This window comes from Bacillus aerolatus, from assembly GCF_009183655.1.
Classification (GTDB): domain Bacteria; phylum Bacillota; class Bacilli; order Bacillales; family Domibacillaceae; genus Pseudobacillus; species Pseudobacillus aerolatus.
Window position 1 is genome coordinate 115344 of record NZ_WEIO01000002.1, and the last position, 115343, is coordinate 230686.

General features: G+C 43.3%; 116 protein-coding genes and 1 other annotated feature (2 of these 117 cut by a window edge). Of the genes, 100 read left to right on the forward strand and 16 right to left on the reverse strand.

Going from position 1 to position 115343, the window contains the following annotated elements:
• Positions 1 to 621: the 5' portion of an aminotransferase class I/II-fold pyridoxal phosphate-dependent enzyme gene (locus F9802_RS04175; RefSeq protein WP_152149906.1), read on the reverse strand. Its footprint begins 849 nt before the window's first position; only the first 621 of its 1470 coding nucleotides appear in the window; the start codon lies at positions 619 to 621; its stop codon lies off the left edge, out of view.
• 277 nt (positions 622 to 898) lie between these two features.
• Between F9802_RS04175 and F9802_RS04180 the strand changes: the two genes are divergently transcribed.
• Positions 899 to 1171, forward strand: a complete 273-nt coding sequence (locus tag F9802_RS04180) for a UPF0223 family protein (protein ID WP_152149907.1) — start codon at positions 899 to 901, stop codon at positions 1169 to 1171.
• Between the two features lie 75 nt (positions 1172 to 1246).
• Here the strand turns inward: F9802_RS04180 and F9802_RS04185 are convergent, their stop codons facing one another.
• Positions 1247 to 1867, reverse strand: a complete 621-nt coding sequence (locus F9802_RS04185) for a YktB family protein (protein WP_152149908.1) — start codon at positions 1865 to 1867, stop codon at positions 1247 to 1249.
• Between the two features lie 150 nt (positions 1868 to 2017).
• On the opposite strand from F9802_RS04185, the gene F9802_RS04190 reads away from it, so the two are divergent.
• Both F9802_RS04190 and F9802_RS04195 read left to right on the forward strand, forming a co-directional pair.
• Positions 2018 to 2209 (forward strand): hypothetical protein, encoded by a 192-nt coding sequence (locus tag F9802_RS04190; protein WP_152149909.1) that lies wholly within the window; start codon positions 2018 to 2020, stop codon positions 2207 to 2209.
• A 173-nt stretch (positions 2210 to 2382) separates the two neighbouring features.
• Positions 2383 to 3177, forward strand: coding sequence for an inositol monophosphatase family protein (locus F9802_RS04195; RefSeq protein ID WP_152149910.1), 795 nt, complete (start codon positions 2383 to 2385; stop codon positions 3175 to 3177).
• 99 nt (positions 3178 to 3276) lie between these two features.
• On the opposite strand, the gene F9802_RS04200 is transcribed toward F9802_RS04195, so the two are convergent.
• Complete coding sequence (locus tag F9802_RS04200) at positions 3277 to 3462, reverse strand: YlaF family protein (protein ID WP_152149911.1); 186 nt, start codon at positions 3460 to 3462, stop codon at positions 3277 to 3279.
• Between the two features lie 156 nt (positions 3463 to 3618).
• On the opposite strand from F9802_RS04200, the gene typA reads away from it, so the two are divergent.
• Positions 3619 to 5454 carry a translational GTPase TypA gene (gene typA, locus F9802_RS04205; protein ID WP_152149912.1) on the forward strand — a complete coding sequence of 612 codons (1836 nt, stop codon included), beginning with the start codon at positions 3619 to 3621 and terminating at the stop codon, positions 5452 to 5454.
• 21 nt (positions 5455 to 5475) lie between these two features.
• Positions 5476 to 5784 (forward strand): YlaH-like family protein, encoded by a 309-nt coding sequence (locus tag F9802_RS04210; protein ID WP_152149913.1) that lies wholly within the window; start codon positions 5476 to 5478, stop codon positions 5782 to 5784.
• Between the two features lie 345 nt (positions 5785 to 6129).
• Here the strand turns inward: F9802_RS04210 and F9802_RS04215 are convergent, their stop codons facing one another.
• On the reverse strand, positions 6130 to 6330 hold the full coding sequence (locus F9802_RS04215; RefSeq protein ID WP_152149914.1) for a YlaI family protein: 201 nt from the start codon (positions 6328 to 6330) through the stop codon (positions 6130 to 6132).
• Positions 6331 to 6463: 133 nt separating this feature from the next.
• Here F9802_RS04215 and F9802_RS04220 point away from each other — a divergent pair, with 133 nt between their 5' ends.
• Positions 6464 to 6934 (forward strand): pyridoxamine 5'-phosphate oxidase family protein, encoded by a 471-nt coding sequence (locus tag F9802_RS04220; protein WP_318636097.1) that lies wholly within the window; start codon positions 6464 to 6466, stop codon positions 6932 to 6934.
• 174 nt (positions 6935 to 7108) lie between these two features.
• On the opposite strand, the gene F9802_RS04225 is transcribed toward F9802_RS04220, so the two are convergent.
• Positions 7109 to 7714, reverse strand: coding sequence for a YhcN/YlaJ family sporulation lipoprotein (locus F9802_RS04225; protein WP_152149916.1), 606 nt, complete (start codon positions 7712 to 7714; stop codon positions 7109 to 7111).
• 168 nt (positions 7715 to 7882) lie between these two features.
• Here F9802_RS04225 and F9802_RS04230 point away from each other — a divergent pair, with 168 nt between their 5' ends.
• A complete protein-coding gene (locus F9802_RS04230) occupies positions 7883 to 9211 on the forward strand; it encodes a PhoH family protein (protein ID WP_152149917.1) in 1329 nt (442 codons plus the stop codon).
• A 70-nt stretch (positions 9212 to 9281) separates the two neighbouring features.
• On the opposite strand, the gene F9802_RS04235 is transcribed toward F9802_RS04230, so the two are convergent.
• Positions 9282 to 9782, reverse strand: coding sequence for a molybdopterin-binding protein (locus F9802_RS04235; protein ID WP_152149918.1), 501 nt, complete (start codon positions 9780 to 9782; stop codon positions 9282 to 9284).
• Positions 9783 to 9944: 162 nt separating this feature from the next.
• On the opposite strand from F9802_RS04235, the gene F9802_RS04240 reads away from it, so the two are divergent.
• From F9802_RS04240 to pyc, 3 genes are all read left to right on the forward strand, one after another.
• Positions 9945 to 10226 carry a YlaN family protein gene (locus F9802_RS04240; RefSeq protein ID WP_152149919.1) on the forward strand — a complete coding sequence of 94 codons (282 nt, stop codon included), beginning with the start codon at positions 9945 to 9947 and terminating at the stop codon, positions 10224 to 10226.
• A gap of 110 nt (positions 10227 to 10336) precedes the next feature.
• A complete protein-coding gene (locus tag F9802_RS04245; RefSeq protein ID WP_152149920.1) occupies positions 10337 to 11488 on the forward strand; it encodes an FtsW/RodA/SpoVE family cell cycle protein in 1152 nt (383 codons plus the stop codon).
• An 84-nt stretch (positions 11489 to 11572) separates the two neighbouring features.
• On the forward strand, positions 11573 to 15010 hold the full coding sequence (gene pyc / locus F9802_RS04250) for a pyruvate carboxylase (protein WP_404799139.1): 3438 nt from the start codon (positions 11573 to 11575) through the stop codon (positions 15008 to 15010).
• 37 nt (positions 15011 to 15047) lie between these two features.
• Here the strand turns inward: pyc and F9802_RS04255 are convergent, their stop codons facing one another.
• On the reverse strand, positions 15048 to 15974 hold the full coding sequence (locus F9802_RS04255; RefSeq protein WP_152149922.1) for a COX15/CtaA family protein: 927 nt from the start codon (positions 15972 to 15974) through the stop codon (positions 15048 to 15050).
• A gap of 436 nt (positions 15975 to 16410) precedes the next feature.
• Here F9802_RS04255 and cyoE point away from each other — a divergent pair, with 436 nt between their 5' ends.
• The 7 genes from cyoE to F9802_RS04290 all read left to right on the forward strand — a co-directional run bounded on the left by cyoE (position 16411) and on the right by F9802_RS04290 (position 23000).
• Positions 16411 to 17298, forward strand: coding sequence for a heme o synthase (gene cyoE, locus F9802_RS04260; RefSeq protein WP_152150274.1), 888 nt, complete (start codon positions 16411 to 16413; stop codon positions 17296 to 17298).
• Between the two features lie 88 nt (positions 17299 to 17386).
• Complete coding sequence (coxB, locus tag F9802_RS04265) at positions 17387 to 18472, forward strand: cytochrome c oxidase subunit II (RefSeq protein WP_152149923.1); 1086 nt, start codon at positions 17387 to 17389, stop codon at positions 18470 to 18472.
• A 28-nt stretch (positions 18473 to 18500) separates the two neighbouring features.
• Positions 18501 to 20375 carry a cbb3-type cytochrome c oxidase subunit I gene (locus F9802_RS04270; protein ID WP_152149924.1) on the forward strand — a complete coding sequence of 625 codons (1875 nt, stop codon included), beginning with the start codon at positions 18501 to 18503 and terminating at the stop codon, positions 20373 to 20375.
• Positions 20375 to 21004 carry a cytochrome (ubi)quinol oxidase subunit III gene (locus F9802_RS04275; protein WP_152149925.1) on the forward strand — a complete coding sequence of 210 codons (630 nt, stop codon included), beginning with the start codon at positions 20375 to 20377 and terminating at the stop codon, positions 21002 to 21004. The genes F9802_RS04270 and F9802_RS04275 overlap by 1 nt, the downstream gene beginning before the upstream one ends.
• A gap of 3 nt (positions 21005 to 21007) precedes the next feature.
• Positions 21008 to 21340, forward strand: a complete 333-nt coding sequence (gene ctaF / locus F9802_RS04280; RefSeq protein ID WP_152149926.1) for a cytochrome c oxidase subunit IVB — start codon at positions 21008 to 21010, stop codon at positions 21338 to 21340.
• A 202-nt stretch (positions 21341 to 21542) separates the two neighbouring features.
• Positions 21543 to 22454 (forward strand): cytochrome c oxidase assembly factor CtaG, encoded by a 912-nt coding sequence (gene ctaG / locus F9802_RS04285; RefSeq protein WP_152149927.1) that lies wholly within the window; start codon positions 21543 to 21545, stop codon positions 22452 to 22454.
• Between the two features lie 84 nt (positions 22455 to 22538).
• Positions 22539 to 23000, forward strand: coding sequence for a DUF420 domain-containing protein (locus tag F9802_RS04290; protein ID WP_191991760.1), 462 nt, complete (start codon positions 22539 to 22541; stop codon positions 22998 to 23000).
• 57 nt (positions 23001 to 23057) lie between these two features.
• On the opposite strand, the gene F9802_RS04295 is transcribed toward F9802_RS04290, so the two are convergent.
• Positions 23058 to 23417 (reverse strand): YugN family protein, encoded by a 360-nt coding sequence (locus F9802_RS04295; RefSeq protein ID WP_152149928.1) that lies wholly within the window; start codon positions 23415 to 23417, stop codon positions 23058 to 23060.
• Between the two features lie 278 nt (positions 23418 to 23695).
• On the opposite strand from F9802_RS04295, the gene F9802_RS04300 reads away from it, so the two are divergent.
• Complete coding sequence (locus tag F9802_RS04300) at positions 23696 to 24757, forward strand: CAP domain-containing protein (RefSeq protein WP_152149929.1); 1062 nt, start codon at positions 23696 to 23698, stop codon at positions 24755 to 24757.
• A 40-nt stretch (positions 24758 to 24797) separates the two neighbouring features.
• Here the strand turns inward: F9802_RS04300 and F9802_RS04305 are convergent, their stop codons facing one another.
• A complete protein-coding gene (locus F9802_RS04305; RefSeq protein ID WP_152149930.1) occupies positions 24798 to 25280 on the reverse strand; it encodes a PaaI family thioesterase in 483 nt (160 codons plus the stop codon).
• A gap of 47 nt (positions 25281 to 25327) precedes the next feature.
• Complete coding sequence (locus F9802_RS04310) at positions 25328 to 25507, reverse strand: hypothetical protein (protein ID WP_152149931.1); 180 nt, start codon at positions 25505 to 25507, stop codon at positions 25328 to 25330.
• Between the two features lie 187 nt (positions 25508 to 25694).
• Here F9802_RS04310 and ylbD point away from each other — a divergent pair, with 187 nt between their 5' ends.
• The 5 genes from ylbD to F9802_RS04335 are packed head-to-tail and all read left to right on the forward strand — an operon-like array spanning position 25695 to position 27606.
• Positions 25695 to 26063 carry a spore coat protein YlbD gene (gene ylbD / locus F9802_RS04315; RefSeq protein ID WP_191991761.1) on the forward strand — a complete coding sequence of 123 codons (369 nt, stop codon included), beginning with the start codon at positions 25695 to 25697 and terminating at the stop codon, positions 26061 to 26063.
• A 12-nt stretch (positions 26064 to 26075) separates the two neighbouring features.
• On the forward strand, positions 26076 to 26363 hold the full coding sequence (locus F9802_RS04320) for a YlbE-like family protein (RefSeq protein WP_152149933.1): 288 nt from the start codon (positions 26076 to 26078) through the stop codon (positions 26361 to 26363).
• 44 nt (positions 26364 to 26407) lie between these two features.
• On the forward strand, positions 26408 to 26803 hold the full coding sequence (locus F9802_RS04325) for a DUF6130 family protein (protein ID WP_152149934.1): 396 nt from the start codon (positions 26408 to 26410) through the stop codon (positions 26801 to 26803).
• Between the two features lie 38 nt (positions 26804 to 26841).
• Entirely contained in the window at positions 26842 to 27306 is a 465-nt protein-coding gene (locus F9802_RS04330; RefSeq protein WP_152149935.1) for a YlbF family regulator, read from the forward strand.
• A 24-nt stretch (positions 27307 to 27330) separates the two neighbouring features.
• Entirely contained in the window at positions 27331 to 27606 is a 276-nt protein-coding gene (locus tag F9802_RS04335; RefSeq protein ID WP_152149936.1) for a YlbG family protein, read from the forward strand.
• A gap of 110 nt (positions 27607 to 27716) precedes the next feature.
• Here the strand turns inward: F9802_RS04335 and F9802_RS04340 are convergent, their stop codons facing one another.
• Positions 27717 to 28106, reverse strand: coding sequence for a DUF7147 family protein (locus F9802_RS04340; protein ID WP_152149937.1), 390 nt, complete (start codon positions 28104 to 28106; stop codon positions 27717 to 27719).
• 186 nt (positions 28107 to 28292) lie between these two features.
• Between F9802_RS04340 and F9802_RS04345 the strand changes: the two genes are divergently transcribed.
• From F9802_RS04345 to coaD, 3 genes are all read left to right on the forward strand, one after another.
• A complete protein-coding gene (locus F9802_RS04345; RefSeq protein ID WP_152149938.1) occupies positions 28293 to 28874 on the forward strand; it encodes a hypothetical protein in 582 nt (193 codons plus the stop codon).
• Positions 28875 to 29191: 317 nt separating this feature from the next.
• On the forward strand, positions 29192 to 29749 hold the full coding sequence (rsmD, locus tag F9802_RS04350) for a 16S rRNA (guanine(966)-N(2))-methyltransferase RsmD (RefSeq protein ID WP_152149939.1): 558 nt from the start codon (positions 29192 to 29194) through the stop codon (positions 29747 to 29749).
• A gap of 13 nt (positions 29750 to 29762) precedes the next feature.
• Positions 29763 to 30251: a pantetheine-phosphate adenylyltransferase gene (gene coaD / locus F9802_RS04355; RefSeq protein ID WP_152149940.1), complete on the forward strand. Its 489-nt coding sequence runs from the start codon at positions 29763 to 29765 to the stop codon at positions 30249 to 30251.
• Between the two features lie 52 nt (positions 30252 to 30303).
• Here the strand turns inward: coaD and ylbJ are convergent, their stop codons facing one another.
• Entirely contained in the window at positions 30304 to 31524 is a 1221-nt protein-coding gene (gene ylbJ / locus F9802_RS04360) for a sporulation integral membrane protein YlbJ (protein ID WP_152149941.1), read from the reverse strand.
• 200 nt (positions 31525 to 31724) lie between these two features.
• On the opposite strand from ylbJ, the gene F9802_RS04365 reads away from it, so the two are divergent.
• On the forward strand, positions 31725 to 32519 hold the full coding sequence (locus F9802_RS04365; RefSeq protein WP_152149942.1) for a patatin-like phospholipase family protein: 795 nt from the start codon (positions 31725 to 31727) through the stop codon (positions 32517 to 32519).
• Positions 32509 to 33546 carry a SepM family pheromone-processing serine protease gene (locus tag F9802_RS04370; RefSeq protein WP_152149943.1) on the forward strand — a complete coding sequence of 346 codons (1038 nt, stop codon included), beginning with the start codon at positions 32509 to 32511 and terminating at the stop codon, positions 33544 to 33546. The genes F9802_RS04365 and F9802_RS04370 overlap by 11 nt, the downstream gene beginning before the upstream one ends.
• Before the next feature lie 107 nt (positions 33547 to 33653).
• Here F9802_RS04370 and F9802_RS04375 read toward each other — a convergent pair whose 3' ends face one another.
• Entirely contained in the window at positions 33654 to 34865 is a 1212-nt protein-coding gene (locus tag F9802_RS04375; protein ID WP_152149944.1) for a nucleotidyltransferase, read from the reverse strand.
• A 308-nt stretch (positions 34866 to 35173) separates the two neighbouring features.
• On the opposite strand from F9802_RS04375, the gene F9802_RS04380 reads away from it, so the two are divergent.
• The 3 genes from F9802_RS04380 (at position 35174) to F9802_RS04390 (ending at position 36825) form a co-directional block, all read left to right on the forward strand.
• Positions 35174 to 35701 carry a YceD family protein gene (locus F9802_RS04380; RefSeq protein WP_152149945.1) on the forward strand — a complete coding sequence of 176 codons (528 nt, stop codon included), beginning with the start codon at positions 35174 to 35176 and terminating at the stop codon, positions 35699 to 35701.
• Positions 35702 to 35767: 66 nt separating this feature from the next.
• The gene (rpmF, locus tag F9802_RS04385; RefSeq protein ID WP_152149946.1) at positions 35768 to 35941 is read left to right on the forward strand and encodes a 50S ribosomal protein L32; all 174 of its coding nucleotides are present in this window, start codon (positions 35768 to 35770) and stop codon (positions 35939 to 35941) included.
• 125 nt (positions 35942 to 36066) lie between these two features.
• Entirely contained in the window at positions 36067 to 36825 is a 759-nt protein-coding gene (locus tag F9802_RS04390; RefSeq protein ID WP_152149947.1) for an enoyl-CoA hydratase/isomerase family protein, read from the forward strand.
• A gap of 148 nt (positions 36826 to 36973) precedes the next feature.
• On the opposite strand, the gene F9802_RS04395 is transcribed toward F9802_RS04390, so the two are convergent.
• Positions 36974 to 37432, reverse strand: coding sequence for a GNAT family N-acetyltransferase (locus F9802_RS04395; RefSeq protein WP_152149948.1), 459 nt, complete (start codon positions 37430 to 37432; stop codon positions 36974 to 36976).
• A gap of 176 nt (positions 37433 to 37608) precedes the next feature.
• Between F9802_RS04395 and F9802_RS04400 the strand changes: the two genes are divergently transcribed.
• The 38 genes from F9802_RS04400 to pyrE all read left to right on the forward strand — a co-directional run bounded on the left by F9802_RS04400 (position 37609) and on the right by pyrE (position 80875).
• Positions 37609 to 38496, forward strand: a complete 888-nt coding sequence (locus F9802_RS04400; RefSeq protein ID WP_152149949.1) for a 2-dehydropantoate 2-reductase — start codon at positions 37609 to 37611, stop codon at positions 38494 to 38496.
• Positions 38497 to 38581: 85 nt separating this feature from the next.
• Entirely contained in the window at positions 38582 to 40210 is a 1629-nt protein-coding gene (bshC, locus tag F9802_RS04405) for a bacillithiol biosynthesis cysteine-adding enzyme BshC (protein WP_152149950.1), read from the forward strand.
• Between the two features lie 295 nt (positions 40211 to 40505).
• Positions 40506 to 40937, forward strand: a complete 432-nt coding sequence (gene mraZ, locus F9802_RS04410) for a division/cell wall cluster transcriptional repressor MraZ (protein WP_152149951.1) — start codon at positions 40506 to 40508, stop codon at positions 40935 to 40937.
• Positions 40938 to 40959: 22 nt separating this feature from the next.
• Positions 40960 to 41895, forward strand: coding sequence for a 16S rRNA (cytosine(1402)-N(4))-methyltransferase RsmH (gene rsmH / locus F9802_RS04415; RefSeq protein ID WP_152149952.1), 936 nt, complete (start codon positions 40960 to 40962; stop codon positions 41893 to 41895).
• Positions 41896 to 41915: 20 nt separating this feature from the next.
• Positions 41916 to 42272, forward strand: a complete 357-nt coding sequence (gene ftsL / locus F9802_RS04420; RefSeq protein ID WP_152149953.1) for a cell division protein FtsL — start codon at positions 41916 to 41918, stop codon at positions 42270 to 42272.
• Positions 42269 to 44554, forward strand: a complete 2286-nt coding sequence (locus F9802_RS04425; RefSeq protein ID WP_152149954.1) for a penicillin-binding protein — start codon at positions 42269 to 42271, stop codon at positions 44552 to 44554. Before ftsL ends, F9802_RS04425 begins: the two co-directional genes overlap by 4 nt.
• Positions 44555 to 44750: 196 nt before the next feature.
• Positions 44751 to 46667 (forward strand): stage V sporulation protein D, encoded by a 1917-nt coding sequence (locus F9802_RS04430; protein ID WP_152149955.1) that lies wholly within the window; start codon positions 44751 to 44753, stop codon positions 46665 to 46667.
• A gap of 230 nt (positions 46668 to 46897) precedes the next feature.
• Positions 46898 to 48418, forward strand: coding sequence for a UDP-N-acetylmuramoyl-L-alanyl-D-glutamate--2,6-diaminopimelate ligase (locus F9802_RS04435; RefSeq protein ID WP_225435192.1), 1521 nt, complete (start codon positions 46898 to 46900; stop codon positions 48416 to 48418).
• A gap of 1 nt (position 48419) precedes the next feature.
• A complete protein-coding gene (mraY, locus tag F9802_RS04440; RefSeq protein ID WP_152149956.1) occupies positions 48420 to 49394 on the forward strand; it encodes a phospho-N-acetylmuramoyl-pentapeptide-transferase in 975 nt (324 codons plus the stop codon).
• Positions 49395 to 50747 carry a UDP-N-acetylmuramoyl-L-alanine--D-glutamate ligase gene (gene murD / locus F9802_RS04445; RefSeq protein WP_152149957.1) on the forward strand — a complete coding sequence of 451 codons (1353 nt, stop codon included), beginning with the start codon at positions 49395 to 49397 and terminating at the stop codon, positions 50745 to 50747.
• A 68-nt stretch (positions 50748 to 50815) separates the two neighbouring features.
• Positions 50816 to 51916, forward strand: coding sequence for a stage V sporulation protein E (gene spoVE / locus F9802_RS04450; protein WP_152149958.1), 1101 nt, complete (start codon positions 50816 to 50818; stop codon positions 51914 to 51916).
• A 357-nt stretch (positions 51917 to 52273) separates the two neighbouring features.
• Positions 52274 to 53368: an undecaprenyldiphospho-muramoylpentapeptide beta-N-acetylglucosaminyltransferase gene (gene murG, locus F9802_RS04455; RefSeq protein ID WP_152149959.1), complete on the forward strand. Its 1095-nt coding sequence runs from the start codon at positions 52274 to 52276 to the stop codon at positions 53366 to 53368.
• A 20-nt stretch (positions 53369 to 53388) separates the two neighbouring features.
• On the forward strand, positions 53389 to 54297 hold the full coding sequence (murB, locus tag F9802_RS04460) for a UDP-N-acetylmuramate dehydrogenase (protein WP_152149960.1): 909 nt from the start codon (positions 53389 to 53391) through the stop codon (positions 54295 to 54297).
• 133 nt (positions 54298 to 54430) lie between these two features.
• Positions 54431 to 55216 carry a cell division protein FtsQ/DivIB gene (locus tag F9802_RS04465; protein WP_152149961.1) on the forward strand — a complete coding sequence of 262 codons (786 nt, stop codon included), beginning with the start codon at positions 54431 to 54433 and terminating at the stop codon, positions 55214 to 55216.
• A 348-nt stretch (positions 55217 to 55564) separates the two neighbouring features.
• Positions 55565 to 56854, forward strand: coding sequence for a cell division protein FtsA (ftsA, locus tag F9802_RS04470; protein WP_152149962.1), 1290 nt, complete (start codon positions 55565 to 55567; stop codon positions 56852 to 56854).
• A 40-nt stretch (positions 56855 to 56894) separates the two neighbouring features.
• Entirely contained in the window at positions 56895 to 58064 is a 1170-nt protein-coding gene (gene ftsZ, locus F9802_RS04475; RefSeq protein WP_152149963.1) for a cell division protein FtsZ, read from the forward strand.
• Between the two features lie 276 nt (positions 58065 to 58340).
• Entirely contained in the window at positions 58341 to 59267 is a 927-nt protein-coding gene (gene spoIIGA / locus F9802_RS04480; protein WP_152149964.1) for a sigma-E processing peptidase SpoIIGA, read from the forward strand.
• Between the two features lie 44 nt (positions 59268 to 59311).
• On the forward strand, positions 59312 to 60031 hold the full coding sequence (gene sigE, locus F9802_RS04485; protein WP_152149965.1) for an RNA polymerase sporulation sigma factor SigE: 720 nt from the start codon (positions 59312 to 59314) through the stop codon (positions 60029 to 60031).
• A 624-nt stretch (positions 60032 to 60655) separates the two neighbouring features.
• Entirely contained in the window at positions 60656 to 61432 is a 777-nt protein-coding gene (gene sigG / locus F9802_RS04490; protein WP_152149966.1) for an RNA polymerase sporulation sigma factor SigG, read from the forward strand.
• A gap of 103 nt (positions 61433 to 61535) precedes the next feature.
• Positions 61536 to 61808: a YlmC/YmxH family sporulation protein gene (locus tag F9802_RS04495; RefSeq protein WP_152149967.1), complete on the forward strand. Its 273-nt coding sequence runs from the start codon at positions 61536 to 61538 to the stop codon at positions 61806 to 61808.
• Between the two features lie 68 nt (positions 61809 to 61876).
• Positions 61877 to 62707 carry a peptidoglycan editing factor PgeF gene (pgeF, locus tag F9802_RS04500; RefSeq protein ID WP_152149968.1) on the forward strand — a complete coding sequence of 277 codons (831 nt, stop codon included), beginning with the start codon at positions 61877 to 61879 and terminating at the stop codon, positions 62705 to 62707.
• Complete coding sequence (locus F9802_RS04505; protein WP_152149969.1) at positions 62704 to 63375, forward strand: YggS family pyridoxal phosphate-dependent enzyme; 672 nt, start codon at positions 62704 to 62706, stop codon at positions 63373 to 63375. The genes pgeF and F9802_RS04505 overlap by 4 nt, the downstream gene beginning before the upstream one ends.
• Positions 63376 to 63452: 77 nt before the next feature.
• Positions 63453 to 63827, forward strand: a complete 375-nt coding sequence (locus F9802_RS04510) for a cell division protein SepF (RefSeq protein ID WP_404799144.1) — start codon at positions 63453 to 63455, stop codon at positions 63825 to 63827.
• A gap of 5 nt (positions 63828 to 63832) precedes the next feature.
• Positions 63833 to 64096 (forward strand): YggT family protein, encoded by a 264-nt coding sequence (locus F9802_RS04515; RefSeq protein ID WP_152149970.1) that lies wholly within the window; start codon positions 63833 to 63835, stop codon positions 64094 to 64096.
• Positions 64097 to 64168: 72 nt separating this feature from the next.
• Positions 64169 to 64945: a YlmH family RNA-binding protein gene (locus F9802_RS04520; RefSeq protein WP_152149971.1), complete on the forward strand. Its 777-nt coding sequence runs from the start codon at positions 64169 to 64171 to the stop codon at positions 64943 to 64945.
• 108 nt (positions 64946 to 65053) lie between these two features.
• On the forward strand, positions 65054 to 65563 hold the full coding sequence (locus F9802_RS04525; protein ID WP_152149972.1) for a DivIVA domain-containing protein: 510 nt from the start codon (positions 65054 to 65056) through the stop codon (positions 65561 to 65563).
• 54 nt (positions 65564 to 65617) lie between these two features.
• Positions 65618 to 65841, forward strand: a binding site (T-box leader).
• Between the two features lie 256 nt (positions 65842 to 66097).
• Positions 66098 to 68866, forward strand: a complete 2769-nt coding sequence (ileS, locus tag F9802_RS04535; RefSeq protein ID WP_152149973.1) for an isoleucine--tRNA ligase — start codon at positions 66098 to 66100, stop codon at positions 68864 to 68866.
• 168 nt (positions 68867 to 69034) lie between these two features.
• Positions 69035 to 69502 (forward strand): signal peptidase II, encoded by a 468-nt coding sequence (gene lspA, locus F9802_RS04540; RefSeq protein WP_152149974.1) that lies wholly within the window; start codon positions 69035 to 69037, stop codon positions 69500 to 69502.
• Entirely contained in the window at positions 69495 to 70406 is a 912-nt protein-coding gene (locus F9802_RS04545) for an RluA family pseudouridine synthase (protein WP_152149975.1), read from the forward strand. Before lspA ends, F9802_RS04545 begins: the two co-directional genes overlap by 8 nt.
• A 189-nt stretch (positions 70407 to 70595) precedes the next feature.
• The gene (gene pyrR / locus F9802_RS04550) at positions 70596 to 71132 is read left to right on the forward strand and encodes a bifunctional pyr operon transcriptional regulator/uracil phosphoribosyltransferase PyrR (protein ID WP_152149976.1); all 537 of its coding nucleotides are present in this window, start codon (positions 70596 to 70598) and stop codon (positions 71130 to 71132) included.
• Between the two features lie 250 nt (positions 71133 to 71382).
• Complete coding sequence (locus F9802_RS04555) at positions 71383 to 72312, forward strand: aspartate carbamoyltransferase catalytic subunit (protein ID WP_152150278.1); 930 nt, start codon at positions 71383 to 71385, stop codon at positions 72310 to 72312.
• The gene (locus F9802_RS04560; RefSeq protein ID WP_152149977.1) at positions 72275 to 73561 is read left to right on the forward strand and encodes a dihydroorotase; all 1287 of its coding nucleotides are present in this window, start codon (positions 72275 to 72277) and stop codon (positions 73559 to 73561) included. The genes F9802_RS04555 and F9802_RS04560 overlap by 38 nt, the downstream gene beginning before the upstream one ends.
• On the forward strand, positions 73558 to 74649 hold the full coding sequence (locus F9802_RS04565) for a carbamoyl phosphate synthase small subunit (protein WP_152150279.1): 1092 nt from the start codon (positions 73558 to 73560) through the stop codon (positions 74647 to 74649). The genes F9802_RS04560 and F9802_RS04565 overlap by 4 nt, the downstream gene beginning before the upstream one ends.
• Positions 74642 to 77860 carry a carbamoyl-phosphate synthase large subunit gene (gene carB / locus F9802_RS04570; RefSeq protein ID WP_152149978.1) on the forward strand — a complete coding sequence of 1073 codons (3219 nt, stop codon included), beginning with the start codon at positions 74642 to 74644 and terminating at the stop codon, positions 77858 to 77860. The genes F9802_RS04565 and carB overlap by 8 nt, the downstream gene beginning before the upstream one ends.
• Entirely contained in the window at positions 77857 to 78636 is a 780-nt protein-coding gene (locus F9802_RS04575) for a dihydroorotate dehydrogenase electron transfer subunit (protein ID WP_152149979.1), read from the forward strand. Before carB ends, F9802_RS04575 begins: the two co-directional genes overlap by 4 nt.
• The gene (locus F9802_RS04580; protein WP_152149980.1) at positions 78633 to 79574 is read left to right on the forward strand and encodes a dihydroorotate dehydrogenase; all 942 of its coding nucleotides are present in this window, start codon (positions 78633 to 78635) and stop codon (positions 79572 to 79574) included. Before F9802_RS04575 ends, F9802_RS04580 begins: the two co-directional genes overlap by 4 nt.
• A complete protein-coding gene (pyrF, locus tag F9802_RS04585) occupies positions 79546 to 80262 on the forward strand; it encodes an orotidine-5'-phosphate decarboxylase (RefSeq protein ID WP_152149981.1) in 717 nt (238 codons plus the stop codon). Before F9802_RS04580 ends, pyrF begins: the two co-directional genes overlap by 29 nt.
• Positions 80252 to 80875 carry an orotate phosphoribosyltransferase gene (gene pyrE, locus F9802_RS04590; protein ID WP_152149982.1) on the forward strand — a complete coding sequence of 208 codons (624 nt, stop codon included), beginning with the start codon at positions 80252 to 80254 and terminating at the stop codon, positions 80873 to 80875. Before pyrF ends, pyrE begins: the two co-directional genes overlap by 11 nt.
• 27 nt (positions 80876 to 80902) lie before the next feature.
• On the opposite strand, the gene F9802_RS04595 is transcribed toward pyrE, so the two are convergent.
• Positions 80903 to 82609 (reverse strand): Rqc2 family fibronectin-binding protein, encoded by a 1707-nt coding sequence (locus F9802_RS04595; protein ID WP_152149983.1) that lies wholly within the window; start codon positions 82607 to 82609, stop codon positions 80903 to 80905.
• A gap of 131 nt (positions 82610 to 82740) precedes the next feature.
• Between F9802_RS04595 and F9802_RS04600 the strand changes: the two genes are divergently transcribed.
• The 17 genes from F9802_RS04600 (at position 82741) to spoVM (ending at position 100359) form a co-directional block, all read left to right on the forward strand.
• Positions 82741 to 85419 (forward strand): cation-translocating P-type ATPase, encoded by a 2679-nt coding sequence (locus F9802_RS04600; protein WP_152149984.1) that lies wholly within the window; start codon positions 82741 to 82743, stop codon positions 85417 to 85419.
• 75 nt (positions 85420 to 85494) lie between these two features.
• A complete protein-coding gene (locus F9802_RS04605) occupies positions 85495 to 86370 on the forward strand; it encodes a YicC/YloC family endoribonuclease (RefSeq protein ID WP_152149985.1) in 876 nt (291 codons plus the stop codon).
• Positions 86371 to 86416: 46 nt separating this feature from the next.
• Complete coding sequence (gene remA, locus F9802_RS04610; protein WP_152149986.1) at positions 86417 to 86692, forward strand: extracellular matrix/biofilm regulator RemA; 276 nt, start codon at positions 86417 to 86419, stop codon at positions 86690 to 86692.
• Positions 86689 to 87303 carry a guanylate kinase gene (gmk, locus tag F9802_RS04615; RefSeq protein ID WP_152149987.1) on the forward strand — a complete coding sequence of 205 codons (615 nt, stop codon included), beginning with the start codon at positions 86689 to 86691 and terminating at the stop codon, positions 87301 to 87303. Before remA ends, gmk begins: the two co-directional genes overlap by 4 nt.
• 1 nt (position 87304) lies before the next feature.
• Positions 87305 to 87532: a DNA-directed RNA polymerase subunit omega gene (gene rpoZ, locus F9802_RS04620; RefSeq protein WP_152149988.1), complete on the forward strand. Its 228-nt coding sequence runs from the start codon at positions 87305 to 87307 to the stop codon at positions 87530 to 87532.
• A gap of 134 nt (positions 87533 to 87666) precedes the next feature.
• Entirely contained in the window at positions 87667 to 88887 is a 1221-nt protein-coding gene (coaBC, locus tag F9802_RS04625) for a bifunctional phosphopantothenoylcysteine decarboxylase/phosphopantothenate--cysteine ligase CoaBC (RefSeq protein WP_152149989.1), read from the forward strand.
• Entirely contained in the window at positions 88878 to 91289 is a 2412-nt protein-coding gene (priA, locus tag F9802_RS04630; RefSeq protein ID WP_152149990.1) for a primosomal protein N', read from the forward strand. The genes coaBC and priA overlap by 10 nt, the downstream gene beginning before the upstream one ends.
• 41 nt (positions 91290 to 91330) lie before the next feature.
• Entirely contained in the window at positions 91331 to 91816 is a 486-nt protein-coding gene (def, locus tag F9802_RS04635; RefSeq protein WP_152149991.1) for a peptide deformylase, read from the forward strand.
• On the forward strand, positions 91813 to 92757 hold the full coding sequence (gene fmt, locus F9802_RS04640) for a methionyl-tRNA formyltransferase (protein WP_152149992.1): 945 nt from the start codon (positions 91813 to 91815) through the stop codon (positions 92755 to 92757). Before def ends, fmt begins: the two co-directional genes overlap by 4 nt.
• A 1-nt stretch (position 92758) precedes the next feature.
• Positions 92759 to 94099 (forward strand): 16S rRNA (cytosine(967)-C(5))-methyltransferase RsmB, encoded by a 1341-nt coding sequence (gene rsmB / locus F9802_RS04645; RefSeq protein ID WP_152149993.1) that lies wholly within the window; start codon positions 92759 to 92761, stop codon positions 94097 to 94099.
• Complete coding sequence (gene rlmN / locus F9802_RS04650; RefSeq protein ID WP_152149994.1) at positions 94099 to 95190, forward strand: 23S rRNA (adenine(2503)-C(2))-methyltransferase RlmN; 1092 nt, start codon at positions 94099 to 94101, stop codon at positions 95188 to 95190. The genes rsmB and rlmN overlap by 1 nt, the downstream gene beginning before the upstream one ends.
• 6 nt (positions 95191 to 95196) lie before the next feature.
• Positions 95197 to 95946 (forward strand): Stp1/IreP family PP2C-type Ser/Thr phosphatase, encoded by a 750-nt coding sequence (locus tag F9802_RS04655; protein WP_152149995.1) that lies wholly within the window; start codon positions 95197 to 95199, stop codon positions 95944 to 95946.
• 7 nt (positions 95947 to 95953) lie between these two features.
• The gene (pknB, locus tag F9802_RS04660; RefSeq protein ID WP_152150280.1) at positions 95954 to 97963 is read left to right on the forward strand and encodes a Stk1 family PASTA domain-containing Ser/Thr kinase; all 2010 of its coding nucleotides are present in this window, start codon (positions 95954 to 95956) and stop codon (positions 97961 to 97963) included.
• An 11-nt stretch (positions 97964 to 97974) separates the two neighbouring features.
• The gene (gene rsgA, locus F9802_RS04665; RefSeq protein WP_152149996.1) at positions 97975 to 98856 is read left to right on the forward strand and encodes a ribosome small subunit-dependent GTPase A; all 882 of its coding nucleotides are present in this window, start codon (positions 97975 to 97977) and stop codon (positions 98854 to 98856) included.
• Between the two features lies 1 nt (position 98857).
• Positions 98858 to 99511 (forward strand): ribulose-phosphate 3-epimerase, encoded by a 654-nt coding sequence (gene rpe, locus F9802_RS04670; protein WP_152149997.1) that lies wholly within the window; start codon positions 98858 to 98860, stop codon positions 99509 to 99511.
• Positions 99512 to 99608: 97 nt separating this feature from the next.
• Entirely contained in the window at positions 99609 to 100253 is a 645-nt protein-coding gene (locus F9802_RS04675) for a thiamine diphosphokinase (RefSeq protein ID WP_225435205.1), read from the forward strand.
• A gap of 28 nt (positions 100254 to 100281) precedes the next feature.
• Positions 100282 to 100359, forward strand: a complete 78-nt coding sequence (spoVM, locus tag F9802_RS04680; protein WP_082090066.1) for a stage V sporulation protein SpoVM — start codon at positions 100282 to 100284, stop codon at positions 100357 to 100359.
• Between the two features lie 81 nt (positions 100360 to 100440).
• Here spoVM and rpmB read toward each other — a convergent pair whose 3' ends face one another.
• A complete protein-coding gene (gene rpmB / locus F9802_RS04685; RefSeq protein ID WP_041099906.1) occupies positions 100441 to 100629 on the reverse strand; it encodes a 50S ribosomal protein L28 in 189 nt (62 codons plus the stop codon).
• Between the two features lie 253 nt (positions 100630 to 100882).
• Here rpmB and F9802_RS04690 point away from each other — a divergent pair, with 253 nt between their 5' ends.
• The 14 genes from F9802_RS04690 to ftsY form a co-directional block, all read left to right on the forward strand.
• Entirely contained in the window at positions 100883 to 101245 is a 363-nt protein-coding gene (locus tag F9802_RS04690) for an Asp23/Gls24 family envelope stress response protein (protein WP_152149999.1), read from the forward strand.
• Positions 101246 to 101262: 17 nt separating this feature from the next.
• A complete protein-coding gene (locus F9802_RS04695) occupies positions 101263 to 102939 on the forward strand; it encodes a DAK2 domain-containing protein (RefSeq protein ID WP_152150000.1) in 1677 nt (558 codons plus the stop codon).
• Positions 102940 to 103135: 196 nt separating this feature from the next.
• Positions 103136 to 103798, forward strand: a complete 663-nt coding sequence (gene sdaAB, locus F9802_RS04700) for an L-serine ammonia-lyase, iron-sulfur-dependent subunit beta (RefSeq protein WP_152150001.1) — start codon at positions 103136 to 103138, stop codon at positions 103796 to 103798.
• A gap of 39 nt (positions 103799 to 103837) precedes the next feature.
• Positions 103838 to 104725, forward strand: coding sequence for an L-serine ammonia-lyase, iron-sulfur-dependent, subunit alpha (gene sdaAA / locus F9802_RS04705; RefSeq protein ID WP_152150002.1), 888 nt, complete (start codon positions 103838 to 103840; stop codon positions 104723 to 104725).
• Positions 104697 to 106772, forward strand: coding sequence for an ATP-dependent DNA helicase RecG (recG, locus tag F9802_RS04710; protein WP_152150003.1), 2076 nt, complete (start codon positions 104697 to 104699; stop codon positions 106770 to 106772). Before sdaAA ends, recG begins: the two co-directional genes overlap by 29 nt.
• Positions 106773 to 106862: 90 nt before the next feature.
• Complete coding sequence (fapR, locus tag F9802_RS04715; protein ID WP_152150281.1) at positions 106863 to 107447, forward strand: transcription factor FapR; 585 nt, start codon at positions 106863 to 106865, stop codon at positions 107445 to 107447.
• Positions 107444 to 108445 (forward strand): phosphate acyltransferase PlsX, encoded by a 1002-nt coding sequence (gene plsX / locus F9802_RS04720; RefSeq protein WP_152150004.1) that lies wholly within the window; start codon positions 107444 to 107446, stop codon positions 108443 to 108445. Before fapR ends, plsX begins: the two co-directional genes overlap by 4 nt.
• Positions 108446 to 108457: 12 nt before the next feature.
• A complete protein-coding gene (gene fabD, locus F9802_RS04725) occupies positions 108458 to 109405 on the forward strand; it encodes an ACP S-malonyltransferase (protein ID WP_152150005.1) in 948 nt (315 codons plus the stop codon).
• Complete coding sequence (gene fabG, locus F9802_RS04730; RefSeq protein ID WP_152150006.1) at positions 109402 to 110145, forward strand: 3-oxoacyl-[acyl-carrier-protein] reductase; 744 nt, start codon at positions 109402 to 109404, stop codon at positions 110143 to 110145. The genes fabD and fabG overlap by 4 nt, the downstream gene beginning before the upstream one ends.
• Positions 110146 to 110256: 111 nt before the next feature.
• Positions 110257 to 110490, forward strand: coding sequence for an acyl carrier protein (gene acpP, locus F9802_RS04735; RefSeq protein ID WP_152150007.1), 234 nt, complete (start codon positions 110257 to 110259; stop codon positions 110488 to 110490).
• A 117-nt stretch (positions 110491 to 110607) separates the two neighbouring features.
• A complete protein-coding gene (rnc, locus tag F9802_RS04740; RefSeq protein WP_152150008.1) occupies positions 110608 to 111348 on the forward strand; it encodes a ribonuclease III in 741 nt (246 codons plus the stop codon).
• A gap of 18 nt (positions 111349 to 111366) precedes the next feature.
• Complete coding sequence (gene smc, locus F9802_RS04745) at positions 111367 to 114939, forward strand: chromosome segregation protein SMC (RefSeq protein ID WP_152150009.1); 3573 nt, start codon at positions 111367 to 111369, stop codon at positions 114937 to 114939.
• A gap of 118 nt (positions 114940 to 115057) precedes the next feature.
• Complete coding sequence (locus F9802_RS04750; RefSeq protein WP_152150010.1) at positions 115058 to 115243, forward strand: hypothetical protein; 186 nt, start codon at positions 115058 to 115060, stop codon at positions 115241 to 115243.
• 11 nt (positions 115244 to 115254) lie between these two features.
• Positions 115255 to 115343, forward strand: partial view of a signal recognition particle-docking protein FtsY gene (gene ftsY, locus F9802_RS04755; RefSeq protein ID WP_152150011.1) — the start only. 922 nt of this gene lie beyond the right edge of the window; only the first 89 of its 1011 coding nucleotides appear in the window; it begins with the start codon at positions 115255 to 115257; its stop codon lies off the right edge, out of view.

Here is a 115343-nt window from a genome sequence, read left to right on the forward strand (position 1 = left end):
GTCTTCATGGAAGTGAATGTGCACGCCGTGTGCTTCATCGACGAGAACGGGCACATCAAACGAATGAGCGATTGTAACAATTTGTTTTAAATCGCCAGAAATACCGAAGTATGTTGGGTTAATGACAAGCAGCCCTTTAGCATCCGGGTGCTCATTTAAAGCCCGTTCTACAGCATCCGTCGTAATGCCATGGGAGATACCGAGCTCGGCATCAACTTCCGGGTGAATAAAGATGGGAACAGCTCCGGAAAAGACAATGGCGGTCATGACGGATTTATGAACATTGCGGGGTACAATAATTTTCTCTCCTGGTCCGCAAACCGCCATCACCATTGTCATAATGGCTCCGCTCGTTCCTTGGACAGAAAAAAACGTGTGATCCGCACCGAACGCTTCGGCAGCCAAGTCCTGGGCCTGTTGGATAATGCCTTGGGGGTGATGAAGGTCATCAAGCGGCGCGATATTAATTAAATCGATGGAGAGAGCATTCTCTCCGATAAATTGGCGGAATTCGGGATCCATCCCGCTGCCTTTTTTATGGCCGGGAATGTGAAATTGCACTGGGTTCTTTTCTGCGTGGGCCTTTAAGCCGGTAAATAGGGGAGTATCGAATTGTGACAATGTATTTTTCACCTCATTAATAATAACGTATCTCTGTTGTTGTATGCTGGCCTTTCATTGAAAACAAAAGAATTATAGCACTTTCATAAAGGTTTGCCTAGTAAGCTGAGAAATATGTAAATGAAGAAAAGTCTGAAACCTATAAAAAAACTTTGATTGCAGGCAATGAAAATGATAAAGTGGTGATCAAGCGGCCGATCGGCGCACTTGCAAGAGCCATTGCCAGTGGAGCGCCTCCAAAGAATGTGAAAAGAATGTGAAAAGAAGGTGTAATGTAATGGAATATTCTTATCCTTTTTCGACGGGCTGGTCAACGGAAGAAGTAATTGATGTTGTTAAGTTTTTTGAAGCGATAGAAATGGCTTACGAGAAAGGGATTCAAAAAGAAGAATTAATGAATGCTTACCGCAGATTTAAAGAAATTGTTCCGAGCAAATCGGAAGAAAAACAGCTTTGTAATGAATTCGAAGAAGCGAGCAAGTATTCTTCTTATCATGCTATTCAAAAAATGAAAGCTGCTTCTCCCGGTGAAAAAATAAAAATGAAATAAGGATAACGGATACTATCACCCCATTCTAAAAAAGACAAACCCTCCTAAAAGTACATTTTAGGAGGGTTAATTTGTTTAAGATAATTTATATACGGGTATTAATTTTACAAACACATCATAGATTAATTCAACTAATTCCGAACCACTCAGCCGGACAGCTTCTTCTCTCGGCAAGTGGAAACCACAAAGAATTTCCGATTTTTTAATAGATTGGAGGCGCTGGAACAAATGGAGTAATTGATCATCAGATAAATCTTTCATTTTGTATGCCCCCGGTTTTGTGTGATCATCGGACCAGACAAATTCACCGGGAATGTGCTTTCGTAAATATGGTACGTTTTCCTCAAGAAGAGACCCGACAGCCGTTTTATTAGGCGCTTCATATATAACAGCATACCAAATAAATAAGTGCGATTCCCACAAACCAATTTGAAAGTGTGGATGCTGTTTGTACCCGCGTTTATTGTTGGCAAATGCAACCCATGTATCGTTAGGAGGGTTTACCGTTCGGCGGGCATGTTTAGCCACATGGAAAGACATCTCATCGCTTGTGAGAAGGCTTAGTTCCTCGGCGAAATGAGTGCCCAATAATTCTAATTTAGGCCGAATCGACGCTTTTAAAGCTTTCATTCTTTCATCCAAGCCGTCGATGTGGAAAACGTCAAAATCAGTTTGGTCAAAACCAGTAAAGTTCATAAAATATCCTCCCAATTTTTATTGGAAATATTTTATCATAAAAAATTGAGAAAATAGAAATACTACGTAATAGAAACAAACAATAGCAGCACCTTATAGTTTCCCGCAGTTAAAATCTAAATGTTAGAAAAACAAAAGGAGTGCTTACGAATGAAACAAGTAATGAATGGAATGAAGACACACACACAATCGAAAGAGAAATTAGCCGTCATCCGCTTAGAACTAGATTATGAGCTGGCGGTCTTATTTGAAGCAATGCAGACAGAAAATACTGTTCAAATTGGAAAGTCGAAAGAAAAACTAAACGTTCTGCGCGAACAAATGTTGAAAATGGAAGCATAATTAGCAGAGGTGGTCATAAGGGAGACGAAAGATGATAACAAGTGAATAAAAAACGGGCTCGCTATATGAAGCATGCGGGGCCGTTTTTATTTTGCAAAAAGAGAAATGTATACTATAATTTCATGTAAGCGAAAGCGGTACGGTACATAATTTTCCGCGGTGGAGGAATGGTTATGGTGAATTGGACGGAAATGGATCAGCAAGTAAAGGCGTGGATTATGGAGGCGGGTGCTTTTATCCGAGAATCTTTTCAGCATTCTTTAAGCATTCAAACAAAATCAAACCCCAATGATTTAGTGACGAACATCGATGAAGAAACGGAACGGTTTTTTATCTCGAACATACGAAAAACTTATCCGAGCCACTTTATTTTAGGGGAAGAGGGACAGGGAGACGAATTATCTTCGCTGGATGGAATCGTTTGGATCATCGACCCGATAGACGGAACGATGAATTTCATTCATCAGCAGCGCCATTTTGCCATCTCAATCGGTATTTACGAAGATGGCGTTGGTCGTTTAGGGTATATTTACGATGTCACGCACGATGAATTATATTATGCGAAACGCGGAAGCGGAGCTTTTATGAACGATGTGCAGTTGCCTGCCTTGTCGGAAGTGACGCTCGAGAAATCACTGATTGCCGTTAATGCAACCTGGCTTGTGAAAAATGCTTATTTTGATGAAAAGAGATTAGTAAGTTTGGCCACGACAGTGAGGGGTGTTCGTTCTTATGGATCGGCTGCTTTAGAACTTGCTTATGTCGCTTCGGGCAGGCTCGACAGCTACTTAACGATGAGGTTGTCACCATGGGATTTTGCTGCAGGAAAAATTTTGGTGGAAGAAGTCGGCGGCAACGTAACAGCCTTGTCAGGAAAAGAACTGGACATGATGAAGACAACGAGTGTCTTTGCCGGAGCTCCCGGACTTCATAAACGAATATTAACTGATTTTCTATTAGAAAAATAGAAAGCAAAAAGGGTGCAGGTACGGTCTGCATCCTTTTTGCTCCGAAGAAATTTTGGACGCGGATAATAGCTGTTACAGCATCTGGCTCATAAGCCTTATTTATAATCTCCCTGCCCGGCGCATCTTCGCTTTTGTAGAAAAGCCAAATCCCATAACGGCGATGAGAGCGACGATGCATAAAATGAGGCCGAGTATACTTTCTTCTCCTATAGCAATTCCCATGCCGATCATGCATGATGCAGCGGCAATGGCGAATAATAAAAATATCCATTTTATTTCTTTCACGGCTTGTGCCTCCTTTTTCTTTATTGTACAAGATTTTTAGGTGCAGAGAAACCTTTAATAACAATTAGGAATTCAACATGACCTGTGATATAATAATTCAGTTACAGAAGTGATCTTTATGAAACGAAGGCTTTTTATTAGTCAGGAGGAACTAATTTGAATACAAGAAACGATTTGAAAAATATTGCCATTATTGCCCACGTTGACCACGGAAAAACAACTCTCGTTGACCAGCTCCTAAAACAATCAGGCAGCTTTAGAAGCAACGAGCATGTAGAAGAGCGGGCAATGGATTCAGGTGATATCGAAAGAGAACGCGGAATTACGATTTTAGCGAAAAATACAGCGATACAATATAGAGATACAAAAATTAATATTTTAGACACTCCTGGACATGCGGACTTTGGCGGAGAAGTAGAACGGATCATGAAGATGGTTGATGGTGTCTTGTTAGTCGTTGACGCTTATGAAGGCTGTATGCCACAAACACGCTTCGTTTTGAAAAAGGCGCTTGAACAAAACTTGCGGCCGATCGTTGTCGTTAACAAAATTGACCGTGATTTTGCTCGTCCGGAAGAAGTAGTGGATGAAGTACTGGAACTATTTATCGAACTCGATGCGAACGATGAACAGCTTGAGTTCCCCGTGATTTATGCTTCTGGTATTAATGGAACGTCCAGCACGACTCCTGATAAACAAGATGAAAATATGGAATCTTTGTTTGATGCGATCATCGAACATATTCCTTCACCAATAGACAACAGTGATGAGCCTCTTCAATTCCAGGTGTCATTGCTTGATTACAATGATTATGTCGGCCGGATCGGCATCGGTCGTGTTTTCCGCGGCAAGATTAAAGTAGGCCAGCAAGTGGCGTTAATGAAAACAGATGAAACGGTCAAGTCCTTCCGCGTGACGAAACTTTTTGGTTTTATGGGACTTAAGCGGATTGAAATTGAAGAAGCGAGTGCGGGAGATTTAATTGCCGTTTCTGGTATGGAAGATATTAACGTAGGGGAAACAGTGTGCCCAATTGATCATCAGGAAGCTCTGCCCGTTCTTCATATAGATGAACCGACACTGCAAATGACTTTCCTAGTGAATAACAGCCCGTTTGCCGGACGTGAAGGCAAATTTGTTACATCAAGAAAAATTCAAGAAAGACTTGAAGCACAGCTGGAAACAGACGTCAGCCTTCGTGTGGAAAACACTGATTCACCGGATGCCTGGATTGTTTCTGGACGTGGTGAATTACATTTGTCTATTCTATTGGAAAACATGCGCCGTGAAGGCTTTGAAATTCAAGTGTCCAAGCCGCAAGTAATCGTAAAAGAAATCGACGGTGTACGCTGTGAGCCGGTCGAACGTGTTCAAATTGATGTGCCGGAAGAATACACAGGTTCAATCATTGAATCATTAGGCTCGCGCAAAGGCGAAATGCTTGATATGATTAACAATGGAAGCGGACAAGTTCGTTTAATCTTTATGGTGCCTGCCCGCGGTTTAATTGGGTATACAACTGAATTCTTGACGATGACACGTGGATACGGCATTATTAATCATACGTTTGACAGCTATCAGCCGATGCAACAAGGGCGCGTAGGCGGCCGTCGTCAAGGTGTGCTTGTTTCAATCGAAGCCGGTAAAGCTTCTCAATACGGGATCATGCAAGTAGAAGACCGCGGAACAATCTTTGTGGAACCAGGTACGGAAATTTATGGCGGAATGATTGTTGGGGAACATACGCGTGAAAATGACCTGACTGTAAACATTACAAAAGTGAAACAGGCGACCAATGTACGCTCTGCCAATAAAGATCAAACAACAACAATGAAAAAACCGCGCATTATGTCTTTGGAAGAAGCGCTTGAGTATTTAAATGATGATGAATACTGCGAATTAACGCCAGAGTCCATTCGTCTGCGTAAAAAAATTCTCGATAAAAATGAACGGGAGCGGGCGGCGAAAAAGAAAAAATACGAAGAAATTTAACTTGTAAGGGAGAGATAGGGAGTGGAAGGGTTAGAACACGTAAGCCCACTGCTGGGAGCCTTAATTAACGGAGTAGGGGTTACCTGGGCAGTCAGAATTTATTGGTTTGCCCTCATACTGCTTTGTGTTCTTGTCTATAACCTCGGCTTTGCTAAAAAATTATCTGTAGCTAAAAACATTATTGTGTATGTATCTTTAATTATTGGATCACTGCTTTTGTTGATCCTTTCTTACCAGCTGCCGGTAGTAGAAAGTTTGTTCGTCACAGCACTTGTGCTCGGCGTGTATAAATTTAGACTGAAAATGCATAAAGAAGAAAATCAAACCTAAAAGGACCGCCAACGGCGGTCCTTTTAGGTTTGATTTTCTGTTTAGGAAACTATAAAACAATCGTAAATTGGATTAAATTGACAACGAGGCAGGTCTACGTCCAGCTCCAACGCCTAGCCCCTCGAGGTCAAATAACCTTTTCTCAATGAAGTCAAAAAACGGACTTCTTTATAGAAAAGCGGAGCCGACTGCTCTGGGGCGACAAGCATATGACAGGCTGACGAAATGGCGTTTTTTAGCCATGCAGTCAGACTGGCATATGACCTCGAGCTCCAAGGAGGCGCAGCTAGACATCGAGGAAAGAACATTTTTGCCTAAGGCTGATCAAGGCGCTTGCGCATTTGTTCATAAAGTTTCTTGCTCTTTGCCTGAACGATAAATGTGAAATTTACCTGTGGCAATTCGCTCTTTCGTTTTCTCAGCAATTCGTTCATTACAGTTTGCGCACATATACGTATGAATGGGACGATTTCTTAAACGTTTGGCGATCAGCAGCTGATCATCAATTTTTTCAATTCTTTCGCATAAGATACATTTAACTCTCATTTCAGCTACCTCCAGCTTTTTGTACAAGTATATCACGAGACAAGGGAAAACGTCTTTACGAATGCTGGAAAGAGAGTGTAAACATTCGGCATAGACCGTTCGATCATGTATAATAAAAGGGGAGAGGGAGGGGATGAATTTGGCTAACAGAGTGGAAACGTATTTAATACCGGTATTGTTTGAAGCGCTGCAAGAAGATCGCCTTGTTACTGTTGCAACGGTTGATGGCAAATCAGGTGGGCCTGCTATTCATACTATTTCCTGGATTCGTGCGTTCGATGAAAACACCTTGCGTATGGCAGTGGACAGCCGTTCGCGGATAGTGGAAAATTTGAAACACAATTCTGCTGTTGCCATTCACTTATTGGCAAATGAGTCCGCTTATACGGTATTCGGAACAGGGACAATCCTCACTGAAAAAGCTGCCGGTGTACCCGTCAAAACGGCTATAGTAGAAATTCATGTGTCTGAAATTAGGGATGTCATGTTTTATGGATCAAAAATTGTGTCCGAGCCGAAGCATGAAAAAACATACGATGAATATGCAGCAAAGAAGTTGGATGAACAAGTGCTGGAAGCATTAAAAAGAGGAGCTGATACTTAAGATTCAGCTCCTTTTATTACGAAAAGAGGAAGCGCCTGTTCAGCCGCGGCAAGCATAAGATGAATAGCAAGGAGGCAGTTCTTCAGCCGCCACAGCTATTTGGCTGACCTCGGGCGGCTGGGTGCTAGAGCTAGACAACTATAGGAAATATTTTATTCTTCGCGCTTCTAAAAGTTATTTATGATGATTCGACTGTTCTTCCTGCTGTCTTTGCAACTGTTGATCTTCGGTTGGCGATAATTGTTTTTTTGGCTTCTCTGTCGGTTTGTCTGTTTCATGCTCCGTTAAGTCTCCAGGAACTTCAGGCATGGCGCGTCCGGCAATATCAGCCAGCTCATTGGCCAGCCCTTGCAGTGGTCGTCCATTTTCAATGTCCTGTCCAATTTCTTTTAAGCGGGCATATAAATCAGGATCGGCAATGACAACTGCGTCTGCACCGTATGGCTGGTTTTTTAATCCTTCTGCTACCGTATATTTAATCGAGCCAACTTCTGAACGATCCAGATTATCATTGACATCGATTCCAACAAAAGCATACCGGCCCCAAGCTACTGCAGTCGCGTCATTTACTCCCGGCATTTCGCGGGCTGTACCAGCCAGCCGTCGGGAAGCTTCGCGTATGGAAATTCGTTTTGTTTCATTTGGTTCGCTGTTATTCACCCGGACTTTTTTATAAGGCGTTTGATCGACTGTATGTTCTTCCGTGTTGAACCCCATTTCTTCTTTTTGTGCACAGCCAAAAAGAAGAGCGATCAAGAGAAAGGGGAGAAAAATTTTCATTTTAGTCACCTCTTTAATTTATAAGTAAGACGGCTGTTTATATTTTGCGAACTTCTTCTATTCTTATTCATACACACATATATTTTTAGCAGCCTTTGCCTAAGCGCTGAACGCAGCATAGCTTACTTTCATATAATAAAAAAGATGAACGAAGCAGGAGGCGTATCGTTGAGTAAAATTTATGTGCTAGATACTAATGTCTTGTTACAGGATCCATACGCTGTTTTTTCCTTTGAAGAAAACGAAGTCGTGATACCGGCAGTTGTACTCGAAGAATTGGATTCAAAAAAACGATATATGGATGAAATTGGCAGAAATGCTAGACTTGTATCGAAATTAATTGATAAAATGCGAGAAACAGGGAAGTTGCATGAAAGCATTAAACTGGAAAACGGGGGAAGCCTGCGAATTGAATTAAACCATCGATCTTTTCAAAAACTGCAAGATATATTCGTTGAGAAAACAAATGACAATCGGATTTTAGCGGTCGCAAAAAACTTATCCCTCGAAGAAGAAGCAAAAGCAGACGGCCGCGCGGTTATTTTAGTGAGTAAAGATACGCTCGTTCGGGTAAAAGCAGATGCACTCGGCTTGCAGGCAGAAGATTTTTTAAGTGACCGCGTCATAGAAATGAGCGATATTTACAAAGGATTTTTGGAAATGTACGTTTCAAAAGAAACGCTTGATTTGTTTTATCAAAAAGGGGAATTGCCGCTTTCTGAAATTGCTCACCACCCTTTTTATCCAAATCAATTTCTCTTATTAAAAGACGCCCTTGGAAGCTCCGCCTCCGCTGTCGGTATCGTGGATGCACGGGCAAAAGTGCTGAAAAAACTATTGCATGATGAAGATGTCGTTTGGGGAATTAAACCGCGAAACGTTCAGCAAATGATGGCCATCGAACTGTTGATGAGACCGGATATTCCACTTGTGACAATGGCGGGTAAGGCAGGAACGGGAAAAACGTTGCTTGCCCTGGCAGCAGGTCTTTTGCAGACAGAAGACTTACAGCTGTTTAAAAAATTGCTTGTGGCGCGTCCGATTGTTCCAGTCGGCAAGGACATTGGCTATTTGCCAGGTGAAAAACAGGAAAAATTACGGCCGTGGATTCAGCCTATTTATGATAACCTAGAGTATTTATTTAATACGAAAAAACCAGGAGAAATCGACCAAATTTTAGCGGGACTCCATTCCGTGGAAGTAGAAGCCCTCACTTATATAAGGGGAAGAAGCATACCTGAGCAGTATATCATCATTGATGAAGCGCAAAATTTAACGAAGCATGAAGTGAAAACCATTTTAACGAGAGTCGGAGAAAAGAGCAAAATTGTGCTAATGGGCGATACGGCTCAAATTGACCATCCGTATTTGGATGAATACAATAACGGCTTAACTTATGTGATTGAAAAGTTTAAAGATCAAGCAGTGTCAGGTCATATAAAATTAATGAAAGGGGAACGATCGGGACTCGCGCAGCTAGCCGCTGATATTTTATAATTCCTTTTAAACAAAAAAGGAGCAGATCAATTGCTCCTTTTTGCTGCATGTGCGCTCGGCCAAAATGCGCTTATTCAATTCGAAATGCTTTTACTCGCTGGATTGGTTCGTTTCGGTTTGATCCGTCTTTAAAAAGAACGTGCACCGGCCCGTCTTCACGGAGCGGCTTACCTTCCTTGGAAAAAGCGAGAATGATTTCGTGCGCCCGCTCCACTGGCAGCTTTACTTCTTCGCCGGCTGTTTCAATAACGACGAATTGGGCAGCCGGATCGGGCTCGGCATTTTTCAAAAACGGTTCAAAAGGAATGCCGAATGTGCCGGTCAACACTTTTTCTTTTTCAAATTTTTTTTCTGACTTAATCGTCGGCGGAAACACAGCTCCTTCACGGATTTCTTTATCCCAGAACTTGGAGATGTTTTTTGTGTATTCTTCTTCTGCGGACAAGCCACTGCTTTCTTTCGTATCAAAGTATGTATTTAAGTCAATCCGCCGGTCATCAAAAATCCAGACACCCGGATCAAGTGTAACTGGAAATTTTACATTTCCTTTAATTGGCATAATATTTTCCATCGGGTTCTCTCCCTTGTGTAAATTGAAGATTCATGTAAAGTATAACGCTAGAATTCCCTCTTGTCAGGAGACAAATACGAAATTCCTTGCAAATTAGTCATATTAACGATAAAATTTTATAAGATAAAGTCAATTTATTGTGCTGAACAGGGGGAGTTAGATATGGCATCTGAATTAAAAGTCAATCACAGGGAAAAAGCCTACTCTCTATTAGAAGCAGACGCAGAAAAAATTTTGCGCCTTATAAAGGTTCAAATGGACAACTTAACGATGCCCCAGTGTCCTCTTTATGAAGAGGTGCTGGATACTCAGATGTTTGGCTTATCCCGTGAAATAGATTTTGCAATTCGTTTAGGACTGGTCGATGAAAGAGATGGAAAAGAACTGATTGATTCGCTTGAACGGGAACTTTCAGCTCTCCATGAAGCATCCACTCAAAAATAAACGGCAAAAAACTCAAACACCTTATATTGATGTTTGAGTTTTTTTTACATAAAAGGGCTACCTTTAAAAAGCCAAACATGCAATAAGAAGTGAGAGATAGGAAGATTATTATGTGGAAAAAAGTGATAAAGTCTTACGATTATTCACTCATAGCAGCCTTTTTTCTTCTCTGCCTGTTTGGGCTGATGATGATTTACAGTGCCAGCTCTGTGACGGCAGTACAGCGCTATGAAGTGGCAAGTGATTATTTTTATAATAAGCAAAAAATCCATGTAATCATTGCATCGCTGTTTTTTATAGGGGCAGCAATCTTTCCTTATAAAGCTTATAAGAACAGCAAGTTTCTGTTGATTATTGTTGCAGGGATTGCCGGATTGCTTGGTATGCTGATGTTTTTCGGCACAATTTCGAACAATGCAAGAAGCTGGATCCGTCTCGGGGGAGCTTCTTTACAGCCATCGGAATTCGCCAAGCTCGTCATTATCATCTACATGTCAGCTATTTACGCAAAAAAGCAAAAATATATTAATTCGTTTAACAAAGGGGTTACCCCGCCGGTTATTTTATTAGTTCTATTATGCATGTTAATTGCTGCTGAGCCGGATTTCGGTACAGCGTTTATTATCTTTCTAATAGGGTGCACGATTATTGTTTCTTCCGGCATGAAATTTAAAAGCATGTGGAAGCTTGTCGTGCTTGGCATGATGATCGCATTGATTCTATCACCGCTTATTCTTTTCAAGAAAGATCAGATTTTCACAGAAGAAAAGCTCAGCCGTATTACTGGATACCTCGACCCTTTTGAACATGAAAAAGGGGACGGCTATCATTTAGTCAATTCTTATCTGGCCATTGGTTCAGGGGGAGTAACAGGAACGGGGCTCGGTCAAAGCGTTCAAAAGCTAGGGTATTTACCTGAGCCCCATACAGATTTCATTATGGCTGTCATTGCGGAAGAACTGGGCGTATTAGGAGTAGTCATTGTCATTGGAGGATTAAGCTTTATCGTCTTAAAAGGAGTTTATACTTCAATTAAATGCAGCGATCCGTTCGGAGCGATGCTTTCGGTCGGCATTTCAAGTATGATTGCCATTCAGTCAAGCATAAACCTTGGCGGAGTGGTCGGTTTGCTTCCGATTACTGGCGTTACCCTCCCGTTTATCAGCTATGGGGGAACTTCACTCATTTTATTGGCTATTTCACTTGGCATTCTTGTGAACATTTCGATGTTTGTCAAGTATGAAAAATTGTATAAAAAGTAGCAGCCAACTCAATTAGTAATAAGAAGGTTCATTCAAATGAACCTTTTTATATATATTTACTAGCACAATAGGGGAGAGATGAACATGAGAAAAATTAATAAAGTGCTGGTTGCGAACAGGGGCGAAATTGCCATCCGTGTGTTTCGTGCCTGCACAGAGCTGCATATCCGCACGGTAGCCGTATACTCGAAAGAAGATTCAGGCTCTTATCATCGCTATAAAGCGGATGAAGCTTACCTTGTTGGCGAAGGGAAAAAGCCAATTGATGCTTATCTTGATATTGAAAATATTATTGAGATTGCTAAACAGGCGGAAGTAGATGCTATTCATCCAGGATATGGATTTTTATCAGAAAACATTGAATTTGCGAAACGTTGTGAAGAAGAAGGCATTATTTTCATCGGGCCTAAATCCAAGCATTTAGACATGTTTGGTGATAAGGTGAAGGCGAGAATTCAAGCTCAAAATGCAAATATCCCGGTTATTCCAGGAACAGATGGACCGGTGTCTAACCTTGAAGAAGTCGTCACATTCGGCAGACAGCATGGATTTCCATTAATGATTAAAGCTGCACTTGGCGGCGGCGGCCGCGGGATGCGGATTGTGAACAGTATAGAAGAAGTGAGAGAAGCGTACGATCGGGCTAAATCAGAAGCAAAAGCCGCTTTTGGAAACAGCGAAGTATATGTGGAAAAGTTTGTACAAAATCCAAAACATATCGAAGTACAAATTCTCGGTGACCACGAAGGCAACATTGTCCATTTGTTTGAGCGGGATTGTTCAGTACAGCGCCGCCATCAAAAAGTGGTAGAGGTTGCTCCATGTGTATCATTACCTGAAGATTTGCGCAATGACATTTGTGATGCGGCCGTTAAGTTGATGAAGAATGTAGATTATTTAAATGCGGGTACGGTGGAATTCCTAGTAGCAGACAATGAATTTTACTTTATCGAAGTAAACCCGCGTGTTCAAGTAGAGCATACCATTACAGAAATGGTGACCGGAATTGATATTGTTCAGTCACAAATTTTAATTGCTGAAGGCCACTCTTTACATAGTGATAAGGTGGGCATTCCGAAACAAGAGGATATCACCGTCCACGGATATGCGATTCAATCACGTGTGACAACAGAAGATCCATTAAGCGACTTTATGCCTGACACAGGAAAAATTATGGCTTACCGCTCTGGCGGCGGGTTCGGAGTTCGGTTAGATGCAGGCAACGGGTTCCAGGGAGCAGTTATTACTCCTTATTATGACTCGCTGCTTGTAAAAGTGTCCACGCAGGCGATGACGTTTGAACAAGCGGCATCGAAAATGGTGCGGAACTTGCAGGAATTCCGTATTCGCGGCATTAAGACAAATATTCCTTTCCTGGAAAATGTCATGCGTCATGAAAACTTTATTACCGGAAATTACGATACTTCCTTTATCGATACAACACCGGAGTTGTTTATTTTTTCAAGAAGAAAAGACCGCGGGACAAAAATGCTTAACTATATTGGCAATGTAACGATTAACGGCTTTCCCGGCATCGAGAAAAAGAAAAAGCCGATATTTGATAAAGCTTTCGTGCCAAAAGTCAATTCATTACAGCCGGCACCATCAGGGACGAAGCAAATTCTTGACGAAAAAGGAGCGGCTGGGCTTGTCGACTGGGTAAAATCACGTCCTGAAGTGCTGCTCACGGATACAACATTCCGCGATGCTCATCAATCATTGCTTGCAACCCGCGTGCGGACAAATGATTTAGCTCGTATTGCAGAGCCGACTTCAAAACTGCTGCCTGACTTGTTTTCACTAGAAATGTGGGGCGGTGCCACATTTGATGTATCTTACCGCTTTTTGAAAGAAGATCCGTGGAAGCGTCTCATTAAACTAAGGGAACAAGTGCCGAATGTGTTGTTCCAAATGCTTCTCCGTGCGTCGAATGCGGTTGGCTATACGAATTATCCGGATAATGTCATCCGTGAATTCGTTGAAAAGTCAGCTGATGCCGGAATCGATGTGTTCCGTATTTTCGACAGTTTGAACTGGATTAAAGGCATGGAAACGGCAATTGATGCCGTCCGCCAGACTGGAAAGGTTGCTGAAGCGTCTATTTGCTACACAGGAGATATCGAAGACCCGTCACGGACGAAGTATGACATTCAGTACTATAAAGAAATGGCGAAAGAACTGGAAAATCAAGGTGCGCACATTCTCGGCATTAAAGATATGGCCGGTTTATTAAAGCCTCAAGCTGCTTACCGGTTAATTTCCGAGCTAAAAGCGACAATAGATATTCCGATTCACCTTCATACGCATGATACGAGCGGCAATGGCATTTACATGTATGCGAAAGCCATTGAAGCGGGCGTAGACATTGTAGATACAGCCCTAAGCACAATGGCCGGGTTAACTTCACAGCCAAGTGCCAACACGCTTTATTACGCTTTAAAAGGAACAGAACGCGAACCATCTGTCAATATTGACTCGCTTGAGCAGCTTTCACAATACTGGGAAGGTGTCCGCAAATATTATCAAGACTTTGAAAGCGGTATGATCGCTCCGCATACGGAAATTTACAAGCATGAAATGCCGGGCGGGCAATACAGCAACTTGCAGCAGCAGGCAAAAGCGGTAGGACTCGGCGAACGATGGGAAGAAGTAAAAGATATGTACAGCCGCGTGAACTTGATGTTTGGCGACATCGTAAAGGTGACACCTTCCTCTAAAGTAGTCGGTGACATGGCACTGTTCATGGTTCAAAATGATTTAACAGAAGAAGATGTGCTGGCGAAAGGCGATAAAATTGATTTTCCTGATTCGGTCATTGAATTATTTGAAGGCTACTTAGGACAGCCATACGGCGGATTCCCGAAACAGCTGCAAAAAGTGATCTTAAAAGGTAAAGAGCCGCTTACCGTCCGTCCAGGCGAATTGCTGAAGGATGTCGATTTCGAAGCGCTGCGTGATGAGCTGTTTAAAGAATTAGGGCGTCAAGTAACGAGCCATGATGTCATTGCTTATGCGTTATACCCGAAAGTTTTCATGGATTATACAAAGACGATCGACCAATTTGGCGATGTATCTGTTCTCGACACGCCGACTTTCTTATACGGAATGAGACTCGGTGAAGAAACAGAAATTGAAATTGAAACAGGGAAAACATTGATTGTTAAGCTCGTTTCAATTGGACAGCCACAGGCAGACGGCACACGCGTTGTTTACTTCGAATTAAACGGACAGCCGCGTGAAGTCGTCATTAAAGATGAAAGCATTCAATCATCCGTTGTGTCGAAAATCAAAGCAGATCCAAAAAATGAAAGTCATCTAGCCGCTACGATGCCTGGTACGGTCATTAAAGTATTGGCCGAAAAAGGGGAAAAAGTCGTGCAAGGCGATCATTTAATGATCACAGAAGCGATGAAAATGGAAACGACTGTACAAGCACCATTTTCCGGCACAATCAAAAATATTCACGTTCAAAACGGCGAGGCCATCTCAACAGGTGACTTGCTGATAGAATTGGAAAGATAAAAAGAAGCAGGCATGTGCCTGCTTCTTTTTATCTGCTTTATGAAACTTTCGAAATGTTTTTCTCGTTCATTTTGCTTCTGGAAATAAGGAGAATGAAATAACATAGTAAGCCGAACAAGCAAGAAATAAATAATGCATGTGCCAGCGCTACGTAAAGGTTGAGTTTTGTGAAAATAACAATGGCACCCGAAGTCACCTGCAGGGAAACGAGTGTGAGCGCAACGATCCATCCCCAGAAAATAACTCGTTGATGTTTATAGTTTTTTATCGCAAGAACCGTGATATATAAGATCCAGATAAAGATTAATCCAGCTGCGAGGCGGTGGCCCATTTGAATCCATTGATACGTATTCAGCGAAAGGCCGGGATTGCTGTTCACACAAAACGGCCAATCCGGGCAAGTTAAACTGGCATTCGTATGCCGTACAAGAGCACCTGTATAAACGACTACATAACTATAAAGTGTCACGCCTATTGTATGCCATTTCATCCGTTTGTCTATAACTAGCGAAGATGCATCAAATTTTTGATCCACTTCAAAGATCAAAAGCGTCAACAGCAGCACAGCTGCAAACGAGATAAGCGAGATGCCGAAGTGCAAAGCGAGCACAAAATCGTTTTGGCCCCAGACAACAGCCGCTGCCCCGATCAAAGCCTGGGCCACTAAAAAGAAAACGGATAATATTGCTAAAAATTTCGTTTCCCGCTTATGGCCGATCGTCCGCCAGGCTAGAATGGATAAAGCCAGCAAAAGCAAGCCGACACCGCCGGAGACAACACGGTGGGATAGTTCAATAATTGTTTCAACTGTAATATTATCTGGAATTAACTGTCCGTGGCAAAGCGGCCAATCATTCCCGCACCCGAGACCGGAGTCGGTTTTTGTCACTAAGGCACCGCCCAGCAGAACGAGAAGCATGCCGAATGTTGTCAAAACCGCCAGCCATTTTAAAGAGCGTTGCATGTTTTTCACCTACTTATATATATTGCAAAGAGTTGACCGTAAAAGAATTCACCTCCTCGATAATACAGAAGATGAGAGTAAAAGACAACTTGTAAAATTATGTGGAAATGTTATGCTAATATGTAGAAGCCACCCACGTGTTTGTTTCTTCACAGGCCTTGCTGGACAAGCTTTTAGCAGCCTTGCTTTTATTATCCTATAAAACCAAATCGATAGGAATAGCACCTGCTCAGCGGTCACAAATTCGACATAATTAGTTCATTATGTGTTCACAAAAAAACAGGCTGATATGATTTAATATGGAATGAACAGCCGTTTTCAGAGTGTGATGAGCGGTTTGGTACAGGAGAACAAAGCTTTATCATTTAACTTAAAAAACAGACCGTTTGTTTTTTAATGAGAGGGGGGGAAAAAGGTGTCACGTGCCGCAACTACAATGGAAAAAAACAATCTTCCAGAAACGACAGCTATGAAAGATTTCCTTGCTTTAATCAAAATAGGGATTGTTAATTCCAACTTGATTACCATTTTCACGGGACTGTGGCTGGCTATTGTTTTTAACGGCCTGCACTTTCTATCTCAGCTGGATACGATTTTCTTTACACTGCTCGGATCATCTCTAATTATTGCGGGGTCTGCCAGTTTAAATAACTTCATCGACCGGGATATTGACCCGCTAATGGAGAGAACGAAAGGGCGCCCAACAGTTACAGGGAAAATAAGTTACCCGAAAGTAATGGCGATCAGCCTAGCATTCATAGGTATCGGAACAGCCTTTTTATTTTTCACAACATTTACAGCCGGCATCATTGGCTTGATTGGAGTATTCAGTTATGTCGTGCTTTATTCCATGTGGTCTAAGCGCCGACATGTCAGCAATACAGTAGTTGGGAGCATTTCCGGTGCTGTGCCGCCGTTAATTGGCTGGGCAGCGATTGATCCCAACCTGGACATTATCGCCTGGATGTTGTTTTTAATCATGTTCATCTGGCAGCCGCCGCATTTTTATGCGCTGGCAATGAGACGTTGTGAAGAATACAGAGCCGCCGAGATTCCTATGCTTCCGGTAGTGAAAGGGTTTGCAGTTACGAAGCGTCATATGGTTATTTGGGTGCTCGCTCTTTTGCCGCTTCCGTTTTTTATGACATCACTTGGCACAGCCTTCGTTATTTTAGCAACAGTTTTAAATATAGGGTGGCTCGTTCTGGGATTATCTGGATATAAAATGAAGGATGATCTCAAGTGGGCAAAGCTGATGTTTATTTATTCACTGCAGTACTTAACTGTCCTGTTTGTAGCGATGGTTATTTTTACTGTAATTTAATTCACAGGAATTCTTTCTTGTTAAAGAAATCCACATATACGCTCAATTTGCAGCAGAAATTCATAAGAAAGAGGGGTTTAATTAAGCTATGAAAGATAGGCTAACTAAATGGCGTCTTTTATCAGTCTTTGCCGTATTGACATTGGTGCTTTCCGGCTGTGGTGAACCATTCCTTTCCGCGCTGACACCTGCCGGGGAAGTGGCCCAAATTCAATATGACTTGATGATTTTAAGTACGGTTATCATGATAGCGGTTATTATAGCAGTTACTGTCATCTTCGTTATTGCCATTACCCGCTTCCGTCGTAAAAAAGGCGAGGAAAACAAGATTCCTAAACAAGTGGAAGGAAGTCATTTGCTCGAAATCATTTGGACAGTTATTCCGATTATCCTTTTGCTGATCCTTGCTGTACCAACTGTCACAGCAACATTCCACTTAGCGGATGTAAAAGAAATGGATAAGAAGCCGAACAAAGACGGTGTGCGTGATGCACTAGTCGTTAATGTACGTGCCAGCCTTTACTGGTGGGAGTTTGAATACCCTGACTATAAAGTCATTACTTCACAGGATTTAGTTGTTCCGACAGACCAAAAAGTGTACTTTAATTTGATCGCGTCTGACGTAAAACATTCATTCTGGATTCCTGCGGCGGGCGGAAAGCTGGACACGAATACAGACAACGTCAATAAGTTCTGGCTGACATTCGACAGCCAAAAGTCGGAGGAAGCTGGCAATCTGTTTTACGGGAAATGTGCGGAACTATGTGGACCGTCACATGCTCTGATGGACTTTAAAGTAGAAACAAAATCACAAGATGACTTCAAGCAATGGTTGAATGCTATGCAAACAGCTAAAGAAGTCACACCGACTGACACAGCAGCGGCTGAAGGCCAAAAAATCTTTGAACAAAGCTGCTTAAGCTGTCACGCTGTCAGTCCTCAGGATGCTCGTCCGGAGCAGGCAAGGCTTGCACCGAACTTGGCTACATTCGGAGAACGTGCCCGCATTGCCGGTGTGTTGGAGCATAACGAAGAAGAGTTGAAAAACTGGATTCGTGATCCTGAGAAATATAAGCCAGGCAATAAAATGACTAATACTTATAAGCAATTGAATGAGCAAGAACTTGATCAATTAGCAGCATACTTAATGAGCTTGAAAGTAGAAGACAAATAAAAGATAGTAAGAGAAGGAGGTAAAACCGTTGAGTACCATTGCACAAAAACGGGGTTTCGCAAGTACAGTTTGGGACTATTTGACAACAGTAGACCATAAGAAAATTGCGATTCTTTATCTAATCGCGGGTGGATTTTTCTTCCTGTTAGGCGGTATAGAAGCGATGCTGATCCGTATTCAGCTGGCTGTACCGAACAATGATTTTGTTAGTGCCGGCTTTTTTAACGAATTGCTTACTATGCACGGTACGACAATGATCTTCCTGGCGGCAATGCCTTTATTGCTAGGGTTTATGAATGCAATTATGCCGCTTCAAATTGGTGCGCGTGATGTTGCTTTCCCATTCATTAACGCACTTGGTTTCTGGTTGTTTTTCTTTGGAGGATTATTCTTAAACTTATCATGGTTCCTTGGTGGAGCACCGGATGCAGGCTGGACTTCCTACGCCTCATTATCCCTTGCTTCAGAAGGCCATGGAATTGATTTTTATGCGTTAGGACTACAAATATCAGGTTTTGGTACGCTCATGGGAGGAATCAACTTCCTCGTCACGATTATTAATATGCGTGCTCCTGGTATGACGTATATGAGAATGCCACTGTTTACGTGGACAACATTTGTTGCATCTGCACTTATTTTGTTCGCATTCCCGCCGCTCACTGTATCCATCTTTATGTTGATGTTTGACCGTTTGTTCGGTGCTAACTTCTTTAATGTGGCTGCAGGTGGTAACACAATTATTTGGGAACACTTCTTCTGGATCTTCGGACACCCGGAAGTTTACATTTTAATTTTACCGGCTTTCGGTATTTTCTCGGAAATTTTCTCTACATTCTCAAGAAAGCGTCTGTTCGGATATTCATCGATGGTATTCGCAACAGTATTAATCGGCTTCCTTGGTTTCATGGTATGGGCTCACCACATGTTTACTGTTGGTTTAGGTCCGGTTGCGAACGCGATCTTTGCGGTGGCAACAATGGCGATTGCTGTACCGACGGGTATTAAAATCTTTAACTGGCTTCTCACTATGTGGGGTGGCAGCATTCAGTTCACCGTGCCGATGATTTATGCGGTTGCCTTTATTCCATCGTTCGTTGCCGGCGGGGTAACGGGAATCATGCAAGGGGCAGCTCCTGCAGATTATCAGTACCATGATACTTACTTTATCGTCGCTCACTTCCACTACGTTATCGTTGGTGGGGTAGTATTAGCTTTATTGGCAGGTACACACTTCTACTGGCCAAAAATGTTTGGAACAATGTTAAGCGAAAAGATCGGAAAGTTTACTTTTTTCTTCTTCTTCGTTGGATTCCATTTAACGTTCTTTATCCAGCATTTCCTTGGTTTAATGGGAATGCCGCGCCGTGTATGGACGTTCCTTCCTGGTCAAGGACTCGATACAGGAAACCTTGTCAGTTCTATAGGAGCGGCGTTCATGTTCGTAGGTATCGTTTCACTATTAGTGAATATTGTCATCACTTCTGTTAAAAATGAAAAAGTGGGCAACGATCCTTGGGGAGACGGCCGTACACTTGAGTGGGCGATCGCTTCACCGCCTCCATTTTACAACTTTAAACAATTGCCGCTTGTTCGCGGACTTGATCCATACTGGTTAGAAAAAATGGAAGGAAAACAAACGCTAACACCGGCTGAGCCGATTGGTGACATTCATATGCCGAATGGATCATTTGTTCCGTTTGTTATTTCCCTCGGCCTTTTCATCGCTGCTTTTGGTGCAATGTATCAAATAGACGATAAAGCATGGGCGATACCAGTTTTAATCGGCGGATTGGTTATTACATTCGGTGCTATGGCATACCGTTCAATCAAAGACGATCATGGATTCCATATTCATAAAGAAGATTTAATTGACGAGAATGATGACAAGGGGGTTAAGGCATAATGGAAGCTGAAGAAAAATACACACCCCAAACATGGCCTGAATCACCTGAAAGAGCAACATTGGAAGGTAAAAACAAGTTTTTAGGTTTTTGGTTATTCCTTGGCGGAGAGACGGTTCTGTTTGCTTCTCTCTTCGCTACTTATATTGCACTTAAAGATAAAGTGCCGAGCCCGGAACATGCTCTGGCTAAAGATTTATATGAACTTCCGTTAGTGTTTGTTATGACAATGCTCTTATTAACGAGCTCGTTGACAAGCGTATATGCGATGTATCATATGAAAAACTTTAACTTTAAGAAAATGCAGCTTTGGTTATTGATCACAGTTATTCTTGGTCTTGGATTTTTAGGCTGTGAAATTTATGAGTTCAATCATTACTACCATGAATACAATCATACGTTTACAAGCAGTGCGTTTAGTTCAGCCTTCTATACATTAGTCGGCTTCCATGGCGCCCACGTCATTTTTGGTTTAAGCTGGCTCGTTCTTGTGATGGTTCGTAATGCTAAGCGTGGATTAAACCTTTACACTGCTCCAAAGTTTTATTTAGCCAGTCTTTACTGGCACTTCATTGACGTTGTATGGGTGTTTATCTTTACGGTAGTATACTTAATGGGAATGGTGGGATAATTGATGGTGAATAATCAATCTAATTCAAGCAACCCAAGACTCGATTATGAATACCGCCGCAAGAAAAACGCAGAAGGAATGAGAATTCAAGTAGCTACGTTTACTTTAATGATTTTCTTTACTGTCGTATCATTCGTGGCGGTAGGAGCAAACTTTTCTAAATGGTTTGTAATTCCTTTCATTTTGCTGCTGGCAGTTGTGCAAGTAGGTTTTCAATTGTACTATTTCATGCATATGAGTGAAAAAGGACATGAAGCGCCTTCCATGTTTTTCTGGTCGGCAATTACCGTCGCTTTCGTAACTGTGTTAGCTTTTATGACAATTATCTGGTGGTAATATTTACACCGGCGCAGCTAGTGTGATGAGCTGTAAAAATTAGAAAAAACCAATTCTTTTTGAGAATTGGTTTTTTCTTTTTTATTAACAAATGGATGGGAATGCAATGTCATCAACTTGTCAATTGATAACATTGATAGCGCAAAAAGGGGAAGGTATAATAAATAGTAGGGCATTTTAAATAATATTGAGGTGAAAAATAATGCCAATCGGAATTTTTGGGTTTCAAGCATTATGGAGTCCTTACTTTCTACTGCTGCTCGTTTTAGTAACGATTTTATATTTTCAGGTTACCATCAAGTGGAGAAGAAAGTTTGAAGGTGAGGAATCATTAACGAAGCGTCAGGCCGCTTTGTTTGTTTCTTCTATGGTTATATTGTATGCAGTCAAAGGTTCGCCAATAGACTTGCTCGGCCATATCATGTTCACGTATCATATGGTTCAAATGGCAATCCTATACTTAGTTGTGGCACCGCTATTTTTAAAAGGTATTCCTTGGTGGGTGTGGAAAAAAGTTATTGATCACCCGGCTGTTAAACCGGTATTCAACTTTTTTACAAGGCCGCTCATTGCATTAATTTTGTTTAATGGAATGTTTTCTATTTACCATTTGCCTATTGTTTTCGATTATATTAAATTAAGTATCTTCCTGCACAGCCTTTATACGTTCGTGTTATTTCTCTTTGCTCTTTGTATGTGGTGGCCAATCTTTAACGAAATGCCAGAAGGGAAGAAATTAAGCGGACTGAAAAAAATAGCTTATATATTTGCTGACGGTGCATTATTAACTCCTGCTTGTGCTTTGATTATCTTTGCATCCACACCTGTATATGCGACATACAGTGATTCAGGCGCTTGGCTTCAGGCGATGGAACTTTGTGTACCATCCAACACGCTGCAAGGGCTGAATTTAAGTGGTCCTGAACTTTTTTCCAACATGCCGCTTATAGAAGATCAGCAGCTTGGGGGCGTCATTATGAAAATCATCCAGGAAGTCGTTTATATTACGATGCTGGCTCTCGTGTTCTTTGACTGGGCGCGTAAAGAGCAGGCAAGAAAAGATGATCCGCCTGCTGCGTCACTTACACAGCACGAATCGAATCTGATTAAATAAAGTTGAATGAGGGAATGGATATAATTTCATTTCCTCTTCATACATTTGCGAGAAATTGAACAACAACGGGAGAGAGGAATAAAGATGTCATTACCTATTTTACCCACGATCAGCACGACATTTATCGTACTGAGTGCGATTACTGTGGCCATCGGCTGGGCACAAATAAAACAGAGAAAAATTGAAAAACATAAAAAAACGATGCTGACTGCAGCCGTTTTTGCGATTATCTTTTTTATTATTTATGCGAGCCGGACTATCTTCATCGGCAACACGGCTTTCGGCGGGCCTGATGATATAAAAATTTACTACACAATCTTTTTAATTTTTCATATTACGCTCGCTACGACTGGAGCAGTAATGGGGATTATCACCATCATTTCAGGATTGAAAAATAAATTAGACAGACATAGAAAATTAGGTCCGGTTACGAGCGTGATTTGGTTTTTTACAGCTATAACAGGCGTCGCTGTTTATTTGCTTTTGTATGTATTTTATAAAGGCGGAGAAACGACTTCGGTTATTAAAGCGATTCTTGGACTTTGAGCAGGAGCAGTTAGCAAAAAGAGCGCATGATGATCATGCGCTCTTTTATTTCCGCTATTAAAGGGCAAATTGATTGGCTTCGTTTTTAATATCAGCTAAAATTTTTTCACATGTTTCTACTAAAGAAGTCGGAAAATGCTCGTCTTCTCCATATTCTACTCCGTGTGGATAATAGTGTTTTCCTAATAGAGGAGTCATAAGTTGTACAACAGCTTCGGATGCTCCGATGTCGCCTTCGGTAGTATAACCAAAAATGCGTAAATAATATGTACCTTCTTTAAGTTCAAATTTGCGGTCAAATGTTACCCGCTCATAATCCCACTGACCTGCATGAACCAACCCGTGGGAATTGCAAATATAGTTCAAGCGGTTAAAGTCCACCCGTAAATTTTCTAATCCCGTATTTTCAAATTTCATGAAAAATCCCTCCTGAATATCTTAAAGTACCTCTAGTATATATCCGTGCTTACAGTCTATCGCTCCATCTTAATAATAGTCGAAAAAAGCATTTCTTGCAATGAATTGAAGTGAACTATGCGAATATTTCTCCTTCGTACAACTCACCTTTTGGAGCGGAAGCTGAGGCGGTATTTTTCAAGTAAATTGTTGCGTGTGATACAACCTGTGCATAATGTTATAATGTGAATAATATAAGGTAATAATGCCAGCATGCAGGAAAGAAAGGAGGTTGTCTTCTGCGCTCAGTTATCAGGATCTTAGTGGTCATGTCCATCATTTTAATAGCGGGTATTTATTTTAACCAAGAAAGAGAAGAAAACGAGGTGCTGCACAATTCTGCCACATCAAACCCTCCAAAGATAGATATGAATGTAGAAAAAGAATTAGAAGGTGCTGACAAGCCTGTGCCTAAAGCAGAAAAACCAACATCTGGTTCAGGGTCTTATATCGGCAAAGAAGCGGTATTGTTAAGAAAAGCAATGGGAGAGCCTAGCCGGAAGGATCCCTCAGCCTATGGTTATGAATGGTGGGTCTATAAAAATGGCAATCAGTATGTACAATTTGGAGTAGAAAATAATAAAGTGGTGACTGCCTATGCCGCCGGCGATACCGATGTTTCTCCATTCAAAATCGAGCAGCCTGTCAGAGATATTTTTCAAACACATGATCTTGGAATGGAAGTAGTCGTTACAAATGAGACAGGTACGTATCGGTTTGAGTTGTCGGAAGAAGATTTTAATATGAGGCCAATTGTAATCCTTGGAGATATTTATGCGCAATTATACATTGATAAATTTTCCGGCACGTTGTCGAGTGTGCGTTTTTTAACGAAAGACTATTTAATTAAACAGCGGCCTTATGAAATGGTTTATCGTGGAGAACTGCCTGCCGATCCCCAAATACCTGAGTCATTATGGGGACAAATTGAAGAGGGAAGCGAAAAGCAAATTTTGGACCTTACAAACATCATCCGAGACAAACACGGCTTAAATCAAGTTGCGTGGGAACCGGCAACCGCTTCAGTGGCAAAAAAACATAGTAAAGAAATGTACGAAAAGCAGTACTTTGCCCATGAATCTCCATCTGCCGGAGATTTGGGTGATCGGCTGAAAACGGCAGATGTTATTTATCAGCTTGCAGGGGAAAATATAGCGGCTAACTACACGGATGGTCCCGCTGCGGTGGAAGGCTGGCTGAACTCGAAAGATCATCGGTCCGCTCTGCTGGAAAAAGATTTTACCTTATTAGGTGTAGGTGTGTATCGGCAATACTATACGCAAAACTTCATCGCAAGATAAAAGGAAATGCAGCTGTTATTAGTAACAGCTGCATTTCAAGTTAATTTCTCTTTAAAAGGAAAAAACTTCCTGTTGCGTGTGCTATTTTTTTCCCGTCATCTCTCACAGCTTCTCCTTCAACAACGATTGTTTTCGAACCTTTATGTACAATGCGGGCTTTCACAGTTAGCTGATCGCCTTTTCCAGGTGCGATGTAATGAATATTTAAGTTAGACGTGACAGTTGCATAACCTTCAGGGACAGCAGTATAGGCGGCAGAACCCATAGCCGAATCGAGCACAGTAGCTGTCACTCCTCCATGAATGATATGAAGCGAGTTGTTTGATAAATCAGTAATAGGCATTTGGATTTCACACTCATTTCCACTAACGGTTCTTTCCATTTGCAAGAGCCTTCCTATGTAAGTACCTTTCCCTTCTACTTTCTCCAAATAGCCTTCCAGCATTTGTTCCAATACTTTCAGTTCCTTTTCATCTGATTGCTGAATGCTTTGTTCAATCAGCGAATAGATTTTATCTTTCATATGATTGTTTTCTCCTCCCGCTTTTCTTTGTCCAGCTTCGCCCCAGATCAGTCGGCTTCGCTTTTCGATTGTCCAGCTGCAGGCGCTAGCCCGTACGCTGATTTCGCTCTCTCTGTCGAAGTCCAAGAACGGGACTTCTCGTCCAGAGCTATAAATCCGCTATCGGGCTGAACGAGCGCCTTCCGCTTTTCTACTGTCCAGCTGCAGTGCCTTGCTCCTCGGGTCAAATAACCTCCCCTCAATGAAGTCCAAGAGCGACTTCTTTGAGGGAAGAACATTTGCCTGCCGGAGCAGAACAGGCACTTCCGCTTTTCTTTAATATTATCATGAATGGGGCAATTAAAATATTTTTTCACTTTTTGGCTTATCTTCCATAATGTATTAGTAGCAAATCTGTTGGGCGGGGGATGCAGAGTGAAAAATCATTCGTTACATCCGCATGTGGAAGAGTTTAAAGAATTTATGAAAGGGCGTCCGGATTTAAAGAGGATGGTACAGGAGCGGCACACGACGTTACAGGAGCTGTTTGAAGAGTGGCATCGATCGGGAGATGTGGTGCGGGAAGAGGGGGTTAAAAAAGATAATGAGGCACAAAGTAATGGCTTTTCAGGAGATTGGTTTGGAAAATTGATTGCGTCATTATCGTCATTTGACGGGGAAAAGTGGAACAGCATTGTGTCGGATATGCAAGGAATGTTAGAGATGGCACAAATATACTTGGCTGATTTAGTGGAGAAGCAAAGCAAGGAAAGTAAGAAGAAAGATGACGGGCAATTTAAATAAAGGAGTACAGTCATGAGACAAGAAATAATGGAAATGATTAAGCAAAATAAAGAGTGGCACGATTATTTAAGAAAAGAACCATCTTGGTACAGGTTATTAAGCCGCCATCCTTATCAAATCGAAAGTTTTGAGCGGGCTAGTCTTCAATTTCATAAAAAAACGTTTCCAGACCGGGTAGAGCGTTTAAATAACGGACTGCAAATGGCTTCTGCCTTATTTTACATGATGAATGCCCAATTTTCTCAAACGACATCTGATACACCAGCTTCTTCAGAAGAAACGGGCGAAAATAATCAATAAAATTAGTGAATGTGCGCACACTATCCAAAAAAGGAGTGTGGGCAATGAAGTGGATGATAATGATCGTTACCGTAATCGTTCTAGCAGGGTGCAAACAAAACTTTCCTGAACCGGAAGCAATTTCTCCCTCTGCTTCAGTGAGTGAAGCAGAGGCACAGGCGAACAATAATAACTGGACCGTCCGGCACTTATTAAGAGGACAGAGCGTATTTGTTGAATTAGTTGTGCCAGGTGTTTCTTTTTCAGGAAATGGGACAAATTCTCAGACGAAAGGCCAAGTTTCTGTTTACGTGAACGGCCATCATTATAACACGTACCATACGGCAGCTTTTATCGTGAAAGGACTAGCTCCGGGAAAACACCAAGTAGATATTAAATTAACAGATGCACGCAATCGTCCGCTCGGTTATGAAAAAACGTTTACCGTATCCATCCCATAAATAGTTTTCTTTATGAAATAATATGTTAAAATAGGGGAATGGAGGTGGGCAATTTGCTTACTGCTACAATTGAAAAAATAAAAACAGTAGAACAGGCCGAACAGCTTGGACAAATGATTTTAGAATCAGATGTGGCTCAAAAGTATCAGTCCTGTTACTTTCGTTTATATACAAACTTAGAAACAAAAGGGAAAATCAATCGTTTTAGCCGATTGAAAGAGCAGTATGAAGAAGTTCAGAGGTTTGGCCGCTATCATCCCGACTACAGCAGGGTGATGAAAGAAGTAAGGGAAGCAAAAAGAGAAATGGATTTAGATGACAATGTGGCCGCTTTTCGAGTGGCTGAAAAAGAACTGCAAACGTTGCTTGATGAAATTAGCGTGCTGATTGGCCATGCTGTATCTAAGGGAATTAAAGTACCGTCCGGCAATCCATTCTTCTCATTAGGTTCAAGCTGTGGCGGCAGTTGTGGAACCGGCGGAGGCTGCGGCTGTTCTGCTTAATATACTAGTTTAGAGGGAGATACTATGTTTATTGAACGACAGGCTGTCATTGTTTGGCTGCATAATACGAAACCGATTAAATCGCTGCGGAAATACGGGAACGTTCACTATGTGTCGAAGCGTATGAAATATGCGGTAGTTTATTGCAATCAGGATGAGTTAGAAGAAGTGATGGAGAAGCTTAACACACTGTCGTTTGTTAAAAAAGTGGAGCCGTCCTTTAAGCCGTTTTTAAAAACGGAGTATGAAAATTCGAAACCTGATAAAGCGAAAGAATATGACTATAAAATTGGCGTATAAAAAAGCAGGGAGGCTATCCCCGCTTTTTTTATTGTTTGGAAGCTATAAATAATCGAATTATGGATAACTTTGCTTGTCGGGTCTGATCAAGGCGCTGGCGCATTTGTTCTTTAATCCATAGGGGCCAACAAATGATTGAGCCGCAGGATGCCGATTAAATATTGAAAATAAAGCTCGGTTTCTGCAAAGGCAGCAGACGATTTTACATCCATTTCAATGAGTGATTGGTTTAATGTCTCCGCTGTTTCCTTGAATAAATCAAAGCGCTTATTTGGGGTATCGTGCGGATGAGGGATTCCTTCCCGGCATATGTAAATCGGTTGGAAATTCCCCGGGTCTGTCGGTGAAAGAATCACTGCAAGAGAAGTCACGGAGCGGCTGCCTGTTGATGAATGTAAGGCAATCATATGCATTAACCGGTGTTTATTGTTACGGGCTAATTCAATAAGTTCATATAAATCTGAATAACCTTCTCCAAGTTCAATAAATCGCTGAATCAAGATGAATCCTCCATTTCCAATTGAAAATCTTCTGAAAGCCATTCCAATTGTACCTTTACGAGAAAATAAACTCAAGCAGAGAAAAAGAAAGCCGGCATCTTACAAAAGCGTAAATTTTAATCTGTTTACAGGGATAAATAACTATTTTATAATTGTGATTAATTAACTATAAAAGGCGAGAGTCATATGTTGAAAAAATCTTTATTTTTTATTCTTTTTTTAACGGCTATTTCCGGGGCAATATTGCTCATTCAATGGATAAGCTATGAAAAAGTCTCTAGAGCTTATCAAGAATGGCAGTTAGATCAGGAGATTCATTTAGAGCATAATCATACAGGGTTATCCATCAAGCACACATTTATTGGTTTAGAGGCGGGTCAGCCTTTATCTGTCATACTGCCTGCCAGTGCCTTGAATGCAGCTTGTAAAAAGAAAGAAGGCAACTGTTCTTTCAGAGGACAGGGTGCTTTGATTACTCCTGATGGGGAAACATTAACCATTTCTTATGCATTAAAAATGCCACCTTTAGGATCTTCCTTCGTATTGTCGGATTGGTTTATTAAACTGAAAGATGCAAAAGCAGAAAACACGACTCTTCATTTTACAGAGAAAAAAATAAGAACTGGCATGTGGTTTTCGAGTCTGGGAACAGCAGAAATAAAAAAACTTGATTTGATTGATTATTATATGTTTCAAGGAAGTGGCAGCCCCGGTGAGTTGTATTGGCAGCAGGAGCCTTTGAAACAAGCTAGTTTCCATTCAAAATGAAAAGGCGATCAATGCGGAGGGACTAGATTTATAAAAAAATGCCCTGCTGAACCGTTCAGCAGGGCCCTTCTATGTCCAAATCAGACAGAAGGCAAAGGGAGAGGAGAAACTGGAGAAAGAACTCATGGGGAATATAAGCTTTCTCCGTGATCGACAACATCCCGAGTGATGTTGTTATTAGTAATATGGACTATTTAAAGAGGTTTTAAACGTTATTTTTAAAAAAGTTGCTGGATGTAGATGAAAGAAACCTTCTGGATTCACTGAATGAGTTATGGTAACATAAAAAAGAAAATCTTTGCGAATGGTGAATACATATGAGAGTGATATCAGGAACGCAAAAAGGCATTCCGTTAAAAGCTGTTTCAGGAAAGGATACACGTCCGACGACTGATAAAGTGAAAGAATCCATCTTTAATATGATTGGTCCTTATTTCTCCGGCGGCATCGGGCTTGATCTTTTTGCCGGAAGCGGCGGTCTTGGGATAGAAGCGTTGAGCAGAGGATTTTCGAAAATGATCTTCGTCGACCGCGATATGAAAGCGGTTCAAACGGTGAAAGCAAATTTAGCTGCTTGCCGTTTTGCAGAAAACAGCGAAGTGTACAGGAATGATGCAGAGCGGGCGATGAAAGCAGTGACGAAGCGTGGACTTATTTTTGACGGCATTTTTTTAGATCCCCCATATAAAAAGCAACAGTTAGAAAGATTGTTGATATGGATCGAGGAAAAGCAGCTGCTCGCAAAGAACGGCTTTATTGTATGTGAACACGGCTCAGACCATTTTCTTTCAGAAGAAATAGGCGGGCTGCATCAAGTGAGGGTGGAAACATACGGCATGATCCGTGTATCGATTTTTAAATGGGGAAACGAATAAAGGGGGGGCACCAATGGCAAGTGTTGCCGTTTGTCCGGGGAGTTTTGATCCTATTACGAATGGACATTTAGACATTATTCAAAGAGGCGCAAAAATTTTTGATAAAGTATACGTTGTGACTTTAAGCAATTCTTCAAAAGCACCGCTTTTCTCTGTAGAAGAGCGGAAAGAACTGATCAGCGAGGTCACGAAGCATCTGCCAAACGTAGAAGTGGATAGTTACAACGGATTGTTAGTTGAATATGCCAGAGGAATAAAAGCGAACGCGATTTTGCGCGGCTTGCGGGCTGTTTCAGATTTCGAATATGAAATGCAAATCACCTCCATGAATAGAGTGCTCGACGATCAGTTAGAAACATTTTTTATGATGACGAACAGCCAGTACTCCTTTCTTAGTTCCAGCATCGTAAAAGAAGTAGCAAAATATAACGCCGATATTTCAGATCTTGTGCCGCCGGCCGTAGAAGCAGCGTTAAGGGCAAAAAGTAAATGGAATAGATAATAAGCATGATATGCCCGGCATGTTGTATGCAGCTGTTTAAAAACACCCTCATCTAAAGGGTGTTTTTATTATTCTTTTTAGTAGCTGCATAAATGAATACATAAGCTGCCAGCATACAAATCGTAAAGAGCGGTCCTATTTGCTGCAAATAAAAAAGAAGTTTATCCCATGCCGTTTTTTCGAAAAGAAAGACTGGGATAGCAGGCTGTGCACCTTTCTGACTAATAGATTGTTCATAGACAGGTTTCCATAATAAAAACGTAAAAAAAGCCGCGTACAAACCATGGAGAAAGCGTGCAAATATAAATGGGCGAAAACGGATATCAGTTTCAGCCAGTATACTGCCAACTTGAGCATGGACGCTCAGCCCGCTGAAAGCGAGCACAAAGCTGACAACGATCACTTGCTGCATAAGATCGGCTTGCTGAATTTGGCTGATCATTTGGCTGCCAAGGGTAATTTCAAATAGACCGGCAATAAATGGGATACTCAATTCTGGAGGAAGATGAACTAGTAAAAATAATTTAGCTGCTCCCGCCGCCAGTAAAGAAGTGACCTTTACGTGAAAGAGAATTTTGTTCAAAACTGAAAAAAGAATAATAAATCCGCCGATCATAAGTAAAGTCTGGACAGAAGAGAGAACGGCATCTCCCATCAGTTTGCCGAGTGGCCGGCGGTCTTGCTGCCTCGCTTCGTACATGGCAGAAAAAGCCGATGCTAAGGAAAATGAGGATGTAGAAATGACTTTTTTTTCTTTATCTAATCCGTAAAATCTCATCGTTAATCCGACAAGGAAGTTTCCGCCATAGTGAGCCGCAGCAAGTAAGAGGCCAAGATGGGGATCGTAAAAAAAACCGACTGAAACGGCCCCGAAAATAAAAAGCGGATTGGATGAGTTCGTAAAGGAGACAAGGCGTTCGGCTTCAATTTGAGTCAATTCCCCGCTTTGACGAAGCCGTGCTGTCAGTTTGGCTCCTGAAGGAAAGCCGGAAGCCATCGCCATTGCCCATACAAACCCTCCAGCTCCAGGTACTTTAAAAAGAGGGCGCATGAACGGCTCAAGTAAAATACCAATAAAGTTGACGACACCAAGACCGATCATCATTTCAGAAACAATAAAGAACGGAAGCAGCGAAGGGAAGACAATTTCCCACCACATATTCAGTCCCCTAATCGATGCTTCAAATGATATTTCGGGAAAGATAATTAACGAACTGGCAAAAGCGGTGACGCTGACTGCCAAAAGAATTGTTTTTGCCTGAGTAGAAGTCAAATAGCAATACCTCCTGTTCTCCGAAAATCAGGCTCTGTTCTAGGATTCCCCTTTTAATTCAGGTAAAATGGCATTAGTGAGTGGAAAAACTTAAGAATGGAAATGATGAAGAAACTTGTCCTGTTTTTAATCAATATACTCATACAAATGGGAAATAGACCATAGCTTAAAAGAGAAATCCGTGTATGGGGGGTCACATATTGTCTCGACCGAAAATAGGTATCGCTCTTGGAGCAGGAAGCGCGAGAGGGTTTGCGCATATTGGTGTTTTAAAAGCACTGAAGGAAGCCGATATTCCTGTTGATATGATCGCGGGCAGCAGTATGGGTTCTTTCGTCGCTAGTTTATATGGTGCGGGCCACGACATGGAGCAGCTGCATAAATTATCAACGGCGTTTCGCAGAAAGTATTTTCTCGACTTTATTATTCCTAAAATGGGGTTTATCGCCGGCAAGAAAATAAAAAGCTTTATCCGCTTATTTACTCATGGGAAACACATTGAAGAATTAAAGATTCCGATAGCTATCGTAGCGACAGATATTAAAAAAGCAGAAAAAGTGGTGTTTAAAACAGGGCCAATTGCTGATGCTGTTAGAGCGAGTATTGCGATTCCTGGAATTTTTGTTCCTGAAAAAATAAATGGGCGCTTGCTAGTCGATGGCGGTGTGATTGACCGGGTACCTGTATCTGTTGTAAAAGAAATGGGCGCAGATATTGTCATCGGAGTCGATGTGTCGTCAGTAAAAAAAAATGCTGAAATACAAACTATTTTTGATGTCATTATGCAAAGTATCGATATTTTGCAGCTCGAAATGATCGCCAATCGACAGAATGCTTCCAACGTGATGATCCGCCCGCCCGTTGGAATGTATAGCTCAAAAACATTTACTCATATCGAAGAAATCATTACTGCGGGGGAAAAAGAAACTCAACAACGAATACCAGAAATTTTAGCAGAGATGGAACGCTGGAAGGAGCAGCTGCATGAAAAATAAATGGATGCCTTTGGCTTATGTTTTTTTGCTTTTATTAATCGGGGCTGTTTTTATCGATTTACCTTATTATGTGATGAAACCAGGCGATGCCCACGAACTAAAACCGATTGTCGAAGTGGCGGGCGGAGAAAAAGATGCTGGCACATTAATGCTGACGACGATTAAAATGGGTGAAGCGAATGTTATCTCTTACGCGGTAGCTTCTGTGCGTGATTATGAAGAAATTGTTCCTGTGGAGGAAGTGCGCAGTCCACATGAGTCTAATGAAGAATATAACGTCCGGCAACAATATTTAATGGATAGTTCACAGCAGAATGCGATCACAGTCGCGTTTGATGCGGCAAAAAGACCTTATACCTTTCGTTATCAAGGAGTGTACGTATTGAATGTTTTCCCAGGCATGCCAGCTGAAGGTGTGTTGGAGGCAGGAGACCGCATAGTCGCTGTGGACGGCAAAGAATTTAGATCATCCCGGCAGTTTATTGATTACATCCAGACGAAACAGCCAGGTGAAGAAGTAACGATTACAGTTATGAGAGAGAAAGAAAAAATAGAAAAGAACATCCCGCTGAAGAAATTTGGAAATAACAATGAAAAGCCGGGAATCGGCATTAGTCTCGCCGATCAGAAAAAGCTGATAAGCACGCCGGAAGTGAAATTAAAAGCGGAATCAATTGGAGGCCCTTCAGCCGGGTTGATGTTCAGCCTTGAAATTTATAATCAGCTCGTTGAGGAAGATATTGCAGAGGGGCGGAAAATTGCCGGAACAGGAACGATCGATCCGGGTGGAAAAGTGGGACGGATCGGAGGAATTGCGCAAAAAGTTGTAGCAGCCGATAAAGCAGGTGCAGAAATTTTTCTCGCACCGAATGATGAAATTTCACCGGAGTTAAAAAAACAAGTACCAGGTATTGTGCCTAATTATCAAGAAGCGGTAAAAACAGCAAAAGACATTGGTACGGACATGAAAATTGTACCGGTTCATACGTTTGGTGAAGCGCTGGACTATTTGCTGACTAGAAAGTAAAAAAGCTGACTCGAAAGTAAAAAGCCAGGCACCTCCCTCAATATATAGTATAAAACACTAGATTGCAGAGGAGGAGCCAGGCACTTGCGAGGCAGCTTTTTTATGATTTAAGGCAAAATAATCGGCGGCTCGTTAAATTCACTTTGAAGAAGGGAATGAGATGAATGGGGCGGCAAGCCCAATGCGTACACTTCAGCTGCTTTTACATCAAGAGCAAGCGCTTCTTTGTAAGAAGCGGCACGTGTGATTAAAGGAAGCTCCATGTTCTTTTTGATTCGATTGAGATATTCACGGCCTTGCCCATTCATCCCAAGAAGACGAACATAGCGCACTGATTCGATTGCGGCCGCCATGTCTTCTTTTGATACGTGGAGAAGGATATGGACGAGCATGCGCTGTATACGCGTCCATGTGTACCGTTTTGTTTTTACGGACTGCATAAATTCAGAAAAATTCTGGGCTCGGAGGGATGCTTCTTTTAACCGGTGCTCAATGCCTTCTGCCACATCATAGATGTTCGCTAATTCAGCTGCTGAACTTGACAGCAGACGGTATTGCAAGAGCGGCCAGTATAAGTCCCAATGATGAAGCTTTCCGTACTTATTTAAGTATTGAGCTATTACTTCTAGTGTAGCAGCAGGGACGTATTGTTCAATAGTACTGAGTCCGTTTTGTTTCTCAAAAATCGCTTTTCGGATGCCGGTAGCGCTTGCTATTGATTGGCTGCCTAACGTTTCTTCATGAAAGTCAGCTTGCTGGCGTGTAATGGTAAGCGGCTTCATTGGCTTCTGGAGAGTATTATTTGCCCGAATGTAGTGGAAGCCTAATATATTGTTTGGCCTGGAGAGGTCTAATGGCAGCTTGTTTTCAAACAGCTCTTCCCGGGCCAGCGTCTGGGCTTTTGGAAAGCTAAAGCCCTTATTCATATATTGATGAATAAGCGGTTCCAGTAAGTGAGATTTCTCTTTCATTTGCTGAAGAGTTTGTAGAAAAGGAGCTATGTGGCCATTCTCGCTGCCAAAACAAAACGATTCGCAAAAAAGTCCATGTAGAATGGAAATAGCTCCATTGGAAAAATACTCTGCTTTCTGAACTGAGAACGCATATGGCAATTCAACAACGATATCTACGCCGTTTTGAAGAGCCATACGCGTACGCGCCCATTTATTAACGAGAGCCGGTTCGCCTCGCTGCAGAAAATGTCCGCTCATCACAGCGATCACCACATCTGCTCCGGTTGATTCACGTGCTTTTTGCGCATGATATAAATGTCCGTTATGAAAAGGATTATACTCAACAACTAAGCCAACTGTTTTCATTTGAATTTTCCTTTGTTATAGTTAGTGAATAGTGCTACTATTATTGTCATTTAGTGTGTTATAAATGTCAATGTGTATTCTTGTCGCTCCAAAACAGTCGGCTCCGCATTTCTATTGTCCAGCTGCAACGGCCAGCCTCTCGGTCATAAGCTGGCACGCCTGTGTGGCAGAGAGCGCCACTTCGGCGGTCCATCTTATGTCTGCCGATTCTAAACGGCCGCTTCCGCATTTCAATAGTGTAAAGAAAATATATTGACAAACGTTTTTGTGAAAGCTATAATTACTTTTGTTGCCTTGAGGTGATGATGATGAAATGGTCAATTATTCAGTTACAAAAATTTCGTGATACGGGCTTAGTGATTGATGAAATGGTGGATATGAGCCATTTGGAAGCCCGCGAAGCGGAGATTAGAAGTTTGCCTCCAGTTCATGTAACAGGGAGAGCGGATATTAGTGCAGATAAGGTCACTTTTCACTTGAACGTGAAAGGATGCATGATTTTGCCGTGTTCGCGTACGCTTGTTGATGTGGAGTACTCTTTTGAATTTTCTTTGATGGAAACGTTTATTTTGAAAGCTTCTTTGTTCAGTGAGTATCAGGAGAATGAGGATATTCATTTGGTGAAAGGCGATGTCGTTGATTTGAAACCGGTTCTTGAAGAAGAGATTCTTCTTGAAGTGCCGATGCAAGTCATTAGTGAAGAAGCCGACCAGCACATTATTTCTTCGGGAAAAGGCTGGGAATACCAGGGCGAGGAACAGGCTCCAGCAGAGGAAAACAAAGTGGACCCGCGATTAGCAGGACTGGCTGATTTTTTTAAATCGGATAAAAAGTAAAAATGGAGAAGTACCAGCTAATTCTGGCTTCATATACTTACATTCTCTTTTAAGGAGGTGGAAATAATGGCAGTACCTTTTAGAAGAACATCTACGACTAAAAAGAACAAACGCCGTACACACTTTAAATTGCAAGTACCTGGTATGACAGCATGCCCGAACTGCGGTGAAATGAAATTAGCTCACCGTGTATGTAAAGAGTGCGGAACATATAAAGGAAAAGAAGTAGTAAGCAAATAATTGATTTGTTTACCTGCTGATCCTGCTTGTAAAAAACGCGAAGAGACCATGGCTCTTCGCGTTTTTTATTTATATATTGAAGGCATCCTGTCAGAAAAGCTACAATATAGAGGGGAGGGAATAAAATGGATTATTATATCGAACAATTACATAGTGGCCTGTTAGTTTTTAAAATAAACCGGGCCGAGAAAAGAAATGCAGTAAACTTTAAAGTGATGGAAGGCTTGCAGGAGGCAATCGAACGGGCGAAAGCAGAAGATATCCGGGCTCTTGTTATTACTGGTGAAGGCGAACAGGCTTTTTGTTCAGGTGGTGATTTATCTGTTTTTCATGAACTGCGCACAGAAGAAGAAGCGTATGGGATGCTGTCTAAAATGGGAGAAATCTTATACAGTCTTGCTGTACTGCCGAAGCCGACGATTGCGCTGATCAACGGAACAGCGGTAGGCGGGGGATGTGAAATAGCAACTGCTTGTGATTTTCGAATAGCGAAAATAGGGGCAAAGCTTGGATTTATCCAGGGAAGCTTAGCGATTACGACGGGATGGGGTGGTGGTACGCTGCTATTTGAACGAATTAATGCTCCACATGCTTTGAAATTACTGGCTGAAGCGGCTGTTTACCGGGCGGAACAGCTGGATCATATCGGGTTAATTAACCAAGTAGTTGATCAGGCAAACTACGAAGAAGCAGAGCGCTTTTTAGAAAAAGAACTATCGATACATAGCGGTGTTTTATCTGCCTACAAGCAAATTCAGATCCGTAAATGGGAAGAAAGCCGTCTGCGCGAACGCATCATGCAGGAGGTACGGCAATGCGCAGTGCTTTGGGCTAAAGATGATCACCATCAAGCAGTAGATCTGTTCTTGAATAAAAAACAATAAAAATGCAAAAAAAGGCTGTCCCAAAAGCGAAGAGCCAGGTATCTCCCCCGCTATATATAGTATAAAACAATGGTTGAAATACTATATTTTGGCTTGCGAAGGGGGAACCAGGCATTTACGGGACAACCTTGTACAATCTAAAAAGCAGTCAGCTAATTTTTTGGCTCGTCGTTGCTGCCGGATTCCAAATTAAACGAGAGCTGCTTTCTGAAAGGGAAGAAAAATCCATCTTTTCCCAAAATGTGTGTGATTTGACTCTAGGTTTTGTTAAAATTGGTAAGCTGAAAGACTTGGCAAATTCGACTAATTTTAATCCAAAGCCTTTATGCTGGTATTGAGGCAGCACTTCAAGCTTCCAAATTTCTAAGTATTGATCGGATCCGTTTTCTAAAAGGCGGGCTCCGTCTTTTTTTACGTAAAGGCACATGCGGGCAGCGAGCTTATCGCCGTAATAAATACCGTAAAATGGGGAAGATGAATTGTCTTCAACCATAATAATTTGAAGTTCTTCAAGCATGGAAAGCTCCTCTAATCCATATTCCTTGAAGCCTTTAAATTCTTCCATCGTTTTGAAATTTAATTTAAGATTTTCAACTGTTAATGCCATTATATTAATCCTCCTCTAGTTGTATAAAAAGTAATGACTTATTTATTAATCTTTTATAAGATTATATTCATTATATAATAGAAGAACACAGAATTGAATACCCACTTTGGGAACGCTTACAAATTGGGGTATTTACTTAATGAATTGCAAAATACTTGTGAAAGGGGTTAAACAGAGTGAAAATCGGAGTTCTCGGCGGCGGTGCTGTCGGACTGTTTTTTGCAGCCAATTTGGCACAATGGTTCCCTGTCACACTCTTTACGAGAACGAAAGAGCAGGCGGCAGCCATTAATAAACAAGGGATCACTGTAAATGAAAATGGAAAAGAGACGGCGCATTTTGTTCAAGCAAGACAAGTAGATCAGCTGATTGAGCATTCGCCGGATTGTTTGTTCATCGCTGTGAAACAATATGAGCTGTTGCCGGTTCTTCCTGTTCTTGAAAAAGCAGCCTTGAATACAGCGCTCGTATTCCTGCAAAATGGGATGGGCCATTTAACTCAATTGGAACCATTGCCGCAGCCTTTCATTTTTGTGGCGGCCGTTAAACACGGAATGCTTAAAACCGGCCCTGGCCGTGTTGACGTCCGGGGACGCGGAAAAACGAATGTAGCGGTGTATCGCGGAGATCCTCAGGCGATCTATACAATAACGAAACAAACAGCCGATGTTTTTCCTTTTGAATGGCGTCCGGACTATGAATCAATGCTGCTTGAAAAAATGGCAGCCAACACGGTAATTAATCCGTTAACAGCGATTTTACGCATTACAAACGGCGAGCTTGTAGAAAATCCGCATTATTTAAAACTAGCAGAATCGGTTTTTAAAGAGTTCGCAGCTGTATTCAAGGATAAAACGAACGTATCAGCATGGAATGAAGTTGTAAATATATGCCGGTCGACTGCCGCTAATCGTTCGTCAATGCTGAGAGATATTGAAGCGGGCCGTCCGACTGAAATCGAGACTATCGTTGGTTACGTTCTTTCACAAGCAGCAAAGAACAAAGTCGATGTTCCGGTGCTGGAAACCGTGTATCATATGATTAAAGGACTTGAAAGTAAATAAGACATATGAAGCGCAACGTTTTTCCTTTTTTAGGAGAAATGGTATACTCAAACAAGTAAAATGCGCGAAGAAAGGAAGTACATATATGGAGTTGGAGTCAATTTCCATTCCTGCGATCAACCGGTTTGCTTCTCTTTACTTAAAGCAGGAAGCACCCGTAACGGACTTTTTTCATTATCGTTTATCAGATGTAAATGCATATGAAAAAAGAGCCGCTGATTTGCAGGAGCGGACTTATATGCGAGCGCCTCTTGCTGCGTGCATCGAGGCGTACATGAAGCCTTTTTCTTCCTCAGAGGAAGTAACGGCTTCTCTTGAAAAGTTAAAAGATGAACGTTCTGCTGTTGTGATTGGCGGTCAGCAGGCTGGGCTTTTGACAGGCCCGTTATACACGATACACAAAATCATTTCTATTATTAAGCTGGCGCAGGAAAAAGAACAAGAGTTGAATATACCTGTTGTTCCGGTTTTCTGGATTGCCGGGGAAGATCATGATTTCCTTGAAGTTAACCATATATATGTTGAAAATGAAGCGGTCATGGAAAAGGTAACTTATCCGGAGCGGATCATTGAAAAAAGAATGGTTTCCGATATTTATTACGATAAGAAAAAAATGAAGAGCTGGATTGAAAAAATTTTTTCAAAGTTTGGTGAAACGAATTATACGAAAGAACTATTGATGCATGTCTATGAAGAAGCGGAGAAAGCAGAGACGGTCACCGACTTTTTTAGCCGTTTAATTCACTCTTTGTTCAACCGCTACGGCTTGTTATTAATTGATGCCGCTTATCCGCCTTTGCGCCAGCTGGAAAAACCTTTTTTCAAGCAGTTCATTGAGCAGGCAGCAGACATCACCGAGGAAGTGCATAGCGGACAGAAACGATTGGCTGATTTAGATTTTAATCGGATGATTGAGTTATCCGCTTCAGCCGCTAATTTGTTCCTATATGATAACGGACATCGGGTGCTGTTGGAGTATGACCGGCAGTCTAATACATTTTCTAACAAAAATGCAGACGTTCAATATACTAAAGCTGAATTGCTGGCCTTGCTGGAAAAAGAACCGGAAAAATTTAGTAATAATGTCGTGACTCGTCCGCTTATGCAAGAATGGCTGTTTCCAACTCTTGCTTTTATTGCGGGGCCGGGAGAGATTGCTTACTGGGCAGAGCTTAAATCCGCATTTGACCGGCTTCAAATGAACATGCCGCCAATTGAAGCCCGGCTGAATATGACGATTGTTGAAAGGAGCGTTGCCCGGGACCTTGAAGAGCTGAATATTCCACTTGCTTCCGCGATCAAAAGGGGAGTAGCTGATGAAAAGGAGGAATTTTGGTCTTCTGTCAAAGATGATCATTTTCATGAAATGATTGCTGACGTGCAACAATCGCTGATGGATCAATATGATGAAGTCGAAAAGCGTGCAAAGCAGATTCATAAAGGAACGATTCCTATCATTTTGAAAAATCGTGAGTTTCATTTAAAACAATTTGCTTTTTTAGCCCGCAAAACAGATGAGTTGATTCGTGATCGGCACTCGGTTGTGTTAAATAAATACGACCATTTGCAAAATGCGCTTAAGCCTGGCCATTCTCCTCAAGAACGTATATGGAATGTGTATGACTATTTAAATAAATATGGGCCGGATTTTATTCATGGTTTGATGAAACTTGATTTTCCATTTAACGGAGATCATCATGTGGTCAAAATGTAAACGAAACAGCTGTCTATAAAGGCAGCTGTTTTTTTGAGGATAAAATCCTTCATATTTCATAAAAACAATGTCGATTAGGTGAACAAATGTTTAGAGGTGGTGAAATTTATCATTGATCTTTTCCAATCTTAAACATCCATGTAGAAATACATCTTTTCTCAGCGGAAAGCATCGAAAGAAAGAGATGAAATATTTCACAGAAAAGCAGGGAATTACTTCGTTTCGGAGAATTCAAAAATAGTGGAGATAAGTGGGGGGATGTGGTACAGTTAGGAATGGAAGTGGGGGAATAGGTATGTTCAAGGGTGAATACCATCATCATATTGATGCGAAAGGCCGATTGATTATACCTGTTAAACTGCGTGAACATTTAGGTGAAATGTTCGTGCTCACGCGAGGGCTTGACCAATGTTTGTTTGGCTATCCGCTGGCTGAGTGGCAAGTGCTTGAAGAAAAAATGAAAGCTTTGCCGCTTACGAAAAAAGATGCCCGTGCTTTCACACGATTTTTCTTCTCGGGAGCGAATGATTGTGAACTGGACAAACAGGGCAGGGTCAATATTCCATCTGCACTTTCTAAGTACGCCCGCCTTGAAAAAGAATGTGTCATTCTCGGTGTTTCCAATCGCATTGAGATTTGGAGTAAGCCAATATGGGAAGACTACTTTATGAAATCAGAAGAATCATTTTCTGAAATAGCAGAGAATATGATTGATTTTGATATTTAGGATTTGAATGGAATGGTGAAACATGACTTTTACACACACAACTGTACTTTTAAAAGAAACAGTAGAAGGTTTAAACATCCGTCCTGACGGGGTGTATGTGGATTGCACGCTGGGCGGTGCTGGGCACAGCGAATATTTGTTGTCATTGCTCGGAGAAAAAGGGAAATTATATGCCTTTGACCAGGATGAAACTGCCATTCGCCATGCGGCGGAAAAGCTGGACCGGTTCGGAGATCGAATCACATTTATCAAAAGCAACTTTAAACATATTAAGGAAGAGCTTGCACGATTGCGCATTGATCAAGTGGATGGCATTTTGTATGATCTCGGCGTTTCTTCTCCGCAGCTTGATACACCGGAAAGAGGATTCAGTTATCATCACGATGCCCCGCTTGATATGAGAATGGATTTAACGGGCGGAGTCAGTGCCTATGACGTTGTCAATCACTGGACATACGAAAGTTTAGTAAGAATTTTCTTTCAATATGGAGAAGAGAAGTTTTCTAAGCAAGTTGCCCGGAAAATTGAAGCGGCCCGCGAAGAAAAGCCGATCGAAACGACTGGAGAGCTTGTGGAATTAATCAAGGAAGGTATCCCGGCACCTGCCCGCAGAAAAGGCGGCCATCCGGCGAAACGTATTTTTCAGGCGATCCGTATTGCAGTCAACGATGAACTACGTGTATTTGAAGAATCTTTGAAGTCGTCCATCAGTTTGTTAAAGCCGCAAGGAAGAATTAGTGTCATTACATTTCATTCGCTTGAAGACCGTATTTGCAAAACCATTTTTAAAGAAGCAAGCCGTGGCCCTGATCTGCCGCCTGGCCTGCCAGTGATCCCTAAAGAATATGAACCGGAATTAAAGGTTATTACACGAAAGCCGATACTGCCGTCAGAAGAAGAGCTGGAACACAACAATCGAGCCCGGTCTGCCAAGCTGCGCATTGCTGAAAAACAATAAAATCAAACAGGGGTGAAAAGATGACCAACTTAGCTAAAAAGCAGCCATTTATTCATGAAACCAAGCCTGTACCGAAACAAAAGGAACAGCAAATCAAGAAGCGCCTGTTTACTCCGGGAGAAAAAGTGTTATTCCTGTTATTCGCCTTGATGATTTGTTTTACGGGGGCTAAAGTAGTGTCAACGCAAGCTGCTTTGTATGAAATCAATAAAGACATTCAAGACGTTGAAACGCAAATAAAAGAACAGAAAAAAACAAACCACGATCTTAAAGTGCAAGTCAGCGAAGAAAGCACATATGAGAAAATATGGAAACGAGCAAAAGAGCTAGGTTTGGATTTAAGCGAACAAAATGTTAAGGTTGTGCAGCCGAAATGAATGAAAACAGAACTAATATGAAAAAAGGAGCAGCGATATTATTTACAATATTCGCGTTGCTCTTTTTTGTCTTATTCGCCCGTTTTCTCTTTATCCAAATATCGGGTAAGGCTGACGGGCACTCCCTAAAAAATGAAGCGTTGCAAAAATATTTACGAACGGATGTATTAGAAGCTAATAGAGGAACGATTTATGATCAGCATGGCACAGTCATTGCCGAGGATACTACTTCTTTTACACTCGCAGCCATTTTAGACCCTTCCATGACGACTAATCCGAAAAATCCCAAGCACGTAACCGACCCGGAAAAGACTGCTGAGGTGCTTGCCAAATACATTGATATGGAAAAAGGTGATATTGAAAAGCAGTTAAAGAAAAAAGGGCTTTTTCAAGTAGAATTCGGGAAATACGGCCGGGATTTATCGAACAAAGTAAAAAAGGAAATTGAAGAGGAAAAATTGCCGGGAATCTTTTTTTTACGAGATTCAAAGCGTTTTTATCCGAATGGCAAGTTCGCTTCTCATTTAGTCGGCTTTGTACAAAAGCTGGAAGAGAAAAAAGGAAATCAAGTAGTTCAGCGGATCATCGGACAAATGGGCATAGAAAAAACGTATGAAGATTATTTAAGAGGCACAAACGGGAAAATTCAATATAAAAGTGATTTGTGGGGGTACTTGCTTCAAGATAAAAAACAAATGATCCAAGAGCCTGATGATGGCGACAATATTTACTTGACGATCGATACAAAAATTCAGACGTTTATGGAAGATGCACTAAACGAAGTAGAAAAACAATATAAACCTGGAAAGGCTTTCGCACTCGTAGCAGATGCGAAAACCGGGGAAATACTCGCTATGGGGCAGCGTCCTTCTTTTCACCCGGACACACGTGTTGGCCTCGGGGAAAACTGGAGTAATGACCTTGTTGAGTATTCATTTGAACCAGGCTCAACGATGAAAATCTTTACCCTTGCCGCCGCCATAGAAGAAGGCGTCTTTCATCCGAATGAGAAGTATAAATCCGGCAGATATAAAGTAGGCAGCGAATCTATTCGTGACCATAATGGCGGTGAAGGCTGGGGCGATATCACTTATTTAGAAGGAGTGCAGCGTTCATCAAATGTCGCCATGGCCAACTTGCTTGAAAAAATGAGCCCGGATGTTTTCCGGCAGTACTTGGATGACTTTCACTTCGGCCAGAAAACGGGTATTCAGCTGCCGAATGAAGCAAAAGGAGTTATTTTATATAATTGGCCGCTTGAACAAGTAACGACTGCTTTCGGGCAGGGAACAACGACAACGCCGATGCAATTAGTTCAAGCAGCGACCGCGATCGCTAATGACGGCAAGATGATGCGGCCGTTTATCATTGATAGAATAGTAGATGACAAGACAAATAAAGCGATCGTCAATAACAAACCTGAAAAAGTAGGAGAACCGATTTCAAAAGAAACGGCTGAACAAGCCCGTGAAGTACTGAAAACTGTCACAACAGCTGAACATGGAACAGGCCAAATTTATCAAATTCAAGGCTATGAAGTAGCTGGGAAAACAGGAACGGCCCAGATGCCAAATCCGCAGGGAGGCTATTTGCAAGGAGCCAATAACTATATTTTTTCTTTTTTAGGCATGGCACCGGCAAAAGATCCCCAGCTTATCGTTTATGCGGCCGTTGCTCAGCCAAAGCTTGATGGAGAAGCAGGGTCTGTCCCGGTATCGAAAATATTCAACCCGGTCATGCGTAACAGCCTGCAATATTTAAACATTAAGCCGAAGCAAACCCCTACAGCTAAAACAATTAAATTGAAAGACTTTAAAAATGAACGTACGACAGAAGCCGTCAAAGAACTGAAAGCGAACAAGATTCAGCCAATTGTGATAGGGACAGGAAAAGAAGTGGCTGGCCAGTCGCCTGAAGCAGATTCCCCGCTTTTGCAAGGGGAAAAAGTCATTTTGCAAACCGACGGAACGGCCACGATGCCGGATATGGAAAACTGGTCGCTGCGTGATGTCATGAAAGCGGCTAACCTTGTCGGGTTAAAGGTCAGCTATACAGGTGAAGGTTATGTCGTGGGTCAAAATATCAAACCGGGCGCTTCGTTAAAGAATGGACAAAAGCTTATCCTAAAATTAATGAAACAGAAAGAAAAAGCGCTTCTCGAACAAAAAGAAAAAGAGCGTCAAAAAGAAGAGGCCGAGAAAGCAAAGAAAGAAATAGAAGCGAGCGCGGAAACAGCAGAAAAGAAAGAAGCAGAGGAGAATCTGGAAACGCAAGAAGAATAAAGAGACTGACTCCCAAAAGTAAAAAGCCAGGACCCTCCACCACTACATGGGCTTGTGGAGGAGGGGCAGGCACTTGCGGGACAGTCTCTTTGTTTCTGGTTATACGGGTGAAGTCTGCCGGCCGGCTGTCTTTTCTTCCAATCATATTCTCCATCCTGTCACATATATTGAAGGAGAGTGAAAGGAGGGGACATGCTTGAAGAGAGTTTCAGCTGTCACTGTCAGAAAGCGGCTTGTGTTTGTACTGCTTGCCGGCCTTGCGATTTTTTCAATTATTGGGCTGCGGCTCGGTTATGTTCAATTTGCATTAGGAGAGAACTTAACAGATAAGGCTCAAGACTTATGGAGCCGCAATATTCCTTTTGAACCGGAACGAGGAAAAATTACGGACAGAAACGGAGAAGCGCTTGCGGAAAATAAAAGTGCGCCTACTGTATATGTCGTTCCGCGCCAAATTGAAAATCCGGAAGAAGCAGCGGAGAAGCTGGCGGCTGTATTAAATATCTCAAAGGAAAAAGCTTATACCCATTTAACAAAGAAAGCATCGATTGAAAGAATTCACCCTGAAGGAAGAAAAATTTCATTCGAAAAAGCAGAAGAAGTACGCAGGCTTGGGATTAAGGGTGTTTATATAGCGGAGGATTCAAAAAGGCACTATCCATTTGGAAAAAGTCTGGCCCACGTTCTTGGTTTCGCCGGTATTGACAATCAAGGACTTATGGGGCTGGAAGCTTATTATGACAAAGAACTGAGCGGAGAAAAAGGAGCGATGAGCTTTTTTTCTGATGCAAAAGGTAAACGGATGCCGCAAATGCCAGACGGCTATTCAGCTCCGATAGACGGACTCGATTTAAAGCTGACAATCGATTCAAACATTCAAACGATCGTCGAAAGGGAGCTGGATATTGCTGAAGCAAAATATGAGCCGGATGGTGCGATTACTATCGCAATGAACCCGAACAATGGGGAAATTTTAGCTATGGCAAGCAGGCCTTCTTTTAACCCAGAGCAATTCCAAAACGTATCTCCCGAAATTTACAACCGGAACTTGCCAATTTGGAGCACATATGAACCTGGATCGACATTTAAAATTATCACGCTCGCTGCTGCTCTTGAAGAGAAAAAAGTGGATTTATATAAAGATCACTTTCACGACCCCGGTTTTGTTGAAGTCGCCGGAGCAAGACTGCGATGTTGGAAAAAAGGCGGGCACGGGCACCAGTCTTTTTTAGAAGTAGTTGAAAATTCATGCAACCCTGGGTTCGTGGAGCTCGGCGAACGGCTCGGAAAAGAAACGTTATTTAAATATGTCCGCGATTTCGGTTTCGGTCAAAAAACAGGCATAGATTTGCAGGGGGAAGGGAAAGGCATTCTGTTTAACATGGATAAAGTCGGTCCGGTGGAGCAGGCCACCACCGCTTTCGGACAAGGCGTAGCTGTGACGCCAATCCAGCAGGCCGCCGCTGTGTCAGCTGCAGTCAACGGGGGCATTCTTTACCAGCCATATATAGCGAAAGAGCTAGTTGACCCGGCGACAGGAGAAGTAGTAAAAAGAAAATCACCTGTTGCCAAAAAGCGTGTCATTTCCGCAGAAACATCCCGGAAAATTCGTTTTGCTCTCGAAAGTGTTGTTGCAAAAGGAACGGGGAGAAACGCGTTTGTAGAAGGCTACCGTGTAGGCGGGAAAACAGGGACAGCTCAAAAAGCGCAAGGAGGGCGTTACCTTGAAAATAACCATATTGTTTCCTTTATCGGTTTAGCGCCTGCAGATGATCCACAAATTGTTGTTTATACAGCGATTGACAATCCGAAGGGAATAGTGCAATTCGGCGGAACAGTGGCAGCGCCGATCGTTGGGAAAATTATAGAAGACAGTCTGCAAGTGCTCGATGTGAAACCCCGTAAAAAACAAATTGAAAAAGAAACGCAATGGAACGACCCGCAAATTGTAGAAGTACCTGATTTAAAAGGATTAACAAAAAAAGAGCTTTCGTTGCAGCTGTATGATTTCAAGCTTGAAATAGAAGGCAGCGGCAAAAAAGTCGTCCAGCAATCACCGGTGGCCGGCTCAAAAGTAGAAACAGGATCGATCATTAGAGTGTTTTTGCAATAATTTGTAAGATTTGCCTCATTTAAAAAGAATCAGGCAATCCCCTTATTTCCCGCCGCTTTTGCTGGCGGGTACTTTCATTTATTTAGTAATCAGTGAAAGAAATGATAAAATCATGACTAAAAAATCATGCAAAAAATAGAAACTGTGATAACATGGTCGTTGTGGTTTTTTCTGAAAAGAAGTCGCATCTGCCGCTCTTTTTAGTTAAAATAGAAAAGGACTTTATTTAAATGAAATACATAATGGACGTTAGACAGAAAGGATTGAAAAAATTGAATCTATCAGACTTATTAAAGTCTCTCCCTTTTTATACATTATCTCATTCAACAAACCCCGAAATCTTATCTTTGGAAAATGACCATCGCGAAGTGAAAGAGGGAGCTCTATTTATTTGCATTAAAGGCTATACGTTTGACGGCCATACTGTTGCACAGGAAGCAGTGAACAGAGGCGCAACAGCTGTGTTGGCGGAACACCCTGTTGAAGTGGAAGGGGTGCCTGTCATTATCGTATCTGATACAAAAAAAGCGATGGCCATCCTAGCTGATTTTTTCTACGGATCACCGACAGCGCATCTACAGCTTATTGGCATTACTGGCACGAATGGAAAAACAACGACGAGCCACCTTTTAAATGAAATATATGCTGAGGCTGAGGAAAAAACAGGCTTAATCGGAACAATGTATATGAAGATCGGGGATGAAGTAATTGAAACAAAAAACACGACCCCGGAAAGCTTGACGCTGCAAAAAACGTTTAAAGAAATGCAAGATAAAGGTGTCTCAACAGCTGTAATGGAAGTTTCTTCCCACGCTTTAGTAGAAGGCCGAGTGTGGGGCTGTAATTACGATATCGCCGTTTTTACGAATTTAACCCAGGACCACCTTGATTACCATCAGACGATGGAAGAATACCGCCGGGCAAAAGGGTTGCTGTTTGCCCAGTTAGGCAACACCTACGCAGCGGACAAACCAAAGTTTGCTGTATTAAATGAAGATGAAGAGGCATCCGCTTTTTATAAGAAAGAAACAGCCGCCCACATTATAACGTACGGGATTGACAAAGAAGCGATGTTTCAGGCAAAAGGCGTGCAGCTGACGTCTGAAGGTACAGAATTTGATTTACTTTATCCGGGCGGCAGCAAAAAAGTAAGAACAAAACTCGCCGGGAAATTTAACGTCTATAATGTACTGGCGGCCCTGTCAACTGCTTATACGGCCGGGATAGCGATCGATACGGCCATTCGAGCCATCGAGCGAGTTAAAGGGGTAGCCGGCCGATTTGAACTCGTACCGAACGACGAGGATATTGCTGTGATTGTTGATTATGCCCATACGTCTGACAGTCTTGTAAATGTGTTGAAAACTGTTCAGCCTTTAACCGCAGGCAAAGTATTTACCGTTATTGGATGCGGAGGCGACCGTGACCGGACAAAACGGCCATTAATGGCGAAAGCGGCGTGTGACTATTCAACGCATGCCATATTTACGTCAGATAATCCGCGCAGTGAAGATCCGGCCGTGATTTTAAGCGATATGGAAGCGGGAGTAACGGGGGAACCATACGAAGTGATTCCTGATAGAAGAGAAGCGATTTTTTATGCTATTCAAAGCGCACAAGCGGGCGACGCCGTTGTGATTGCTGGGAAAGGACATGAAACGTATCAAATTGTCGGCCATGATGTGCTCGACTTTGACGATCGCGCGGTTGCCAGAGAGGCGCTCAGCAGCCGGAAGAAAGAGGAGAAATAATATGCTTGAGAGAGATGTATTTTTAACAATGTTTATGGCTTTTTTCATTACTGTAGCCATAGCGCCAATATTTATCCCATTTTTGAGAAGGCTAAAATTTGGCCAGAGCATCCGGGAAGAAGGACCGGAATCTCACCAAAAAAAATCAGGAACCCCAACGATGGGTGGTGTTGTTTTCTTGCTATCGATTATTATTACGGCTTTATTTATGACGCAAATTTACGCCGATATCGAAGTGGAAACCATTTTACTGCTGCTCGTGACCATCGGATTTGGCTTGCTTGGTTTCCTTGATGATTTCATTAAAGTGGTGATGAAGCGTAACCTCGGGTTGACTTCCAAACAGAAGCTTGCCGGACAAATTGTTATTTCCATTCTTTTTTATATTATTTATACACAAAACAATTTATCTACGGAGTTAACGATTCCGTTTACAGGTTTGTCATTTGATGCCGGAATTTTATATGCATTGTTCGTGATCTTCTGGCTTGTTGGTTTTTCTAATGCTGTAAACTTAACAGACGGGCTGGATGGTCTTGTTTCAGGTGCAGCCGCCATTGCATTTGGGGCTTTTGCTGTGTTGGCCTGGAATCAAGAGATGAATGAAACAGCTATCTTTTCATTTGCGGTTGTCGGCGCTGTTCTAGGCTTCTTAGTTTTCAATGCCCATCCGGCAAAGGTATTTATGGGGGATACCGGGTCGCTTGCCCTTGGAGGAGCGATCGCTGCGATCTCCATCTTAACGAAGTTTGAATTTCTTCTGCTCATTATTGGCGCTGTATTTGTGGCGGAAACATTGTCTGTTATGATTCAAGTGGCTTCTTTTAAAACAACAGGCAAGCGCGTGTTTCGCATGAGCCCTCTTCATCACCATTTTGAATTGGGTGGATGGTCAGAATGGCGGGTAGTAGTTACATTTTGGACGGTCGGTGTGCTTTGTGCCATGATCGGAATTTATATCGGAGCGTGGGTTTAATTGAAAACAATAACAGATTTTCAGCATAAAAAAGTTCTTGTTCTTGGATTGGCAAAAAGTGGGGTGAGCGCGGCGTTGCTCTTGCATAAACTGGGTGCTTTTGTCACAGTCAATGACCGTAAGCCTCTAAATGAAAATCCTGAAGCGCAGCATTTGCTTGAGCAGGGAATAAAGGTCATTTGCGGAAGCCATCCAATTGAATTGCTCGATGAAGGATTTGAAGTGATCGTCAAAAACCCGGGCATTCCATATCATAATCCGCTTGTTATTGGGGCAGCTGCAAAAGGAATGCCGGTATTAACAGAAGTGGAGCTTGCTTATTTAATCTCTGAAGCTCCTCTTATCGGCATTACCGGAACGAATGGCAAAACAACGACTACAACGTTAATATATGAAATGTTTAAGGCAGACGCGAAAAAAGCTGTGCTGGCTGGAAACATTGGCCAAGTGGCTTCAGAAGTTGTCCAGACAGCAGAAGCTGAAGACCATGTAATCATTGAACTATCTTCATTTCAATTGCTTGGCATAGATAAATTTCGCCCGCACATCGCGATCATTACGAACTTGTATGAAGCGCATCTTGATTATCACGGAACGAAAAGTGAGTATGCAAAAGCAAAGTTGAACATTACGAAAAACCAGACAGAAGAAGACTTCTTTATAGTCAATGCGGATCAAGAGCCTTTGATGAAGCTGGCAGGAACATCAAAAGCAGCCATCATCCCTTTTTCTGCAAAAGAAATCAAACAAAACGGCGCTTACGTAGAAAGTGGGAACATTTTCTTCCGAGGTGAAAAAGTTATCGCGCTTGCTGAAGTTGCGCTGCCGGGTGCACATAATTTAGAAAACATTTTAGCAGCTGTTTCGGCAGTCAAACTAGCTGACGTCTCAAATGAAGCCATCCAGCAAGTGCTCTCTACTTTTTCAGGAGTAAAGCATCGTACGCAGTTTGTCTGCGAATGGAATGGCAGAAAATTTTACAACGATTCGAAAGCAACGAATACGCTGGCTACAAAAAGTGCACTGGACGCATTTAACGAGCCGACCATCCTTCTTGCTGGCGGACTGGATAGAGGTAATGGATTTGATGACTTAATTCCATATATGAAAAATGTAAAAGCGTTGATTACATTTGGCGAAACAGCAGAAAAGCTGGCAGAAACAGCTGGCAGAGCCGGTGTGGACATGGTCGTAAAAACAGAAAACATGCAACAGGCCGTTAAAGCCGCTTATGATTCCTCAGCAGAAGGGGACGTTATTTTATTATCACCTGCTTGTGCGAGCTGGGATCAATACAAAACTTTTGAACAGCGTGGAGATATATTTATCGAAGCTGTGCATACATTGAAATAAGAGCCTGTCTTATTAAGAGAGATGTTTTGAGGCATGCTCCTGATTCTTTCATTTAGAGGTGTATGCCATTGCCGGTAAAAAAGTTTGCTCCCGATTATTTTCTGCTTATTCTTATTCTGATGCTGCTCACTGTTGGAGTAACGATGGTTTACAGTGCAAGCGAAATATGGGCTGAATATAAATTCGGTGACGCTTTCTTTTTCGCGAAAAGGCAGCTATTATTTGCCGTTATTGGGTTTATCGCCATGGTGGTCATTATGAACGTGGAATATTGGACGTGGCGCCGCTTTTCTAAAGTTGCGTTGGTAGGCTGCTTTGTCATGCTGATTCTCGTTTTGATTCCCGGCATCGGTATGGTAAGAAACGGTTCTCAAAGCTGGATAGGAGCGGGTGCATTTTCCATCCAGCCTTCAGAATTTATGAAGCTGGCCATGATTATTTTTTTGGCAGGCTACTTGTCGGAGAATCAAAAACATATGATTTATTTTAAACGCGGACTGCTCCCGGCATTAGCTCTCGTATTTACGGCATTCGGTTTGATTATGCTGCAACCGGATCTTGGAACGGGAACGGTCATGACGGGCACGTGTCTCGTTATGATTTTTATATCCGGGGCCCGAATTTTTCACTTTGCTTTAATGGGTCTTGCCGGGATTGGCGGTTTTGTGGCGTTGGTTCTTTCTGCACCATATCGGATTAAACGGATCACTTCTTTTCTTGATCCATGGTCTGATCCGTTAGGGAGTGGATTTCAAATTATCCAATCGCTTTACGCTGTTGGTCCCGGCGGGCTGTTCGGGCTCGGAATTGGTGAAAGCCGACAGAAATATTATTATTTGCCCGAACCGCAGACAGATTTCATTTTTGCAATCTTAGCGGAAGAGCTTGGTTTTATCGGTGGTACGTTTATCCTTTTGCTTTTTTCTTTGCTGCTTTGGCGGGGCATTCGAATTGCTCTTGGTGCTCCTGACTTGTTTGGCAGTTTTCTCGCAGCCGGAATCATATCGATGACGGCGATTCAAGTGATTATTAACATTGGTGTTGTAACGGGCCTGATGCCTGTTACCGGCATTACCCTTCCTTTTTTAAGCTACGGCGGCTCATCTTTAACACTCATGTTGGCCGCGTTTGGTATCTTACTAAACATCAGCCGCTATTCAAGACGCTAAAGAAACCTGTTCAGGTTTCTTTTTTTTATTTCAGCAAGAATTTTTTCTGGCTTTATCGCGTATTGTTTGATTCTCGACAGGCATTCCTTTAATATGGGATTGCACTGAATGCCTTAAAAATGAATAAAGCAGCTGTTAAAAAAACGAATGTAACAATCTGATGAAAATTGCTACATTTTTTTTGTTTTCTTTTCAAATAGGCAAAGCTATATTTATATAATAGGGAGTTGTAGTATGATAAGAAAACAGCACTCGTTCCCTCTTTTGAAAGAAAAGGGGCTAGAAACCTTTTATTTAACTATACATACACATATTAAAAGAGAAGTAGTGCAGCGATTAATTTGAGGTGAGAAACAAATGAAAATAGTTGTTAGCGGCGGAGGGACTGGCGGCCATATTTATCCGGCCCTGGCTCTTATACGGACAATAAAAGAAAAACATCCTGAAACTTCATTTTTATATATCGGGACTGAAAAAGGGCTGGAATCCAAATTAGTGACGAGAGAGGGAATTCCGTTTCGGGCGATTGAAATAACAGGCTTTAAACGGGCGATTTCCATGGAAAATGTGAAAACCATTATGCGCTTTCTGAAAGGCGCGAAAGAATGTAAGAAAATGCTTAGAGAATTTAAACCCGATGCGGTCATCGGAACAGGCGGTTACGTGTGCGGGCCTGTCGTCTATGCTGCCGCCAAGCTTGGCATCCCAACGATTATTCATGAGCAAAATAGTGTGCCGGGATTAACAAATAAGTTTTTGAGTAAATATGTGGATAAAGTAGCTATCTGTTTTGAAGAAGCAAGGGGCTTTTTTCCTGAAGGAAAAGTTGTTCTGACTGGAAATCCACGAGCGTCAGAAGTGGTGAATGCCCAACCGTCAGATGCACTAAAGAATTTTGGCTTATCTGAAGAAAAGAAGACCGTGTTGATTTTCGGAGGAAGCAGGGGAGCCCGCCCAATTAATGAAGCGGTCGTACAATCCCTTCCAAAATTGGCCGGCAGACCGTATCAAATTCTTTATATAACAGGCGACGTGCACTTTGATCATGTGCAAAAAGAAATAGCAGCTGCCGGAAAACCTGAAAATGTCGCTGTCGTACCTTTCGTTCACAATATGCCAGAAGTACTCGTTGAATGCGACTTGGTTGTTTCAAGGGCAGGAGCAACTACTTTAGCTGAATTAACAGCCCTCGGCGTTCCGAGTATATTAGTGCCAAGTCCATATGTAACGAATAATCACCAGGAAAAAAATGCACGTTCACTGACGGACCATGGAGCAGCAGTCATGCTGTCAGAAAAAGAGCTGACATCCGCTTCCTTGCTGAAACATCTTGATAGCGTGTTATTAAATGAAAATGAATGGCAAAGAATGAAAAAAGCTGCTGAAGATTTAGGTATTAGAGATGCATCGGAACGTTTGTTTACAGTCATGCTTGACCTGGCGAATAACTGATAGAAAAGGAGCGGTTCAGCGTGGAACAATTCATGCGTGAGTTGAACAGTCTACAAGTAGGGACAGTAAAAGAAAATGAACCGTTAGCCAATCATACGACGATGAAAATTGGAGGACCTGCCGACCTGTTTATCGAACCGTCCTCTATTGAAAAAGTAAAAGCTGTGATGGAATTAGTTAAGAAGTATCAACTGCCATGGCGTGCCATTGGCCGCGGCTCCAACTTACTTGTTTCTGATAAAGGAGTGCCTGGTGTCGTTATTAAGCTTAGTAAGGGCCTGGATCATTTGTTTATTGATGGAGAGGGAGTAACAGCAGGTGGGGGGCATCCGCTTATCGTGCTCGCAGCCCAAGTTTCTCGCAATGGGCTGAAAGGTTTGGAGTTTGCTGGAGGCATTCCTGCTTCAGTCGGAGGAGCAGTCTATATGAATGCGGGAGCTCACGGCTCAGATATTTCTGCCATTTTAGACCGGGCACATATTTTATTTGAAGATGGCCTTATGCAATGGCTGTCAAACGAAGATATGGCTTTTTCTTACCGAACGTCCATCTTGCAAAATGAGCGGCCTGGAATTGTACTTGAAGCTGTCTTTAAACTTAATAAAGGTGAGCGCGCGGAAGTTACAAAGAATATGAAGATATTTAAAGACTATCGACGTGAAACGCAGCCTTGGGATCGACCTTGTGCCGGCAGTATTTTTCGTAATCCTCTCCCCGAATATGCAGGTAATTTAATTGAAAAAGCAGGGCTGAAGGGGCATCGTATTGGCGGCGCTCAAATATCTGACGTGCACGGTAATTTTATTGTCAACATAGGCGAGGCCAGCGCAGAAGACGTGCTCGGTTTAATTGACCATGCAAAAACGGTCATCTATGATAAGTTTAACATCAACATGGAAACGGAAGTAGAAATAATAGGAAGGAAATAAAAATGGTTTTTTCTTTTATCCTCTTTCTCTCTGCATTACAATAGGTGTAATGGATAAGAGTATGCGGCATAGGTTTTCGTGCCGTTCTTCCGTTTATTTTCTTGGACATACCGTTGAACCGGGAGGAAAGGATATGGAAAAAGAGAAAATTGTCTCAATTGAAGAGAGAATTCCAAAGCTGAAAAAACTGAGAAAACGAAAAACAAACCGGCGCCTCATCTTCATCATTTCTTTATTTTTCCTGCTTGTGTTAGCCATTGTTTACTTTCAATCTTCGCTCAGCAAAGTTCAATCCATTGATGTCGAAGGGAATGAGTTAACCTCAAAAGCAGACATCATTGCGCAAAGCGGCATTGAAAAAGGGGGCAGCGTCTGGAAAATGGGTTTAAAGCAAGTAGAGAAAAAGCTGGAGCGGGATCCGAAAATTCAGCAGGCCGACGTGTCGCTTGTGTTTCCTAACAAACTGAACATATCAGTTGAAGAACAGCAGAAGCTGGCTTATTTGGCAAAAGGAAAAAAACTTTATCCAGTATTAAATAACGGAACTGTGCTTAATAAGGCAGCCGATGGCACACCTGAACAATTGCCGATTTTATACGATTTTAAAGCAGGCAAAGAGCTGGATCAGATGATGGATTCTCTGGAACAACTGCCGGGTGAGATTGTGAATTCTATTTCAGAAATTTACTATGCCCCTAAGAAAACGGATCGCCTTCATATTCAGCTGTTTATGAATGACGGATTTGAAGTTTCTGCCACCCTCAAAACATTTTCCGAGAAAATGATCTATTATCCGGCGATCGTGAGTCAGCTCGACCCTGATATTAAAGGGGTGATTGATCTCGAAGTGGGCTCTTACTTTAGAGCCTATCACTCCGGAAAGAAAGAAAAGAGTGAGGAACCAGTACCTGAACAATAGTCATTTTCTATTGTTTATTTTCTTGTTGTTTATCAAAATGATCATGGTTTTGATTCGTCTTCTGAGATTGAAAGTTCATCGAGATTTTTCTTTCAGACAAAATTGGCTTTTCTAGGGTGACAACTTGGTGTAGACTTGTAGATAGCCGTTCCCATGTTTTTTCGGACGGCCTTTAGGTCTTGGATTTTTACTGAGCAGTCTATGAAAAAAGCAAAATAAGAAAAAATATGAAAATTTAAAAGGGAATTATGTTGAAAATGACGAATGTTTTCTTTATAAATAATTCGATTGAAAAGAAGATTGTTGTTCGTACAAAGAGTTTTTTGGAGTCAAAGGAGGTGCCAAAGAATGAACAGCAATGAAGTATTAGTAAGTCTCGACATCGGTACATCCGCTATAAAGGTAATCATTGGTGAGATGGTGAATGAGTCATTAAATATTATCGGTGTTGGGAATGTAAAATCAAAAGGAATTCGCAAAGGTTCCGTCGTGGATATAGATGAAACCGTTCATTCAATAAAAAAGGCAATTGAGCAGGCAGAGAGAATGGTAGGTATAGAAATAAAACAGGTGGTTGTGGGGATTGCCGGCAACCACGCTCTCTTGCAGCCATGCAGCGGAGTGGTGGCTGTTTCCAGCGAAAATCGGGAAATCACTGATGTGGACGTAGCGAGAGTGATCGATGCCTCTCAAGTGATGTCAATTCCCCCTGATCGGGAAATTATTAATGTCATTCCGAAACAGTTTATTGTCGATGGTCTGGATGAAATTACAGACCCGCGTGGAATGATCGGCGTCCGTTTAGAAATGGAAGGTATTATTGTTACAGGTTCTAAAACTTTCTTACATAATACATTGCGTTGTGTAGAGCGGGCGGGGCTTGAAATCATGGATATTGTGTTTCAACCGCTGGCAGCGGGAGAAATAGCTTTATCAAAAGATGAGCAGAATCTTGGCACAGTTCTTATTGATATCGGTGGGGGGTCTACAACTGTGGCTGCCTTCAGCCAAGGGAATATAAGAGCAGCCGCCGTTTTTCCAATCGGCGGCGATCATATTACAAAAGATTTATCTATTGGTTTGCGAACAACTACCGAAGATGCGGAGCAGATCAAGCTGAAACACGGACATGCTTTTTACGACTTGGCGTCTGAAGAAGAAGTGTTCAGTGTTCCGATTATCGGCAGTGATCAGCACCAGCAATTTAGCCAGCTGGAAGTTTCTGATGTTATTGAGGCCAGATTAGAAGAAGTATTTGAAATGATTATTGACGAGCTAAGACATCAGGGGATTCAGGATGTTCCCGGCGGTTTTGTTTTAACAGGTGGGACATCGGCTATACCAGGCATTCTCGATTTGGCACAGGATGTTTTTCAGAACCGTGTCCGTGTAGCCATTCCTGATTATATAGGAGTGAGAGAGCCCCAGTATACAGCATCGGTTGGTTTAATAAAATACGCGTATAAAAATGCTAAATTACAAGGCAGGAAGGTAAGCGCTGTACAAGAACCAATTTCGGTGCCTGAGACGCGGCATCAAGACTCACCGCCGCCAAAAAAAGTAAAGCCTGAAAAGCAGCCGGAGCAAAAGCTGACTTCAAAAGTGAAGAGATTTTTCGGTTACTTTTTCGAAGAATAAGTCATCGTAGAGAAATAACGACGAATTAGGAGGATTTGTCATGTTGGAGTTTGATACTAATTTAGATTCATTAGCGACGATAAAAGTTATTGGCGTAGGCGGTGGCGGAAACAACGCTGTAAACCGTATGATTGAACATGGCGTGCAAGGTGTGGAGTTTATTGCGGTTAACACAGATGCACAGGCGCTCAATCTCTCTAAAGCCGAAGTGAAAATGCAGATCGGTTCAAAACTTACCCGTGGGTTAGGCGCTGGTGCTAATCCGGAAGTGGGCAAGAAAGCAGCTGAAGAAAGTAAAGAGCAAATTGAAGAAGCATTGCGCGGTGCGGATATGGTGTTCGTTACAGCCGGAATGGGCGGCGGGACTGGAACCGGTGCAGCTCCTGTTATTGCGCAAATCGCTAAAGACCTTGGAGCGTTAACTGTGGGCGTTGTTACCCGTCCATTTACATTTGAAGGACGCAAGCGCGCAACACAGGCAGCTGGCGGTATCGAGTCAATGAAAGCATCTGTTGATACGTTGATCGTCATTCCGAACGACCGTCTGTTAGAAATTGTCGACAAAAGCACACCAATGCTTGAGGCGTTCCGTGAAGCAGACAATGTCCTCCGTCAAGGGGTTCAAGGTATTTCCGACCTCATTGCGGTGCCTGGATTAATTAATCTGGACTTTGCCGACGTGAAAACAATTATGTCCAATAAAGGATCTGCTTTAATGGGGATTGGCGTGGCCTCCGGAGAAAGCCGTGCAACGGAGGCAGCGAAAAAAGCAATATCCAGCCCATTGCTCGAAACGTCTATCGATGGGGCACAAGGTGTATTAATGAACATTACAGGCGGAGCCAATTTAAGCCTCTATGAAGTGCAAGAAGCAGCCGATATTGTTGCTTCCGCTTCTGATCAGGAAGTAAATATGATCTTTGGTTCCGTGATTAATGAAAACTTAAAAGATGAAATTATCGTGACAGTCATTGCGACTGGCTTTAAAGAATCTGCTCTGCAGCAGCCGAAGCAGCCGCGTGCTGGTTTCGGGCAAATGAAACAGCAAACGCCAGCTCCGGCGGCACCTCCTTCACCAAAGCGTGAAGTGAGACATGAAAGACATGAAGAGCCGGCCCAGCAGGAAATGCCGCCGAGACAGCCGTCTCAGCCAGTAGAAGAAACTTTGGATATCCCAACATTCCTAAGAAACAGAAACAGACGCAGATAAGCAAATTGTTAATTTACTATTTGTAAGCATAAAGATAAAGGCTGTTCCGCAGGGGACAGCCTTTATCTTTATGTTAATTATAGAACGCCAGTTCTGTAATAGCGAAGCTTGCTGCGTTTTCCCCTTCTCTTAATCTGACAAAAACCGAAACTATCCTTTAAAAATTGTTCAGTTTTCCTTCTATATTGTGACACCCTTCTTTTTCATTGACCGATATACTTTTAATAAACGCCATCATTCTAACCTACTGAAGTAAGAAGTAAAAGGAGGGTCCGTGTGGTTTTATACTTAGATGCATTATGGCTGCTTAATTTACTCGCAGACAGCTTGTTATTGTGGATGACCGCTATCTTTCTGAAGAGATCAGTGAAGTGGCGCCGTCTAGCCGCTGGGGGATTGGTTGGTTCTGCAAGCATTTTATTAATGGTTACCCCTATTGCAGAAGCGGCAGGGCATCCGCTTGCAAAGGTTGCTCTTTCTGCCATCATGGTCTTCGCTGCATTCGGTTTTAAGCGCTGGAAATACTTCTTTGTCAATTTGATGACTTTTTATTTTTCTACTTTTTTAACAGGTGGTATGCTGCTTGGCGCGCATTATTTTATTCGATTTGATATGCAAATGGAATCAGCTGTTTTTCTGGCAGGATTAAAAGGGTTTGGAGATCCCGTCAGTTGGATCTTTGTGATGTTCGGCTTGCCGGCCGCTTCTTATTTTGCTAAAAGCAGGGCAGATGATTTTGAAACAGCTCAGCTGCAGCATGATCAGCTGTTGGATGTGAAAGTGGAGATAAATGGAGCGGAGTTTTTATTGAAAGGGCTTGTGGACACAGGCAATCAATTGCATGATCCGATTTCCAAAGCTCCCGTTATGTTTATTTCGATTATTGGTCTGGAAGAACAGCTGCCAGATGAAATCGTAAAAGCAGCAGATAATCCTGATATTTTGCTTTTTCAAGACGAGCAGTTGCCGGAAGAATGGCTGGAAAAAATGAGGCTGATCCCGGCTAAGTCTGTTGGAAAAGCCCATCAGTTATTGCCCGCATTTAAACCGGATCAAATTGAAGTGAGTAATGGAACAAAAAAAGCAGCTGTTCCAAAAGCACTTGTAAGTTTTACATCTATGAATTTGTCATCGGACGAACAGTTTTCATGTATATTGCATCCGAAAATGGTCTTGCCACTTTCCTTTGAGGAGGTTTCATAGTGCTAGTGGCGTTTGTTTATTTTTATTATTAAGGGGGTTATTTTATGAAAAATTTGCGATTAAAAATCACTTATTATTGGTACAAGTTGCTTATTAAGTTAAAACTAAAAACAGATGAGATCTATTACATTGGCGGAAGTGAAGCGCTTCCTCCCCCGTTATCAAGAGACGAAGAAGAAAAGCTGCTAGTAAAGCTTCCTAAAGGCGACCAGGCAGCAAGAGCGCTGCTAATAGAAAGAAATCTTCGGCTTGTCGTTTATATCGCCAGGAAATTTGAGAATACGGGCATCAATATTGAAGATTTAATCAGCATCGGGACAATCGGTTTAATTAAAGCTGTTAATACGTTTAACCCCGAAAAGAAAATTAAGCTGGCCACATACGCATCAAGATGTATTGAAAATGAAATTTTAATGTATTTGCGCCGCAATAATAAAATCCGATCAGAAGTGTCGTTCGATGAGCCTCTAAATGTTGATTGGGATGGAAACGAACTTTTGCTTTCTGATGTTTTAGGAACAGATGATGACATTATTACGAGAGATATTGAAGCCGGGGTGGATAGAAGTCTTTTATTTAAAGCAATGGAGCACCTCTCGGCAAGAGAAAAGCAAATCATGGAACTCCGCTTCGGCTTGAAAGGAGAAGAAGAAAAAACTCAAAAAGACGTCGCCGACTTGCTTGGCATTTCGCAGTCGTACATTTCCAGGCTCGAAAAAAGAATCATCCAGCGCCTGCAAAAGGAATTTAATAAAATGGTATGAATGTCTTGGACTTCCCGCATGCAACATCCAGCCTGTGAAAAAGGAGGATGAATGAGCTGCGGGGATTTTTTGTAGGTAATACTGCTATTTATGTTAGAGGTGATCATCAAATTCAACAAGCTGTACACGGAAATTAGAGGTTGTTCACGAAACTAGTTAGTTGTTTATCAATTCCACTTTTCTGCTGTCCAGCTGCAGCGCCTTGCTCCTCGGGACAAATAACCTTCCCCAATGAAGCCAAAGGGCGACTTCTTTGGGGGAAGAACATTTGCCTGTCAGAGCAGGACAGGCGCTTCCGCTTTTCCTGTCCAGCTGCGCCTCCTTGGGGCTCGAGGTCATATGCCAGCCTGACTGCATGGCTGAAAAACGCCATTTCGTCAGCCTGTCATATGCTTGTCGCCCCAAAGCAGTCGGTTCCGCTTTTCTACTGTCCAGTTGCAGGCGCTAGCGGCTCGAGGTCATAAGTCAAACTGATTACATGGCTAAAAAGCGCCATTCCATCAGTTTGTCTTATGCTTGTCGCCGCTGGACAAGCGCCTTCCGCTTTTCTTTGATGCATAGTTTTCTTTTTGCGGGGGGATACTGTTTTTGTACAGCAGTTCCTGCGAGGAGGGAATTTTCATAATGGCGCGTAATAAGGTGGAAATATGCGGTGTGGATACTTCGAAACTCCCGGTGTTGAAGAATGAAGAGATGCGTGATTTGTTCCGTCGTCTTCAGGGCGGAGAGCTGAGCGCACGGGAAAAGCTCGTGAATGGGAATTTGCGGCTTGTGCTGAGTGTGATTCAACGCTTTAACAATCGCGGTGAGTATGTGGATGATTTGTTTCAAGTGGGCTGTATTGGACTGATGAAATCAATTGATAATTTTGATCTAAGCCACAATGTCCGTTTTTCTACATATGCGGTGCCTATGATCATTGGTGAGATTCGGCGGTATTTGCGCGATAATAATCCGATTAGAGTTTCCCGGTCTTTGAGGGATATAGCTTATAAAGCCCTGCAAGTGAGAGAAAGACTTATTACGGAAACTTCGAGGGAGCCGACGGCTGAAGAAATCAGCAAAGAGCTCGATGTGCCAAAAGAAGAAATCGTATTCGCACTGGATGCGATCCAAGACCCGGTGTCATTATTTGAACCGATTTATAATGATGGCGGAGATCCGATTTTCGTGATGGACCAATTAAGTGATGACAGTCATAAAGATACAAACTGGATCGAAGAAATTGCTTTGAAAGAAGGGCTAAAGAGACTGAATGACCGCGAGAAAATGATTATTCGCAAACGCTTTTTCCAAGGGAAAACGCAAATGGAAGTAGCTGAAGAAATTGGAATCTCACAGGCGCAAGTATCACGGCTTGAAAAAGCAGCCATCAAACAAATGAATAAAAACATTAATTAACAGATGACAAAGACTCTTTCAAGGCAGCTGCCTAAAGAGTCTTATTTTTTTTTGTGTGCATATATTATTATATCGGCAACTAAGAAACAAAGGAGGCACAGCATTGGGAAGAATATCTGACTTTCAGCTAAAAGACATTGTCAATGTAGCCAATGGAAAAAAGCTAGGGAATATTTCCGATATTAATTTAAATTTAACGGCGGGAACAATTGAATCCATCGTTATCAGCAGAGCAGGGAAAATTCTCGGCCTCTTTGGAAAAGAGGAAGAGATTGTCATTCCGTGGGCACAAATTGTCAAGATTGGCGAAGATGTTATTTTAGTTCGGCATTCCATGCAGTCTCTTCCGACAGAAGCGGGTGCAAGGGAGGAATAATTTGTTTTTCAGTGACGTTTCTTGGTTAATTGTGTTACACTAAAAGAAAATGCTCGGGAGTAGGAAAAATGACGGAACCTTTTGTTTCTGCACACAACAGCTTTTATATAATAAAGGATTGGCATGAGGCAGTTCCCGGTCTTGTCGCGGGCTTTTCTACTAAAGTCGGTGGGAAAAGCACCGGAGATTTCAACAGCTTAAACACCGGTTTTCATGTAAATGACCGCCCGGAAGAAGTACGCGCCAATCGACAGACGATTGGCGAGCTTCTTGGTTTTCCGGCTGAAACATGGATTGGTGCTTGCCAGACGCATGGAAACCGTATTGAGGGTGTAACAAAATTAGATAGCGGAAAAGGAGCTCTTCACTATAATACAAGCTTCTCTGACACAGACGGTTTGTATACGAATGAAAAGGGCATCCTGTTAACGCTTTGCTATGCGGATTGTGTACCACTTTACTTTTTATCAAGGAAACATGAAAGAGTGGGTACAGCGCATGCGGGCTGGAAAGGAACGGTTCTTGGGATCGGCTTTCATATGGTGGAGCAGTGGAAGAAAGATGGGATTACGCCGGAAGAAATCGAGGCAGTAATCGGTCCTTCCATTTGCAAAAAATGTTATAAAGTTGACAATCGGGTCATCGACGCGGCACGCCGCTGGGTGAACGACAGCCCGCTGCCTTTCTCGCCGGTTATAGGAGACCCGGGGCAATTTCATTTGTCCCTGCAGCATTTAAATGAGCTGATCTTAATAAAGGCTGGCATTCCAAAACAAAGTATTCGCTCGACGAAACGGTGTACGAGCTGCAGCACTGAGTTTTTTTCTCACCGCCGCGATCAAGGGAAAACAGGAAGAATGGTTGGGTTCATTGGCTGGAAGGAGAGAGTTTCATCATGAAAGTAGCAAATAAATTACAGGACGTGCAGCTGCGGATTCAGGCAGCTTGCAAAAAAGCGGGCAGGCAGCCGAATGAAGTGACAGTCATTGCTGTAACAAAATATGTCTCAACAGAGAGAGCACAAGAAGCACTCGAAGCAGGAATTACTCACCTCGGCGAAAATCGGGATGAAGGCCTTTCAGAAAAGTGGGACAAGCTGAAGGGAGAACCTGTCTGGCACTTTATCGGCAGTTTGCAGACGAGAAAAGTCAAAAACATTATTGATAAAGCTTCATACATACATTCACTCGACCGGCTTTCGCTCGCAAAGGAAATTAATAAGCGCACCAAACAGCCAATCAACTGCTTCATTCAAGTAAATGTATCAGGAGAAGAATCAAAACACGGCTTATCTCCTGAAGAAGTGATTCCTTTTGTGAAACAGCTGGCTGAATTCGAACAAATTGTTGTCTGCGGGTTAATGACGATGGCTCCATTAACAGACGATGAAAAAGTACTGAGAAGCTGTTTTAAAAAGCTGAAACAGCTTCAGGTGGAAGTGCAGCAAATGAAGCTGCCTCACGCTCCATGCAATGAATTATCAATGGGGATGAGCAATGATTATCAACTTGCCATTGAAGAAGGCGCAACTATGATACGAATTGGCACGGCCCTTGTTGGTGAATAAACCCGGGAGGTGAAATGGTGGGAATCAAATCTAAGTTCAAAGCTTTTTTTCTTTTGGATGAAGATGACTATCAGTTGATGGAAGAAACTGAGACGGATGAAGGGGAGACAGTAAAAAGCCCGAAAGCAGCGAAGAAAAATGTAGTCAGCCTGCAAAGCGTACAAAAATCTTCAAAAGTCATCCTGAGTGAACCACGGGTATTTGCAGAAGCACAAGAAATTGCCGACCATTTAAAGAACAGGCGGGCTGTCGTTGTAAACTTGCAGCGCATTCAGCACGATCAAGCAAAAAGAGTAATCGATTTTTTAAGCGGTACTGTTTATGCTATCGGCGGAGAAATTCAACAGCTTGGCCAGAAAATTTTTCTATGCACTCCGGACAACGTAGAAGTGGACGGAAGTATTTCACAATTTTTAACAGAAGACGATAATGATAATACGAGGTGGTCATAAGTAATATGGTATTAGTAGTCGATTTATTAAGTAGAGCTATTGGGATTTATTCATGGGCTCTCATCATATATATTTTAATGTCTTGGTTTCCAAATGCGCGTGAAACCTCAATCGGCCGCTTTCTTGCCAGAATTTGCGAGCCATATTTAGAGCCTTTCAGAAAGATTGTTCCTCCGCTCGGCATGATCGATATTTCACCACTCGTCGCTTTCTTAGTGTTAAACTTGGCTACGAGAGGCTTGCATCAGTTGGCCGTGTGGGTAAATTAATAGCTTCATTGCAAAAGGAAGCGGGCGCTTCCTTTTTTGCTTTTACGATTAGTAAGTAAAGGAGGCCAGGGGATGTCGTCCATTTACCAGCATTTTCGCCCTGAAGAAAAAGAATTCATTGATCAAGTTCTCGAATGGAAAAGAGAATCGGCTGAAATGTATGCGCCGAAGCTGACGGATTTTCTAGATCCAAGAGAACAGGAAATTGTCCGTGCCGTCGTCGGTACACAAGATGAATCGGCTGTTGCTTTTTTCGGCGGAACGGTCCATTCGGAAAGAAAAAGAGCCTATATTTGCCCGGCCTATTTTACTCCTGAAGACAAAGACTTTGAAATTGCGCTGTATGAAGTGAGCTATCCCGATAAATTCGTCTCTATTTCGCATCCGCACGTGCTCGGCAGCTTAATGGGGCTCGGGCTGCGCCGGGGGAAATTCGGCGACATCTTAACCGACGGTAAAAGATTTCAGTTTTTGGCGGCAGAGGAAGTCGGCAGCTACATTGAACTGAACTTTAACCAAGTTGGAAAAACGCCCGTTACATTAAACAAAGTAAGTTTTGATCAAGCATTTATTCAAGAAGAAGAGTGGAGGGAAGCGAGTACAACCGTCAGTTCTCTTCGGCTTGACGCCATTCTTTCTGCTTTCACGAAGCAGTCCAGACAGAAAGTTCAAGCACTCATTAAAGGTGGTCTTGTGAAAGTGAACTGGAAACAGGTGGAAAACCCAGCGTTTGAATGTACGGAAGGGGATGTGTTTTCTGTCAGGGGAGCCGGAAGAGCTAAGCTTTTGACGATTGAAGGAAAGACGAAGAAAGAAAAATGGCGAATTATATTGGGAATAATAAAATAAATTCTTAAAATTACAGGAATTTTACCACAAACTGCTGAAAAAGCTTTATAATATTAAGCAGTGGATTAAAAAATTTGTCAATCAGAGATTTGCAGTGGAGGTGGGCTTATGCCTTTAACGCCGTTAGACATACATAACAAAGAATTTAGCCGTGGATTTCGCGGATATGACGAAGACGAAGTAAACAGCTTTTTAAATCAAGTTATTAAAGATTATGAGTTAATCATCCGAGAAAAAAAAGAGCTGGAAGATCAGCTTGCCAGCCAGACAGAAAGACTCGGATACTTTTCGAACATTGAAGAAACGTTGAATAAATCTATTGTAATCGCTCAAGAAACAGCTGAAGAAGTAAAAAGAAACGCTCATAAAGAAGCGAAACTCCTCATTCGAGAAGCCGAAAAGAACGCGGACCGCATCGTCAATGAATCGTTAGCAAAAGCAAGAAAAATTGCTGTCGAAATTGAAGAGCTGAAAAAGCAATCGAGGGTGTTCCGCATGCGTTTTAAAATGCTAATGGAAGCTCAGCTTGATTTACTGAGCAACGATGACTGGGATGCTTTAATGGATTTCGAAGTGGACAAAGAGGAACTGGAAAAACTAAGCGAAGAAGAGATGTAAGCTTGACGAACTGGCTGACAATTTTTATAATTAAAGCATTACAAAACGAATAAGATAAACGCGATGATAGGGACAGTACATTTTTTCAGCTTTTTAAGCGAGCCGGGGGGCGGTGTGAGCCCGGTACAAGCGAAAAATGGAAGATCGCCCTGGAGTGCTCTTTTCAAAAGGGAACACCTAGTAGGAAAGAGCGGATCATTCACGATACGAATGCTTAAGTGAACACGGTTTTTCGTGTTAAACAGGGTGGTACCGCGGGAAACCTTCTCGTCCCTTTTTCAGGGATGAGAAGGTTTTTTTATCGTTTAGGAAACTATAAAATAATCGCATTATGGATCACTTTGCTAATGAAGTCGGTCTACGTCCAGCTTCAGCGCCTAGCCCCTCGAGGTCAAATAACCTTTCCTCAATGAAGTCAAAAAGCGGACTTCTTTGAGGAAAGAACATTTGCTTGTCGGGGCTGGGCAAGGCGCTTGCGCTTTTGTTCTTTGTCCAGACAGTGAGGTTGCAGCTGTAAAAAAAGGAGGATCAATCATGGAATATAAAGATACATTATTAATGCCTAAAACAGAATTTCCAATGCGGGGGAACTTGCCAAAGCGTGAACCGGCTATGCAAGAAAAGTGGAACGACATGAATATTTACGAAAAAGTACAGGAGCGTACGAAAGGCCGGCCGATGTTTGTGCTGCATGACGGCCCTCCGTATGCTAATGGGGACATTCATATGGGCCATGCGCTCAATAAAATTTTAAAAGACTTCATCGTCCGCTATAAATCAATGAGCGGCTTTCATGCCCCATACGTGCCCGGCTGGGATACGCACGGTTTGCCGATTGAACAGGCGCTGACAAACAAAGGTGTGAAGCGCAAAGAAATGACAATTGCAGAGTTCCGCAAGTTGTGTGAAGAGTACGCATATGAACAAGTAGCAAACCAAAAAGAGCAATTTAAGCATTTAGGCGTCCGCGGTGATTGGGAGAATCCATATATTACGCTGAAGCCGGAATACGAAGCACAGCAAATTAAAGTATTCGGCGAAATGGCTAAAAAAGGCTATATTTACAAAGGGCTGCGCCCTGTGTACTGGTCCCCGTCAAGTGAATCAGCACTTGCAGAGGCTGAAATTGAGTATAAAGATAAGCGGTCCCCGTCTATTTATGTCGCATTCGATGTGAAAGACGGCAAAGGAGTGCTTGAAGAAGGCACGAAAATCATCATCTGGACGACTACGCCATGGACTATTCCTGCCAACCTTGGGATCGCTGTGCATCCGGAGCTGACATATACCGTCGTTGAAGCAGACGGAGAAAAATACGTAGTGGTGGAAGATTTAGTCGAGGAAGTAGCTGCAAAGTTAGGCTGGGAATCGAAAGAGACAGCGAAAACAGTAAAAGGAGCGGAGCTGGAGAACATTTTAGCGAAGCATCCGCTGTACGACCGCGATTCTCTCGTCATGCTCGGAGAACATGTGACGACAGATTCAGGTACCGGCTGTGTCCATACGGCACCGGGCCACGGGGAAGATGACTTTATCATTGGCAAGAAATATGGACTGGATGTTCTTTGTCCGGTAAATGATCGCGGGGTCATGACAGCTGAAGCCCCTGGCTTTGAAGGACTGTTTTATGACGAGGCGAACAAACCGATTACAGAAAAGTTGGGGGAAGCGGGCTCGTTGTTAAAACTGGAGTTTTTTACTCACTCGTACCCACATGATTGGCGGACGAAGAAACCGGTCATTTTCCGGGCAACAGCGCAGTGGTTTGCGTCCATCGATAAGTTCCGCAATGAACTGCTTGAAGCGGTCAAAGAAACAAAATGGGTGCCGGCATGGGGAGAAACGCGTCTGTTCAATATGGTTCGTGACCGCGGAGACTGGTGCATTTCCCGCCAGCGTGCATGGGGTGTGCCGATTCCGGTATTTTATGCCGAAAATAACGAGCCGATCATTACAGATGAAACAATCACCCATGTGTCTAGCTTGTTCCGTAAGCACGGATCAAACGTTTGGTTTGAAAGAGAAGCGAAAGACCTTCTGCCGGAAGGCTTTACACATCCAGGCAGCCCGAACGGCCAATTTACTAAAGAAACAGACATTATGGATGTCTGGTTTGATTCAGGTTCTTCTCATCAGGCAGTTCTTGAAGAGCGCGATGACTTGCAGCGCCCGGCTGACCTTTATCTCGAAGGTTCCGATCAATACCGCGGCTGGTTTAATTCTTCATTAACAACTGGTGTGGCAGTCACTGGTAAAGCTCCTTACAAAGGCGTGCTGAGCCACGGTTTTGCTCTTGATGGGGAAGGACGCAAGATGAGTAAATCACTTGGCAACGTCGTCGTACCGTCTAAAGTAATGAAGCAGCTTGGTGCCGATATTTTGCGTTTATGGGTCGCTTCTGTCGACTTTCAGGCAGATGTCCGTGTATCCGATGCAATTTTAAAACAAGTAGCGGAAGTATACCGAAAGATCCGCAACACGTTCCGCTTCCTGCTCGGTAACCTCGCTGATTTCCAGCCGAAAAGAGATGTCGTTTCTTATGAAAACCTTCGGGAAGTAGATCAGTTTATGCTCGTCAAACTTAATGAGCTCATTAAAGAAGTGCATCATCATTACGATAATTATGAGTTCGCAGCGATTTATCATGCGGTCAACAATTTCTGTACAGTCGATTTAAGTTCTTTCTACCTCGATTTTGCGAAAGATATTTTATACATTGAACCGGAAAACCATCAGGACCGTCGGGCGATTCAAACGGTCCTGTACGAAACGCTGCTTGCTTTAACAAAACTGCTTTCGCCGATTTTATCACATACGACAGATGAAGTTTGGGCGTATGTGCCAGATGCTGATGAAGAAAGCGTACAGTTAACAGATATGCCGGAATGGAAAGAACTTGCCGGCGCAGCTGAGTTGACGGAAAAATGGACGAAATTTATGAATCTTCGCGATGATGTATTAAAAGCGCTTGAAGAAGCACGTAATGAAAAAGTGATTGGAAAGTCATTAACAGCGAAAGTCACTTTATATACAGATGAAGAAACGAAAGCTTTGCTAGATTCGATTCATGAAGATATGAAACAACTGCTTATCGTTTCAGGGTTTGAACGGGGAGGATCAACAGCAGAAGCACCGGACCAAGCTTTGAAGTTTGATCATGTATCTGTCGTTGTTGAAAAAGCAGTTGGGGAAACATGCGAACGCTGCTGGATTGTTTCCACTGAAGTCGGAGCGGATTCAGCCCATCCGACGCTGTGCCCTCGCTGTGCTCAAGTTGTCTCAGAGCATTATACTGAGGTGTAACGGGGAAATGTAAGCCAGCCGGAATGACCGGTTTTAATTGGAGGTTGTCCTGCAGGTGTCCGTTCTGATAAATTATGCCTATTGGAATAATTATCGGGAACGGACACGCTGCTGCGGGACAGCTTTTTTAATGGATAAGAGGAAACGTGCAGGAATGGAGGAATTCCTTTGTACTATTTGGTGGCACTATTGGTGGTTTTACTGGACCAGTGGACAAAGTGGCTGATCGTAAAAAATATGGAAATCGGAGAAAGTGTGGAAGTGATTAAAGACTTTTTCTACATCACTTCTCACCGTAACCGAGGAGCTGCCTGGGGCATGCTCGAAGGACAGTTATGGCTGTTTTATATCATTACAGTTGTAGTAGCGGCGGGAATTGTTTATTATATGCAGACAGAAGCGAAAAATAAACCGCTCATGAAAAGCGCACTCGGCTTTTTGCTGGGAGGCGCGATAGGCAACTTTATTGACCGTGTCTTCCGAAAAGAAGTCGTCGACTTTTTCAATACGTATATTTTCAGCTACGACTTTCCGATATTTAATATTGCTGATGCGGCTCTTACCATCGGAGTCATTTTGTTGATTATAGCGATGTTTATCGAAGACAGAAAAGAAAAGAGGAAATTGAATGGATAAAATCGAGCATATCGTCGGTGAAGATGAGAAAAATGCGCGAATAGACAAAGTGGCGGCTGGACTAAATGAAGAATGGTCGCGCACACAAGTGCAAGAGTGGATAAGAGCAGGGTTAGTTAAAGTGAATGACAAAGCCATCAAGTCCAATTATAAATGCATGCCGGGAGATCAGCTGTTCATAGAAATTCCCGAACCAGAGCCGCTTGACATTGAAGCGGAAGACTTAGGTCTCGATATTTATTTTGAAGATAAAGATGTGCTTGTCGTTAACAAGCCGCGCGGGATGGTTGTCCATCCTGCTCCGGGGCATTTATCCGGCACGCTTGTCAATGGATTAATGGCTCACTGCAAAGATTTATCCGGCATAAACGGAGTGATGCGTCCGGGAATCGTCCACCGGATCGATAAAGACACATCCGGACTGTTGATGGTAGCGAAAAATGACATGGCTCATGAAAAGCTTGTTCAACAGCTCGTAGACAAATCCGTAACGAGAAAATACAAAGCGATTGTTCACGGAATCATTCCGCATGATTACGGGACGATAGATGCGCCGATCGGACGCGATCAAAAAGACCGTCAAAGTATGGCTGTTGTCGATGGCGGAAAGCATGCCGTCACTCACTTTCAAGTGATTGAACGGTTCAAAGACTTCACGTTTGTTGAATGTGTGCTTGAAACGGGCCGAACCCATCAAATCAGGGTACACATGAAATATATCGGCTACCCGCTTGCCGGTGATCCGAAGTACGGGCCAAAAAAAACACTGGATATTGAAGGTCAAGCGCTGCATGCGGGCGTGCTTGGTTTTGTTCATCCGCGTACAGATGAATATATGGAGTTTGAAGCGCCGCTGCCTGAAGGACTTCAACAACTTTTAAAGTTATTGTCGAAAAACAATTGACAATCAGTGAGTGTTGCAGTAAGCTTGAAACAGTTGAATAAGACCTTTAAACACAGTCCCGTGAGGCTGGCAAGGTAGCGGATGATATACAGGAAAAGACTGTCTTTTTTATCTGTATGTCGCTACATCTGTCCTCTCGTCCACACGGCGGGAGGGCTTTTTTTATGATTAAGGCTAAGAGGTGATTAGATGGAAAAAGCAACAGTCATGGATGAGCAGGCGATACGCCGGGCGTTAACGAGGATCGCTCACGAAATACTCGAAAAGAACAAAGGCATAGAAAATTGCGTACTCGTCGGTATTAAAACAAGAGGAATTTACTTGGCGAAAAGGCTGGCGGAACGTATTAAACAAATAGAAGGGCAGGACATACCGGTCGGTGACCTCGATATTACCCTGTACAGAGATGACTTGTCTGTTAAAACAGAAAACAGCGATCCAGAAGTAAAGGGGTCGGATATACCGGTTGATATAACAAATAAGATCGTCATTCTCGTAGATGACGTGCTGTTTACCGGCAGAACGGTTAGGGCCGCTATGGATGCAGTAATGGACATCGGCCGGCCGTCACATATTCAAATGGCTGCATTAGTGGACCGCGGCCACCGCGAGCTGCCGATCCGTGCAGATTACATTGGAAAAAACATACCATCGGCCAGCAGTGAACGAATTGTAGTCGCCCTGCAAGAAGTAGATGCGATGGACCGGGTAACCATTCATGAATAGAACGAGCGCTCTTTAATAGCTGTCCAGAGAGATAAGCGAAGAAGAATATCGGCTTTGTGAATGTATAATCTATACACTACTTATTTATAAACATGCATAATTTCATACGTACCTTTTAAAAATGTTCAGAGAAGCATTTAAGGGTGTTGGACAATTAGTCGCGGCTTTCCTGCCAAAACCTTGTCTAGAACTAAACACCCTTGGGAAAAATGGGTGTTTTTTTTATGAAAATGGAGGCGGGAAAACGATGATGCAAAATTTAGTTTCAATTAAAGATATGAATAAAGATGAAATTCTGTTAATATTAATGCAGGCAAAAAAGTTTGCTCAAGGAGAAAGCTGGCATGCTGGCAAGCAAACATTTGTGGCCAATTTATTTTTTGAAGCAAGCACGCGTACGAAAACAAGCTTTGAGGTAGCTGAACGAAAATTAGGATTGGAAGTCATCCCGTTTGAAACAGGCAGCTCCAGTGTTTTAAAAGGGGAGACGTTGTATGACACGGTTCGAACGCTTGAATCGATCGGTGTAAACGCCATCGTCATCCGCCATGAAGAAGATAAATATTATGAGCAGCTTATTAATAAAGTAAACATTCCTGTGATCAATGCAGGTGACGGCTGCGGACAGCATCCAACACAATGTCTGCTCGACTTATTTACCATCCAGCAGGAGTTCGGCCGGTTTGAAGGCTTAAAAGTCGGAATTGTCGGCGACATCCGTCACAGCCGGGTGGCGCGCTCGAACGCGGAAGCCCTTCGCAAACTCGGAGCGGATGTCCGTTTTTCAGGACCGCCTGAGTGGTTTGCAGATGAATATTTAGCGGCGGGAGACTTTGCTAATTTAGATGAGCTCGTTGAAGAAGTGGACGTCTTAATGCTTCTTCGCATCCAGCACGAACGCCATGGAAGCGGGACGGCTGTGTCGAAAGAACAATACCATCAAATGTATGGCTTAACAGTGGAACGAGAAAGGCTAATGAAAAAGGGAAGCATCATTATGCATCCGGCTCCAGTGAACCGGGATGTGGAGATAGCAGGATGCCTAGTGGAGTGCGGGCGGTCACGCATTTTTAAACAAATGGAAAACGGTGTGTTTGTCAGAATGGCTGTTTTAAAACAAGTGCTTGAAGGGAGATTAACAAATGAACTGGCTAATCAAAAATGGCAATATTCTTGCTGAAAACGGTGAATTGAAAAAACAGGATATTCGTATACAAGGAACGAAAATTGCGGAAATAGGAGAGCACTTGACAGCGAACGAGGAAAATATTCTGGACGCGGATGGGCAGCTTATCGTTCCAGGATTAATTGACTTGCACGTTCATTTGCGCGAACCGGGCGGCGAACATAAGGAAACGATTGAAACAGGTACACTGGCCGCTGCAGCGGGCGGATTTACAACGATTGCAGCGATGCCGAACACACGCCCTGTGCCGGACACTGTGGAAAACTTAACTTCATTAAATGCACGCATTGAAGAAACAGCTCATGTCCGAGTGCTTCCGTACGCTTCGATTACGATCAGAGAAGCAGGGAAAGAATTGACGGATTTTGCGAGCTTGAAAGAAACCGGTGCTTTCGCATTTACAGATGACGGTGTCGGCATCCAGCAGGCGGGCATGATGTATGAGGCGATGAAGCAGGCGGCAGCCGTTGACGCAGCCGTTGTTGCCCACTGTGAAGATAACTCGCTTATTTATGGAGGAGCGGTTCACGACGGAGATTACGCAGCGAAAAATGAAATACCCGGCATCCCCTCCATTTGTGAATCTGTACATATTGCAAGAGATGTACTGATTGCTGAAGCAGCAGGCTGCCACTATCACGTTTGCCATATCAGTACAGAAGGTTCAGTCCGGTCGGTCCGGGATGCGAAGAAAGCAGGCATTCGAGTAACTGCTGAAGTTACACCGCATCATTTATTGCTTTGTGACGAAGACATACCGGGTACGGACACGAACTTTAAAATGAATCCGCCGCTGCGCGGAAGAAAAGATCAAGAAGCGCTGATTGAAGGATTGCTTGACGGAACGATTGATTTTATCGCGACTGATCATGCGCCGCACACAGCCGAAGAAAAAGCAGCCGGCATGCAAAAAGCTCCATTCGGCATTGTCGGATTGGAAACCGCATTTCCGCTTTTATATACACATCTCGTGAAAAAAGAGTTAATTACACTGAATCAGCTTGTAGATTGGATGACGATTAAACCGGCAGAAGCATTCGGGCTGCCGTACGGAAAACTTGAAACTGGCGCGATTGCAGACATTGCTTTAATTGATTTGCAAACCGAAAAAGAAATTAATCCTGAGAAGTTTTATTCAAAAGGGAAAAACACACCATTTGCGGGCTGGACGTGCAGCGGTTGGCCGACAGCTACATTCTCAGAAGGTAAACTCGTATGGCAGGAAGGAAAGGTGCAGGCATGAAAAAACAACTGATATTAGAAGATGGAACGATTTTTATCGGCAAAGGGTTTGGCAGTGAAAAAGATACAATCGGAGAAATTGTATTTACAACAGGGATGACCGGCTATCAAGAAGTACTGTCTGACCCATCTTACTGCGGCCAAGTCGTAACTTTCACTTATCCTCTAGTCGGCAATTACGGCATCAATCGTGATGACTTTGAAACGATCCAGCCTGCTGTGAAAGGATTAATCGTAAAAGAAGCAGCGGATTATCCGTCAAACTTTCGCAGTGAAATGTCACTTGACGAGTTTTTGAAAATGAAACAGATTCCTGCCATTTGTGGTGTCGATACGAGAAAGCTGACAAGAATCATCCGCCAGCACGGAACGTTAAAAGGCGCTATCGTTTCTATCGATGAAAAACCAGAAGAAGTGATTCACCGCCTGCAGGCGGCTGTTCTTCCAACAGACCAGGTCGATCAAGTTTCAACTAAATCTGCTTACCCGAATCCGGGGCGCGGATATCGTGTCGTATTGATGGATTTTGGCATGAAGCACGGCATTTTGCGCGAGCTGAACAATCGCGATTGTGATGTTATCGTCGTACCGCACGATACAACAGCCGAAGAAATTCTGCAATTCAATCCGGACGGCATTATGCTGACGAACGGACCGGGAGATCCAAAAGATGTGCCTCATGCGGTTGAAACGGTAAAAAATTTAATCGGCCAGGTGCCCATCTTCGGCATCTGTCTTGGCCACCAGCTGTTTGCTCTTGCTTCAGGAGCGGATACATTTAAACTAAAATTCGGACACCGTGGCTCGAACCATCCTGTTAAAGAATTGGCGACAGGAAAAACGGCGCTGACTTCTCAAAACCATGGCTATGCAGTAGATGAAAAAACACTTGAAAATACAGGGTTAAAGGTAACACATGTAGCGCTGAATGATGGAACGATTGAAGGGCTTGCCCATAGAACGTATCCGGCTTTCTCGGTTCAATACCATCCGGAAGCATCACCAGGGCCGGAAGATGACAACCATTTATTTGACCGCTTTATCAACATGATGAAAGAACACGCTGGAAAGGAGCTTCAAAATGCCTAAACGTACAGATATTCAAAGCATACTAGTAATAGGTTCTGGCCCGATCGTGATCGGCCAGGCAGCAGAATTCGATTATGCAGGAACGCAAGCTTGCTTAGCTTTAAAAGAAGAGGGCTACCGTGTTATTCTTGTCAACTCCAATCCCGCGACAATTATGACCGATACGGAAATCGCCGATGCTGTTTATATCGAACCGATCACATTGGAGTTTGTTAGCCGGATTATTCAAAAAGAGCGCCCGGATGCTGTTCTGCCGACGCTCGGCGGACAAACAGGCTTAAATATGGCTGTGGAGCTGGCAAAAGCAGGTGTTCTTGAAGAGTACAGCGTGAAAGTTCTAGGAACGAAATTGTCTGCCATTGAACAAGCCGAAGACCGTGACTTATTCCGTCAGCTAATGAATGAATTGAATGAGCCGGTACCAGAAAGTGAAATCATTCATACACTTGAAGAAGCATTTGCGTTTGTTGAAAAAATTGGCTATCCCGTCATCGTTCGTCCGGCCTATACGCTCGGCGGTACCGGCGGTGGAATTTGTACGAATGAAGCAGAACTGATCGAAATTGTAAAAAGCGGGCTGAAGCACAGCCCGGTCACGCAATGCTTACTCGAGAAAAGCATTGCCGGCTTTAAAGAGATCGAATATGAAGTGATGCGTGATTCCAATGACAATGCGATCGTTGTTTGTAATATGGAAAACATCGACCCGGTGGGCGTTCATACAGGTGATTCAATCGTTGTCGCTCCAAGCCAGACGTTAAGCGACCGTGAGTATCAAATGTTGCGCAACACTTCTTTAAAAATTATCCGTGCGCTCGGTATAGAAGGCGGATGTAACGTCCAGCTCGCGCTCGATCCGTACAGCTTCCAATATTACATCATTGAAGTGAACCCGCGTGTCAGCCGGTCATCGGCGCTAGCTTCGAAAGCAACGGGCTATCCAATTGCAAAACTCGCAGCGAAAATTGCTGTCGGTTTAACACTTGATGAAATGAAAAACCCGGTGACAGGGAAAACGTATGCCTGCTTTGAACCGACGCTTGACTACGTTGTTTCGAAAATACCGAGATGGCCGTTTGATAAGTTTGAATCAGCGAACCGCACGCTCGGTACGCAAATGAAAGCAACAGGCGAAGTGATGGCGATCGGCCGGACACTGGAAGAATCTATGCTGAAAGCTGTCCGTTCTCTCGAAAGCGGTGTGTACCATTTAGGACTGGATGAAATTAAAGAAATGGCCGACTCTTTCATTGAAAAACGCATCAGAAAAGCAGGGGATGAACGTCTTTTCTATATCGGCGAAGCGTTGCGCCGCGGCATTACTATTGAAACAATCAATGAATGGTGCCAGATCGATCTTTTCTTCCTGAAGAAATTCTCAAATATTGTGGAGTTTGAAAAAGAAGTAGCTGCCCATCCATTCGATGCAGAAACGGCTAAAACAGCAAAAGAAATGGGATTTGCCGACTGCACAATCGCCGAGCTTTGGGGAACGACAGAAAAAGAAGTGTATGACTGGCGCAAAGCAACCGGCTTAATCCCTGTTTATAAAATGGTGGATACATGTGCCGCTGAGTTTGAATCGGCTACTCCTTATTATTACGGAACATATGAAGAGGAGAACGAATCCGTTGTCACAGACCGCAAAAAAGTAGTTGTGCTCGGTTCCGGCCCGATCCGCATTGGTCAAGGAGTGGAGTTTGATTATGCAACTGTTCACTCTGTCTGGGCAATTAAAGAAGCGGGATATGAAGCTATTATCGTCAATAACAATCCGGAAACTGTTTCCACGGACTTCAGTATATCTGACAAACTGTATTTTGAACCGTTAACTATTGAAGATGTCATGCACATCATTGACTTGGAAAAACCGGAAGGCGTCGTCGTTCAATTCGGCGGACAAACGGCCATCAACCTCGCAGAAAAATTAGTAAACCATGGTGTGAAGATTTTAGGCACAACTGTCGAAGATCTTGACCGTGCGGAAAATCGCGACAAATTTGAGCAAACACTTCAGTCACTCGACGTTCCGCAGCCGCTTGGAAAAACGGCATTCTCTGTTGAGGCGGCTGTAAAAATTGCTGAAGAGATCGGCTACCCTGTTCTTGTCCGCCCGTCTTACGTACTTGGCGGCCGGGCGATGGAGATTGTGTATAAAGAAGCTGAATTGCTTCATTACATGGAAAATGCCGTGAAAGTTAATCCGGAACACCCAGTATTAATTGACCGTTATTTAACAGGAAAAGAAATTGAAGTAGACGCGATCTCCGATGGTACAGACGTGGTTATTCCAGGAATTATGGAACATATTGAGCGGGCTGGCGTCCACTCAGGTGATTCCATTGCCGTCTATCCGCCACAACAGCTTACAAAAGAACAAAAAGATAAAATCATCGACTATACGATCAAGCTGGCAAAAGGGTTAAACATCGTCGGGCTGCTGAACATTCAATACGTCGTGTCCAAAGGCGAGGTATTTGTCCTTGAAGTGAATCCGCGCTCCAGCCGTACGGTTCCTTTCTTAAGTAAAATAACGAACATTCCAATGGCCAATGTGGCAACGAAAGCGATTCTCGGCCATTCATTGAAAAGCCAGGGCTACAGCACTGGATTGGCAAAAGAAGAAGCCGGCGTATTCGTTAAAGTACCAGTATTCTCCTTCGCCAAATTGCGCCGTGTAGATACGACACTTGGACCTGAAATGAAATCAACAGGTGAAGTCATGGGCAAAGATACGACACTTGAAAAAGCTCTTTATAAAGGGCTCGTAGCTGCAGGGATGAAAATTCCAACAAAAGGTGCGGTGTTAATGACTGTTGCCGATAAAGATAAAGAAGAGGCGCTGGTACTTGCAAAAAGATTTCATAACATCGGCTATAAACTGATGGCTACACACGGAACAGCCCAATATTTAAGGGAGGCTGGCGTGCCTGCAGAGACTGTAGCCAAAATCGGAGCAAAAGGTCCCGACATTCTGGATACAATTCGCTCAGGAGAAGCCCAATTTGTCATCAACACATTAACAAGAGGTAAACAGCCTGCCCGTGACGGCTTCCGAATCCGCCGTGAGACGGTAGAAAACGGCATCCCGGGCTTAACTTCACTCGATACGGCAGAAGCGATCCTGCGCGTCTTGGAATCAATGATCTTCTCAGCAGAAGCGATGCCTAAGCCAGAAATTTCAACTGAAGTCGAGGCGGTGCTTTCATGATCAAAAAAGAATGGATGACCGTTCTTTCCCAAAAAAGCATTGCAAAAAATATATATGAGCTCACTCTCGAAGGTGAGCTCGTGCAGGAGATGAACGAACCGGGCCGGTTCGTTCATCTTAAAGTAAATGGGCAAATGATGCCACTGCTCCGCCGGCCGATCAGTATTGCCAGCATCGATCAAGCAAATTCCCGCTTTACGATGATTTACCGCGCAGAAGGCGAAGGAACGAAACTACTCGCTGAAAAAAAAGCGGGAGATACTGTTGATGTCCTCGGACCCCTTGGAAATGGGTTTCCAATTGAAGAAGCTCAGCCTGGAGAGACAGCGATTTTAGTCGGTGGGGGCATCGGTGTTCCGCCGCTGTACGAACTATCTAAACGGCTAAATGAGCGCGGCGTGAAAACAATCCATGTGTTAGGCTTTCAATCAGCAAATGTGGCTTTTTATATGGAGAAATTTTCAGAGCTTGGAGAAACGTATGCAGCAACTGTTGATGGTACCCTTGGCACAAAAGGTTTTGTGACAGATGCAATTCACCAATATAACTTGCAGGCAGATATATTATACTCATGCGGCCCGGTATCCATGCTGAAAGCACTGGAAGGACTGCATCTAACGAAAAAAGGGTTTATTTCACTGGAAGAGCGAATGGGATGCGGCATCGGGGCTTGTTTCGCCTGTGTTTGCCACACGCAAAACGATCCGACAGGAACAGAATACCGCAAAGTTTGCAGTGACGGACCAGTATTCCCGATTGGAGAGGTGGCTTTATGAGCAGATTACAAACGAAACTGCCTGGATTAACGCTGAAAAATCCAATTATGCCTGCATCAGGCTGCTTTGGTTTCGGCCGCGAATTCAGCGGACTTTACGATTTAAGTGTGCTTGGAGCGATTATGATCAAAGCGACGACAGAAGAGCCGCGTTTTGGCAATCCAACTCCGCGGGTAGCGGAGACACCGGGTGGTATGCTGAACGCCATCGGCCTGCAAAATCCGGGGCTTGAAAAAGTAGTGGGAAATGAAATTCCGTGGCTTTCTCAATTTGATGTGCCAATTATCGCTAACGTAGCCGGTTCACAAGTGGAAGACTATGTTGAAGTGGCGCGCACCATTTCCAAATCAGAGTATGTTCAAGCGCTTGAGTTAAATATTTCTTGCCCAAATGTGAAAACAGGCGGGATTGCTTTTGGAACAGTGCCGGAAACAGCTAAACATTTGACGAAAAAAGTGAAAGAAGTATCTGATGTACCGGTCTACGTCAAGCTTTCCCCGAACGTATCAAATATTGTGGAAATGGCGAAAGCAGTAGAAGACGGCGGCGCGGACGGGTTAACAATGATCAATACGCTGCTCGGCATGCGGATCGATTTAAAAACAGGAAAGCCGATTTTGGCTAACCGGACGGGCGGATTATCCGGGCCGGCTATCAAGCCTGTCGCGATTCGGATGATCTATGAAGTAAGTCAGCAAACAACTCTTCCGATCATCGGAATGGGCGGAATTTCAACAGTGGAAGACATTCTCGAATTTTACATGGCTGGTGCTAGTGCGGTAGCTGTAGGAACGGCTAACTTCGCTAATCCGTTCATTTGTCCTGAACTGATTGAAGAGCTTGATGCTTACTTGATAGAACATAACATTGACCATATAAGCGACTTGACGGGAAGGAGCTGGAACAAAGATGGAAAAAGAACCTATCATTGCTCTTGATTTTCCCACGTGGGAAGAAACTGAACGGTTTTTGCAGCCTTTCTCTGCAGAATCGTTATATGTCAAAGTAGGAATGGAACTTTATTTGCAAAATGGCCCTTTCATTATTGAGAAATTAAAAAAAATGAACCACCGCATTTTTTTAGATTTAAAGCTTCATGATATTCCAAATACAGTACAGCAGGCGATGAAGGGGCTTGCCGGGCTTGGAGTCGATATGATCAACGTGCATGCTGCCGGAGGACAAAAAATGGTATCGGCCGCCAGGGAAGGGCTAGAGCAAGGAACAACCGGAAAAAGACCATTGCTTCTAGGTGTCACACAGCTAACTTCCACTTCTGAAGAACAAATGCATAACGAACAGCTTATAGCGGTTTCTCTTAAAGAATCCGTGCTTCATTATGCGAAATTAACGAAAGCCGCTGGTGGTGACGGGGTCGTCTGTTCTGTTTATGAAGCGGCGGCAATCAGCGAAGTATGCGGAACTGATTTTCTAAAAGTCACGCCAGGTATCCGCCTAAAAGAAGATGATGCTAATGATCAGAAGCGGGTGGCCGATCCTATGCTCGCAAAAAAGCTCGGCTCGTCGATGATTGTTGTCGGCCGTTCGATTACGAAAGCGGGCAGCCTGCTCGAAGCTTATCAAAAAGTAAAGCAGCAATGGGGAGAGATAGAGCATGTTAAATAAAAAAATTGCCGGAAAATTATTGGAAATTAAAGCTGTATTTTTACAGCCGAATGAGCCATTTACATGGTCGTCGGGAATTAAATCACCGATTTATTGCGATAATCGGTTGACGCTGTCTTACCCTGAAACGAGAAAAACGATCGCCAAGGGACTCCAGTCTTTAATTGAAGAACATTATCCGGAAGCGGAGCTGATCGCAGGCACTGCTACAGCCGGCATTCCTCATGCTGCCTGGGTAAGTGATTTAACGGATCTTCCAATGTGCTATGTTCGTTCCAAAGCAAAAGAACACGGCAAAGGCAATCAAATTGAAGGAAAAGCAGCACCGGGAACAAAAGTAGTGGTCGTGGAAGATTTGATTTCCACAGGAGGAAGCGCCATTAAAGCAGTGGAAGCTCTCCGCGAGGCCGGCTGTGAAGTGCTCGGCATCGTCGCCATCTTTACATACGAGCTGGAAGCGGCAAAAGAAAAACTTTCAGCCGTAGAAATTTCTGCTCACAGTTTAAGTAACTATTCCTCCTTAATTGAAGTAGCCGCAGAAAAGGAATATGTAAAAGAAAGTGAACTTGAAACGCTTCGCAAATGGCAGGAAAACCCTGCGGAATGGAAATAAAAAATAACAAAGGGGCCGCCCCCTTTGTTATTTTTTTAATTTCAGTACGAGGTCTTCATTTGGCGTTACATAAACGGTTTGTTGGTTGTCGTAAATGACAAAGCCAGGTTTGGCGCCATTTGGTTTCTTTACGTGCCGTACTTTCGTAAAGTCGACCGGGACAGATCCGGATGATTTAGCTTTGCTAAAGTATGCGGCTAAGTTGGCGGCTTCGAGAATCGTCTCTTCCACTGGTTCTTCACTGCGAATGACAACGTGAGAACCGGGAATATCCTTCGTGTGCAGCCAAATTTCATCCCGGCGGGCGAATTTATTCGTTAAATAGTCATTTTGCTTATTGTTCTTACCGACGAAAATAAAGGTGCCATCGCTCGCTTCGTACCTTTCTAGTTCTGGTTTGCTGTTTGCCGGCTTTTTTTTCTTGGAAGATTTCGCTTTTATATAACCTTCTTCTAAAAGTTCTTCGCGGATTCCTTCGATATCTTTCGGTGAAGCAGATTCAATTTGTTGCAGGAGATGTTCAAAATAAGTCATTTCTTCTTTCGTGCTGTTAATTTGCCCATTAACCGCCAAAATAGCATTTTTCGCTTTTTGATATTTAGAAAACAATTTTTGCGCATTTTCTGCCGGTGTTTTTTGCGGATCCAAAGGGATCTTTATTTTTCCGCCAGTTTCATCATAATAATTCACTACTTCGATTTCTTCCATCCCTTTTTCAACTGCATACAGATGAGCGGTTAATAACTCTCCGTACAATTGAAAACGATCTGCACTTTCTGCTTCCTTTAACGTTTGTTCAAGCTTGATTAGCTTCGCTTCGTTTTTTTCTTTTTCATTTTTTATTAAACGTTCTACATCATTCGCCTGCTGCCTCACTCTGTCGCGGGTCGCTTTGCCTACATAAAATCGGTCCAGCAGTTCGCTTAACGATTGAAAGGTTTTTCGTTCGCCTGGCAAATGCTGCAAGTCTTTTAAATAAAAAGCCGACTTTTGTTCATGTTCAATGAGAACAGGTGTATATTCATGCTGCCGAATCGGGTTCATCTCGCCTATAAAAGCAGCCGGAAGCGTTTCACGATTGACCATGCCGCTTTGAAAAACAATTTCTTTCGCGATAAGTGGAGATAAACCAGCAAATCCAGACACGAGCTGGCGATCAATGCGGCCGCTGTTAAAGTCCACTTTCCGGAGGATATCCAGCTGGTCGGCTGCCAGAGGATCCGCTTTGTCCTGAGCGGGGGGAAAGACATAATCATAGCCGGGAAGCACAGTCCGGTAGCTGTTTACCGCCGCTGATATATGTTTAATGCTATCAATGATCGTTCCTTTTTGCTGATCGACGAGCACAATGTTGCTGTGTCGGCCCATAATCTCGACATAAAGCTGTTTATAGGCAACATCGCCAATTTCATTTTTCCCTTTAAAGTGGAAAATCATTAATCGGTCAAGTCCTGCTTGTTCAATCGATTCCACGATAGCCCCTTCTAAATGTTTGCGCATCATCGTACAAAAGAGCGGGGGTTCTTTTGGGTTCTCGTAAGGTTCTTCTGTCAGTTGAACTCTTGCATAGGAAGGGTGCGCTGAAAGCAAAAGCTTATGATTTTTTCCTTTTGACCGGATGATTAAAATGGTTTCATTTTTATATGGCTGGTGAATTTTGTTCACCCGGCCGCCTTGAAGTGCCTCGGATAACTCTTTTGTGATTGCTCTCGTAAATAAACCGTCAAATGACATAGGCTGTCTTCCTTTTCTTCACTTTTAGTTGGCTGTTCATAAAACTTAAGTAAATCATAACATGTTTTTGCTTGCTGCTGAATAATCTTGCTATGAGAAGGACAAGTTTGTCCGTTAAAGGGAGTGAGGAGATGAATTTTCACGAGCTGAAACAAGAGGAAGTAGAAACGAGACTTCAGACAAGCATTCAGCGCGGTTTAACAACGGAAGAAGCTGAGAGGCGGAATCGTGAACACGGAAGCAATGAATTGACTGGAGAAAAGCTGCCTTCTGCCTGGCTTGTGTTCATTCGCCAGTTTAAAGATTTTATGGTTCTTGTGCTCATTGCGGCCACTGTCATCTCCGCTTTAATGGGAGAGTACATCGACTCCGCCGCTATCTTTGCGATCATCATCATCAATGGGCTGCTCGGGTTTTTGCAGGAAAGAAAAGCAGAAAAATCTCTGCAGGCATTGAAGGAATTATCCGCTCCGCAGTCACTCGTTTTGCGCGATGGTGAGTGGAAGAAAATTCAGTCAGCTGAAATCGTAGCCGGAGACATTGTAAAGTTTTCTGCGGGCGACCGTATTGGAGCGGACGTCCGGCTGCTAGAAACAATTAACTTGGAAATCGAAGAGTCGGCTATGACCGGGGAATCCGTTCCGGTTGAAAAACATGCCGCGCCTTTAAGAGAAGAAACTCCTGCGCTTGCGGACATGAAAAACATGGCGTTCATGGGCACGTTAGCCACCCGCGGCAACGGCACAGGCGTTGTCACAGCGATCGGAATGAAAACAGCAATGGGAAATATTGCTTCTATGCTTCAAGATGCACAGCGGGCAGAAACACCGTTGCAGCGCCGGCTCGAACAGCTTGGGAAAATACTAATCGCTGCTGCATTGTTCTTGACGATGCTTGTCGTAGTCATTGGCCTTGCTCAAGGCCACGAATTATATACGATGCTGTTGACGGGCGTGTCTTTAGCGGTGGCTGCTATTCCTGAAGGGCTGCCTGCTATTGTTACTGTTGCTTTATCACTAGGTGTACAACGCATGATCAAACAAAAAGCGATCGTCCGGCAGCTCGCTGCTGTTGAAACGCTCGGGTGTACGACAGTCATTTGTTCTGATAAAACAGGAACGATGACTCAAAACCAAATGACAGTCACAGATGTATGGAGCAGCGGCAAGCATTGGCGAATCAGCGGAAAAGGATATGAACCGAAAGGGAAGTTTTTCGAAGATACAGAGGAAATCTCTCCTGCTTCGGAAAAAAGCCTATATCAGCTGCTTACATTCGGGCTGCTTTGCAATCATGCAGAACTAAAAAGAAAAGAAAACGAATTTGTCATTCAAGGTGATCCAACGGAAGGCGCACTGCTTACAGCTGCCTTAAAAGCGGGATTGAGTCGTGAACAACTTCTGGAAACATTTACAATTGAACAAGAATTTCCTTTTGATTCAAAAAGAAAAATGATGACTATTGTTGTTAAAGATGCGCATGGCCAGCGCTTTGCCGTGACAAAAGGAGCGCCGGATGTTTTATTGAACAAAAGCGACTATATTTTATGGAATGAAAAGAAACAGCTTTTTTCCAACCCATACAGAAAGCAAACTGAAGATATACTTCAAGTGTTAGCAGGGAGAGCCTTGAGAGTCATTGCTGTTGCCTATAAACCGCTGCAAAATACTAGTAAGGTTGCTGATGCCGCAGAAGTTGAAGCGGGCTTGACATTTATTGGGATGGAAGGAATGATTGATCCTCCGCGTTCTGAAGTGAAGCAAGCGATCGCTGAATGCCGGCAGGCCGGTATTAGGACGATAATGATAACCGGTGATCATAAAGAAACGGCCGCAGCTATCGCCGGCGATTTAGGGCTTTCCGGTAAGAAGTCCGATATTTTAGATGGACAGATGCTAAGCCAGATGACAGAGAAAGATCTGGAAGAAGCAGCGGAACACACGGCTGTGTATGCCCGGGTTTCTCCGGAAGACAAATTAAAGATCGTTAAAGCGCTTCAAAAAAATGGACATATCGTTGCTATGACGGGAGACGGCGTGAATGACGCTCCTGCGATTAAAGCAGCTGACATCGGTATAGCCATGGGGATCACGGGAACAGATGTAGCAAAAGAAGCTTCTTCGTTAATTTTGGCGAATGATCATTTTGCCACGATTAAAGCGGCTGTGGAAGAAGGCAGAAATATTTATGAAAACATCCGCAAGTTCATTCGCTATTTGCTGGCGTCCAATGTCGGTGAAATTTTAGTTATGCTGTTTGCCATGGTTTTGGGGATGCCGCTTCCGCTCGTTCCTATTCAAATTTTATGGGTGAATTTAGTTACTGACGGTCTTCCCGCGCTAGCCCTCGGGCTTGATAAAGCAGAAGAAGATGTGATGAAACGGCCGCCAAGACATCCGAAAGAAGGAGTGTTCGCAAGAGGGCTGGCGTGGAAAATTGTCTCCCGCGGTTTTTTAATTGGCACTGCCACACTCATCGCCTTTATCATCGCCTATCAACAGCACCCGGAAAATCTTGTGTACGCCCAGACAGTTGCCTTTGCTACACTCGTTACTGCTCAGCTTATTCATGTGTTTGACTGCCGGAGTGAACGGTCGGTTCTTGCCCGCAATCCATTCGGCAATATGTATTTAATAGCGGCCGTTGTTTCTTCTTTTTTATTAATGGTCGCTGTTATATATATACCGGAACTGCAAACTATCTTTCACACGGTGCCGCTCGCAAAAAGAGAATGGCTGCTCGTTTTTGGAATTGGAGCCATCCCGACATTTTTGCTTGCTGGATCATTTTTTGCAAGAAAAAGAAGATAAAATATGCTATAATGCAAAAGGTAGTAGAGTGGACTCTATTGCCTTTTTATTATGTCGACGGGATGTGAGTGGCTGATGGTGAATAGTATGACAGGGTTTGGCAGAAGTAAAATTAAATCAGCCGATTTTGCGGTTACCGTAGAAATGAAGTCGGTCAATCACCGCTTCAGTGAATTTCAAATAAAAATGCCAAGGCAATTAATGAAAATTGAAGATAAAATAAAGAAGAAATTGTCACAATACATACAAAGGGGCCGGGTCGAGTTATTTATCTCCATTGAAGGAGAAGGGCTTATGCACCGGACACTTCATGCGGACTGGAAGCTGATCGGCGAATTTGTCGGCCTAATGAATGAAGCATCTGAAAAGTACGCCTTGTCAGGAAAGCTTAACTTGACGGATTTGCTGCAACGGCCCGATTTCATTACAATCGAGGAAAGCGGAGAAGAAAATGCCGCATTGGAAGGACTCATTCTTGAGGCAGTCATATCAGCAGCAGAACGCCTTTACGTCATGCGCCGGGCAGAAGGTGAAGAATTAAAGAAAGATTTACTTATATTATTAACCAGTTTGGAAAAAAAGTTACTGGAAGTCAAAAAGATGGCTCCTTTAGTCGTTGAAGCCTATAGTAAACGACTCGAACGCCGGATATATGAACTCACTTCTTCCACTTTTGAACGGGACAGAGTGGCAGTGGAAGTCGCTCTGTTTGCAGACAAGTCAGATATTCATGAGGAATGCATCCGGCTTGAAAGTCACATACAACAATTCCGGCAGGCACTTCAACTAGAGGAGCCAGTCGGGCGAAAGCTGGACTTTATGATTCAGGAAATGAACCGTGAAGTGAATACAATCGGATCAAAAGCAAATGATTCCACTATTAGTTCAGGTGTGGTTGAATTGAAAACACGCCTTGAAAAAATGAGGGAGCAAGTGCAAAATATCGAATAAGCAAAAGCTGATTTTCATAAAATCGCTTTTATATTGGGGGAACTTTATGTCCATTCCATTAATTAATATCGGATTCGGCAATATCGTGTCTGCGAATCGGATCGTATCTATTGTCAGTCCGGAATCGGCGCCGATCAAACGGCTTGTGCAAGAAGCGAGAGAGGCGCGGACACTAATTGATGCTACATATGGAAGAAGAACGAGAGCGGTGCTTATCATGGACAGCGACCATGTGGTTTTATCCGCTGTCCAGCCGGAAACAGTCGCCCAGCGAATTGTCTCCAAAGAAGAAGAAGCTGAAGAAGGGCAGGGAAAGGCATGAAAGAAAAAGGTTTGCTGATTGTTTTATCAGGACCTTCCGGGGTAGGGAAAGGAACGGTAAGGAAAGAAATTTTTTCACAGCCGGACGTTAAATTTGAATATTCGATCTCAATGACGACGCGGGCACCGCGGACAGGCGAAGTGGATGGGGTCGATTATTTTTTTAAATCGAGAGCAGAGTTCGAGCAGTTGATCTCTGAAGGAAAACTGTTGGAGCACGCGGAGTTTGTCGGTAATTATTACGGTACACCCGTTGACTATGTCAGGGAAACTCTTGATGCCGGCAGAGATATTTTCTTGGAAATTGAAGTGCAGGGAGCGCGTCAAGTACGGGAAAAATTTCCGGAAGGGTTATTTATATTTTTGGCACCGCCGAGCCTTTCCGAGCTCCATAGCCGCATCATCAACCGCGGAACGGAAAGTGATGAAGTGATTAAAGGACGAATGGAGAAAGCCCGAAAAGAAATTGAAATGATGAGCTTGTATGATTATGTCGTGGAAAACGACGAAGTCGAAAAAGCGTGCAGCCGTATACAGTCGATCGTTGTCGCTGAGCATTGCCGCCGGGAGCGCGTACAGCACCGCTATAAAAAAATGTTGGAGAGTGATTAATATGTTATATCCATCTATTGATAATTTGTTAACGAAAATTGATTCTAAATATTCTTTAGTCAGCATTGCCGCCAAACGTGCCCGCAGCCTGCAGGAAAACGACTCCACTCAATTGCTGGATTCGTATGTTTCTCATAAATACGTTGGCCGCTCGTTAGAAGAAATTTATGCCGATCGATTAACGATGAAAGAGAAAGATAAAAACGAGATTTACACGGACGAAGTATAAAGCAACAACAAGAATAACAACCTTTGAAAGGTTGTTATTTTTTTACACGTAAAGGTGAAAAAGAAGGCAAGAATATATAAAACAATGGAACAGCGGCATGGCCGCTTCGTTCGAGCAAAAAATGGAGGGTCAATATGTTAAGTGAAAAGAAAATCCTGCTATGCGTCACTGGCGGGATTGCTGCTTATAAAGCGGCTGCATTAACAAGCAAACTAGTTCAGGCGGGAGCTGAAGTAAAGGTGATCATGACATCATCTGCCCGCGAGTTTGTGACACCATTGACGTTTCAGGCGCTGTCACGAAATGATGTTTATACGGATACATTTGATGAAAAACATCCTGAAGTTATCGCCCATATTGATTTGGCAGACTGGGCTGATTTAATTGTTGTCGCACCAGCTACCGCCAATATGATTGGAAAGCTGGCTAACGGAATTGCTGACGACATGATTACTACCACATTGTTAGCTTCGACAGCACCTGTCTGGGTAGCCCCAGCGATGAACGTTCATATGTATGATCATCCGGCAGTGAAGAAAAATCTTGCCACGCTTGCGGGTTTTGGCTGGCAATTTGTCGAGCCTGGAGAAGGGTTTTTGGCGTGTGGATACGTTGGCAAAGGCCGCCTGGAAGAGCCGGAAAAAATTGTCGGTCTTGTGGCACAATTTTTTAAGCAAAAAAAAGAGTTGCCGTTGAAAGACAAAAAAGTGGTCGTTACAGCTGGTCCGACGCGGGAAGTGATTGATCCGGTCCGTTTTTTAACGAATCATTCCACTGGAAAAATGGGGTACGCTTTGGCAGAAGCTGCCCGTGATATGGGCGCTGAGGTGCATTTAATAACTGGTCCGGTTTCTATAGATCCGCCGGCGGGAGTAGAGGTAAAACAAGTTCAGAGTGCGGAAGATATGTACCAGGCCGTCATGGAGAAATTCGCAGAGAGTGACATAGTGGTTAAAACAGCAGCTGTTGCCGACTACCGCCCAAAAGTGACTCATAAGGAAAAAATGAAAAAGCAAGAAGGCGACTTAATCATTGAAATGGAGCGTACAAAAGATATTTTAAAAACGCTCGGAGAAGAAAAAACACATCAAATGCTGATTGGTTTTGCTGCTGAAACGGCTAATGTCGAGGAATATGCCAGAAGAAAGCTGCGAACGAAGCAAGTGGATATGATTGTAGCTAACAATGTCAAATTAGACGGAGCAGGCTTCGGCAGTGAAACGAACATTATATCTATTTTTAAAAAAGACGGAACGAAAAAAGAATTTGATTTAATGACTAAAAAAGCAGCAGCGAGAGAAATTTTGCAAGAAGCAGCTGCTGACTTAAAAAAGGGTGAAAGTGAATGCAAGTAGCCAGTGTCATTGTGGACGTAGCGGCGATGCAGACAGACAGAGCATTCGATTATACGATTCCAGAAAAATGGACAGGCATGATTCAACCGGGAATGAGAGTGGTCGTTCCGTTCGGTCCAAGGAAAATCCAGGGGTTTGTTACAGAATTGAAAAGCGGATCGAATGTGAAAAAACTGAAATCTCTTGTAGAACCAATGGATCTGGTGCCGGTTTTAAATTCGGAACTGCTTGAGCTTGCCGACTGGCTGACAGAAACAACGCTTTGTTTTAAAATTTCGGCTTACCAGGCAATGCTTCCTGCTGCCATGAAGGCCAAATATGAAAAAATATTCCGGCTAAGGGGAGAAGAAGAGCTCCTAAATGAAGAGATAGCCGCTTTTTTCAATAAACGTGCGGAATTGACTTGGGATGAAGCAGCTAAAGCGGGCGTGCTCAGCTCTTTGCGCCAGGAAATAAAAGCAGATCGGATTGAACTTATCTATAAAGTCAAAAGTAGAGGCCAAAAAAAGAACATACGAATGATTGGTCTGTCGTTGTCACCTGAAGAGCTTTCTGCCGGTTTAGACTCCCTTCCCGCCAATGCGCAAAAACAAAAAGATGTATTGAATTACTTAGCCCGCTCCGAGACTTCCCTTCTTTCAGCAAAAGAACTAATGGATAGGGCGGGGGCTGGGAGCAGCACGTTGAAAAGCCTGATAGAGAAAGGGTTTTTATTTGAACGTCAGCAGGAAATGTATCGCGACCCGTATGAAGACAGAGAATTTGAGCAAACGCAGCCGCTGCCATTGACTGACCAGCAGCAAGGAGCGATTGCTCCTGTTCTTGGAGCAATAGAAGAGAACCGCCACGAAACGTTCCTGCTTTACGGTGTTACCGGGAGCGGGAAAACGGAAATTTACTTGCAGTCGATCCAGCGCGTCTTGGAAAAAGACAAAGAAGCGATTGTGCTCGTTCCCGAGATATCATTGACGCCGCAAATGGTTCACCGCTTTAAAGGCCGCTTCGGAGATGACGTCGCCGTGTTGCACAGCGGCTTATCCATCGGTGAAAAATATGACGAGTGGCGCAAGATTCAGCGGAAAGAAGTAAAAGTGGTTGTAGGCGCCCGTTCAGCAGTGTTCGCACCGTTTGAAAATTTGGGTATCATTATTATTGATGAGGAACATGAAACAAGCTATAAACAAGAGGAAAATCCTCGGTATCATGCTAGAGAAACGGCGATCAAAAGGGCAGATTTTTATCATTGTCCAGTTATTTTAGGGAGTGCGACTCCTTCTCTGGAAAGTTTTGCACGGGCGCAAAAAGGAGTGTATCAATTGCTCACACTTCCTAAAAGAATGAATAATCAACAGCTGCCAGATGTGGAAATCATTGATATGCGTGAAGAATTGCGGAGCGGCAACCGGTCGATGTTTTCACATGCATTGTTTGATAAACTGACAGACCGTCTTGAAAAAGGAGAGCAAACGGTTCTTTTCCTAAACCGCCGCGGCCATTCCTCCTTTATTATGTGCCGAGATTGCGGCTATGTGGCTGGGTGCCCGCATTGCGATATTTCGTTAACTTATCACCGGCAAAGCCATCGGATGAAATGTCATTATTGCGGCTTTGAAGAACTCGTGCCTTCGAAGTGTCCGGAATGCAACAGTGAGCATATCCGTTATTTCGGCACGGGAACACAAAAAGTGGAAGACGAACTTGGCAAGCTGCTTCCCCATGCAAAAGTGGTGCGCATGGATGTCGATACGACGAGCCGCAAAGGGGCACATGAAAAGCTTCTTCGACAATTTGAAGAAGGAAAAGCGGATATTCTGCTTGGAACACAAATGATCGCCAAAGGACTCGACTTCCCGAATATTACGCTTGTCGGCGTGCTGAGTGCAGATACTATGCTTCATATTCCTGATTTTCGCTCCTCAGAAAAAACGTTTCAGCTGCTAACACAAGTCAGCGGGCGGGCGGGACGGCATCACCTTCAGGGAGAAGTTGTCATCCAGACGTACACACCGGAGCATTACAGCATTCAGCTAGCCGGAAAGCAAGATTATGATCAGTTTTACAATCAGGAAATGATGATGAGGAAACTGGGGAATTATCCGCCGTTTTATTACTTAGCTCTTGTCACGGTTAGTCACGAAGACGTGATGACGGCATCCGGGGTGACAGAAAAAATCACTCAATATATTCAATCACGTGTGTCAAATCAAGCTATTATACTCGGTCCTGTTGCCTCTCCTATTCCACGGATCAATGATAGATATCGTTACCAATGTTTGATAAAATACAAACGGGAACCGAAACTGCATGAAATTTTAAAAACAGTGATGGAACATTATACGAAACAGCAAAAAGATAAAAATTTACAAGTTGCCGTAGATGTGAACCCTTTTATTATGATGTAAAATAAAGTGTTGCATGAAAAAGACAACTAGGGAGGATTATTTTGGCACAATTACCGATCGTGTGTTATCCGGACGTTATCCTTGAAAAAAAATGCGAACCGGTTACACAATTTGATAAAAAGTTAAAAAAGCTCGTAAATGATATGCATGAAACGATGATAGCAGCGGATGGAGTCGGGCTCGCTGCTCCTCAAATCGGAAAAGACTTGCAATTAGCCATCGTCGATATTGAAGATGAAAACGGCTTGATTACATTTGTCAATCCTGTCATTGAAGAAGCGAAAGGAAGCGAGACCGATATAGAAGGCTGCTTAAGCTTTCCAGGCTTATACGGCCATGTGACGCGTCCTTCCTATGTCAAGGTGAAAGCCCAGGATGTAAAAGGGCGTTTTTTCACATTAAAGGCAGAAGGGTTTTTAGCCCGGGCGATTCAACATGAAATCGATCATCTGCACGGTATTTTGTTTACCTCAAAAGTAGAAGAGTATGTATCAGAACAAGAGCTGGAAACGGAGGAAACGTCATGACGAATATCGTTTTTATGGGAACGCCTGATTTCTCTGTCCCAGTATTGTCTACGCTGATTAAAGACGGCTACTCTATTCTGTCCGTCGTGACTCAGCCCGATCGTCCAGTGGGCAGAAAACGGGTGCTTACACCACCTCCTGTTAAAGTGGAAGCATTAAAGCATCACATTCCGGTTTTACAGCCCGAGAATCTGAAATCCTCGGAAGAGTTGCAGCAAATTATCGATTTAGAACCAGATGTAATCGTGACGGCCGCTTACGGTCAAATTTTGCCGAAAGAGCTCCTCGATGCGCCAAAGTTCGGCTGCATTAATGTTCATGCCTCGCTTCTTCCGGAACTGCGCGGGGGGGCGCCTATTCATTACTCCATTTTGCAAGGTAAGGAAAAAACAGGAATTACCATTATGTATATGGCAGAAAAATTGGATGCAGGGGATATCATCAGCCAGGCGGAGGTTATAATAGAAGAAACAGACCATGTCGGCAGTTTGCATGATAAATTAAGTGAGACAGGCTCCCGCTTATTGTCTGAAACGCTGCCTAAGCTCGTTGCGGGCGAAATTTCTCCTGTGAAACAAGATGAAGCGAAAGCTACTTTCGCTTCGAACATTAAACGAGAACAAGAAAAGATTGACTGGTCAAAAACGGGGGAAGAGATTTATAACCACATTCGCGGTTTGCATCCATGGCCTGTTGCTTATACAACGCTTGATGGCCAAGTGATGAAAATCTGGTGGGGTGAAAAAGTTCAGTCTGACAAACAAGCAGAACCGGGAACCATTATTGCTCTTGAAGAAGATGGCTTTATTGCAGCTACTGGCAGCCAAACGGCTATCAAAGTGATCGATGTACAGCCTTCTGGAAAAAAGCGCATGTCTGCAGAGCAATATTTAAGAGGAGCCGGTGCGGAGCTTGCTCCAGGCAAGAAGTTAGGAGAATAAAATGAAACAAAAAAAGAAACAAGTGCGGGAAATCGCTCTTGATCTACTCGAAGCGGTTGAGAAAAATCAGTCTTACAGCAATTTACTGCTCCACTCGGCTATCGAAAAACATGGATTGTCTGGAAGAGATGCCGGCCTTTTGACAGAAATTACGTATGGGACGATTCAACGAAAATTAACATTGGATTTCTTTTTGGATCCGTTCATTAAAAAAAAGCTGGAGCCGTGGGTCCAACAGCTGCTGCGCCTGTCTTTATATCAAATGGTGTACTTAGACAAAGTACCTGAGCGGGCTATTATTCACGAAGCGGTGGAAATTGCCAAATTGAGAGGTCACAAAGGCATTTCCGGCCTTATCAATGGTATCCTTCGTTCTGTGCAGAGAAATGGATTGCGTGATTTTTCGGAAATAACGGATGAAGCCGAACGGATTTCGATTGAAACGAGCCATCCCCTTTGGCTCGTCAAGAGGTGGATGAACCAATTCGGAACAGAAAAAACGAAAGAAATGTGTGCCATCAATTTGACAGCACCGATGCAGACGATTCGAGTAAATGAAACAAAAGCGAACAGAGAAGAAGTACTGCAAAGGCTGCAAGCAGAAGGATTCGATGCAGAACCGAGTGAAGTCATTCCGGAAGCGATTCGTATTTTAAAAGGGAATGCCGCCCGTTCGAATGTGTTTGAAAGCGGCATGGCCACGATCCAAGATGAAAGTTCAATGATTGTTGCCTATGCGCTCGATATTCAGCCCGGCGAAAAGATTTTTGATGCCTGTGCCGCACCGGGTGGAAAGACGACTCACATTGCGGAAAAACTAACTAACAGCGGATCCGTCACTGCTCTTGACTTACATGACCATAAAATTAAGCTCATTAAACAAAATGCGGAACGACTCGGCCTAACAAATGTTCAAACAAAAGCTTGGGACAGCCGCAAGGCGGAAGAGATGTTTGAAAAAGAAAGTTTTGATCGTATTTTAGTAGATGCACCGTGTTCAGGACTTGGCGTATTGCGAAGAAAACCAGATATAAAATATGTAAAAAGGGAAAAAGATCTCTTTACTCTTCAACATATACAGCTGGATATTTTGGCTGCTGTCGCGCCTCTTTTGAAAAAAGGCGGTATTCTCGTTTACAGTACGTGTACAACAGATACTGAAGAAAATGAGGGCACAGTTAAAAAGTTTTTAGAAGCCCAGACTGATTTTGAACCTGCAGCACTTACAAACCTGCCGCCTGTCATTCAGACAATGACAGACAATCACATGCTCCAAGTTCTTCCGCAAGACTTCGGCGGAGACGGGTTCTTTATCAGCAAATTAAGAAAGAAGGTGCAATAATGGAGCAAGCAACAACAACGAGAGAAAAAGCCGGAAACGAGCAGCAACTGCCATCCATTTATTCCTTGCAATTGCAAGAATTAAAAGATTGGTTAAAAGAGCACGATGAAAAGCCGTTTCGCGCAGAACAGATTTTCGACTGGCTATATAAAAAACGGGTCGCTTCCTACGAGGATATGTCCAATTTATCGAAGCCATTAAGAGATAAGCTTGCCGCTCATTTTACAATCACGACTTTAAAAACACTGATTCAACAAGAATCCACAGACGGTACTATTAAATTTTTATTCGAACTTCATGACGGCTATTCAATTGAAACGGTACTAATGCGCCATGAATACGGCAATTCCGTTTGTGTGACAACACAAGTCGGCTGCCGTATTGGCTGTACGTTTTGTGCCTCCACACTTGGCGGTTTAAAACGCCATTTAGAAGCAGGAGAAATTGTGGCGCAAGTCGTAAAGGTTCAGCAGGCACTCGATGAAAAAGAAGAGCGAGTCAGTTCAGTTGTCATCATGGGCATCGGCGAACCGTTCGATAACTATGACCAAATGCTTGCTTTCTTGAAAATCATCAACCACGATAAAAGCTTGAATATCGGAGCTCGTCACATTACCGTATCGACAAGCGGCATTATTCCGAAAATCTATAAGTTTGCAGATGAGAATATGCAAATTAACTTTGCGATTTCACTACATGCTCCGAACAATGAACTGCGGACAAAGCTAATGCCGATTAATAAAGCTTATAAGCTGCCTGAATTAATGGATGCTGTCCGTTATTATGTCGAGAAAACCGGCCGCAGAATCAGCTTTGAATACGGTTTGTTCGGCGGAGAAAACGATTCGGTTGAACACGCGGAAGAGCTGGCGGCGCTTATTAAAGGAATTAAGTGCCACGTCAATTTAATCCCGGTAAACTATGTACCCGAACGTGATTATGTACGTACACCAAAAGAAAAGATCTTTGAGTTTGAAAAGACGCTAAAAACGCGCGGTGTCAATGTGACTATTCGACGCGAACAAGGTCATGACATCGATGCAGCCTGCGGACAGTTGCGGGCGAAAGAGCGGTCAGAAGAAACGAGGTGAGCCCTTATGAATTCTGTCTTCCGGACAGATAAAGGCCGAATTCGTCCTCACAATGAAGACAATGGCGGTGTGTTTCTTAATGCAGCCAAAGATTGCCTGGCCATCGTAGCAGATGGCATGGGCGGGCACAATGCAGGAGACGTTGCCAGCCAGATGACCATTGAGACGATGAAATCGCAATGGCTGAAAATAGAACGGATTGAAAACGCGAATCAAGCTGAACAATGGCTGAAAACAGCCATTTTAAAAAGTAACGAAAAAGTTTTATTACATGCCAAAGATTTTCCCGAATGCAGCGGTATGGGCACGACTCTCGTTGCAGCAATTTGTACAGCCAGCTTTTGTACGATTGCAAATATTGGGGACAGCCGCTGCTATATTCTAAATGAAAATGGCTTTTCACAAATTACGGAAGACCACTCACTCGTAAATGAACTCGTTAAATCGGGTGAAATTACGAAGGAGGATGCTGAGCACCATCCCCGAAAAAATGTACTAACGCGTGCGCTTGGCACAGCGCCGGATGTAACGGCAGATTTTTATACGGTTATCTTTGAACAAGGGGACTCGATTCTTCTTTGTTCAGACGGCTTATCCAATAAATTGGCACAGCAAGACATGCAGCAGATTTTGCAAGCCGGCCTTTCCATTGAGGAAAAAGCCGATTCATTCGTCCATATGGCAAATGAAAATGGCGGGGAAGACAATATAACTCTTGTTATTCTCGAACATTCTGCTGGCCTTGAAGGCGGGTGAGAGCATGATGTTAATTGGAAAGCGACTAAGCGGCCGCTATAAAATCATTAAAATGATCGGCGGCGGCGGAATGGCCAACGTATATTTGGCGCAGGATATCATTCTAGAAAGAGACGTCGCGATAAAAGTGCTGCGGCTTGATTTTGTGAATGAAGATGAATTTCTCCGGCGTTTTCAAAGAGAAGCTCAGTCCGCCACAAGCCTTGTTCATCCCCATATAGTTAATATTTATGATGTGGGAGAAGAGGAAGGCATTAATTATATTGTGATGGAATATGTGGATGGAATGACATTAAAACAATATATTCAGCAACATTCCCCAATCCCTGTGGAAAAAACAATTGATATTATGAAGCAGCTCGCTTCAGCTATTGCCTTTGCTCATCACAATTCAATTATTCACCGAGACATAAAACCGCATAATATATTAATGGACCGGGATGGAAATGTGAAAATTACCGATTTTGGCATTGCCATGGCGTTAAGTGCGACATCGATCACCCAGACGAATGCGGTTCTCGGTTCGGTACACTATATCTCTCCTGAACAGGCGCGCGGCGGAATAGCTACAAAAAAATCCGATATTTATGCTTTGGGTATCGTGATGTTTGAACTGCTGACGGGACAGCTGCCGTTTTCAGGCGAGTCCGCTGTTTCCATTGCGTTAAAGCATTTGCAGGTGGAAACGCCGTCCGTGAAAAGGTGGAACCCGGCGATTGCACAAAGCGTGGAAAACATTGTGCTGAAAGCAACGGCTAAAGATCCATTTCATCGGTATAACAGCCTTGAAGAAATGGAACAGGATTTAGCGACAGCATTGGATCCGGAAAGAGCCAATGAAGAAAAGTTTTTTATTGGAGAAGATCAAGAAAAAACAAAAGCAATGCCGGTCATTACGGACAGCCAGCTTGCGGAAGATCCTGATACAACAATTGTCCGGCCTGCAGAAACAACAAAACAGCAGAAGCAGCCGGAAAATACAATAGAAAAGAAAAAACGAAAGAAATGGCCGATCATTTTACTTGTATTCGCCTTGTTCGCTATTTTATCCGTAGCGGCCGTAGCTCTCGTTCCTGCTTTGCTGGGGCCGAAAGAAATAAACGTGCCAGATGTAAGCGGCAAGCAGCTTGATGAAGCGATATCTGAACTTGTCACAAAAGGATTTAAAGTCGGCCAAACGAAACAACAGTCCAGCGATACTGTGCCAGAAGGAGTCGTGATTAAAACAGACCCGACCGCTCACAGGATGATAAAAGAAGGCGATACTGTCAATATTTACATTAGTTCAGGTAAAGAAACTGTTTCCTTTGCTGATTACAGCGGTGAATCATTTGATGAAGTGAAGGAAGAGCTTGAAGAAGCCGGTTTCAAAACGGTTGAACAAAAGACGACGCATGATGAAAGCGCAGCTGGAACAATTATTGATCAAGACCCAGACCCGGAAAATCAAGTGATACCTGATGAAACAAATGTCATTTTTACTGTCAGCACAGGACCCGAAAAAATTTCGCTTATCGATTTGACTGATTATAACGAAAAAGGTTTAAAAGATTATGCCTCATCAACGGGGCTAAATATCGTTGTAACGAAAGAAGCTTATTCGGACACTGTATCGAAAGGGCTCGTTATCTCTCAATACCCGGATCGAGGCACAGCGTTGAATAAAGGAGACGAGGTCCAAGTTACCGTATCTAAAGGCAAAAAAGAAATCCCTCCTAAGACGGTAACGAAAGAAATTACGATCCCTTACGAGCCGGAAGAAGAAGGCCAGCCTCAGGAAGTGCAGATTTATATAGAAGATATGAACCACAGTATGACGGAACCGTTCGAAGTGCTGACGATTCAGGAGGATTTAAAGAAAACTCTGGAATTCATCGTTACGAAAGAAAGCAAGGCGGGCTACAAAGTCATTCGCGATCAAAGAGTGATTATAGATGAAACAATTCCATATCCGGAAGACGGAGAAGAAACAAACGCTGAAGAAGCCGATGCTCCGGAAGCTGGAGAAGAGACGTAAGGAGGAATGGAATGCCTGAAGGAAAAATAGTGAAAGCGCTGAGCGGATTTTATTACGTGGCAGATAACGGACGTATTATACAATGCCGGGGCAGAGGCGTTTTTCGGAAGCGGAAAGTGTCGCCGCTCGTTGGAGACTTTGTTGAATACCAGGCGGAAAACGATTTGGAAGGGTACATTTTAGCTATTGAAGAAAGAAAAAATGAGCTCGTCAGACCGCCGATTGCTAATGTTGATCAGGCGATTCTCGTTTTTTCTGCCGTCAGACCGGACTTCAGCACGATTTTGCTGGACCGTTTCCTCGTTTTAATTGAATCCAAGCAAATAGAACCGCTCATTTGTATAACGAAAATGGATCTTTTAAGTAAAGAAGAAGAGAATACTGTGAAAAGATATGCAGATCAGTATCGTTCGTTCGGCTATACGGTGGTTTTAACTTCATCAGAGAGACTTGTCACACTTGAGGAATTGAGAAGCTATTTGCACGGAAAGACGTCAGTTTTTGCCGGACAGTCCGGAGTGGGCAAATCATCTCTGTTGAATGCTCTTAAGCCTGAATTGGAATTAAAAACAGATGATATTTCTAATTCTCTTGGCCGCGGAAAGCATACAACCCGGCACGTAGAATTAATCAATGTGGAAGAAGGTCTTGTAGCAGATACCCCTGGCTTTAGTTCATTAGAATTAACAGAAATTGAAGCGGAAGACCTTTCGCAATATTTTCCGGAAATGGCTGAGCTAAGTCAATCGTGCAAATTCAGAGGCTGTTTGCACATTAACGAGCCGAAGTGCGCGGTCAAAGATGCTGTCGAAAAAGAGGAGGTGCCATCCTATCGATACGAACACTATTTACAGTTCATGGATGAAATAAAAGAAAGAAAGCCGAGGTATTAATGTGGTAAAAATAGCCCCATCCATTTTATCAGCAGACTTTGCCAAGCTGGGAGAAGAAATTAAAGAAGTGGAAGCTGGCGGAGCAGATTGGATTCACATCGACGTAATGGACGGTCATTTTGTGCCTAATATTACAATTGGACCTCTTATAGTGGAAGCTGTTCGTCCGCTTACAAAGCTGCCTTTAGATATTCATTTAATGATCGAAAATCCCGACCGTTATATTGAGGAATTTGCCCGGGCAGGTGCCGACTATATTACCGTACACGCGGAAGCTTGTCCGCATCTGCATAGGACGATTCAATTAATCCGTTCAACTGGAGCCAAACCTGGGGTCGTGTTAAATCCAGCGACGCCAGCATATGTGCTGCAACACATTTTGGAAGAAATTGACCTTGTTCTTCTGATGGCTGTAAATCCCGGATTTGGAAATCAACCTTTTATTCATTCGGTCAGACCGAAAATACGAGAAGTGAAAGAAATGATTGAATCAAAAAGACTGGATGTATTGATAGAAATTGACGGTGGCGTGAATATAGAGACGGCTAAGCTTTGCACAGATGCAGGAGCGGATGTACTAGTGGCCGGTTCGGCAATTTACGATCAAAAAGACCGGAAGCAGGCAATCGCTGATATTAAGCAATCAACACAGTAATAAAACAGCCGCGATTTAAAACAAGTCAAGGATGTGTAAATGGAGCCGCTTTTTACGGCTCCATTTATTCTGTCAGGAGGTGTACAAAAAATTGAGAGTGGTCTTAGTTGCCGGCGGACCGGAGTTGGAGTTGGCTGATTTGGAAGCATTCAAGGAGGAGGGTGTCTACTGGATCGGCGTAGACAGAGGCACACTTTATTTACTGAACAGAGGAATTATACCGCAGGCCGCTTTTGGTGATTTTGATTCGGTAACCGCGGAAGAGTGGCGATTGATTCAGCAGCAAGTAGAAGTGGTTCATCAATTTCCTCCTGAAAAAGACGAAACAGATTTGGAAATTGCTTTGATGAAGGCGATGGAAATGAAACCTGAACAATTATTTATCCTAGGAGCCACAGGAGGCAGATTGGATCACTTTTTTGGAACAATGAGTTTGCTTACGAGTAAATATATTGTAGGCAGTGACACGCAGATCGAAGTGGTTGACCGTTTTAACCGCTTATCTATTTGCGGCCCGGGAACGAGAAAAGCATGGAAAGATCCGAACTATAAATATTTTTCTTTTTTTCCTGTTTCCGGTGAAGTGACTGGCTTTACTTTGGACGGCTTTAAATATCCGCTTGAGAATCACACTGTCCAGGCAGGGTCAACCTTATATGTGAGTAATGAACTGGCAGGAGAAAGTGGTACTTTTTCATTTACTGGCGGCATATTAATGGTGGTAAGAAGTTCTGATGATTGAGCAGCTTTAAATTGGAGGGGTGGCAATCATGAAATTTTATACCATTAAACTGCCTAAATTTTTAGGCGGACTTGTCAAGGCGATGCTTGGCACACTGAAAAAGTGAAGGCAGGCCATAACTAGAGATAGATGATAAAACAAAAAGAAAAACCGGCTGTTTAACAGCCGGTTTTTCTTTTGGAAAGTATTATACACGCTCAACTTTTCCGGATTTTAATGCTCTTGCAGAAACCCAAACACGTTTAGGTTTCCCATCTACTAGAATGCGAACTTTTTGCAGGTTGGCACCCCAAGTACGCTTATTGGCGTTCATAGCGTGGGAACGAGTGTTGCCCGAGCGAGCTTTGCGACCTGTTACAACACATTTTTTTGGCATATTATTCACTCCTCACCGTTGAAGCTGAAAATAAATTGGTTTCAACACTTCATGATATTCTAAAAGATACCTTAATAATTTACCACACAACTTTTTTGATTGCAATAGTTCTCGCAAAGTCTTTCAAGAAAAAAACCTTGACATCATCTGGATCTTTTTGAAATGATATAGTGCGGATAGGAGATTTCTTTTAAATAAAAGACAAGTATAGTAAAATGTCTATAGCATAGCACCAATTTAAGGGGGGATCTCAGTGGCCATTGAGCTTAGAACAAAGTACGGACAAATTGATATTTCGAATGATGTAATTGCCATGATTGCAGGCGGCGCAGCAGTCGATTGCTATGGAATTGTGGGGATGGCGTCCAAAAAACAAATAAAAGACGGAATTACTGAAATTTTACGGCGGGAAAACTTTACTCGCGGTGTTGTCGTCCGTCAAGAAGAGGACCAGGTATTTATCGATATGTACATTATTGTGAGCTACGGAACAAAAATATCTGAAGTTGCTAACAATGTGCAATCAAAAGTGAAATATACGCTTGACCAGACTGTCGGCCTATCCGTCGATGCTGTAAATATTTTTGTGCAAGGGGTTCGGGTAACGAATCCGTAGGTGAGGAGGAAAGATTCGTGTCAATTACTTCATTGGATGGAAAGCGGTTTGCCGGCATGGTCCAAGCGGGGGCAAGTCATCTGACAGCCCATGCTGATATGGTAGATGCGCTAAACGTTTTTCCCGTTCCTGACGGAGACACAGGAACGAATATGAATTTATCCATGACTTCCGGAGCAAAGGAAGTACAGCAGCATATGAGTGATCATTTCGGCCAAACAGCAGCAGCTCTTTCGAAAGGGCTGCTTATGGGAGCGCGCGGAAATTCAGGCGTCATTTTGTCCCAGCTGTTCCGCGGATTTTCCAAAGCTGTTGAAAACAAACAGGAAGTAACGGGTAAGGAACTGGCCCAGGCTTTTGAAGCGGGCGTCGAAACAGCTTATAAAGCCGTGATGAAACCGGTGGAAGGAACGATTTTAACTGTTGCGAAAGATGCAGCGAAAAAAGCGGCGTCAGTTTCCAAAAAGCAAACGGATATTATCGGCGTGATGGAATCCCTAGTGGAAGAGGCGAGATCTTCACTAGCCCGCACGCCGGATCATTTGCCTGTTTTAAAAGAAGTCGGTGTCGTTGACAGTGGAGGGCAGGGACTGCTGCTCGTATATGAAGGGTTCTTAGCAGAGCTGAAGGGAGAAAAACTCTCTGAAATCGCTGGAATTATTCCGAATATGGACGAGCTTGTCAGTGCCCAGCATCATAAAAACATTCAAAGCTTCATGGATACAGCGGACATTGAATTCGGTTATTGCACTGAGTTTATGGTTCGATTTGAAGAAGGTAAGGTGAAAAACAACCCATTTTCTGAAGAAAAGTTTCGTTCGGATTTAAGCCAGTATGGAGATTCCCTGCTCGTCATTTCCGATGATGAAATTGCCAAAGTGCATATTCATTCTGAACAGCCAGGAGAAGTATTGACATATGGCCAGCGCTACGGCAGCCTGATTAGCATGAAGATTGAAAATATGCGCCAGCAGCACAGCGATATTGTTGGCAGCCCTGGGGGAACGCCAGTTTCTACGGCAGTGAAAAAGGAAAAGCAGGAATTCGGGGTTGTAACAGTCTGCATGGGCGAAGGAGTGGCGAGGCTGTTTGAAAGCATTGGTGCATCCGTGGTTATTGAAGGCGGACAGACAATGAACCCGAGCACAGAAGATATCGTCAAAGCCATTGAAGAAGTAAACGCTAAAAAGGTTATCATTTTACCGAATAATAAAAACATCATTATGGCAGCAGAGCAGGCTGCACAAGTCGTAGAAGTAGAAGCAGCAGTCGTTCCATCTAAAACGATTCCACAAGGAATGACGTCATTGCTCGCTTATAACCCTGAAGCAAGTTTGGAAGAAAACAAATCAGCCATGACTGCTGCTCTCTCTCATGTAAAAACAGGGCAAATTACGTTTGCTGTCCGTGATACGAACATTGATGGCATCGAAATTGCCAAAGATGACTTTATGGGAATTGCCGACGGGAAAATCTTGTTAACGGATAAAAACAAAACGCAAGCTGCAAAAGAACTGCTCCAGGCAATGATTGATGAAGACTCAGAAATCGTTACAATCATTTACGGAGAAGATGCTTCTGCAGAGGAAGTCAAAGCAGTGTCTGGTTTTATTGAAGAACAATTTGCGGAGGTAGAGGTTGAAATCCATAACGGCAAACAGCCGCTCTATTCCTTTATTTTCGCAGTCGAGTAATTCAAAAGAAGGGAGACTTCCCTTCTTTTTTCTTTGTGTGCATTTTTTTGCTATGCATAGTAAAATAGAAATGGTAGAGTTTTTTATCAACAGTGTAGTCATCCCGCTTCAAGTCTTTGTGCGCGGGATTTAACCATGTTTATATAGCAGCCGGATCAACCAGGTAAAAAAGGAATAGACTAAGGGAGGCAGCAAGGTGAAATATAAAAGTGTGTTTGATATAATTGGACCGATTATGATCGGGCCTTCAAGCTCTCATACAGCAGGTGCTGCAAGGATCGGCCGGGTGGCAAGAAGCCTATTTGGCCGGGAACCGAAATGGGCGGTAATTTCTTTTTACGGCTCATTTGCCCAAACGTATAAAGGACACGCAACAGATGTCGCGATTGTCGGCGGTCTTCTTGACTTTGATACATTTGATGAACGAATAAAAAATGCAGTAGTTATCGCAGAAGAGCGTGGGATGAATATACAATTTGTTAAGGAGAACAACGTGCCAGATCATCCGAATACAGCAAAGATTCGTATCGGGGACGATGAGGGGGAAATGGAGCTTGTCGGTATTTCAATCGGAGGCGGAAAAATTGAAATTATCGAATTAAATGGCTTTGAATTGAAGCTTACAGGGCATCATCCGGCCATTCTCGTTGTCCATGACGACCGTTCTGGTGCAATTGCAACCGTTTCCAATGAGTTGGCAAAGCATAATATTAATATCGGGCAAATGCAGGTTTCTCGAAAAGGCATAGGGGAAATGGCTCTAATGACAATCGAGGTAGATCAGACGATCAGTGAAGATATTCTCGCCGAAATCCGCCGTTTGCCTCATATTACGCAAGTAGCAAGAGTGGCTGATTAACAAGCCAATAAATTCAGCTTAGAAAAGGAGTGGATCGGTTTGTTTAAAAATGCGGCTGAACTTGTCAAACTGGCTGAAGACAGCCAGAGAAAAATTGCTGATATTATGATCGAGCAGGAAATGAGTGTAACTGGCAGATCTTACGAAGAGATAATGGAAATGATGGGTAAAAATTTAGAAGTAATGGAAAAAGCCGTAGAACGTGGATTAAAAGGCGTTCATTCTCTCTCGGGTTTAACAGGAGGAGATGCAGTATTACTGCAGGAGTACATCCAAAAAGGCAATACCTTGTCGGGTCCTCTTTTGCTGGATGCTGTCAGTAAAGCGGTAGCTACGAATGAAGTGAACGCGGCGATGGGAACGATTTGCGCTACACCGACAGCCGGCAGCGCCGGCGTCGTGCCGGGTACGCTGTTTGCGGTTCAGGAAAAGCTGAAGCCTTCCCGGGAAGATAAAATTCGCTTTTTGTTCACTGCCGGAGCTTTTGGTTATATTGTCGCCAATAATGCTTCTATTTCTGGTGCGGCCGGTGGATGCCAGGCGGAAGTAGGCTCTGCGTCAGGTATGGCGGCAGCAGCTATTACTGAAATGGCCGGCGGCACACCTGCGCAATGTGCAGAGGCAATGGCAATTACATTAAAAAATATGCTCGGATTAGTTTGTGATCCGGTTGCTGGGCTAGTGGAAGTGCCTTGCGTAAAAAGAAATGCAATGGGCGCAGCTAATGCAATGGTCGCGGCAGACATGGCTCTTGCTGGCGTGACGAGCCGAATCCCTTGTGATGAAGTCATTGATGCGATGTACAAAATAGGCCAAACGATGCCATCTGCCCTGCGGGAAACGGCAGGCGGAGGTCTCGCTGCCACTCCTACCGGGCGCAAGTTGGAGGAAAGAATTTATGGAACACCGCTCCAGCCTCACGAATAATTCGTCCCCGCTAATGGAGCCGGTTGGAATATTGAAAGGGATTGGCAAGGAAACGGCTTTATCATTGAATGACTTGGGTATCGGGACAATAAAAGATTTGATCGAATTTTTTCCTTACCGCTATGAAGACTACCGGCTCCGAGATTTAGCTGATGTTGAGCATGAAGACCGTGTCACAGTAGAAGGGAAGGTTCACAGCCAGCCATCCATCATGTTTTATTCAAAGAAAAAATCACGCTTAACGTTTAAAGTGCTGGTCGGACGATACTTAGTCAACGTCATTTTTTTCAACCAGCCTTATTTGAAAAACAAAGTGAACATTAACGATACGGTGACTATTACAGGGAAGTGGGATAAACATAGGCAGACAATTACAGCCCAGCAATTTGAGGCAGGCCCTCACAGCAAACAAGGTGATTTTGAAGCTGTTTATTCGCTGAAAGGATCCCTTTCTCAAAAAATGTTCCGCAAATATGTCGGTCTCGCTATGTCGCAATATGGTGAGTATTTGGAAGAAACTCTTCCGGAGCAGTTTCTCCGCCAATACAAATTGCTGAACCGCCGGGATGCTCTTCGCTCGCTTCACTTTCCTGCATCTGAAGAAGAAATGAAACAGGCAAGGCGGCGCTTTGTATTTGAAGAGTTTCTTTATTTCCAACTGAAAATGCAGGCGCTGCGCAAGTTTGAAAGAGAGCATTCTGCAGGGATCGCTCAAGCCTATGATATTCATAAGCTGAAGCTCTTTATCGATTCTTTGCCTTTTACGATGACGAATGCTCAGAAAAGGGTAATTAACGATATTTGTGCGGATATAAAGTCCCCTTATCGGATGAACCGGCTTTTGCAAGGTGATGTAGGCAGCGGCAAAACAGCGGTGGCAGCTGTTTGTCTATATGCGAGTGTGACAGCAGGCTTCCAGGGAGCGCTCATGGTGCCGACTGAAATTCTGGCTGAACAGCACGCGGAATCGCTCAGCCAATTATTTGAACCGATAGGTGTGAACTTAGCGCTATTGACGAGTTCTGTTAAAGGAAAGCGCAGGAAGGAACTGCTGGCACGCTTGGAATCAGGGGAAATAGATATATTAGTGGGCACTCATGCGTTAATTCAGGAAGAAGTCAATTTCCACCGGCTTGGTCTCGTTATTACGGACGAACAGCACAGGTTTGGCGTCAATCAGCGCCGGATTCTCCGTGAAAAAGGAGAAAGTCCCGATGTGCTTTTTATGACGGCCACACCCATTCCACGAACCCTCGCCATCACAGTATTTGGAGAAATGGATGTTTCTATCATTGATGAAATGCCGGCGGGAAGAAAAATTATTGAAACGTATTGGGCAAAAGAAGAAATGCTTGACCGCGTCCTCGGTTTCATGGAAAAAGAATTAGTGAAAGGGCGGCAGGCGTATGTCATTTGCCCGTTAATTGAAGAATCAGAAAAGCTTGATTTACAGAATACGCTCGATGTTCATGCTCAGCTTGTGCAATATTTTCATGGGCGTTACGAGGTGGGCTTGATGCATGGCCGACTTCCTTCCGATGAAAAAGAAGCGGTGATGAAAGCTTTTACTGAGCAACAGCTTCACATTCTTGTATCCACTACTGTTGTCGAAGTCGGTGTGAATGTGCCCAATGCAACGATGATGGTGATTTATGACGCGGAACGCTTTGGTCTTTCCCAGCTCCATCAGCTGCGCGGCCGTGTTGGCAGGGGCAGAGAGCAGTCATACTGCATATTGCTCGCCAACCCGAAAACGGAAATTGGCCAAGAGCGAATGAAGATTATGACAGAAACAAATGATGGCTTTGTATTAAGTGAGAAAGATCTTGAGCTGAGGGGGCCGGGCGATTTCTTTGGTAAAAAACAAAGCGGCTTGCCTGAATTCAAAGTGGCGGATATGGTTCATGATTACCGGGCGCTTGAAGTAGCTAGAGAAGACGCCAGACAGCTGATTGAATCCGACTCTTTTTGGAAAGAGGAAGAGTATGCCGCGCTCCGTCGCCATCTTGAAGAGTCCGGTGCATTATCAGGAGAAAAATTGGATTAAAACCAGACTGCAAGTTTTTCCTTGCATTCTGGTTTTTTTGCTTTTATACTACTGTTAGTACCTAGTCCTAATATCGGATGGTGTGAAATGATGAGACGTACAAAAAAAGAAAGGCAGTCCCAACTGAAGGAAACGATTGCAGAAAATCCATTCGTAACCGATGAAGAACTGGCTGAACATTTTCAAGTGAGCGTGCAGACCATTCGGTTAGACAGAATGGAATTGTCGATTCCGGAGCTGCGCGAACGAATTAAGCACGTGGCAGAAAAGAAACTGACTGATGAAGTACGGTCGCTGCCAATCGAAGAAGTCATTGGTGATGTCATTGATATTGAACTTGATAAGAGTGCTATTTCTATATTTGACGTAAAAAAAGAACATGTATTTGTTAGAAACGGGATTGCCCGGGGGCATCACTTATTTGCCCAGGCAAATTCTCTTGCCGTTGCAGTAATAAATGATGAACTCGCTTTGACCGCCAAAGCGAATATCCGCTTCACAAGCTCGGTGCGCGAAGGAGAGCGCGTGGTGGCTAAGGCAAAAGTAATAAATGTAAAAACAGCGAATGAACGGACAACTGTGGAAGTGAGCAGCTATGTCGGGCAGGAGCTTGTTTTTCAAGGGAATTTTACGATGTATCGCTCCAATATAAGAGCAGAGGATGAAACAAAATGAAAATAGCGATAGATGCCATGGGCGGCGATCATGCCCCGCAAGAGATCATTTTAGGAACGAATAAGGCATTAGCAGAAATACAAGACTTGGAAGTGCTTATTTTTGGCGATGAAAAGAAAATCACGCCAATTTTAACGCCAAACAGTCGGGCAAACATTATACATACAGAAGAAGTCATATTAGGAACGGATGAACCAGTCCGCGCAGTCCGCCGCAAAAAAAATGCCTCGATGGTCATGATGGCGCAGGCTGTGGCCGACGGAGAAGCAAGTGCATGCGTGTCTGCAGGAAATACAGGAGCATTAATGGCTGCCGGTTTGTTTATCGTCGGCCGCATTGATGGCATACAGCGGCCGGCGCTCGCCCCGACGCTGCCGACTGTCGATGGAAAAGGATTTGTCATGCTTGACCTTGGCGCCAATGTAGATGCTAAGCCTGATCATTTGCTTCAATATGCAGTGATGGGATCTATTTATGCCGAAAAAGTAAGGGGAGTGAAGAAGCCGCGTGTTGGTCTGTTAAATATCGGAACAGAAGAGAAAAAAGGAAATGACTTAACGAAAGAAGCGTATCAGCTGCTCAGCAGGCAGGAGGGGATCCACTTCGTTGGGAACGTGGAATCCCGCGATTTATTGAGCGGCGCAGCAGATGTTGTTGTTACAGACGGATTCACCGGAAATATGGTGTTAAAAACGATTGAGGGTACCGCGCTTTCGGTCTTTTCGATGTTAAAGTCGGCATTAACCTCATCATTGAAAGCCAAAATAGGAGCTGGACTGTTAAAAAGTGAACTGTACAGTTTAAAAGACAAAATGGATTATACAGAATACGGAGGCGCCGGATTGTTCGGTTTAAAAGCGCCGGTCATAAAAGCACACGGTTCATCAAACGCTAATGCTTTTTACAACGCACTCAAGCAAGCGTATACGATGGCAGAAGCCGATGTGCCTGCAAAAATTGCGGAAGCTGCCGGTGCTGCGCCGTCAGCAGACAAGTAAGGGGGAAATGAAATGGGAAAAATAGCTTTTGTCTTTCCGGGACAAGGGTCACAAGCAGTGGGCATGGGGAAATTACTCGCTGACGATCACCAAGAAATCCGGGAACTGTTTGAAACAGCGGATACGAAATTAGGTTTTTCGCTAAGTGATTTAATGTTTAACGGCCCGCAGGAAAAGTTGACATTAACAATGAACGCCCAGCCTGCGATTCTTGCTGCGAGCATAGCAGCGTTAAAAGTATTTGAGAAAGAAGGCATTATACCGGACTTTGTTGCCGGCCACAGTTTAGGGGAATATACAGCACTTACAGCTGCCAAAGCCCTGACATTCGAAGACGCTGTTTACATTGTCCACAAGCGCGGCCAATTTATGGAGCAGGCCGTACCTGCCGGTGAAGGAACAATGGCGGCTGTCCTCGGAATGGACAGGGGCTTGCTGCAGGAAATAACTGCTGAAGTAACAGCTGCCGGCGAAGCAGTTGGACTCGCCAACTTGAACTGTCCGGGACAAATTGTCATTTCCGGAACGAAAAGCGGCGTCGAGCAAGCAGGAGCTCTTGCAAAAGAAAAAGGAGCAAAACGGGTGCTTCCGCTAAACGTCAGCGGCCCTTTTCATTCTTCATTAATGCAGCCAGCTACAGCCCAGCTTGAAAAAGTACTTAATGAAGTAGAAATAAAAGACTGTGAAACGCCAGTGATCGCCAATGTCGATGCAAAGGCGGTTGTGCAGGCTTCAGACATCCGCAACAAATTGCTTCAGCAGCTGTACTCGCCTGTTCTTTGGGAAGATAGTGTAGAAGAGCTGATTGAAGCAGGTGTAGATACATTCATTGAAATCGGACCAGGGAAAGTACTTTCCGGCCTGATCAAAAAGATTGACCGCCAAGTTACAACACTTGCCGTTCAAGACGGAGAGTCCATTAAGGCAGCTGTAAAAGCATTGAAGGAGGAAACAGTATGAAACTGGACGGAAAAGCGGCTTTAGTCACAGGTGCCTCCCGAGGCATCGGCCGGGAGATTGCGCTCGAACTTGCACGTGCAGGAGCCAATGTTGCGGTCAATTATTCAGGAAGTGAAGCGAAAGCAAATGAAGTGGTCGCGGAAATTAAAGCTATGGGGCGCGAATCAATTGCTATCCAGTGCAATGTGGCTGACAGTGACTCAGTATCAGACATGGTGAAACAAACGGTTGAAACGTTTGGGAAAATTGATATTCTCGTCAACAATGCCGGCATCACACGAGATAATTTGCTGATGCGCATGAAAGAGCAGGAATGGGAAGATGTTATTGATACGAACTTAAAAGGCGTATTCCTTTGCACAAAAGCCGTTACTCGGCCGATGATGAAGCAGAGGAGCGGCCGGATTATTAATATCGCTTCCATCGTTGGGGTGAGTGGAAACGCCGGACAGGCCAATTATGTCGCCGCAAAAGCAGGCGTCATTGGTTTGACGAAAAGCACGGCGAAGGAGCTTGCCTCCCGCGGAATAACAGTTAATGCGCTCGCCCCTGGGTTTATTACAACAGATATGACAGATGCCCTGCCGGAAGAAGCGAAAGAAGCGATGCTCAATCAAATTCCACTTGCCCGTTTTGGCGAGCCGGCAGACATTGCTAAAGCCGCTCTTTTCCTTGCCGCAGACGATTCAAAATACATTACCGGCCAAACGATTCATATCGATGGTGGCATGGTGATGTAAGAAAAGCGGGAGCACCTTGATCAGCCCCGACAATTGCCTTTTATTGAATAGAAAATTTATTTTATCTTTACCGAAAATCGTCTATAATGACTTGAGGGGAGGTGAACGAGCATGGCAGATGTGTTAGAGCGTGTAACGAAAATTATCGTAGATCGTCTTGGAGTGGAAGAATCTCAAGTGAACCTTGAAGCTTCTTTTAAAGAAGATCTTGGAGCAGATTCTTTAGATGTAGTTGAACTTGTAATGGAATTGGAAGATGAATTCGATATGGAAATTTCTGACGATGATGCAGAGAAAATTGCTACAGTGGGTAACGCTGTGAATTACATAAACAGCAAAAAATAATCGTTGGAAGAATGCAGGCTCCGTTGCTGAAAACGGAGCTTTCTTCTTTTGCGATTTTTTTCAGTTTCGACTACACTGTGTGTGGATGCAAATTAGTTTGATAGCGGAGGAAATCCAATGAAGAAACCATATAGAGAACCTAGAAAGCCTTTGAGCAGAAGAGAGCAGCAGTTTAAGCAGCTGCAAGGAAAATTGAACATTCATTTCCATGATGAAAAACTGTTAAAGCATGCTTTTACTCATTCATCCTATGTGAATGAGCATCGGAAAAAACCATATGAAGACAATGAACGCTTGGAGTTTTTAGGAGACGCTGTGCTTGAATTAACCGTCTCTCATTATTTATTCAAAAAATATCCGCTCATGTCAGAAGGAGATTTAACGAAACTCAGAGCAGCAGTTGTTTGTGAGCCGTCTCTCGTGATATTCGCTAATGAATTGCACTTTGGTGATTATGTTCTTCTTGGCAAAGGAGAAGAAATGACCGGTGGACGCATGAGACCGGCTCTCTTGGCTGATGTATTTGAAGCGTTTGTAGGCGCATTATTTTTAGATAAAGGGATGAATGCCGTCCTTCCATTTCTGGACCAAGTGGTTTTTCCAAAGATTAACTCCGGTGCTTTTTCTCATATGATGGATTACAAGAGCCAGCTGCAGGAGCTGGTGCAGCGCCAAACAAAAGGTTCGCTTGAATACAAGATTTTACAAGAAAAAGGACCTGCTCATAGCAAAGAGTTTATTTCACAAGTTTCATTAAATGGAGAAATACTTGGAAGCGGGCAGGGGAAATCGAAAAAAGAAGCTGAGCAAATAGCCGCTCAAGTGGCTTTAACATCATTGAAACAACATACAGAATAGAAGGCAGGGGAAAGGAACATGTTCCTGAAGAAACTGGAAATCTCCGGATTCAAATCATTTGCTGAGCGCGTTTCCGTCGAGTTTGTGGATGGTGTAACGGCCGTGGTCGGACCGAACGGATCAGGTAAGAGTAACATTACTGATGGGATACGCTGGGCGCTTGGAGAACAATCAGCCAAAAGCTTGCGCGGTGGAAAAATGGAAGATGTTATTTTTGCAGGCAGCGACAGCCGCAAACCGTTGAACTTTGCTGAAGTTACATTGACCTTAAACAATGAAAAGGGTACGCTCCCCATTGAATTTAATGAAGTAAATGTGACGAGAAGAGTATACCGCTCAGGGGATAGTGAATATTTTATTAATAAACGGTCATGTCGGTTAAAAGATATTGTCGATTTATTTATAGATTCTGGTCTTGGCAAAGAGGCTTTTTCCATTATCGGCCAAGGGAAAGTAGAAGAAATTTTAAACAGTAAGCCGGAAGACCGCCGGACGATTTTTGAAGAAGCGGCCGGTGTATTGAAATATAAAATCCGCAAAAAGAAAGCGGAGAAAAAGCTTGATGAAACACAAGAAAATTTGTTGCGTGTTCAAGACATTTTGCATGAATTGGAAGGGCAGCTGGAACCTTTAAAAATACAGGCTTCGATCGCACGCGATTTTCTTGAAAAGAAAGAGGAAATGACGAAGTATGATATTGCCGCCATCGTATTTGAAATTGATGAGCTTCATGGGGAGTGGGAGAAATTAAAAGCAAGCCGCGATCGTCATGAAGAAGAAAACACCCGTCTTTTTTCAAATCTGCAAATAAAAGAAGCGAAAGCAGAAGAGCTGCGCGGGCAAATCAATGCCATTGATGAGTCGGTTAACGACTTACAAATAGTTCTCCTGGCGGCGAGCGAGGAACTTGAAAAGCTAGAAGGCCGTAAACAAGTCTTACAGGAGCGAAGAAAAAATGCCACTCAAAACGAAGGGCAGCTAGCTGAAAATCTAACAGAAATAAAAGAAAAAATAAATCTTCTTTCTGTGCAGGCTGCTGAATTAAAGCAGAAGTCTAAAGCGGATCAAGCGGAAGAAGCGGAATTGAAGCGGCTGCTGTTTGAAAAACAACAAGAAATGAAACAGCTTTCGCAAAACCTTGAAGAAGCAATCGAGTCGTTAAAATCAGATTACATCGAAAGTCTAAATGTGCAAGCATCTGCTAAAAACGAACGGCGATATTTGAAACAGCAAATGGAGCAGTTAGCGCACAGAAAAGAACGGCTTGATGCCGAAAATGAAAAGCAGCTTGCAGAAAGACGGGAAATTGAAGCAAAAAAAACTTCTATAGAAGAAGCGCTCGCTTTCGAACAAAAACGCTTCACTGTTCATATGGAATCGCTGCAGCAAGAACAGCAAATGCTCGGGGTGATGAAATCAAAATATGAGAAGCAGGAATCGAGCTTATATCAAGCCTATCAAATTCTTCAAGATGCTAAATCCCGCAAAGACATGCTTGAATCTTTGGAAGAGGACTATTCGGGGTTTTTCCAAGGGGTGAAAGAAGTATTAAAAGCGAGGCACCATAAGCTTGCAGGGATTGAAGGAGCGATTGCTGAAATTATTAATGTGCCTAAAGACTATGAAACGGCGATTGAAATCGCTCTCGGAAGCAGTATGCAGCACATTATAACGGCAGACGAACGGGCAGCTCGCGAGGCAATCGGCTATTTGAAGAAACATCGCTTTGGCCGGGCAACATTTCTGCCGTTGACGTCAATGAAAGGGAAAACGATTCCTGCTTCTCTTCTCTCGCAACTGGGAACCGACAGCCGCTTTATTGGAATTGCATCCAGCTTAATCCGCTTCCCGGATAAGTACAGCCCAGCGGTGACTAATTTGCTTGGGCATACAGTTGTAGCTGCCAACTTGGAAGGTGCCAATGAATTAGCCAAGCTGCTGAACTACCGTTACCGGATTGTGACGCTGGACGGAGATGTTGTCAATCCGGGCGGTTCCATGACAGGAGGCGCCTTAAAGCAAAAAGGGAGTTCATTTATAAGCCGTAAAAACGAATTGGACTCGTTAAAAGCAAGACTTGCTTCCATGGAAGAAAAAACAGCATCTGTAGAACGGGAAGTAAAAAAATTAAAAGAAACGATTATTGCTAAAGAAGCCTTGCTTGGAGAGATGCGAAGCGAAGCAGAATCGATGAGAGGGAAAGAGCAGGAGCGTAAGAATGACTGGCTTGAATGGCAATTCTCTTTTCAAACGATCAACAGCCGCTTGTCTATTTATGATACAGAAAAGCGCGAATTTGAAGAAGAAAACGCCAGGTTGCAAGAGCGATTTAAGGCAGCAGACAAACAACTTATCGGCAGCCAGCAGGAAATTGACACGCTTGATGTGGAAATTAAGAAGTTAACGGAGAAAAAGACGCAGGAAAGCACATTAAGAGAGTCCATCGTGCAAGCCATAAGCGAGTTGAAATCGAAGCTTGCGGTAAAAACTGAACAATTGGCCGCGGGGACGGAAAGACTTGAACAAGTGCTTAATGAATTAACAGCAGCTAAAAAGAAATTCAAACAGTGGAATGAAGATTTGAATTGGCTGCAAACAGAAATGTCTGCCAGCGGGCAAGGGGAAGAAGAACTTGATTTGGCCGCCCGTAAAAAGCGGCAGGACAAGGAAGAAACCGCTAAACTTATTTCTATGCGCAGAAATGAACGAATGGACAAGCTGAAAAAGCTTGAAGATGATGAAAAGGAATTAAAAGAAGCAAGAAGGCTTCATAAAGCAATGAGTGAAGCTATTCAAGATGAAGAAGTAAAAATCAACCGCTTAGATGTAGAGCTGGAAAATCGCCTAGAGCAGTTAAGCAAGGAGTATACGATTACGTATGAAGCAGCGAAAGAAAAATATCCGCTGCCTTTCCCGATTGAAGAAGTTCGTAAAAAACTTCACTTAATAAAGCTGTCCATGAAGGAACTGGGCAGCGTCAACCTCGGAGCGATAGAAGAATATGACCGCGTGTTTGAGCGGCATACATTCCTTGAGGAACAGCGGGCTGATTTACAAGAAGCGAAAGACACACTTTTTCAAGTGATAGAAGAAATGGACGAAGAAATGACCAAAAGGTTTAAAGAAACATTTGAGGCTGTCCGGTCGCAATTCCTTCCTGTTTTTCAAGCGTTGTTTGGCGGCGGAAGAGCGGAATTGAAACTGACAAATCCTGATGACTTGTTAAATACAGGAGTGGATATCGTCGCACAGCCCACTGGAAAGAAACTGCAAAACCTCAGCCTGCTGTCCGGCGGAGAACGTGCTTTAACCGCCATCGCTTTATTATTTGCCATACTCAAAGTACGTCCCGTTCCTTTTTGCGTACTCGATGAAGTAGAAGCGGCATTAGACGAAGCAAACGTCTTTCGCTTCAGCCAATACTTAAAACAATTCAGCGAAGACACTCAATTCATCGTCATCACCCACAGAAAAGGAACAATGGAAGAAGCAGATGTCCTCTACGGCGTCACCATGCAAGAATCAGGCGTATCAAGACTAGTCTCCGTAAAAATGGATGAAAGAAAAGTGGAGCCGACTGCCCTGGGGTGACAAGCATAAGACGAACTGGCGAAATGGCATTCTTCAGCCATGCAGCCGGATTGGCTTATGACCTCGAGCCCCAAGGAGGCGGAGCTGGACAAAGAAAAGCGGAGCCGACTGCACTGGGGTGACAAGCATAAGACGAACTGGCGAAGTGGCGTTCTTCAGCCATGCAGCCGGATTGGCTTATGACCTCGAGCCCCAAGGAGGAGGAGCTGGACAAAGAAAAGCGGAATCAGCGTACGCGCTAGCGGCTGCAGCTCACGTAGCTGTTTGTATAGGAATGACTATATTTAACTATATTTTTAATTAGGAGGATAAACGATGAGCTTTTTTAAGAAGTTAAAAGAAAAGTTGACTACATCAACGGATCAGGCAACCGAAAAATTTAAAACTGGTTTGACAAAAACACG

Bases quoted from the DNA above. Each gene is read 5' to 3' on its own strand.
- F9802_RS04180 (WP_152149907.1), top strand. From the start codon at position 899: ATGGAATATTCTTATCCTTTTTCGACGGGCTGGTCAACGGAAGAAGTA.
- F9802_RS04565 (WP_152150279.1), top strand. From the start codon at position 73,558: ATGAAAAAACAACTGATATTAGAAGATGGAACGATTTTTATCGGCAAA.
- pyc (WP_404799139.1), top strand. From the start codon at position 11,573: ATGAGAAAAATTAATAAAGTGCTGGTTGCGAACAGGGGCGAAATTGCC.
- F9802_RS04345 (WP_152149938.1), top strand. From the start codon at position 28,293: ATGTTGAAAAAATCTTTATTTTTTATTCTTTTTTTAACGGCTATTTCC.
- rpoZ (WP_152149988.1), top strand. From the start codon at position 87,305: ATGTTATATCCATCTATTGATAATTTGTTAACGAAAATTGATTCTAAA.
- pyrF (WP_152149981.1), top strand. From the start codon at position 79,546: ATGGAAAAAGAACCTATCATTGCTCTTGATTTTCCCACGTGGGAAGAA.
- F9802_RS04185 (WP_152149908.1), bottom strand. From the start codon at position 1,867: ATGAACTTTACTGGTTTTGACCAAACTGATTTTGACGTTTTCCACATC.
- sigE (WP_152149965.1), top strand. From the start codon at position 59,312: ATGAAAAATTTGCGATTAAAAATCACTTATTATTGGTACAAGTTGCTT.
- fabD (WP_152150005.1), top strand. From the start codon at position 108,458: ATGGGAAAAATAGCTTTTGTCTTTCCGGGACAAGGGTCACAAGCAGTG.
- fabG (WP_152150006.1), top strand. From the start codon at position 109,402: ATGAAACTGGACGGAAAAGCGGCTTTAGTCACAGGTGCCTCCCGAGGC.
- rsgA (WP_152149996.1), top strand. From the start codon at position 97,975: ATGCCTGAAGGAAAAATAGTGAAAGCGCTGAGCGGATTTTATTACGTG.
- F9802_RS04510 (WP_404799144.1), top strand. From the start codon at position 63,453: ATGGAAGAAACTGAGACGGATGAAGGGGAGACAGTAAAAAGCCCGAAA.
- recG (WP_152150003.1), top strand. From the start codon at position 104,697: ATGGAACACCGCTCCAGCCTCACGAATAATTCGTCCCCGCTAATGGAG.
- bshC (WP_152149950.1), top strand. From the start codon at position 38,582: ATGGAGTTGGAGTCAATTTCCATTCCTGCGATCAACCGGTTTGCTTCT.
- F9802_RS04600 (WP_152149984.1), top strand. From the start codon at position 82,741: ATGAATTTTCACGAGCTGAAACAAGAGGAAGTAGAAACGAGACTTCAG.
- F9802_RS04255 (WP_152149922.1), bottom strand. From the start codon at position 15,974: ATGCAACGCTCTTTAAAATGGCTGGCGGTTTTGACAACATTCGGCATG.
- gmk (WP_152149987.1), top strand. From the start codon at position 86,689: ATGAAAGAAAAAGGTTTGCTGATTGTTTTATCAGGACCTTCCGGGGTA.
- F9802_RS04335 (WP_152149936.1), top strand. From the start codon at position 27,331: ATGTTTATTGAACGACAGGCTGTCATTGTTTGGCTGCATAATACGAAA.
- mraY (WP_152149956.1), top strand. From the start codon at position 48,420: ATGCTTGAGAGAGATGTATTTTTAACAATGTTTATGGCTTTTTTCATT.
- F9802_RS04560 (WP_152149977.1), top strand. From the start codon at position 72,275: ATGAACTGGCTAATCAAAAATGGCAATATTCTTGCTGAAAACGGTGAA.
- F9802_RS04605 (WP_152149985.1), top strand. From the start codon at position 85,495: ATGGTGAATAGTATGACAGGGTTTGGCAGAAGTAAAATTAAATCAGCC.
- carB (WP_152149978.1), top strand. From the start codon at position 74,642: ATGCCTAAACGTACAGATATTCAAAGCATACTAGTAATAGGTTCTGGC.
- F9802_RS04330 (WP_152149935.1), top strand. From the start codon at position 26,842: ATGGAGGTGGGCAATTTGCTTACTGCTACAATTGAAAAAATAAAAACA.
- coaBC (WP_152149989.1), top strand. From the start codon at position 87,667: ATGTTAAGTGAAAAGAAAATCCTGCTATGCGTCACTGGCGGGATTGCT.
- F9802_RS04245 (WP_152149920.1), top strand. From the start codon at position 10,337: ATGTGGAAAAAAGTGATAAAGTCTTACGATTATTCACTCATAGCAGCC.
- F9802_RS04505 (WP_152149969.1), top strand. From the start codon at position 62,704: ATGAAAGTAGCAAATAAATTACAGGACGTGCAGCTGCGGATTCAGGCA.
- F9802_RS04215 (WP_152149914.1), bottom strand. From the start codon at position 6,330: ATGAGAGTTAAATGTATCTTATGCGAAAGAATTGAAAAAATTGATGAT.
- murG (WP_152149959.1), top strand. From the start codon at position 52,274: ATGAAAATAGTTGTTAGCGGCGGAGGGACTGGCGGCCATATTTATCCG.
- F9802_RS04580 (WP_152149980.1), top strand. From the start codon at position 78,633: ATGAGCAGATTACAAACGAAACTGCCTGGATTAACGCTGAAAAATCCA.
- F9802_RS04390 (WP_152149947.1), top strand. From the start codon at position 36,067: ATGGATTATTATATCGAACAATTACATAGTGGCCTGTTAGTTTTTAAA.
- ctaG (WP_152149927.1), top strand. From the start codon at position 21,543: ATGCCAATCGGAATTTTTGGGTTTCAAGCATTATGGAGTCCTTACTTT.
- rnc (WP_152150008.1), top strand. From the start codon at position 110,608: ATGAAGAAACCATATAGAGAACCTAGAAAGCCTTTGAGCAGAAGAGAG.
- F9802_RS04370 (WP_152149943.1), top strand. From the start codon at position 32,509: ATGAAAAATAAATGGATGCCTTTGGCTTATGTTTTTTTGCTTTTATTA.
- F9802_RS04465 (WP_152149961.1), top strand. From the start codon at position 54,431: ATGGAAAAAGAGAAAATTGTCTCAATTGAAGAGAGAATTCCAAAGCTG.
- F9802_RS04235 (WP_152149918.1), bottom strand. From the start codon at position 9,782: ATGGAAAATATTATGCCAATTAAAGGAAATGTAAAATTTCCAGTTACA.
- ctaF (WP_152149926.1), top strand. From the start codon at position 21,008: ATGGTGAATAATCAATCTAATTCAAGCAACCCAAGACTCGATTATGAA.
- rpmB (WP_041099906.1), bottom strand. From the start codon at position 100,629: ATGCCAAAAAAATGTGTTGTAACAGGTCGCAAAGCTCGCTCGGGCAAC.
- priA (WP_152149990.1), top strand. From the start codon at position 88,878: ATGCAAGTAGCCAGTGTCATTGTGGACGTAGCGGCGATGCAGACAGAC.
- F9802_RS04240 (WP_152149919.1), top strand. From the start codon at position 9,945: ATGGCATCTGAATTAAAAGTCAATCACAGGGAAAAAGCCTACTCTCTA.
- F9802_RS04575 (WP_152149979.1), top strand. From the start codon at position 77,857: ATGATCAAAAAAGAATGGATGACCGTTCTTTCCCAAAAAAGCATTGCA.
- F9802_RS04325 (WP_152149934.1), top strand. From the start codon at position 26,408: ATGAAGTGGATGATAATGATCGTTACCGTAATCGTTCTAGCAGGGTGC.
- F9802_RS04435 (WP_225435192.1), top strand. From the start codon at position 46,898: ATGAAATACATAATGGACGTTAGACAGAAAGGATTGAAAAAATTGAAT.
- coxB (WP_152149923.1), top strand. From the start codon at position 17,387: ATGAAAGATAGGCTAACTAAATGGCGTCTTTTATCAGTCTTTGCCGTA.
- F9802_RS04375 (WP_152149944.1), bottom strand. From the start codon at position 34,865: ATGAAAACAGTTGGCTTAGTTGTTGAGTATAATCCTTTTCATAACGGA.
- coaD (WP_152149940.1), top strand. From the start codon at position 29,763: ATGGCAAGTGTTGCCGTTTGTCCGGGGAGTTTTGATCCTATTACGAAT.
- F9802_RS04305 (WP_152149930.1), bottom strand. From the start codon at position 25,280: ATGAAAGATAAAATCTATTCGCTGATTGAACAAAGCATTCAGCAATCA.
- ileS (WP_152149973.1), top strand. From the start codon at position 66,098: ATGGAATATAAAGATACATTATTAATGCCTAAAACAGAATTTCCAATG.
- ftsL (WP_152149953.1), top strand. From the start codon at position 41,916: ATGACCAACTTAGCTAAAAAGCAGCCATTTATTCATGAAACCAAGCCT.
- sigG (WP_152149966.1), top strand. From the start codon at position 60,656: ATGGCGCGTAATAAGGTGGAAATATGCGGTGTGGATACTTCGAAACTC.
- F9802_RS04425 (WP_152149954.1), top strand. From the start codon at position 42,269: ATGAATGAAAACAGAACTAATATGAAAAAAGGAGCAGCGATATTATTT.
- F9802_RS04225 (WP_152149916.1), bottom strand. From the start codon at position 7,714: ATGAAAATTTTTCTCCCCTTTCTCTTGATCGCTCTTCTTTTTGGCTGT.
- F9802_RS04220 (WP_318636097.1), top strand. From the start codon at position 6,464: ATGAATTTGGCTAACAGAGTGGAAACGTATTTAATACCGGTATTGTTT.
- spoVM (WP_082090066.1), top strand. From the start codon at position 100,282: ATGAAATTTTATACCATTAAACTGCCTAAATTTTTAGGCGGACTTGTC.
- F9802_RS04190 (WP_152149909.1), top strand. From the start codon at position 2,018: ATGAAACAAGTAATGAATGGAATGAAGACACACACACAATCGAAAGAG.
- F9802_RS04520 (WP_152149971.1), top strand. From the start codon at position 64,169: ATGTCGTCCATTTACCAGCATTTTCGCCCTGAAGAAAAAGAATTCATT.
- F9802_RS04290 (WP_191991760.1), top strand. From the start codon at position 22,539: ATGTCATTACCTATTTTACCCACGATCAGCACGACATTTATCGTACTG.
- pyrR (WP_152149976.1), top strand. From the start codon at position 70,596: ATGGAAAAAGCAACAGTCATGGATGAGCAGGCGATACGCCGGGCGTTA.
- ftsZ (WP_152149963.1), top strand. From the start codon at position 56,895: ATGTTGGAGTTTGATACTAATTTAGATTCATTAGCGACGATAAAAGTT.
- remA (WP_152149986.1), top strand. From the start codon at position 86,417: ATGTCCATTCCATTAATTAATATCGGATTCGGCAATATCGTGTCTGCG.
- rsmD (WP_152149939.1), top strand. From the start codon at position 29,192: ATGAGAGTGATATCAGGAACGCAAAAAGGCATTCCGTTAAAAGCTGTT.
- F9802_RS04380 (WP_152149945.1), top strand. From the start codon at position 35,174: ATGAAATGGTCAATTATTCAGTTACAAAAATTTCGTGATACGGGCTTA.
- F9802_RS04595 (WP_152149983.1), bottom strand. From the start codon at position 82,609: ATGTCATTTGACGGTTTATTTACGAGAGCAATCACAAAAGAGTTATCC.
- mraZ (WP_152149951.1), top strand. From the start codon at position 40,506: ATGTTCAAGGGTGAATACCATCATCATATTGATGCGAAAGGCCGATTG.
- pgeF (WP_152149968.1), top strand. From the start codon at position 61,877: ATGACGGAACCTTTTGTTTCTGCACACAACAGCTTTTATATAATAAAG.
- F9802_RS04275 (WP_152149925.1), top strand. From the start codon at position 20,375: ATGGAAGCTGAAGAAAAATACACACCCCAAACATGGCCTGAATCACCT.
- F9802_RS04295 (WP_152149928.1), bottom strand. From the start codon at position 23,417: ATGAAATTTGAAAATACGGGATTAGAAAATTTACGGGTGGACTTTAAC.
- rlmN (WP_152149994.1), top strand. From the start codon at position 94,099: ATGGAGCAAGCAACAACAACGAGAGAAAAAGCCGGAAACGAGCAGCAA.
- plsX (WP_152150004.1), top strand. From the start codon at position 107,444: ATGAAAATAGCGATAGATGCCATGGGCGGCGATCATGCCCCGCAAGAG.
- F9802_RS04395 (WP_152149948.1), bottom strand. From the start codon at position 37,432: ATGGCATTAACAGTTGAAAATCTTAAATTAAATTTCAAAACGATGGAA.
- F9802_RS04515 (WP_152149970.1), top strand. From the start codon at position 63,833: ATGGTATTAGTAGTCGATTTATTAAGTAGAGCTATTGGGATTTATTCA.
- rsmB (WP_152149993.1), top strand. From the start codon at position 92,759: ATGAAACAAAAAAAGAAACAAGTGCGGGAAATCGCTCTTGATCTACTC.
- F9802_RS04195 (WP_152149910.1), top strand. From the start codon at position 2,383: ATGGTGAATTGGACGGAAATGGATCAGCAAGTAAAGGCGTGGATTATG.
- F9802_RS04320 (WP_152149933.1), top strand. From the start codon at position 26,076: ATGAGACAAGAAATAATGGAAATGATTAAGCAAAATAAAGAGTGGCAC.
- fmt (WP_152149992.1), top strand. From the start codon at position 91,813: ATGACGAATATCGTTTTTATGGGAACGCCTGATTTCTCTGTCCCAGTA.
- ftsA (WP_152149962.1), top strand. From the start codon at position 55,565: ATGAACAGCAATGAAGTATTAGTAAGTCTCGACATCGGTACATCCGCT.
- acpP (WP_152150007.1), top strand. From the start codon at position 110,257: ATGGCAGATGTGTTAGAGCGTGTAACGAAAATTATCGTAGATCGTCTT.
- rpmF (WP_152149946.1), top strand. From the start codon at position 35,768: ATGGCAGTACCTTTTAGAAGAACATCTACGACTAAAAAGAACAAACGC.
- pyrE (WP_152149982.1), top strand. From the start codon at position 80,252: ATGTTAAATAAAAAAATTGCCGGAAAATTATTGGAAATTAAAGCTGTA.
- rsmH (WP_152149952.1), top strand. From the start codon at position 40,960: ATGACTTTTACACACACAACTGTACTTTTAAAAGAAACAGTAGAAGGT.
- F9802_RS04525 (WP_152149972.1), top strand. From the start codon at position 65,054: ATGCCTTTAACGCCGTTAGACATACATAACAAAGAATTTAGCCGTGGA.
- fapR (WP_152150281.1), top strand. From the start codon at position 106,863: ATGAGACGTACAAAAAAAGAAAGGCAGTCCCAACTGAAGGAAACGATT.
- cyoE (WP_152150274.1), top strand. From the start codon at position 16,411: ATGGAAAAAAACAATCTTCCAGAAACGACAGCTATGAAAGATTTCCTT.
- F9802_RS04545 (WP_152149975.1), top strand. From the start codon at position 69,495: ATGGATAAAATCGAGCATATCGTCGGTGAAGATGAGAAAAATGCGCGA.
- smc (WP_152150009.1), top strand. From the start codon at position 111,367: ATGTTCCTGAAGAAACTGGAAATCTCCGGATTCAAATCATTTGCTGAG.
- pknB (WP_152150280.1), top strand. From the start codon at position 95,954: ATGTTAATTGGAAAGCGACTAAGCGGCCGCTATAAAATCATTAAAATG.
- F9802_RS04655 (WP_152149995.1), top strand. From the start codon at position 95,197: ATGAATTCTGTCTTCCGGACAGATAAAGGCCGAATTCGTCCTCACAAT.
- F9802_RS04555 (WP_152150278.1), top strand. From the start codon at position 71,383: ATGCAAAATTTAGTTTCAATTAAAGATATGAATAAAGATGAAATTCTG.